This is a genomic window from Sphingobacterium sp. SGR-19 (genome assembly GCF_011043555.1).
In the GTDB taxonomy this organism is placed as follows: Bacteria; Bacteroidota; Bacteroidia; order Sphingobacteriales; family Sphingobacteriaceae; genus Sphingobacterium.
In genome coordinates this window covers 1-115343 of record NZ_JAAKGS010000008.1, presented here as the reverse complement: position 1 = coordinate 115343, position 115343 = coordinate 1, and the positions used below count along the sequence as shown (strand labels likewise).

The 115343-nt window shown below is 43.9% G+C and carries 81 protein-coding genes (1 of these 81 running past the window's edge); 24 read left to right on the top strand and 57 right to left on the bottom strand.

Annotated features, from left to right (window positions below; translation table 11 throughout):
* Positions 1 to 265, top strand: partial view of a TlpA disulfide reductase family protein gene (locus tag G5B43_RS14920; protein WP_165295602.1) — the final stretch only. 854 nt of this gene lie to the left of the window's left edge; the window shows 265 of its 1119 coding nt (coding positions 855–1119); its start codon lies beyond the left edge, outside the window; it ends in the stop codon at positions 263 to 265.
* A 5-nt stretch (positions 266 to 270) separates the two neighbouring features.
* Complete coding sequence (locus G5B43_RS14915; RefSeq protein ID WP_165295601.1) at positions 271 to 1359, top strand: TlpA disulfide reductase family protein; 1089 nt, start codon at positions 271 to 273, stop codon at positions 1357 to 1359.
* A gap of 108 nt (positions 1360 to 1467) precedes the next feature.
* Here the strand turns inward: G5B43_RS14915 and G5B43_RS14910 are convergent, their stop codons facing one another.
* The 7 genes from G5B43_RS14910 to G5B43_RS14880 all read right to left on the bottom strand — a co-directional run bounded on the left by G5B43_RS14910 (position 1468) and on the right by G5B43_RS14880 (position 13182).
* Positions 1468 to 2685, bottom strand: a complete 1218-nt coding sequence (locus G5B43_RS14910) for an enolase C-terminal domain-like protein (RefSeq protein WP_165295600.1) — start codon at positions 2683 to 2685, stop codon at positions 1468 to 1470.
* A 24-nt stretch (positions 2686 to 2709) separates the two neighbouring features.
* On the bottom strand, positions 2710 to 3990 hold the full coding sequence (locus G5B43_RS14905) for a glycoside hydrolase family 43 protein (RefSeq protein WP_206367375.1): 1281 nt from the start codon (positions 3988 to 3990) through the stop codon (positions 2710 to 2712).
* 44 nt (positions 3991 to 4034) lie between these two features.
* Positions 4035 to 5045 (bottom strand): DUF4973 domain-containing protein, encoded by a 1011-nt coding sequence (locus G5B43_RS14900; RefSeq protein WP_206367374.1) that lies wholly within the window; start codon positions 5043 to 5045, stop codon positions 4035 to 4037.
* Between the two features lie 18 nt (positions 5046 to 5063).
* Complete coding sequence (locus G5B43_RS14895) at positions 5064 to 7145, bottom strand: RagB/SusD family nutrient uptake outer membrane protein (RefSeq protein WP_165295599.1); 2082 nt, start codon at positions 7143 to 7145, stop codon at positions 5064 to 5066.
* Positions 7146 to 7157: 12 nt separating this feature from the next.
* Complete coding sequence (locus G5B43_RS14890; RefSeq protein ID WP_240904877.1) at positions 7158 to 10259, bottom strand: SusC/RagA family TonB-linked outer membrane protein; 3102 nt, start codon at positions 10257 to 10259, stop codon at positions 7158 to 7160.
* Between the two features lie 22 nt (positions 10260 to 10281).
* Positions 10282 to 11712: an IPT/TIG domain-containing protein gene (locus tag G5B43_RS14885; RefSeq protein WP_165295597.1), complete on the bottom strand. Its 1431-nt coding sequence runs from the start codon at positions 11710 to 11712 to the stop codon at positions 10282 to 10284.
* 330 nt (positions 11713 to 12042) lie between these two features.
* The gene (locus tag G5B43_RS14880; RefSeq protein WP_165295596.1) at positions 12043 to 13182 is read right to left on the bottom strand and encodes an aldose epimerase family protein; all 1140 of its coding nucleotides are present in this window, start codon (positions 13180 to 13182) and stop codon (positions 12043 to 12045) included.
* 158 nt (positions 13183 to 13340) lie between these two features.
* Between G5B43_RS14880 and G5B43_RS14875 the strand changes: the two genes are divergently transcribed.
* Positions 13341 to 16451, top strand: coding sequence for a two-component regulator propeller domain-containing protein (locus G5B43_RS14875; RefSeq protein ID WP_165295595.1), 3111 nt, complete (start codon positions 13341 to 13343; stop codon positions 16449 to 16451).
* Positions 16452 to 16456: 5 nt separating this feature from the next.
* Complete coding sequence (locus G5B43_RS14870) at positions 16457 to 17236, top strand: response regulator (protein ID WP_165295594.1); 780 nt, start codon at positions 16457 to 16459, stop codon at positions 17234 to 17236.
* 13 nt (positions 17237 to 17249) lie between these two features.
* Here the strand turns inward: G5B43_RS14870 and G5B43_RS14865 are convergent, their stop codons facing one another.
* The 10 genes from G5B43_RS14865 to G5B43_RS14820 form a co-directional block, all read right to left on the bottom strand.
* Positions 17250 to 18740 carry a sulfatase gene (locus G5B43_RS14865; RefSeq protein ID WP_165295593.1) on the bottom strand — a complete coding sequence of 497 codons (1491 nt, stop codon included), beginning with the start codon at positions 18738 to 18740 and terminating at the stop codon, positions 17250 to 17252.
* A 52-nt stretch (positions 18741 to 18792) separates the two neighbouring features.
* Positions 18793 to 20181, bottom strand: coding sequence for a sulfatase (locus tag G5B43_RS14860; protein ID WP_240904876.1), 1389 nt, complete (start codon positions 20179 to 20181; stop codon positions 18793 to 18795).
* A 20-nt stretch (positions 20182 to 20201) separates the two neighbouring features.
* Entirely contained in the window at positions 20202 to 22046 is a 1845-nt protein-coding gene (locus G5B43_RS14855) for a glycoside hydrolase family 2 protein (RefSeq protein WP_165295592.1), read from the bottom strand.
* Between the two features lie 117 nt (positions 22047 to 22163).
* Positions 22164 to 24629 carry a glutaminase family protein gene (locus tag G5B43_RS14850; RefSeq protein ID WP_165295591.1) on the bottom strand — a complete coding sequence of 822 codons (2466 nt, stop codon included), beginning with the start codon at positions 24627 to 24629 and terminating at the stop codon, positions 22164 to 22166.
* A 24-nt stretch (positions 24630 to 24653) separates the two neighbouring features.
* On the bottom strand, positions 24654 to 26951 hold the full coding sequence (locus G5B43_RS14845; RefSeq protein ID WP_165295590.1) for a GH92 family glycosyl hydrolase: 2298 nt from the start codon (positions 26949 to 26951) through the stop codon (positions 24654 to 24656).
* A gap of 120 nt (positions 26952 to 27071) precedes the next feature.
* On the bottom strand, positions 27072 to 29255 hold the full coding sequence (locus G5B43_RS14840; protein ID WP_165295589.1) for a hypothetical protein: 2184 nt from the start codon (positions 29253 to 29255) through the stop codon (positions 27072 to 27074).
* 29 nt (positions 29256 to 29284) lie between these two features.
* Entirely contained in the window at positions 29285 to 30100 is an 816-nt protein-coding gene (locus G5B43_RS14835) for a DUF3823 domain-containing protein (protein ID WP_165295588.1), read from the bottom strand.
* A gap of 158 nt (positions 30101 to 30258) precedes the next feature.
* Entirely contained in the window at positions 30259 to 32331 is a 2073-nt protein-coding gene (locus G5B43_RS14830; RefSeq protein ID WP_165295587.1) for a RagB/SusD family nutrient uptake outer membrane protein, read from the bottom strand.
* Positions 32332 to 32349: 18 nt separating this feature from the next.
* The gene (locus G5B43_RS14825; protein WP_165295586.1) at positions 32350 to 35532 is read right to left on the bottom strand and encodes a SusC/RagA family TonB-linked outer membrane protein; all 3183 of its coding nucleotides are present in this window, start codon (positions 35530 to 35532) and stop codon (positions 32350 to 32352) included.
* A gap of 49 nt (positions 35533 to 35581) precedes the next feature.
* Positions 35582 to 37069, bottom strand: coding sequence for a glycoside hydrolase family 76 protein (locus G5B43_RS14820; protein WP_165295585.1), 1488 nt, complete (start codon positions 37067 to 37069; stop codon positions 35582 to 35584).
* A gap of 337 nt (positions 37070 to 37406) precedes the next feature.
* On the opposite strand from G5B43_RS14820, the gene G5B43_RS14815 reads away from it, so the two are divergent.
* On the top strand, positions 37407 to 39878 hold the full coding sequence (locus G5B43_RS14815; RefSeq protein WP_165295584.1) for a kelch repeat-containing protein: 2472 nt from the start codon (positions 37407 to 37409) through the stop codon (positions 39876 to 39878).
* Positions 39879 to 39952: 74 nt separating this feature from the next.
* On the opposite strand, the gene galK is transcribed toward G5B43_RS14815, so the two are convergent.
* The 12 genes from galK to cobA form a co-directional block, all read right to left on the bottom strand.
* Positions 39953 to 41107 carry a galactokinase gene (galK, locus tag G5B43_RS14810; RefSeq protein ID WP_165295583.1) on the bottom strand — a complete coding sequence of 385 codons (1155 nt, stop codon included), beginning with the start codon at positions 41105 to 41107 and terminating at the stop codon, positions 39953 to 39955.
* A 6-nt stretch (positions 41108 to 41113) separates the two neighbouring features.
* Positions 41114 to 42151, bottom strand: coding sequence for a UDP-glucose--hexose-1-phosphate uridylyltransferase (locus G5B43_RS14805; RefSeq protein WP_165295582.1), 1038 nt, complete (start codon positions 42149 to 42151; stop codon positions 41114 to 41116).
* A 101-nt stretch (positions 42152 to 42252) separates the two neighbouring features.
* Positions 42253 to 43530 (bottom strand): metallophosphoesterase, encoded by a 1278-nt coding sequence (locus G5B43_RS14800; RefSeq protein ID WP_165295581.1) that lies wholly within the window; start codon positions 43528 to 43530, stop codon positions 42253 to 42255.
* A 9-nt stretch (positions 43531 to 43539) separates the two neighbouring features.
* Positions 43540 to 44565, bottom strand: coding sequence for a ferrochelatase (hemH, locus tag G5B43_RS14795; protein WP_165295580.1), 1026 nt, complete (start codon positions 44563 to 44565; stop codon positions 43540 to 43542).
* Between the two features lie 73 nt (positions 44566 to 44638).
* A complete protein-coding gene (locus G5B43_RS14790) occupies positions 44639 to 45487 on the bottom strand; it encodes a 4-hydroxy-3-methylbut-2-enyl diphosphate reductase (RefSeq protein ID WP_165295579.1) in 849 nt (282 codons plus the stop codon).
* A gap of 512 nt (positions 45488 to 45999) precedes the next feature.
* Positions 46000 to 46338 carry a Rieske (2Fe-2S) protein gene (locus G5B43_RS14785; protein WP_165295578.1) on the bottom strand — a complete coding sequence of 113 codons (339 nt, stop codon included), beginning with the start codon at positions 46336 to 46338 and terminating at the stop codon, positions 46000 to 46002.
* A gap of 69 nt (positions 46339 to 46407) precedes the next feature.
* The gene (gene typA, locus G5B43_RS14780) at positions 46408 to 48213 is read right to left on the bottom strand and encodes a translational GTPase TypA (RefSeq protein ID WP_165295577.1); all 1806 of its coding nucleotides are present in this window, start codon (positions 48211 to 48213) and stop codon (positions 46408 to 46410) included.
* A 97-nt stretch (positions 48214 to 48310) separates the two neighbouring features.
* Positions 48311 to 49561 (bottom strand): serpin family protein, encoded by a 1251-nt coding sequence (locus tag G5B43_RS14775; protein ID WP_165295576.1) that lies wholly within the window; start codon positions 49559 to 49561, stop codon positions 48311 to 48313.
* 66 nt (positions 49562 to 49627) lie between these two features.
* A complete protein-coding gene (gene kbl, locus G5B43_RS14770) occupies positions 49628 to 50815 on the bottom strand; it encodes a glycine C-acetyltransferase (RefSeq protein WP_165295575.1) in 1188 nt (395 codons plus the stop codon).
* A 75-nt stretch (positions 50816 to 50890) separates the two neighbouring features.
* Complete coding sequence (locus G5B43_RS14765) at positions 50891 to 52138, bottom strand: ABC transporter permease (protein WP_165295574.1); 1248 nt, start codon at positions 52136 to 52138, stop codon at positions 50891 to 50893.
* A gap of 120 nt (positions 52139 to 52258) precedes the next feature.
* Positions 52259 to 52690, bottom strand: coding sequence for a DUF2147 domain-containing protein (locus tag G5B43_RS14760; RefSeq protein WP_165295573.1), 432 nt, complete (start codon positions 52688 to 52690; stop codon positions 52259 to 52261).
* Positions 52691 to 52775: 85 nt separating this feature from the next.
* On the bottom strand, positions 52776 to 53528 hold the full coding sequence (gene cobA / locus G5B43_RS14755) for a uroporphyrinogen-III C-methyltransferase (RefSeq protein ID WP_165295572.1): 753 nt from the start codon (positions 53526 to 53528) through the stop codon (positions 52776 to 52778).
* A gap of 160 nt (positions 53529 to 53688) precedes the next feature.
* Between cobA and nirB the strand changes: the two genes are divergently transcribed.
* The 13 genes from nirB to G5B43_RS14690 are packed head-to-tail and all read left to right on the top strand — an operon-like array spanning position 53689 to position 68880.
* Positions 53689 to 56208: a nitrite reductase large subunit NirB gene (nirB, locus tag G5B43_RS14750; protein ID WP_165295571.1), complete on the top strand. Its 2520-nt coding sequence runs from the start codon at positions 53689 to 53691 to the stop codon at positions 56206 to 56208.
* Between the two features lie 34 nt (positions 56209 to 56242).
* Positions 56243 to 56590 (top strand): nitrite reductase small subunit NirD, encoded by a 348-nt coding sequence (gene nirD / locus G5B43_RS14745; RefSeq protein ID WP_165295570.1) that lies wholly within the window; start codon positions 56243 to 56245, stop codon positions 56588 to 56590.
* 30 nt (positions 56591 to 56620) lie between these two features.
* Entirely contained in the window at positions 56621 to 57370 is a 750-nt protein-coding gene (locus G5B43_RS14740) for a HesA/MoeB/ThiF family protein (RefSeq protein WP_165295569.1), read from the top strand.
* Positions 57367 to 58317: a bifunctional molybdenum cofactor biosynthesis protein MoaC/MoaB gene (gene moaCB, locus G5B43_RS14735; protein WP_165295568.1), complete on the top strand. Its 951-nt coding sequence runs from the start codon at positions 57367 to 57369 to the stop codon at positions 58315 to 58317. The genes G5B43_RS14740 and moaCB overlap by 4 nt, the downstream gene beginning before the upstream one ends.
* A gap of 1 nt (position 58318) precedes the next feature.
* Positions 58319 to 59527 (top strand): molybdopterin molybdotransferase MoeA, encoded by a 1209-nt coding sequence (locus G5B43_RS14730; RefSeq protein ID WP_165295567.1) that lies wholly within the window; start codon positions 58319 to 58321, stop codon positions 59525 to 59527.
* A 12-nt stretch (positions 59528 to 59539) separates the two neighbouring features.
* Positions 59540 to 60862, top strand: coding sequence for an MFS transporter (locus G5B43_RS14725; RefSeq protein ID WP_165295566.1), 1323 nt, complete (start codon positions 59540 to 59542; stop codon positions 60860 to 60862).
* Positions 60863 to 60890: 28 nt separating this feature from the next.
* On the top strand, positions 60891 to 64403 hold the full coding sequence (locus tag G5B43_RS14720) for a nitrate reductase (protein WP_165295565.1): 3513 nt from the start codon (positions 60891 to 60893) through the stop codon (positions 64401 to 64403).
* Positions 64396 to 65895 carry a rubredoxin gene (locus G5B43_RS19430; RefSeq protein WP_165295564.1) on the top strand — a complete coding sequence of 500 codons (1500 nt, stop codon included), beginning with the start codon at positions 64396 to 64398 and terminating at the stop codon, positions 65893 to 65895. Before G5B43_RS14720 ends, G5B43_RS19430 begins: the two co-directional genes overlap by 8 nt.
* A 1-nt stretch (position 65896) precedes the next feature.
* Positions 65897 to 66625: a sulfite exporter TauE/SafE family protein gene (locus tag G5B43_RS14710; RefSeq protein WP_165295563.1), complete on the top strand. Its 729-nt coding sequence runs from the start codon at positions 65897 to 65899 to the stop codon at positions 66623 to 66625.
* Positions 66625 to 67575 (top strand): GTP 3',8-cyclase MoaA, encoded by a 951-nt coding sequence (moaA, locus tag G5B43_RS14705; protein WP_165295562.1) that lies wholly within the window; start codon positions 66625 to 66627, stop codon positions 67573 to 67575. The genes G5B43_RS14710 and moaA overlap by 1 nt, the downstream gene beginning before the upstream one ends.
* 2 nt (positions 67576 to 67577) lie before the next feature.
* Positions 67578 to 67814 carry a MoaD/ThiS family protein gene (locus tag G5B43_RS14700; RefSeq protein WP_165295561.1) on the top strand — a complete coding sequence of 79 codons (237 nt, stop codon included), beginning with the start codon at positions 67578 to 67580 and terminating at the stop codon, positions 67812 to 67814.
* 2 nt (positions 67815 to 67816) lie between these two features.
* Complete coding sequence (locus G5B43_RS14695; RefSeq protein ID WP_165295560.1) at positions 67817 to 68263, top strand: molybdenum cofactor biosynthesis protein MoaE; 447 nt, start codon at positions 67817 to 67819, stop codon at positions 68261 to 68263.
* Positions 68264 to 68271: 8 nt separating this feature from the next.
* Positions 68272 to 68880 (top strand): molybdenum cofactor guanylyltransferase, encoded by a 609-nt coding sequence (locus tag G5B43_RS14690; RefSeq protein WP_165295559.1) that lies wholly within the window; start codon positions 68272 to 68274, stop codon positions 68878 to 68880.
* 9 nt (positions 68881 to 68889) lie between these two features.
* Here the strand turns inward: G5B43_RS14690 and G5B43_RS14685 are convergent, their stop codons facing one another.
* On the bottom strand, positions 68890 to 69573 hold the full coding sequence (locus G5B43_RS14685; RefSeq protein ID WP_165295558.1) for a Crp/Fnr family transcriptional regulator: 684 nt from the start codon (positions 69571 to 69573) through the stop codon (positions 68890 to 68892).
* A gap of 187 nt (positions 69574 to 69760) precedes the next feature.
* Between G5B43_RS14685 and G5B43_RS14680 the strand changes: the two genes are divergently transcribed.
* Positions 69761 to 70111 (top strand): phage holin family protein, encoded by a 351-nt coding sequence (locus G5B43_RS14680; protein WP_165295557.1) that lies wholly within the window; start codon positions 69761 to 69763, stop codon positions 70109 to 70111.
* A 197-nt stretch (positions 70112 to 70308) separates the two neighbouring features.
* On the opposite strand, the gene G5B43_RS14675 is transcribed toward G5B43_RS14680, so the two are convergent.
* The 3 genes from G5B43_RS14675 to G5B43_RS14665 all read right to left on the bottom strand — a co-directional run bounded on the left by G5B43_RS14675 (position 70309) and on the right by G5B43_RS14665 (position 75475).
* Positions 70309 to 71547 (bottom strand): PepSY-associated TM helix domain-containing protein, encoded by a 1239-nt coding sequence (locus tag G5B43_RS14675; protein WP_165295556.1) that lies wholly within the window; start codon positions 71545 to 71547, stop codon positions 70309 to 70311.
* 92 nt (positions 71548 to 71639) lie between these two features.
* On the bottom strand, positions 71640 to 72998 hold the full coding sequence (locus G5B43_RS14670) for a hypothetical protein (RefSeq protein WP_165295555.1): 1359 nt from the start codon (positions 72996 to 72998) through the stop codon (positions 71640 to 71642).
* Between the two features lie 5 nt (positions 72999 to 73003).
* Entirely contained in the window at positions 73004 to 75475 is a 2472-nt protein-coding gene (locus tag G5B43_RS14665; protein ID WP_165295554.1) for a TonB-dependent receptor, read from the bottom strand.
* A gap of 258 nt (positions 75476 to 75733) precedes the next feature.
* On the opposite strand from G5B43_RS14665, the gene nagB reads away from it, so the two are divergent.
* Positions 75734 to 77656 carry a glucosamine-6-phosphate deaminase gene (gene nagB, locus G5B43_RS14660; RefSeq protein ID WP_165295553.1) on the top strand — a complete coding sequence of 641 codons (1923 nt, stop codon included), beginning with the start codon at positions 75734 to 75736 and terminating at the stop codon, positions 77654 to 77656.
* Here the strand turns inward: nagB and G5B43_RS14655 are convergent, their stop codons facing one another.
* Positions 77657 to 78544: a helix-turn-helix transcriptional regulator gene (locus G5B43_RS14655; RefSeq protein ID WP_165295552.1), complete on the bottom strand. Its 888-nt coding sequence runs from the start codon at positions 78542 to 78544 to the stop codon at positions 77657 to 77659.
* 309 nt (positions 78545 to 78853) lie between these two features.
* Between G5B43_RS14655 and G5B43_RS14650 the strand changes: the two genes are divergently transcribed.
* On the top strand, positions 78854 to 79519 hold the full coding sequence (locus tag G5B43_RS14650; RefSeq protein ID WP_240904875.1) for a peroxiredoxin family protein: 666 nt from the start codon (positions 78854 to 78856) through the stop codon (positions 79517 to 79519).
* A gap of 24 nt (positions 79520 to 79543) precedes the next feature.
* Here G5B43_RS14650 and G5B43_RS14645 read toward each other — a convergent pair whose 3' ends face one another.
* The 15 genes from G5B43_RS14645 to G5B43_RS14575 form a co-directional block, all read right to left on the bottom strand.
* On the bottom strand, positions 79544 to 81718 hold the full coding sequence (locus tag G5B43_RS14645; RefSeq protein ID WP_165295550.1) for a glycoside hydrolase family 97 protein: 2175 nt from the start codon (positions 81716 to 81718) through the stop codon (positions 79544 to 79546).
* Position 81719: 1 nt separating this feature from the next.
* Complete coding sequence (locus G5B43_RS14640) at positions 81720 to 84230, bottom strand: glycoside hydrolase family 31 protein (protein WP_165295549.1); 2511 nt, start codon at positions 84228 to 84230, stop codon at positions 81720 to 81722.
* Positions 84231 to 84234: 4 nt separating this feature from the next.
* The gene (locus G5B43_RS14635; protein WP_165295548.1) at positions 84235 to 85995 is read right to left on the bottom strand and encodes a glycoside hydrolase family 66 protein; all 1761 of its coding nucleotides are present in this window, start codon (positions 85993 to 85995) and stop codon (positions 84235 to 84237) included.
* Positions 85996 to 86006: 11 nt separating this feature from the next.
* The gene (locus G5B43_RS14630; RefSeq protein WP_165295547.1) at positions 86007 to 87470 is read right to left on the bottom strand and encodes a SusF/SusE family outer membrane protein; all 1464 of its coding nucleotides are present in this window, start codon (positions 87468 to 87470) and stop codon (positions 86007 to 86009) included.
* 10 nt (positions 87471 to 87480) lie between these two features.
* Positions 87481 to 88968, bottom strand: a complete 1488-nt coding sequence (locus tag G5B43_RS14625; RefSeq protein ID WP_165295546.1) for a RagB/SusD family nutrient uptake outer membrane protein — start codon at positions 88966 to 88968, stop codon at positions 87481 to 87483.
* Positions 88969 to 88987: 19 nt separating this feature from the next.
* Positions 88988 to 91990: a SusC/RagA family TonB-linked outer membrane protein gene (locus tag G5B43_RS14620; protein ID WP_165295545.1), complete on the bottom strand. Its 3003-nt coding sequence runs from the start codon at positions 91988 to 91990 to the stop codon at positions 88988 to 88990.
* Positions 91991 to 92200: 210 nt separating this feature from the next.
* On the bottom strand, positions 92201 to 93874 hold the full coding sequence (locus G5B43_RS14615) for a DUF6377 domain-containing protein (RefSeq protein WP_165295544.1): 1674 nt from the start codon (positions 93872 to 93874) through the stop codon (positions 92201 to 92203).
* A 186-nt stretch (positions 93875 to 94060) separates the two neighbouring features.
* Positions 94061 to 94918 carry a DUF808 domain-containing protein gene (locus G5B43_RS14610; protein WP_165295543.1) on the bottom strand — a complete coding sequence of 286 codons (858 nt, stop codon included), beginning with the start codon at positions 94916 to 94918 and terminating at the stop codon, positions 94061 to 94063.
* Between the two features lie 84 nt (positions 94919 to 95002).
* Positions 95003 to 96388 carry a DNA repair protein RadA gene (gene radA, locus G5B43_RS14605; RefSeq protein WP_165295542.1) on the bottom strand — a complete coding sequence of 462 codons (1386 nt, stop codon included), beginning with the start codon at positions 96386 to 96388 and terminating at the stop codon, positions 95003 to 95005.
* A 120-nt stretch (positions 96389 to 96508) separates the two neighbouring features.
* Positions 96509 to 96700 (bottom strand): hypothetical protein, encoded by a 192-nt coding sequence (locus G5B43_RS14600; RefSeq protein WP_165295541.1) that lies wholly within the window; start codon positions 96698 to 96700, stop codon positions 96509 to 96511.
* Positions 96701 to 96835: 135 nt separating this feature from the next.
* Positions 96836 to 98488 (bottom strand): RagB/SusD family nutrient uptake outer membrane protein, encoded by a 1653-nt coding sequence (locus tag G5B43_RS14595; protein ID WP_165295540.1) that lies wholly within the window; start codon positions 98486 to 98488, stop codon positions 96836 to 96838.
* A gap of 11 nt (positions 98489 to 98499) precedes the next feature.
* The gene (locus tag G5B43_RS14590) at positions 98500 to 101508 is read right to left on the bottom strand and encodes a SusC/RagA family TonB-linked outer membrane protein (RefSeq protein WP_206367372.1); all 3009 of its coding nucleotides are present in this window, start codon (positions 101506 to 101508) and stop codon (positions 98500 to 98502) included.
* A gap of 58 nt (positions 101509 to 101566) precedes the next feature.
* Positions 101567 to 102673 carry a FecR family protein gene (locus tag G5B43_RS14585; protein ID WP_165295538.1) on the bottom strand — a complete coding sequence of 369 codons (1107 nt, stop codon included), beginning with the start codon at positions 102671 to 102673 and terminating at the stop codon, positions 101567 to 101569.
* A gap of 125 nt (positions 102674 to 102798) precedes the next feature.
* Complete coding sequence (locus G5B43_RS14580) at positions 102799 to 103323, bottom strand: sigma-70 family RNA polymerase sigma factor (protein WP_165295537.1); 525 nt, start codon at positions 103321 to 103323, stop codon at positions 102799 to 102801.
* Between the two features lie 105 nt (positions 103324 to 103428).
* Positions 103429 to 105138, bottom strand: coding sequence for a serine hydrolase domain-containing protein (locus G5B43_RS14575; RefSeq protein WP_240904874.1), 1710 nt, complete (start codon positions 105136 to 105138; stop codon positions 103429 to 103431).
* A 239-nt stretch (positions 105139 to 105377) separates the two neighbouring features.
* Between G5B43_RS14575 and xseA the strand changes: the two genes are divergently transcribed.
* Both xseA and xseB read left to right on the top strand, forming a co-directional pair.
* Positions 105378 to 106628 (top strand): exodeoxyribonuclease VII large subunit, encoded by a 1251-nt coding sequence (gene xseA / locus G5B43_RS14570; RefSeq protein ID WP_165295536.1) that lies wholly within the window; start codon positions 105378 to 105380, stop codon positions 106626 to 106628.
* A gap of 16 nt (positions 106629 to 106644) precedes the next feature.
* Positions 106645 to 106884: an exodeoxyribonuclease VII small subunit gene (xseB, locus tag G5B43_RS14565; RefSeq protein ID WP_165295535.1), complete on the top strand. Its 240-nt coding sequence runs from the start codon at positions 106645 to 106647 to the stop codon at positions 106882 to 106884.
* Positions 106885 to 106897: 13 nt separating this feature from the next.
* On the opposite strand, the gene proB is transcribed toward xseB, so the two are convergent.
* The 8 genes from proB to hutH form a co-directional block, all read right to left on the bottom strand.
* Positions 106898 to 107674: a glutamate 5-kinase gene (gene proB, locus G5B43_RS14560; protein ID WP_165295534.1), complete on the bottom strand. Its 777-nt coding sequence runs from the start codon at positions 107672 to 107674 to the stop codon at positions 106898 to 106900.
* A gap of 1 nt (position 107675) precedes the next feature.
* A complete protein-coding gene (gene proC / locus G5B43_RS14555; RefSeq protein WP_165295533.1) occupies positions 107676 to 108488 on the bottom strand; it encodes a pyrroline-5-carboxylate reductase in 813 nt (270 codons plus the stop codon).
* Positions 108489 to 108803: 315 nt separating this feature from the next.
* On the bottom strand, positions 108804 to 109232 hold the full coding sequence (locus G5B43_RS14550; RefSeq protein ID WP_165295532.1) for a hypothetical protein: 429 nt from the start codon (positions 109230 to 109232) through the stop codon (positions 108804 to 108806).
* Positions 109226 to 110101 carry a lipid A biosynthesis acyltransferase gene (locus G5B43_RS14545; protein ID WP_165295531.1) on the bottom strand — a complete coding sequence of 292 codons (876 nt, stop codon included), beginning with the start codon at positions 110099 to 110101 and terminating at the stop codon, positions 109226 to 109228. Before G5B43_RS14545 ends, G5B43_RS14550 begins: the two co-directional genes overlap by 7 nt.
* A gap of 13 nt (positions 110102 to 110114) precedes the next feature.
* Positions 110115 to 110369 carry an acyl carrier protein gene (locus G5B43_RS14540; protein ID WP_206367371.1) on the bottom strand — a complete coding sequence of 85 codons (255 nt, stop codon included), beginning with the start codon at positions 110367 to 110369 and terminating at the stop codon, positions 110115 to 110117.
* Positions 110359 to 111585: a beta-ketoacyl-[acyl-carrier-protein] synthase family protein gene (locus G5B43_RS14535; RefSeq protein ID WP_165295530.1), complete on the bottom strand. Its 1227-nt coding sequence runs from the start codon at positions 111583 to 111585 to the stop codon at positions 110359 to 110361. Before G5B43_RS14535 ends, G5B43_RS14540 begins: the two co-directional genes overlap by 11 nt.
* 9 nt (positions 111586 to 111594) lie before the next feature.
* Positions 111595 to 112326, bottom strand: a complete 732-nt coding sequence (gene fabG / locus G5B43_RS14530; protein ID WP_165295529.1) for a 3-oxoacyl-ACP reductase FabG — start codon at positions 112324 to 112326, stop codon at positions 111595 to 111597.
* A 1-nt stretch (position 112327) separates the two neighbouring features.
* Positions 112328 to 113845 (bottom strand): histidine ammonia-lyase, encoded by a 1518-nt coding sequence (gene hutH, locus G5B43_RS14525; protein ID WP_165295528.1) that lies wholly within the window; start codon positions 113843 to 113845, stop codon positions 112328 to 112330.
* A 110-nt stretch (positions 113846 to 113955) separates the two neighbouring features.
* Between hutH and G5B43_RS14520 the strand changes: the two genes are divergently transcribed.
* Positions 113956 to 115191: an NAD(P)/FAD-dependent oxidoreductase gene (locus tag G5B43_RS14520; protein WP_165295527.1), complete on the top strand. Its 1236-nt coding sequence runs from the start codon at positions 113956 to 113958 to the stop codon at positions 115189 to 115191.
* Positions 115192 to 115343 lie beyond the last annotated feature (152 nt).

Sequence of the window (115343 nt, the reverse complement as noted above, 5' to 3'; positions counted from 1 at the left end):
ATTCAATGCGTTTAAAGACAAGGGATTTACGGTGTTAAGTGTATCGTTGGATACTGATGCGAATAGATGGAAAGCTGCCATTGAGCAGGATGGGATGCCTTGGTATCATGTATCAAGCCTTAAAGGCTGGAAGGAACCAGCGGCTGCGCTATATGGCGTGCGGGCCATTCCACAAAATGTATTGATTGATGGTCAGGGAAAAATTGTGGCAACCAATCTCCGTGGCGAAACCTTGTTTAACAAGATCCAGGAACTGCTAAAATAAATAACATGCATAAATTTAAAAATTTAAAAGCCCTATCCGTGCTGTGGTTCAGCTTATTCGTATTACATACAGCGATGGCACAAGAAACCTTCCACCTTAAAGGAGATATATCGAGTTCCGCAATGGAAGGTAGTGCGGTTCTACTGGCCTACTCTAACGGAAAATCGTTTAAACACGATACGACACGTGTCCGTCAGGGTCATTTCGAACTGAAAGGAACTGTTGACAAACCTGTAAAAGCCCTTCTTTTCGTTGGTTATTCTAAAGAAGAAGAAGCAAAAACAAAGAAAAGAGGTGAAACCATTCATTTTTATCTTGATTCGGGAATCACCACGGTAAAAGGAGAACATCTAGAAACGGCTACTATAAAAGGAAGCTCCGTACAGCGTGATTTTACCATCCTTCAACAGCAACTTAAATCTATCGGCTGGACAGATAAAGGCAAGAAGGAAGATATCCTCCTCGCAAAAAGAGATAGCGTTCACTTAGCATTCTTAAGGTCGTATCCCGCTTCTCCAGTATCGTTGGATTTGATGAAAGAAATAGGTAGACCCAATCTTCTCGCGAACCGATACGAAGAGATGTCAGAAATATACAATAACCTCCCTCAGTGGTGGCGTGATTCCGAAGATGGTCGGCGCGTTGGCAGGTTTTTACTTGGAGCGAAAAAATTGGGCATAGGAAAGGATGCTATTGATTTTACAATGAATGATGTAGCGGGCAATCCGGTCAGTCTGTCTGATTTTCGTGGAAAATATGTACTTTTAGACTTTTGGGCTTCATGGTGTATACCTTGCCGTGCCGAAAATCCACACCTTGTCGAAGCGTATAAGCGGTTTAAAGATCAAAATTTCACGATCCTTGGTGTTTCACTCGATAAAGAAAGCGGTAAACAAAAATGGCTTGATGCGATCGAAAAAGATGGTCTCCCTTGGGTTCATGTATCTGATTTGAAAGGATTCGACAATGCCGCTGCCGAAAGCTACGAAGTACAGTCTATCCCTATGAATTACCTCATCGATCCAAAAGGTAAAATTATCGCAGTCGGTCTACGGGGAAAACAATTAATCCATCTATTGGAAAAAACACTGTAAAAATACGATGTCGGCGCACGGAAGTATAACGTCTTCGTGCGTCGACATCGCTTTGTCACACGGGGAGATGATATTGGTCCTCAGCGGGCGTATGTGAGAGAAGAACTTTTATATTTTCTTCAACAGCGACATACCAAAACCTGGTGCCGAAGGTGGGATTAATTTACCATCTTTGACAATGTAACCAGAAAGATCGACGTCATCCGATGTGCTCGTTACTCCCTCTATGGTTACAGTATTCCCTAAACCTCCGGCTAAATGTGCCGTATAATTGGTCTTGAGAAGTGAACCCCAGGCATGTGGTGAAGCCTGTGCACCCAATCTTTTGAGTTCTGGCATCAATCGTCGCCAATTGGTAAATCCAAGTCCTTCTATATCCGTTAAGTGCACATCCAATAAATCCTGCTGAATAAGTTCTCTCAAAAATTGCTGATCGGGATCTGCTTCACCATCCGCCAGTAAGGTTTGTATATCTTCACGCTTTATAAAATTCCGCAACTTTTGATAGTCTGCAACAGTTTCATGAAAGGGCTCTTCTATCCAAAATAGTTTAACACCGGCAATACCTTTCAGGTAGTCAATAAACTGATCAGATGTAAATCCATTATTACCATCTACTAGAATGCCGCAGTCGGGGAAAGCTTTATGTACCGCCTTGGTTACATCAATATCCCGCTGCAAACCCTCTCTATACGACATCCATTTATGTCCGCGACCTATTTTCAGTTTGAACTGCCTGTAGCCTAGATCATAGTCATAACGGCATTCTTCCAATATACGGTCAATTCCTGCAGGTTTGTCGGCTGGCTCCAGATCATCGAAATAGATCATTCCGCTATAATAGTCCGTGATAAACGGTTTGTCTTGCCCCAGTATACTATATACCGGCTTTTGTAAAATGATGCCGGCTAGGTCATGAAGTGCCATATCGAACGGAATATGCCGAGCCTGTAAGGTACCCTTATTGACTGCAAACAAGTCGGATACTTTTTTCCCAACGAGTTCACCCAAGATCTTTTCAGCCTCGTGTTTTGGGCCCCGTAAAGAAGCCCAGCCCATGGCTCCCTTATCAGTCAACAGGCAAACTATTTCTATATTCGGTCCGTAGCCATGTAGATCGAGTCGCGCATTTTTCCCGACCAGACGAGGATAGTTCAATTTTACTGTTGAAAATTTAATCTCCTCTATCCGATGATATGCCAACGCTTTGTCATCTTCGCTTCGATCTAAAAGCGATGTTAAATGTGTCGCATGACTTTGATTATTAAAAAGGGCGACGGAGGCAGCACCTACATGGAGCGCGCGTAAAAATGTTCTTCTTTTCATGCTGTGTTCGTTTATAATATCGTGTTATTTCACCACCACCGGATGAATAGCATCACCAAAAATACGAATAATACCCTCAGCTGAAAAATCCATCTGGTTTATAAAAGACGTCCGAGGCTGTACGTTATTTTCGTTTGCATGGGCATGATAAATGTATCTAAAGCTACCGTTAGCAGTAACAAAAGGTGCACCATGCCCCGTGCCTACCAATCCATCAGCAGCAGGCATATCTCTGCGTAAAACGGGATTCCCTTCGTACTTCTTCCAAGGTCCTTTAGGTGACGTAGCTGTTGCATAACCGACAGCATAATCTTTACTCTCGAAGTGATTTGCCGAGTACATCAAGTAGTACGTATCACCGCGCTTCAGCACAGATGGCCCTTCCGCAATGGTACCTTGTTTTCTCTCCCAAGCGTCCTGCGCACGGATACATTCGGTTAGGGTTTCTGGTTTAATACTGATTAAATCGTCGTTCATTTCCGCTACCCAAATTACGTTACCCCCTGTAAAGCGCACGTAATAAAGATATGGAGTACCATCCTCATCCATATAAAAATGCGTATCGATTGCCTTTTCGGTGACAATCGGCTTCTTTTCCTGCTGTATAAATGGTCCCTCAGGCCTGCTAGATGTGGCGACACAGATATGCTCATCAACCGAATAGAACATATAGAACCTATTTTTGGATTCCACGTAATAGACCTCTGGTGCCCAGAACCACCTATCGCCCCAAGAATTCTCTGGAGATAACGCCAAATGCTCGCTGCGTCTCCAATGTTTCAGATCTTCGGACATATAGACTTCAAAACCATTGACGCGCGTTCCGTAGGCGTAGTATTTACCGCCATGATATAAAACATAAGGATCGGCAATCGGCAATTTATTTTCGATGACTTCATAGGAATTCTCCTCAGCAGGCGTGGCTGTTATCGTGTGTGCTTCCGATTTTCTTCCATAATTATCCATCGCTATTGCGGTAACTTTATAGGTAGCATATCTCGGCAATTTTAATACATACGAACTTCTACTTGCACCGTCTACGCGTATATGAGGCGTGACAATATGCTCTGTATCGGTTCCCTCTTCCGTGTAAGAAAGGGCTACCGAAACCGTGCCCGGCGGATTAATCCAACTGAGTCTCAGTTCGTTTTTCTTGTTTGTTTCTTCCGCGACCAAATCGGACACTGTTGCTACGACGACGGTCGCTGGGTCATCATCTTTTTGGTTTTCTGTGGGGGCTACGTTACTACTGCTTTTGCATGACCAGAACAGCGTAAGCGCCAACATAAAACAGTTACTAAACATGAAGTTGAATTTAAGCATTTTCATTATATTTCCAAATCTAAAAATTACCACTGAATCTGCTGATCTTCATCCGGTATCAAGGTATTTAAATCGCGCTGCATCGATAGCGTCCCTTCCGTTTCATATTTTAACCGCAATCCCGGTACGGAGCTATAATCCTCGATTGAATACGCGAAAGAGAGGGTAATGTATATGTGTCTTAAATAAGGCTTTACAGGATCCCACTCTTGATCGATGGTATAGTATGGTTGATCACCTTCTACCTTAAAATTGTTATTTTCGGTATTATCGCTCCATATTTCCAGCTTTTTCTTAATATTCAAAAGGTCTATTGCCTCATCTGTAAATCGTACAAAAACCTTATAATTTTTACGATCAAGATAGTCGACATCCCTAGTGGCGGCATAAAAAAAGATAGTTTCTTCATCAACCACATATGATCGATAAGTATCGAAGGTTAAAGAATTAGCCGTATCTTTTTCCAATATCATTTTATACAAATTACCGCTATATACGCCCGAATAATCATTGAATGGAGCTATACGCAACATCGCTCTTTTATAGTGTTTATGTGGATTTATCTGATAATTACCTGTAGGATCTTCCAGGATCTGCAAGGGAAGCACCCATTTATCCGCTTCATCTATACCCGCCAGTGAAAATTCGATCGGAATAGTCACTTGGCTTTCTCCTGCCGGAATAGTGATGGTTTCTGGCATACTATAATACTTATCTTCTAATAGTCTGTAATAAAGATTCTCTCTTTCCCCAAACTGCTCTCGGTTCAAATAGTCTAGTGTATCCAAATCCAATCCCAAACGGACAGTGCGATCTTCAGCATTCGGGGTCGAACCACTAACAATTACAGGCAGATCAAATTTGACTTTCCCATCCTCTTTATAGCGCACGTATGTCCAGCTTACACCCTCCGTATTGGGCACCGCCTTGAAAGATACCAGATGCTCATACTGTTCATCTTCCCACTCATTATTGCACGAGATGCAACACATCAAGGCTGTCATTACTAAAAATAGGTTATATATCTTCTTCATCATTTTTAGAGATTATATTCATTATTCAGGGTTTGTCCAACCCGGATTTTGTGTCAGTTCTTTATTCCGTCTCAATTCATCCCAATGGATCGGCCAAAACCACATCTTCAGCGTGAAAATAGAGGGTAAGGAAGGAACTGCTACGGGTGTATGAAAATAATCAGGTTTATCACTTGATATCCATGTATTACAACCATATATAGGTGCCGCCTCCTCTGTTGGTGCATCCATCCATCGACGCAGATCGAAATAGCGATGGCCTTCCGCAAACAACTCGATCTGCCGTTCGCGCTTCAGGCTCATCCGGAATTTGTCCGCGTCGCCATATATCTCGTCCTCGTAATCTGGCAATCCCGCCCGAATTCGTATCGGCTGGACGCCCTGTTTCATTTCGGCTACATCCCGGAATATGGTGTGTGTTTTGCTGCCGTCGTAAGAGGGGACACTATGGCTTCCACTTAGCTCGTTTAGCGCCTCCGCATAGATTAAGAGCACCTCTGCATAGCGAATGGCGGGGTCCGCTTTTTGTTCAATATTACTGACATCGTAGCCTGTATTGGTTGAAATCATTCTCGTATCGTTCGGATGGACAAATTTCTTAATGCCAATACCGGTACGTAACCAATAGGTAACGCCAGGTCTATAACCATTCACTTCGTCAAAATAATAGAATACCTGTGGGTTTTTTAACTCTGGGTAATTGATTTCGTTATCCAGATTCCATGTCGAACCGTTATAGGCAACGGATGCGTAAAAGCGCGGCTCACGTCTCACATATTGTTTGTGGACTTTCTCAGCCTGGATGCCGAGCTCAGGGTAATCACTGACTTCTTCTGCTTTTACAACACCAGACGCCCGGGGCAATGTATTATAACGACCAGCGTATCCCGGACGACCAGCGTACATATCGTTCATACCGGGTATATCGGTACCATCGTTCATATAATAGGCATCAGCCTGCTTTTGGGTCATGCCGTGTGAGTTATAACCGTTGGCATTTCCACGCGGCAATTGATGCAACACCATGACGCGGATATTCTCTCCACCTTGGTTCTGGCCGCGTGTAAAAATCAACTCCGGATTCTGGAAACTAGGAACCTGCCCATTGAACAAAGCGCGGTAGGATTCGAAAGGGTCGATATCTCGCCAGCCCAAAGGCCAGTTATTGTCTGAAAAAGCCGGGTCATAGGGAGGTGTTACCGTTGCTGGATACATAATATCTCCGGTTTCCTTCCGATAAGCAACGTATAGCTGATAACGCCCTAAATCGATTACGTCCTTAGCTGCTGCAGCGGCCTTTGCCCATTTGAATTCATCATAGGTCGTCGGGAGTAAATGATTTCCTTGTTTATCAACTAAGGCTGCTGCAACATCGGCCGGTGCTTTGCCGTTATACAATGGACTCGCTGCAAATAGCAATACTCTAGCACGAAGGGACAAAGCGGCGCCCCGTGTAGGGCGAGTAATCTGCTGGATACTCCGACTCATCGGAAGTACTTTTGCAGCTTCTGCCAATTCGTGATCCAGATAAGCGGCACATTCCTCATAGCTATTGCGCGGCTGTGCGATGTCGTCGTAGCTCTCGGTATAATCTATACCCTCATCCGAGATAATGGGAACTGGACCAAACGTACGAATCAGAACCCAATAAAAGTATGCTCTTAAAAAACGGACTTGTCCTTTCATATCCGCTTTTTCGACATCTGAAATCTCGGTATTTATATCGATATTGTTCAAAAAAATAGAGGCCTGACGTATACCTTGGTATGCCCTCTCCCAAATGAGTTGATTTTCGCCGCCTAAACCTGTTTCGTTGTACTGCCCCTTTTTCCATCGCGCATACTCATCGCTCATATCGCCGTAATACATATCGTCTGCGAAATTAAAACGTACTGTTTTCTTGCTCGTTACATCCTGCATTACATTTGTACCCAGAAAATAGTAGGTACGCGCCAGCCATCTATCTACATGGTCTCTGTCGGCAAACGCCGTTTCCGTCGTCATCCGTTCGTCAAACAGATAATCTGAATCAAGGTATTTAGCACATCCACCTAGGATAGATATGAGTCCGACAGCGGATAGTATGATCGTTATTTTTTTCATTTTCTTTGTTGTTTATAGATTAACTTGTAAACCGAACGAAAGTGTCTTGCTTAGCGGGTATTCCTTTCCATCCGAATTTCCCAGTTCGGGATCCCAAAGTTTGAAGTTGGAAAACGTAAGCAAGTTGGTCGCGATAAAGAAGAATCGCGCATTGTTAAGTCGAATCCTGTTAACCAAAGTTTTAGGTAAAGAATAACCGATATCCAGCGTTTTTAGACGCAAATAGGATCCGTCTCTTAGCCAGTATGTAGAAGCTCTGTAGTTGTTAGGATTACCTCCGTAGCTTAGTCTTGGGTAATCCGCATTCGGATCCTCGTTTTCTCCAAGCACCCAACGATTACCATAAGCCATTTGACTAAGGATATTTCCCCAACCTTCACCGGCTGGTCCACCTTGGAACATATAGACTGTAGTACCATTAATAAAGAAGCTTGATTTTCCCGAACCCTGGAAATGCATGTTGATATCCAATCCTTTCCAATTGGCAGAGAGACCAAATCCATAAATTAAATTAGGTCTAACAGTAGCCCCGATAGCTGCCACATCCGTATCGTCCACAATACCATCCCCATTAATATCTTTGTATTTGATATCGCCCGGCATCACCTCGCCGAACGTCTGCGTTGGACTATTGCGGATATCATCGTAATCTTTAAAGAGTCCTAAAGCGATTAACCCACGGGCCTGACCTACTCGATGACCTTGTTGTAGGCGGTAATCATAAATTGTGTTTTGCTCGTCCCGCTCTAATATTTCATTTTTGCTATAGGTCATATTTCCACGCAATGTGAAATTAACGTTATTTACCCGTTGTTTAAAAGCAACGTTACCATCAAAACCTCGGACATCAACCGCACCCACATTTCCAGAGGTATTTCCTTCAAGACCAACAAAACTCGGTAGAAACTCACGGGTCATGTAGATACCTTCTCGCCGCTCAGAAAATAGATCAAGCACGCCGGAAAATTTGTCTTGAAATAAAGAGAAGTCAATCCCAAGGTCTTTTTTTGTTGCAACCTCCCAAGAAACATGTGGGGACGAAACCGAACTATAGCGCATCCCTCCGCGATAATTGGGGGATTGGATATCGCCAAAGTTATAGCCGCCAGAGGGGTCGCCATCTTCATTAACGATTGTTTCAATATCATACAAATACGGGAAACGAGTATCTCCTAAATTATCGTTACCGGTTTTCCCATGTGAATAACGGATTTTAAACATATCCACCCATTCTGCATCTCTTAAGAAAGGCTCTTCAGCTACGTTCCATGCACCGGAAAAGGCCGGAAAAAACCCAAATCGATGATCGCGGTGGAAATTTTCGGAACCCGTGTACCCAAAGTTAAAATCCACAAAGTATCGACGATCAAAGTTGTAATTAACACGTCCCGACAAACCTTGAATACGCCGTGCGATACCGTTTTTAAGGTCACTTCCTATTCCTTGCGTAAACACCTTGGATGACTGCATGTATTTGGCAATGGCGCCAAAATGATGCTTCCTGATATTTTTGTTATAGATGAGGTCCCATTCAAAAAAATCCCGCCGTTCGCCATTGGATCCAGATGTTTGCGTCATTATCTGCTCTTCAGAAACACGTGTAAACACGAGCTCACCATTGTTACGAAAACGAGCCACATTCCACAATTCGGGGAGTTTAAGCCGTTTAATCCAGTTATGGTTATTGGTATCATAACCATATCGTGCAATAAATCTTAGTCCTGGTGTAATGAACTTCAGGTTCTGCTCTAAGTTTAAAGTCGTTTGGATATTATTCGTCCAATTTTCGTCATATCCGGTCATCGTCCCTTGAACCCAAGGATTAAGATTACCACTTGAACTCGACCATGAAGGTATCTTCCCGTCTGAATAAGTTATCGGAAACATAACGGGGTTATACCCCATCAACGAAGTCCAGATAGCATCCGTGCCGATACCGGGATCATTCTTCTGACGTAAGGAACCGGAAACACCTGCTCTTAACAATGTCGATTTTGTAACATCCATGTCTACGGAGAGACGATAAGTATACCTTTTGAAATTCGTATTGGTATTGTAATCTTTCAAAGCTTTATCTACTTTGTACATTCCCTGTTGATTTTGGTACCCACCAGAAACATAATATCGTGCGGTACTCCCACCTCCCCTTAAGTTCAATACATGACGCTGGCTGTAAGCGGCATCTCGCATCAGCACGTCCATCCAATCTACATCAGGCAACAGATCAGGATCCAACCCTAAACGGAGGATTTCTAGTTCTGCCTCCGAATACAACGGCTCCTGATTGCGGGTGGTCTTGGCTTCATTGGCCATGGAGGCATATGTGTACCCGTCTACAAAATCAGGGAGCTGCGTAAAGGAACTTAAAAAACCTTCCGTCTTAGCGTTAATACTCACCTTCCCATCTTTACCGCGTTTGGTATTAATCAAGATGACCCCGTTTGCTCCGCGGCTACCGTATATGGCGGTGGCGGAAGCATCTTTTAAAACAGTAAAGGATTCTACATCTTCCACATTGACTTCGTTGATATCCCTTTCGAAACCGTCGACCAATACTAGTGCGGCACTACCACCCCCAAACGTCGAAATGCTGCGTATCCAAAATTCGGAAACCGCGCCGGGTCTTCCCGATGTCTGCATCGCCATCACACCCGGCACCTGTCCGGCAAGAGCGTCCACCATAGAGGTCGATGGGTTTGATTTTAAACGTTCTACATCCACGGTAGTAATTGCGCCCGTAACTGCAATCCGGCGTTGATTTCCCGTGGCGGTCACCACCACTTCATTGAGCACGCTGGCATCAGACTCCAACATGGTAACATTGATCTGTTTTTGTTCATTTAACAGTACCTCTACAGTATCATATCCAACGAATGTAAAGACCGCGGTTTGGTAACGACGCATCTTAAGACTATATTTTCCGGCTTCGTCCGTAATGGCACCGAGTCCTGGCACGTTACTAATCGATACATTGACACCAGCAAGCGGCTCTTTTTTTACATTGGTTACCACACCCAGAATGGTTATTTCCTCCTGCGAAGCTCCTTCCTGCGCGTGCGTTTTAGCAATCATACTCAAGAAAACAACGCATGTTAGCATTATCAAATTCTTCATTATCATAATTTTATTTTATTGGTTATTGTTCGGCTGCCTCATCCACAATTTCTTCTTCGCTTTCGTCGGGCGTTTCTTTTGCAATTTTCCGAATAATCCAATTATTGGTATCACCCACGTAAAAGCATTGCCTCAATTCGTCATATGCAATTGCTTTGGGAGTATCGAAACGTGCCTCCAGACGGAGATCACCATTTGCGTATCCATTCGTACCGTTATTTCCGCGGCCGGCAAACGTGCTTACGCGTCCTCGGGGTGTTAATATACGAATGCAATGATTGGATGCGTCACAGAAATAATAGTCGTACTGGTCGCCGCCCTGCTCTTCGTAGTCTGGATTCTTCACAAAGACCCCTTGTGCGGGGTGATTTAGTCGCGCATTGGTTCCCACTCCGTCAAGCCAACCCGCGTTCTGCGATCCACCAGCCACGGGATAGGGTGCTTTAAATGTCTTTCTAGTATAGTCGTAATCACTACGTAAAATATAATGGGTGTTATAATTCGTAATATAAGCGTAGTCGCCAGAAGGATGAACAACCATAAAAATAGCCACCGAATTATATGGATTAGGAAAGGCCAAATTGCCTTGTTCTGTAGCAAAATCATATCGGTGTATCTCACCTGCACGAAAAAGCGAATAATAAAACTCACCGTTTACGGGATGGACCATAGCACCTTGTACGCCGCGAGCTGGTTGATTAATGGCAGTACTTTGTTGAAATCCAGACGATCGGGAAAAGATATAGTGTGCATTTCGCGTATTGCTGGCATGGTTATCTGAAACAATCATATCCCGATCCCCATTGAGTTTCCAGTTAATGGCCGTCACCCTAGAGAATCCATGCCGAAAATAACTGACCCATTCTTCTTCAAAATCGATTAAACGCGCACTGTGATTGTCTGCCGAGAAATAAAGATGGTTTGGGTTTAGCGGGTCAAAGGTTAACCAAGATACCCCTTTAAAGGCTCCACAATCATCGAACGGTCCCTCTTTTTCTTCAAAATCATTATCCACCTCATAATAGGTGCCGATAAAATCGGAAACAATCCACTTTGGTACATAAACAAAATTCTCTGTTGCAGACGTCTGAACAAGCTCTTCTCCTTGTTCATCTAATACGGATACGTGTATATCGCCATCAAAGGCTTCTGATGGCACGATACAGTACAAACTTTTGCCTTTTACATTGACCACTTTTGCTGACTTCCCGCCGATGACCACCTTTAAACGCGATACATCGCTCCCGAAGTTGTCTCCGTAAATAACCAAATTGCTTCCCGACCCGCCTTCTTTGGGAAGAAAATCCGTCACGGTGATCGGTTTCGACGGATCAAAATCTACCGCCGGATCCCCCTCGCTACTTTCTTTACACTGCACAAAGCAAAGCATCATCATGACGAGCCATATTCCCTGGAATGGCCGCCATCTTTTACTCATTTTCTCTACTTTCATATACATTTTTATATTGGTTAAATTTTTTCTTTCATGTTAGCGTCTGCGTGATATATTGTCCACATTGGTACGGTTGCACAAAATCATTAGACCGCTCCAATATGATTTATTCTTAAAATAAGTGAGATTCTTAGATCTACCTAGTCAGTCGGTGTTACTTCATCATCACCAATTTCGATTTCTAATTGCTGATACAATGTTATAGAAAGGTGATTTCAATAACCCGTTAAATTGTCTCATTTTTTTGCATAATCGTATCAATCAGTAACATAAAAAAAGCGATGAGATAAAATCTACATCGCTTTCTATTAACCTAGGTAGGTTGAATGCTTAATTCTGAATACCAAACTGATAGATGGTGGTACTTGTATATTGCTCCCCCGGGTCCAATATTGTCGTCGGCCATTCCGGCTTATTCGGTGTGTCGGGATAATGCTGCGGCTCCAGACAGAGGCCAGTCTGCTTATTGTAAGCCACTCCTTTCTTACCTATTCGCGAGCCGTCTAACATATTACCCGTGTACACTTGCAGACCCGGTTCTGTCGTATACACATAAAGCGAGATACCCGTAGTAGGGGCGTATACCTCAGCTGCAACATGAGACAAGTTTCCATCTGTCCGCAGAACGTAGTTGTGATCAAATCCCTGTGCAAGCTGTACTTGGGCATGCGAGCTGTCTTTCATTAGTGCCTCCTTAATGGAGATAGGACGTGTAAAATCAAAGGGCGTACCGACTAGCGGTTCCAACTTACCTGTAGTGATCAGCTGTTCGTTCAGCGGTGTATAGGCATCTGCATGGACTAAAAGCGTATGATCCAATATGTTTTTCTCGGGGTTACCAGACAAATTAAAGAAACTATGGTTCGTCATGTTGATAACAGTCTTCTTGTCTGTTTCTGCGAAATAGTCTATTTTTAATGCATTCTCTTCGCTTAAACTAAAGGTTACTTTAACCTGCACCTGTCCAGGGAAGCCTGCTTCTCCGTCTTTAGATACATAACGCAGCACAAGCACACTATCTGATGGCTGTTCCGCGTCAAACACTTGGTTCTGCCACCCTTCTGTTCCGCCGTGAATCGTATGTTCGCCGTTATTGCGATCCAATGTAATCGTATCTCCATCGAGCACAAATTTTCCATTTGCAATCCTATTTGCTACCCGGCCGACGGTGGCGCCAAAAGATGAGGGTTTCGCGAGATATTCATCAATGTTGTCAAACCCCAACACCACATCCTGGAGTTGATTTTCTCGATCGGGCACAGACAGGGACACAATGCGGCCACCATAGTTCGTTATACACACTTCTGCCCCGGATGCATTCTTCAATGCATATAAATCCGTTTGCTTACCCTTCACTTGTTGTTGAAAGTTTTTTCGTTCAAGACCGGAAATAGTTTTCTGCGTGTCCGTATCCTGACACGATCCTAAAAAAGTGGATAAGAGTATGATAAACAATGATGTCTTCTTCATAGTGACGTGTAGTAGGGTTTATAAAAGCTCAAATATGTTAAAAAATCTAAGCTATTGCAATCAAAATCGTCTCATTATAACCGGAATTTGTCTCAAAAGTCATTTTCCATTGCCTATTATAAAAACTTCTCCTATTTTTATAAGATAAACCTGTTTACATGTCCGCAAAATGTTGGTTGTTTCTGTCGCTGTTTTTTGTCCATACGTTTCTCAAAGGAGCCGTATCTCCCTATTATTTCAATCATTTTCAAGTAAATAGGGGACTATCCAACAACGCGATATTATGCAGTGTACAGGATCAGGACGGGTTTATCTGGTTTGGTACAAGAGATGGATTGAACCGGTTTGATGGGTATCGCTTCAAAAACTTTTTTCATGAGTCGGAAAATGAAAACAGTTTGGGGAGTAACCTCATCCACAGCCTTATGGTGCGTAAAACGAACGAAATTTGGGTGGGAACGGATCAAGGTATTTACATCTATGATCCCCAACAAGAGGAATTTTCGCTATTCGATAAGATCAAGAAAAGTGAAACTTTACAAATTGACGAGGACCCGGGGGGCAATATCTGGTTTATATCCAATAGCCGCCTTTACAAATATAACCCAACTACAGAGCAAATTGATGAAACCTATGCCAAGCAACGGAAAGAACCTACCCACGCTTTCTGCATCGATAAGCAGGGCGAAGTATGGATAGGCCTAAAAGAAAGTATTTGTCATGTTAACAGCGGGAAAGAGTATAAATTTTCCAATGACAAACAATTCACGGGCGGCGTTGAGGAACTTTTCGTCGACGATAATAACGATATGTGGATTGGCACATCTCATCACGGGGTTTACAAATGGAATCGGAAAGACAATAAAACGCAACACGTCATCAAAAAGATGGGCAACAAACCCCTCTATGTACGAGAAATAGAACAAATAAGCAAAGATCAGCTCTGGATTGGAACAGAAAGTGGCTTGCTCGTCCATGAAATAAGCAAGAATAAAACAATACATATTATTCATGAAAAAGATAATCCGTGGAGCCTTTCGGATAATGCTGTTTATTCCGTTATGAAAGACAATAGAGATGGGATATGGATTGGTACTTTTTTCGGCGGGATTAACTATTACCATCCGCAGCATAATTTGTTTGAGAAGATATTCCCTCGAAATTCGCCTAATGCTATCGGTGGACACGCAGTACGAGAGATTGTTGAAGACGACCAACACAATATATGGATCGGTACAGAGGATCAGGGCTTGAGCTTCTGGGATCAGAAAACAAATCAATTCCGTAATTTTGGTCCAGAAAATGGCCTCGCACACACCAATATACATGGGTTGCTTATCACAGGTGATAGCTTACTGATCGGCACATTTTTTCAAGGACTCGATGTGATCGATATACGAAAGAAAAAAGTCATTAAACATTTTGATTCGAACAACACCGACCAAGCGCTCAAAAGTAACTTTATCTATCATATCTATAAAACGTCAAAAGGCGATATTCTACTAGCAACAGCACCTGGAATTTTTCAATTTATACCTGGAGAGGATCAATTTATCCGCTTTAAAGGCGCCCCCGGTCATGTATTTTTTACGTCTATTTTTGAAGACAAAAACCAGACACTATGGTTTACAACCTGGCGTGACGGACTATACATGCTCCCCCACGGCGAGCAAAAGCCCACTCGGTATGTACATGACCCTAAAGATCCTTTCTCGATCAGCAGCAATCGTGTTAATCGTGTCTTTCAGGATTCAAAAGGACAAATCTGGGTAGCCACCGAGAGTGGTTTATGCATATACGACAAGTCCAACCAATCCTTTAAACGCTTCACCTCCAAAGATGGACTTCCCAGTAATCTGATCTTGGCGATGCTGGAAGACAATTCAGAAAATCTTTGGATATCGACAACTAGGGGGCTGGTAAAAATGAATATTCGCTCTCATCGGATCGAAAAGTATAGTTTAGAACATGGCCTATTAGACCTTCAGTTCAACTATAATTCTGCCTTTAAAGATACAAATGGCTTGCTCTATTTTGGAGCATCGAAAGGGTTGATACGATTTGACCCGTCATCTATCACGGACCTTTATAAAACAGATTTTGATACCCCTATTTATATCACCGGTATCCAGTCGAACCAACAGGAGTTGACGATACAGGACAAAAAAGGTGCACTGTCGAAATCTATCCTCTACACGGATGAAATAAAATTGCCTTACGATGAATCGACGATCAGCTTCGATTTCGTAGCGCTAAATTTTGCATCAGCGAATGCAACATCCTACCTGTATAGATTAGTCGGATTGGATACCACGTGGACCTTCTTAAGAAATAATACGAAAGCAAACTTCACGAAGATTCCCCCTGGGAAATATACATTTGAAGTCATGGCTTCCGACGCCAACAAAACGCCGATTTCAAAAATAAAATCGTTAAAAATTACGATACTTCCACCCTTCTGGGCCAGCGTCCCGGCCTATATTATTTACGTCCTATTTTCTGTAGGCTTAATCGGTATGATGCTGTACTGGTATGACCATAAGATGAAAGAAAAAAATAGGCGACGGTTAGAAAAAATCAAAGCTTATAAGGAAAAAGAGCTCTATAAGGCGAAGATGGATTTTTTTATGCAGATCACACACGACATTAAAACGCCTTTAACACTGATCAAAGCGCCACTTGAAAAAATAATGTTGGGCGCCGAACCAAAAAAGTCCGGAAAATGGCTAAAGACAATCCATCAAAACACAGAGAAACTACTTTCCATGACAGACAACCTGCTGGATTTCAGAAAGGTAGAAAGCAATGAATTTTCTCTAAAGCTAAAAAAGCAATCGGTCAGTTCGCTTATTTTGATATGTTTGCAAGATTTTGCTCCCCTGATAGAAAGCAAAAAAATTAAGGTGTCTAAATCATTGGATCGAAAGTTGGAGGCGAACATAGATATTGAAGCCATGTATAAAATTCTTTCCAACCTCCTGTCAAATGCCTTTAAATACGCAGAAAAGCACGTCTTCGTAAACCTATACAAAATAGCCGATAGCGAATGCTTCTGCATCGAGATAAAAAACGATGGTATCTTACTGTCTGACGAAGAGAAGACCCAGATTTTCGAACCTTTTCAGCGCGCCAGCACACATTATCGCGTAAAGGGTTCCGGGCTGGGCCTAGCTTTAGCTTATTCGTTTGTTTCCTTGCATGGAGGCACATTGGCATACAAAAAGAATTCAGAAAATTTGAATATATTTGTTTTAGAGATACCATTATAAGTACTATGCATATTGATTTTGGAATAGAAAAATCCGTTATTTTGTTAGCAGATGACCATGAGGACATCCTCGACTTCATAGCGGACGACTTAGAGGAAAAGTACAAGGTAGTAAAAGCCTTAAATGGACAAGAGGCCCTAGCATATGTGCATACTCATGATGTAGACCTGATCGTCAGCGATATCATGATGCCCCTATTAAACGGCTATGAATTTTGTACGAAGCTGAAAGAAGACGAAAAGTATAGCCATATCCCTTTTATTATGTTGACGGCGAAGAACAGTTTACAGTCCAAAATAGAAGGTTTGGAATATGGAGCGGATGCCTATATCGAGAAGCCTTTTTCACCTAACTTCCTGGAGGCTCAAATAGCGAGTCTGTTGCGTAATAGAAAACATGTAAAAGAGCATTTCCAGCGGATACCTACCAGTCCATTGGATATCAGCGGCCACAATAAATCAGACCAAGCCTTCTTAAAAAAGCTCAATAAATTGATTTTGGAAAATATGGCCGACCCCTCGCTCTGTGTAGATATGTTGGCAGACCGGCTGTATATGAGCAGACCAACACTTTATCGAAAAATTAAGGTATTATCGGATTTATCTCCCAATGAATTAATCAATCTTACACGATTGAACAAAGCCTCTCAACTCTTGTTGGACGGCGAATATAAGGTTTATGAGGTCGCGAATCTACTCGGCTTCAGTACGGCTTCTCATTTTTCGCGAAATTTCCAAAAACAATTCGGGATCAGCCCAAAAGACTACGCAGCAAAGCATAAATAAAATGGTTTAAGCGTTAATGGGAAGATGGAGTGCGCCCCTGTCTTGGTTCTGGATGTCGTGCCAGAATGGCCTGAAGCTCTTTGAGTACATCCGGATGTTCTTCGGCAATATTCCTGATTTCTGCCAGCCCATGTTGATAGTCATACAATTCATATTCTGCAGTTTCCGGGATGTCTCCTATTTTCTTCCATTTTACCATCCGGTAGCGGTCGGTACGGATTGCTTGCCCTAGCCTTCCCCCTCTGGGAAAACTATGATAGGCATGATCCCGAATACGGATTTCTGGATCTTTGAGGACAGGCACCATACTTAAACCGTCGAACGGCTGTGAAACCTGTGGTGCCGGCAATCCAGCCAGTTCCACCAACGTGGGATAGATATCGACCGTCTCCGTCAGCTGCGTGGTATGTCTGCCAGGCTGTACTATGCTTGGTGCGGATATAATCAACGGTATACGATTCGCCAACTCGTAATTGACGTGCTTCGTCCACATGCCCATATCACCAAGCATATAACCGTGGTCGCCCCAGAGGACGACGATCGTATTTTCATCGAGGCCAAGCACGCTAAGCTCTTCCAGCACCTTGCCGATCTGGGTATCCACATAACTCACACCGGCATAATAGCCATGTATCAATTTACGGCTAAGGCTATCTGGAAAGGCATCTTCTGTAACATTGGTCGGAATGGGAATATACTGATCGATTTCCACACCGTATTTCACTGCATATGGAGGCGCCCCCTCAGGTCGCACACGATGTGTAGGTAATGGTAGTTTCGATTCATCATACATCGCCCAGTACTTTTTAGGCACAGAAAATGGTAGATGTGGCCGGGCGAAACCTACGGCCAAAAAAAACGGTTGATCCGATCGAGATTTTAATTCTCGAAGACGATTAACCGCCCGCTGTGCGACACGCCCGTCTGCATAGGCCTCGTCGGCAACATCGGGAGACTCCCAGGCGAGCCCGCGAGGCAATCCGCGAGCGTCCTGGTTTGAAAAGAGCGCTTCTTCGCGCGTGAACCCCAATGCCTTACTGGCCGGGTCCACATACTCAATAACCAACTCTTTGTGATGTGGTACACTCCAGGACAGTTCATCTGCATAAGTACCATGACCGATGTGAAAGATCTTACCCATGGATTCAGTGTGATAGCCGTGCTGCTTAAAGTATTGCGGCAAGGTCACGGCATCTGGATAATAGTCGCGAAAATTTTGTCCGAATCCGTAAATCCCAGACGAGGTGGACCTACTCCCCAACAGTAGGTTAAACCTGGAGGGCGCACAAACGGCTTGGTTGGAATATGCCTGCTCAAACCGAAATCCGTGTGCCGCCAGCTTGTCGATGTTCGGGGTAATCGCGATAGAATCTCCGTACGCTCCTATTGCCGGGCGTAAGTCATCCACAAGAATGAACAAGATATTAGGCTTCTTGTCCTGCGCATTCAGAAGCAGCGACATGACCATCGATACGGCCATTAAAAGATAAGTTCTCCGATTCATAAGCTTTAATTATGTTCGCCCCCGCTATACTTTTTCAATCGCACCGGACACCTCAATCGACCGGCGGATTTGCACGACCGTCCGTCAATTCCGGCAAGTAGCTACGCCAAGTAGTAAGTTTCGTCTGCAACTCCTTGACGATATCGGGATGAGCTTCGGCTATATTCTTCGTTTCATAGCGGTCCATCTCCATATTATACAATTCGGGGTTATTCTTGCGGTAATCCATGAGCAACTTCCATTTTCCAGACCGAATAGCCAGATTGGGGCTCCGATCTCTACCTCTTGGGAAATTAAACGCATAATCATTTCTACCGTATTCCCAATACATATCTTTCGTGCGTAGCGCTGGTATTCCTAACCAAACGGACTTCCGATCTTCGCCATCACCTTTGTAATTGGCCGGTAGTTCGGCGGTTGCGATGTTAGCAAGTGTCGGTACCAAATCTGTCGAATTTAATACAGAAACACTGTCCGTTGCACCGGCAGGCACCTGACCCGGCCAACGTACGATAAATGGCATTCGTATACCGCCCTCGTACAGCGAAAGCTTCGTGCCGCGAAGCCCTCCGTTTCGACTACCTTTGAAACTCGGCAATGCACCGTTGTCACTGGTGAAGATCACCACGGTGTTTTCTGCAATACCGAGCTCGCGCAGGCCGTCGAAGAGCCTGCCCATCTGTTTATCAAACTCGGCCAACACCAGCTTGAACGCCGCCTCTTCCTTGGGATTCATCGGAAACTGCCCCGACTGCCGCTGGTTCTCCTCCGGTACCCAAGGATCATGCATATCGTCGGGCCACAAGTTTACAAAACAGGGGGAATCCTGATGTCGTCTCAAAAAGTCAAGTGTCTTATCTACGAAGTAAGCCGTCCTGTCCCAACGCTTTACGCTATCCACATCAGACCATATCCAGTCGGTAGCCGTCAATACCGGATCCGGCTCTGGACTTTCATAGGTGCTGGCGTGCTCATCAAAACCATATTTGTTAAATTTCGGTGCGTTTTTTATATCCCTTCCGCCTCCCATATGCCATTTCCCAAAATGTCCCGTTTTATACCCCGCGCTTTTCAGAATTTTGGCGATAGAGGGGGCTTGCACATGGAGATAGTTCGCCTGCTCAGCCAGTTCATTACTCCGTCTGTTGTTTAGAAAGGTAGTAAAATTCCATTCTGCCGGAAACATGCCGGTGAGCATGCTCGCTCGGGACGGACTGCAAATAGGCGACGCGCTGTAGTATTGAGTGAACCGTGTACCTTCTGACGCAAACCGGTCAAGGCGGGGGGTCGGAACAAGCTCCCCCCCAAATGCGCCGATATCTCCAAATCCCATGTCGTCGGTCAAGATAACAATGATATGCGGACGTTCCTGACTCCATGAAACTAGGGTTTGCGCTAACAGCCCTATTAAGCAGATACTTTTGATAATGACATTCATCATAGCGTTACGCTAACTCTTTATTATCGGATGACATGTTGATATAACTTATTGTGCATTTCCTTTAGCACGGCCTCTGGAATCTTGATTACCTTCCGATCGTAAGTCATTAGACCATTCGTTTCGACCTCAACATCTGTCGTCTGGGTATAAACAGCTGCAGAGAGTCCCCGTTTGATCAGCGCATTGAGGTCATTCACTAATTCCTGATAACGCTGTTTAAGCTCTTCTTTATTTTTGAATGATTGATAACCCCAATTATCCTTCTCTTGCCACGTATGGCCTTCTACCGGTAATCCTAAGCCTCCAAACTCGCCCAACGCCAGTATAAATTTGTCGCCAAAGAGATTCGGATCGGGCATGGCAGCACCTGGATAGTTATGAATATCCAATATATGTCCAATAAAGGCAAAATTCCCTCCGCTGGCACTATTCACTAATCGTGATGGATCATAGTTCATTGTCCATTCCGTCATTTCTTTCGTTTTGAACTGTCCCCAAGCTTCGTTAAAAGGAACCCAAATCACAATACTCGGAAAGTTATGCAATGCATCCATAATCGCCTTCCATTCTTTTTTATAGATCGCTTCGGATTCAGGTGTCCGATTCTTGTCATGAATACCATTGGAAATTTTACCGGGCTGCATATCCCAGATATTTCCACCGAGATCACCACTCGGCATATCTTGCCACACCAAAATACCGAGGCTATCACAATGACGATACCAACGGGCAGGCTCCACTTTAATATGCTTACGGATCATATTAAAGCCCATCTCTTTGGTTTTAACAACATCGAATTTCAATGCCTCGTCAGTTGGGGGTGTATGTAGACCATCTGGCCACCAACCTTGATCTAAGGGTCCATAATGGAACACAAACTCATCGTTTAAGTACATGCGTTGAATACCATCGCTCCCCTGCTTCATGCTTATTTTGCGCATAGCGAAATAGCTTTTCACCTGATCCACTACTTTTTTACCACGTAGCAATTTGATTTGCAGGTCATAAAGCTTCGGATTTGTAGGACTCCACAAGGTCAGATTCTTCACGGATAAAGCCGATTCTTGGTTTGCGGCTAGTTGCTGTTCACCGATTTTCTGTGCACCATCATAAATTTCAACAAGCAACTCATCTCCCGCTTTTGCTCCCACTACCTCAGCTGAAAAATGTAGTAACGATTGGTCTACATCAGGAGTATGTTTTGTGTTTACTATATAACTTTCTGGTACATTTTCCAACCAGACAGTTTGCCATATCCCCGTTACCGGTGTATACCATATACCATGTGGATTATTGATCTGTTTTCCACGGGGCTGCGGTCCTTCGCTTGTTGGATCCCATACGCGTACCACAATTTCTTGATCCGCACCTTTTTTTAACGCGTCTGTGATGTCAAATGAGAAGGGATCGAAACCTCCTTCGTGTTGACCGATATGTTGTCCATTTACATATACATCACATTGCCAGTCTACCGCACCAAAATGTAACAAGGCACGCCCTTTCCGAAAAGTCTTGGGTACGGATATCGTTCGGCTGTACCACAAGGCTTTGTCTTTTCCGACTTCTTTTCCCACCCCCGACAAGGCAGATTCAATTGCAAAGGGCACTAATATATCCCCTTCCCATGACGTTGGCTTTTCGGAAACGGATTTGTCTACAACGGTATACTTCCATAATCCATTTAAACTTTTCCAATTGTCTTTGCGTTCCAACTGTGGTCTTGGATATTCTGGATGCGGATTCGCTGGATCCAGCTGTTCCCCCCAAGTGGTTAAAATTTTGTCTCCTGCTGGTTTCCAATCCTGCGCTTGTGCAGCGAACCAACTCGTCGTGACTAAACATGCTAATGCAAAAAATCGCTTCATTATTGTTTCTATTTTGATTTTTCCGGTTTATATTCCAAAAATGCAATATAAAGAAAACAAAACCTTGACCTTTTAATTCAAAATAGCATCAAATCGTCTCAATGTGAATCAAAAAAATCATTTATCCCATTTTTCAGCTAGCAGTTTCATGTAAAAGCCGCCAACGACACTGCGCGCCTTAAAGTTCTCGCGGACTCCCGTTGTCGCGTCATAAAAGTCATTCAGCGGAACGCGTGTGGGCGCCTCTAGGGCATGGCGAAATAATGGATCGATAAATTTTTCAAACGTATCTTTATTCTTCGCGAGGGTTGCCGTCCATACGATCCAATCATTTTTGGTATAATTTTTCCGGCTATCCAAAGGCAAACCAAACCGCTTCATACGCGGTATGTAATAAGCAATTTCCTTATCAACCACTTCTTTAGGGAACAAGCCGAAATCCAAAACTTTATCCCAAATCAGATTATATTTCTGACTCCATGTATTCGGATCATCGAATGTTAGCGCGTAGTGATCACCCGCATCTGCCAAATCCATCCATTTGGGCACCATCTCCTCGGCGATCTTCCGGTAACGATCGGCAACATCCTTCTTTCCTAACATATCAGCCAATCGGGCATAACTGGCGATTCCCATAATCGCCTTAACAGAAAGATTAGCATTACGCGCAAGATGGCCTGCAAAATCATCCGTACAAAGTTGTGCTTTCGGATCCAAACCTTCCTCCACCAAATAGTCAGCCCATTGACTCAAAACCTTCCAATGTTTTTCTGCATACTTTGCATTTCCTTGTGCACGAGCTATTGCTGCTGTCATAATCAACATATTCCCAGACTCTTCTACCGGCATCGGCTCACCATACGTCTGTCCATTCGCAAAAGGATAGGTTCCCAAATCATGCGCCGCCCAGGGGTGTGGATATTTTCCACTTTCACTGAAATAGAAAATACCATTTAGCATCCCCTGTAGTAAAACAGGGTTATATATTAAATATAATGGTGATGAGGGATAGGTCACATCCACCGTATTAATAAAGCCTCCACTATTATTTTCTTTCGAAAGCCATAGTACTTCTCCGGTCGGACTTTCAACCAACGTATGCGCTGCAATACTTTGTCGATAGGCCAAAACGCAAAGATACGCATATTTTTCCCCACCTGCCTGTACTACCTGGCGTCTCAATGTGCTGTCAAAAACCGTGCACTGCTGTATCAATTTTTCATAGTCCCTTACCGCAGCATGCAGTTGTGTCTCGAAAGAACGATCGCCATTTTTGTTCCACCAGGGACGTAAATCCGTATGAAAATATTGAATGGCATATACTTCATCGTATCCGATGGTCAAAAAACGATTCGCAGGAGTAGCACCTACCTGACCTAACGAAATTTCGGTATGCAGTGTCAAAGATTTTCCTTGATAGGGGGCGTCATAGCCAGATATAAACTGTTTGACATTTCTGTCTGTGGGTACAGCTACATACAAGTGTCCCCAATCTATACGCATATCATCGGCTCCCTTTTGTAATATGGGTTGCTCAACCGTACCCACTTTCAATATAGAGAGCGTTCCGTCTTTATAGGCCTGTCCTTTTACTTCCTGTTGATCAGCCATATAAACCGCTATATCTGACGATACTTCCTGATGTATTTTAACGTCATGTTTTTTTCCATCCTTCGCCTGCACTTCGTAGGAGATATAGGAGACAGGTCGCGCAAGAAGATCAAGATCATCCATTAACACTGGTGAAGTGAAGGTAACCTGCAGTTCGACGCCGTCACAATCAAACCTATACATTGTTTGAGTAGCATGCACATCTACCGAAGTCTGCTTCGCAACGACTACATCTGCCTTATCGGCTGCCACGCTGTTTACCAAATCAAAATCTAAGAAACGACCGCCTGCCGTATTTTTTAAGTGAATCGCGAGCACATTTTTACCCTCGCGTAAAACTCCTTTCGCTTTAGACGAAATATCGAAATATTCGAAACGATTATTCCAACCATCCCTCTCAAACACAAGAACACCATTTAAATATACTTCAACATTATCATCATGATGTAATTTCAAGAATAACGGTTCGTTTTCATCTCTTTTTCCAAGAGAGAATTCCCGTCTCACCCAGATATTATCTGATTCCCAAAAAGTCCCCGATACAGCTTTATTATCTGAGATTGGCAACGCGCCTTCCTTCCAATTCGAGTCTTCAAAGTCCAATGCACTCCATCCGCCATTTTGAGCTTTCTCTATATATTTTACTCGAGGTTTACCCTCCTCGGTAGCGTGCGGTATTATCGTTTGGTAACGGGGAGCGTCCTTACCCATAAAGCGGTATGTGACACCATCCACTTCAAGATAACCGGTTAATCCATGCGCAACGCCGGTCCAATGCTCGGTGACCTTATCTGTCAAGATATCGCTAGTCGACCAAATACTGAAATTCGGATTATGTGTAATCAAGGGATAGGCCGGTGCTTTTCGAACTTGATTAACCTGTCCATAGGACGTCAGTATGCATAAAATAAAGACGAATAACCCTGTGGCGACGTAACTTCCGTTTCTTATAAAATTTTGAACTCTTACCATATTGTTATAGTATAATTTACAATTTTACTTCTTCTCCCGTAATTCATCAGAAAACGAATACGGCTTATTTTCACTTGCTGTGCCTCTGGACAGATTAGGCTGTGCAGACATACGGAAATTCAGCTTAGCACCTTTATATAAGTCGGCTATACGCAAAAAATTGTGTGTATAATTTTTGCCGTTTACACGCAGCTGATCGACGTATACGTTTTCTTTCGATTGGTTACTCGCCGAAATAACGATTTTTTTCTCATTTTCCAGCTGCAAGGTCACCTCGTCGAACAGCGGAGATCCCAGCACATATTCGCCAGACCCTGGTGCTACCGGATAGAAACCCATCGCAGAAAACACGTACCAAGCGGAAGTCTGCCCATTGTCCTCGTCGCCACAATAGCCATCGGGAGCTGCGGAGTAAAGCTTATCCATAATCTCCCGTACCCAATACTGGGCCTTCCACGGCGCTCCGGAATAGTTGTAAAGATAAGGCATATGTTGTATAGGCTGATTACCATGCGCATATTGTCCCATATTCATAATCTGCATCTCCCGCATTTCATGGATCATCCCGCGGCTTTTCATCCCCTCCAGACTAGGTACCAAAAAGACGGTATCTAACATGCCTGTAAAAGCCGCATTGCCCCCCATTAAGTCGACCAATCCTTGTGGATCATGAAATACACAAAAGCTCCAATGCCATGAATTGCCCTCCGTAAACTCGTCCGACCAAGCGCTAGGATCAAAATTCGCGATAAAGGAGCCGTTTTTATTTTTTCCACGCATAAGCTTGGTTGAAGGATCATAGAGATTTTTGTAATTAAGGGCTCTCTTGGCGTATATACTGGTTTCTGCATCCGGTCGTCCCAAAGCCTTACCAAACTGATATATACACCAATCATTGTAAGCATATTCTAATGTCCGGGCAGCGTTCTGCGAAATCCCGGCATCAGCGGGTATATAGCCTAATTTGTTATAAAGTTCATGTCCATACCGTCCGGTCGACGTGTTCTTTGGATGCACATTATTTGCGCCCCATTGCACCGCTTCCCATAGCACCATGGGATCATAACCTTTTCTACCGGTGAGATAAGCATCTGCCACGACAGAAGCGGAATTATTCCCGATCATGGAAGCACGATGTCCGGGAGATGCCCATTCTGGCAGAAAACCACTTTCTTTATAAGCATTTACTAGCCCCTCTTGCATACGATCGTTCATGGAAGGATAAAGCAGATTCAACAATGGAAAAAGGCTTCGAAACGTATCCCAAAATCCAGTATCGGTAAACATCTCACCCGGCAATACCTCACCGTTATAAGGGCTATAATGCACGCGGTTTCCTTCGGCGTCTATTTCCGAAAGATCTCGCGGAAAAAGTGTAGAGCGATACAAGCAGGAGTAAAACGTGCGGAGGCGATCGATATCCTGATCTTTAATACGGATACGCCCAAGCACTTCATTCCATTGCTGGCGACCTTCGTTAGCAACCTCTTCCAAGGATTTCTCGCGCACCTCATTTAAGTTCAACGATGCTTGTTCAAAACTAATAAACGAAGAGGCTACGCGGGCGGTTATCTGTTGTCCTTTTTTTAATCCTTTGAAGCCGATAATTGCACCTGCATGATCTGCCGTTACTTCCAAGCCATCCGAATTTATATTTCCATTATTCACGACAAAATGGCTGTCCATGGGCCGATCAAACTCAATGATAAAGTAATTCTTAAAATTCTCCGGTGTTCCGCCGCTATTGCGGGTATTATATCCAATAATCTTATTTTCTTCTGGTATAACTTTGATGAAAGAACCCTTATCAAAAGCATCGATGACGACATAGGCACTATCGGTCTTCGGAAACGTAAAGTTGAACACGACGGCCCGTTGCGATGGGCTAAATTCCGTCGTGATATCGTGATCCGCCAGAAATACACTATAATAATATGGCTTTGCAATTTCGGCCTTATGTGAAAACCAACTCGCTCGTGCATCCTGATCAAACACCGGTTGCCCCGTTATAGGCATCAACGAAAATTGTCCGTAATCGTTATTCCACGGACTCGGCTGGTGTGTCTGTTTAAATCCTTTAATTTTATCTGCCGTATAGGTATATATCCATCCATCGCCCATATTTCCGGTCTGCGGTGTCCAAAAGTTCATGCCCCAGGGGCGGGCGATAGCGGGATAGGTATTCCCTGTTGAAAGTTCATATTTAGATAAGGTACCTACCAATGGGTTTACGTAATCTACAGGGTCGGGGGATTGTGCAAAGATTTTCGGAAGACTCGCCGTCCAGAATAGAATGAACAGGAAAAAAGAATGTTGTTTCATATGTGTTTGTATTTTATTTTTTTATGTCCATATGGAATATCCAGCATAAATTCATCAATGTTTATGGTTGATAGTCGTGGACATTTCATGAATGTTATTTAATGATTATTTATTTAATTTCTACCATATAAATGTTACCTCGACACCGTCCGGGTCATTTTCAAACCCCAACAGATAGGTCTTTGACCCCTCATGCCAATTTCGTGCATCGAATACCTCTTTTCCTTGGACTTTTACGCTTGTCGGCGGCTTGGGAAGAAGTATCCTAGAGGCATTGGTGGTTTCTATCGGGCTTTTGGCCACGTACGTATAACTGGACGCCGTGATTTTTTCATTGTAAACACGACTAGCTGCAGCTAAAACTTGTGGTTTTTGTTTGTCGGGGATCAAATCCACGTTTAAGAAATAACCCTGCTCACCGGGTGCAATAGATCGTGTGTTGTAGACCGGAAGTTTCGGATCAAACAGATCGATCAAGGTACCACGGATCGTGTAGTTTTTTTCGTTGACACTTTCATCCAACACGGCCACCAATTCAAATGGTCCTCGTTGGAGGTAAAAGTTGTTTTTGAAGGCCAACGGGCCACCCTGAGCAGCTCGGTATCGCTCTTGTACGGCCTTGATGAGCTGCTGGCTGTTGTCTGTTTTAAGCGTATAATCTATTGGATCCACCCGGATAATCTGTACGGATCCTTTACCATAGGTGTAGATGCCGTCGTCTGCTCCTAGCGGAATACCCATTTTTTCAAAAAGATGATCTGCCGGAGCCGCATACGCATTACCTTTCGTATTCCACCATTCCTGTACCGTCTGGAATGGGTCCCTGTCCGTTCCACTGTAAACCAATTGTCCGCCAGACTTGACCCACTCGGCCAATTGCTTATGGGCGATCGGGTCAAGTGGTTTCATATTGGCATAGGTCATGAGCAACACTTTGGTATCCGCCAAAGCTTCTTTATAGCCCAGATTCTCGATATGCACGGTCTTGACCGGTACACCGCGTTTTAGAAAAGGAAGTGCAAGACCATAAAAGTTTGCCAACTGCGGATCATCGTACCCCTCATGTGTCGGGAAGCGTTGAAACATCAACGAATTGGCCATCAATACCGAGATCCCCTCACTTCCCGACAATTTATTTTCACTTCGTGGCATCTGGTTCAAGGAATTAATCATAACCTGCATCTGCGTGGAATAATGTCGTGGGATACGTTCCTTTTGATCACTGTTCGGATTGGTCCGGTACAACCCTTCGTAAATTCGCTCCGGCCAAGGCATAACCTCATAGTGGGCGATGTTTGGATAGAGCAGCTGCGCGACAAATGTCGCTTGATAATTCGTTTTATAATCGACCCAGTCTTTGGCACGGTCTTCAATAGGATCGGTCAGAAAGAACATCTTCCTGCCTGTAGGCGCCGTCATCGATTCCATGGATCCATATTCCAAATAGGCCGTTTCGAACACCCGTTCCTTTTCTTTTCCATTAAAGTGGTTGGGTTCTCTTGAGGTACCTGTCCACACTTGTGCGATATAGCCATCTACTACGGGCAAGGATGCCAAGCTAGCCTCGGGAGAAACGATCATCCATTGGGCATAATTGACGAGTGAATGTGTGGGAACGTAACATTTCACATCCATCCCTTTGGATTTGCCGTACTCCTTGGCAAAGGTAAACACCTCGTTTAGAGCCTTATAATAAAGATGATATTTGAGTTTATTGGAGAGATAGGTATTCTCCGGAGATTCGTGCTGTGGACGCCAATCAAAACCATAATATTTCTTCCATTCCCTTTTAAACGACTCACTGTATCCTGCTCGAGCCCAGAATTCCGGTTCTTCCATAAATATAGCGTCGATTCCCGCATCGATGACAGGCTTCACATGCTTTTCCTTCAAATACGCCAGGAAGTTATCCGTCGGTACAATATAAGGAACCATATGGCCATGCCATATGGTATCCTGCTGCCGGGTAACCTGCCCTTCATCGAGATGCCACTCGCCATCCCATTGCCCTGTGAAATAATCCTGATATTCACCCCAGGCAATCCCGGTCATGAAATGAATCGTATAACCTCTGTCTTTCCAGGATTTCACCCGCTCGTTAAACGGTACCCTCCTATGTCTATCCGAAGGATTTCCACCTACGCCGTATATCATCACCGCGTCCGCACGGTTATCAATTGTCGGACGCCACTCTCGGGAGGTCTGGAAAGTTGTTTTGACTTCACCTGTCGTTTTTTGGGCGACGAGCGGGCTGCTAATTCCCAGCAAGCATCCAACCCCTGTTAATATTCTCCAATTTACCATAATCATCCTTTAATTCACCAATCTGTTCATCAGTTGACCAATACTTCTTTGATTTCACTATAGTTCCAACGTTTTGTTCCACTACCGGTGGGTGTATCGTAATTTATCCTAGCCGCAGCTCGGATAAACACCGTTCGGCCCGAAGGAATGGTACCATTCGATTCCAATGTAATGGTTTCACCAAATAAGGTATCAAATGAGTTACCTGCGTAATCCAGGCGACTCGACCAACGCTCGTCGCGGGCGCGGTAACCTACGCTGGAGGAATAGCTTACGAAAAATTGAATATCAGTCATGTTTAGAAAATCATCACTATAATTCCCCATGGGTTCCACTTTTGTTCTGAAATCTTCTGGACTTACGGCGCGAGAGACTTTCACCTGGGCGGTGATTTTACCCTCATTGACCGTAGGCTCGCCTACCCATTCTACCTGCAAAAAGGGTTGCACCTCAAATTTAACCTGATGGCTATTCTCTAAATCCATGACCAGACTTTCATCAGCCAGTTCCCCACCATTAGCATCTCTGCGCAATAAAGGTATAAAAGGACCATCCACGGTGATATGGTAGTTACCTTTAAAAAGTTTTGTATTTCGGAAGCTTCCATCAGGCATGCAGTAAAAATCTGGGTTATGTTCTACATTCTCTCCCCAGCTCAATTCCGTCAAGCGGACGCGAATACCTTCCGACCCCTGATCGGTAAGCACCGGATTTCCGGTCAATACATCGACAACCTGCCCTTCCAGCGTAACGTCTGGTGCTTCGAAATTATCCGTTTCAAATAGGCTACATGAGCTGATTAGCCAAACGAAGCATAATAGCCCACTCTGTATTATCTTTTTCATCTGTATATAATTATATTTATGAGTGTTGAATTTCAATTGTATAAATGAGCTCGTTACACTCGGTTTGTCTTTCAAATGTGATGAAGCTATCAGATTTATTCATTCCCCTGTGTGATTGAATAAATCATGATGGTTTCATATCTTTCAATTCTAAATCCTTATCTATTCGGTTGTTGGTCTATAACATGACTTTTGGCCACTTCCCCTCCCGGGATTTCAAAATAATAATTCAACGGTGTGTATGCATAAGTTTTTGATGCGACCCACTGGAAGCGGGCGTCAAAGAAATATTTACCTGTTTTTGTCGAAAAGAATGGATAAAGACCGCGGAAACGATAGTTTTCATTATTGCTGAATTTGTTTTTATCACGCGTTTCTCCCCAGAAGCCATCCCTTCCTTCATAGTGGGCCACGCGCCAACGCCGTATATCCCATTTCGATTTATGTTCAAAGGCCAGTTCCTTCCGCCGCTCCTTACGCACAATATTGCGTCCGTTGATATCGCTCGTAAGCGTTCCCTGCAACAATACAGCACCAGCTCTTTCACGAATTTCATTTACCGCATCCGTCGCTGTTTGCATAAGGTTGCTGCCATCAGGTGAATTTGCGCCAGCCAGTTCCAGCTCCACTGCTGATTCCGCAGCATTCAACAGCACATCCGCATAACGCATGAGCACAAATGGTTGAGCAGATTTCCCTTCTCCTCCCTCTGCATTTGGGTCGGTATTCAGCCATTTACGCAGATAGAGCCCCGTCACCGTTGCTTCCCCGTTATCATAGAAAGGCCCTTCTTCGCCTGCCGCTCGCATTTGCCTTCCGTTATATTCGACCACCTCTTGGCTTCCGCCTTCACGCGGACTTAGGTACAGCGTCTTAGACGAACCGTTATAGATCGAGAGGTTTTGGTAACGGGTGTCCGCTGTGTTATAGCCATAACTCGAAAAGAACGGTTTGATCGGCGCATCCCCGGTATAAACACCTCCTCGCACTTCAATTTGTTTATTTCGGAACTCATCGAACGGAAAGATCACATAGGCACGCAAACGAGGCTCCGCGTCTTTAAAAAAATCAAGCGGGCTATCAAACATCAAGTAGTCACCTGTCGCATTATGTGTACCATCCGTCACGCGGATACTGCCATCCGGATAACGATCAAAACCATCGAAGAGCTCGATAAAGTCCAGTGTAGGGCAGGTACCACTTGATAGCGGAGCCCGAAACGTGAAGGGAAGATTATACGCATCAAACGCATGCGTGGTTGTGGGATATATATATTGTTTCACATAGATGTTTTCGGGACTACTCAAGTCGGAAAACATATCGACCATATTTTGGTATTGTGCTTCCGGATCGTCTGCCGCCCAACGCTTTTTATAAAGCGAATACCCTCCATCTTGCATCACTTCTCTTGCTGCCTTGTAAGATTCCGTAAAATAGCGGATAGACGCCGATTGCCAGGTCGTAGCATCAAAACCAATCACCCGAACACCTGTTTTACGCCCTAATCCGGTCAAACGGCCCGATACCTCTTGATTATACTTTGCAACGCTACCCGCATAGAGCATAGCTTCCGCTTTGAAGGCCAAGGCAACATATTTATTGGAATACCCTTCCATTGGTGATTGTGTCATCATCAAAGAAATAGCTTGATCAAAATCTTCCAGAATCTGATCCCAGGTTTCTTCCTCGCTAGCCCGTGGCACTTCCATCTCCTCAGAACTAGCAGGGTATGGAATAACTTTCGTTACTAAAGGAATCCCTCCAAAACGTTTCGCCATCGTATAAAAAGCCATGGCACGGACATAATAGGCTTCTCCGAGATAATGATTGTACAGTTCCTCGCTGAAATTCTCTTGATAGTTCGGCAGGTACTCGATCAAATAGTTCGCCTCCCGGATCAGTTCGAAAGCTTTATTCCAATAAGCCGTACGTTCGCTGGTAAAAGCAGCAGAAAGGCCCTCCCTATTGACCGCTTCGCCTGTGCCCTCTATACCCGTAGAGTTCAACCAGCCATTATTTTCAAAACCCCATTGTGCTGTATATTTAAAATCTTCGAAAGGCATCAGACTATACATTCGGGCCATATAGATATTAATACCTGCCTCCGTACTAAGCACATCGTCGTCTGCAACGACATTTTTGGGCGTGATGTCTAGATCTACACATGCGTTCAGACATATACAAACCAATCCGGTTATTGCCCATATCGATAAAAATCTTCTTGTATTCATTTTTTCCTCTATTAAGCGTTAGAAAGTCATGGAAACGCCCATGGTATAGGTTTTATTTAAGGGGTACATCCGTCCAAGATCATCATCTGGGTGTTCGGGATCTACAAATTTCACTGCAGTGATGGTGAACAGATTATATGCGTTGGCAAAGAAGCGTAAACGCATATTCGGTTGTTTGGCGAAAGTTGGCAAGGTGTAGCCAAGTTCCAAACTCTTCAACCGCAAATAGTTCGTACTTACCCGGTTGAACTCCGAATTCCCTCTAGGATAACGTCCTGTAAAAGCGTAGTAGCCTTGCACCCATTCGATACTGGGGTCATATGGATCAGCTGTCGGATCGACCGGATGCCAGCGATCTAGGTACTGCGTCAACGTACCACCACCATTGGTTCCCCAAATAGCATATAAAGGTTCTTTATACTCCATCGAACCGAGTGCAGACCCTTGGAACAACATTGACAGATCTATATTCTTATAGGTAGCTTGCAAATTCGCGCTAAAGTTTACCCAAGGTGTTTGGTCAAACGCGAAGGGATGTTCATCCAAGCCACTGATTTCTCCATCACCATTCCAATCAATGTATTTATAATCGCCCGGCAACATATCACGTTCGGTAAAAATCGGATACGTCCGGATATCATTCCAATCCATAAAACGTCCATCCGACTCATAACCAAATTGAATGCCCTGATAGCGGTTGTTCATGTTGTCATTCCGCCAGCGATCATACGAATTTTTCCATGGTCCTTTATCTACAGCAGTAAGATATTTGTTTCGTGTAACCGTAGCTATCGTCTTGATACTGTAACCAAAATCACCAATCTGGTTGCGGTGACGAAGCTCAAGTTCCAAACCGATATGCTGATCGCTGTCCACATTCTCTAGGGGTGGTATACCACCAATCACAGTCGGAAAGGTTGACGTACGACGCTGAAAAAGTCCACTGCGTCGACGGTCGAAATAATCCAGTGTAAATCCGAACTTACCATTCCAAGCATCCATGTCTACGCCTATATTGAAAGTCTTTGACTCAAACCACGTTATATACGGATTAGCCGTCGCCTTACGATTAATCGCTGTTATAAATTGATCACCAAACACGTAGCCCGGCACGTAGTGATTATAATAACCATTTTCCGCATTGTCGCTTGTAGCGGGATATTCATATCCGCCAATCCAACCAAAATCCCAGTTATTATTAACGTCTAAATCATTACCTAAAATACCGTAACTCGCACGCACCTTGAATTGGTCCACAAAATTCAGCGCTTCGATTGCCTTGAAAAAAGGTTCCTCCGATATACGCCAAGCGGCCGATCCCGAAGGGAAGAATCCCCACTGATTTCCTTTAATAAAACGCGAAGATCCGTCGTAGCGAAACTGAAATTCGGCGATATAGCGTCCTTTGTAATCGTAATTCACCCGTCCGAGTGCCGCTTGTTTGGCTTCCTCGTAATAGTCGGTCAGTCCATCCGACATACCGGTCATCCTGCCATCTTCCATTCCCAAAAACAACTTATCGGAGGGAAAAGCCAAATTCTTCAATGCATAAAAATTATCTCCATCATTCTTTTGGGTTTCCCAGCCCAATACGACGCCAACTTGATGTCTTTCCGCAAATAACCGATTGTAATTTAGGGTAACTTGACTTAATATCTGTTGCTTTTCATAGAATTCGCGCCGCAGACGATTCGGGCTACTCAATTCGTAGTTTTTTTGAAGGTAACTATCGGTTATCGGGTCAAAAGCATATTGGACATATTCCTTTCGGAAAATACTGTTGTTATCCGTGCGATAGTCATACGATATCAACGCTTTCGCCGTGAATCCCTGTAATGATTCCGACAGCGTTCCGAAATCGTAGTTTAGTGACGCAGAAGATTGGAATGTTTTCTTTTTATATTTACGGTAACCCGAAATATCCGAGTCTATCATCGCCACAGTGTTTTGTTCCAAGTCCAGTCCTTCGTAATTCAACATAGTCCCTTCGGGATCAGCGTAGGCCGGAAACAACATACCTTGCCGCCAATAGTTCCGGATGATATCTACCGAACTGGAGTACGGGTTGTTCTGCTGATCAGCCATTCCAGCTAAATTAATATCAAATTTTAATCCATCGATAATCTCCGTTGTGATGTTCGATCGTAGGTTCACTTTATTATAATTCAGGTCACCTGTTTTGAAGAAACCTTCCTGAGAAGCATATCCTGCACCGATATAATATTGGGTTTTCGCACTTCCGCCGGAAACACTCAGGTCATGCGAAGTTTGCGGAGATACATCCGAAAAAATCAATGAAGTCCAGTCGGAAGAACGTCTGCTTCCGTTACGAAAGGCTTCAAAATCCTCTTCGGTATAGATTATACTTCCCCCATTTATATTGTTCATCGATTTTTCATTGTACAACGTCATGGCGTCAAAGGCGTCCGCCAAAAAAGGCATGTTGGATGGTTTTTGAAAGGTAAAAGAGCCATTGTATCCTACGGATACAGCGCCCTCTCGACCTTTACGGGTTGTGACCAGCATAACACCGTTTGCAGAGCGAACGCCGTAAATAGAGGCCGAGGCATCTTTTAATACCGAAATGTCCTCGATATCGTTTGGATTCAACCGCTGAAAGTCTTCGATAGAACGTGGCACGCCGTCGATAATGACCAATGGTGCCCCCATGCCCCGGATATCAAAATTTGCGGAATAGTTTCCGGGTTCGGCACTTCTCTGCCAAACGCGCACACCGGCAATACGGCCGGTCAACATGTTCTGAGGATTCTCATTTTTGGTAGCGCGCATTTCCGCGCCTTTTACACCCGATACGGCTCCCGTTAAAGTTACCTTCTTTTGCGTACCGTAACCTACGACCACCACCTCATCCAGTGTCGAATCGTCTGCTTCCAACTGTACATCAATCTGACTGCGGTTGCTCACTTCTTGTTCTAACATCCGATAACCTACAAAGGTATATCGGAGTACTGCCCCATCCGGTACCTGAAGAGCATATCGCCCTTCTGCATCGGTGCTCGTGGCAACCTGAGGGGATGAACCTTTGACGAGTACGGATACACCTATAAGCGGCTGTCCGGTAGAATTCGTCACAACCCCCGAAACTTGACTTTGCGCCCATAGCCACCCTGGTAGCAGCAAGAATGCCAATAAGATGGTCATTCCTTGTAAGGGTTTTCGTTTTTCAAAGTTTAAATTCATGCTGGTTTAGTTTATACGTGGAAAAATGATAATTAGTGAAATACTTTTTTTAATTGTGTGCTGCCAAATCAGACAGCAACCAATGCTTTCCCAAAATAGCGTACTGTGCGGCAAATGTAAACATGAACATCCCTTCTACGCCCTGCTTCTCCTTTTCTTTGTCCCATCCTTTCAATAAGTTTGTCGGAAGGAAACCATCTTGATGAAATCGTTCAAAACCATAATCAAGATTCTGCTGGAAGGCCGTTAGATAATCTCCTATTTGCGTATCAAGCAGACTCGCTTCTTCGTAACTGCGCATGAGGATACCATTAAACCAATTGTTAAAACCGGTAGTTTCAAAGCTGTAATACTGTGGAACCTCCTTTCCTAGGGAAGCGAATTGCTGGAAACTATTTTTGGCAAGCTCGCGACCATCGATTGCATACTTTTCTTCTCCCGTTACGCGGTAAAGGTCCACAGCACCAGACAACATCGTTCCGCTGTTATAGGTATACGCTTTTCCTACGGCTTGCGTCAATGGTGTGTTTGCGCGGTATCGCATACCGTCCACCTCTTGGTAACGTATATCACAATTTGGCACGCAACCGCCCATCATATCCGTGTACACACCATCTGCATTCAGGAGGTTTCTTTTCTGCCATTCGTAAATAGATCGTGCGTAATCAAGATAGTATTGTCGTTTTTCGCGTTGTTCACTTCGACGGGTCTTGCCGTCGTTATCGATATAACGATGTTCTATTTTATCAGACTGGTCTTTGTAAATTTCATGTAACCAAACTAACGGGCTAATAAGTGGCCCGTTACTACAGGCATGCTTCGTGGTATAGCCAGGTCCCCAAGGGATTCCACCATTTTCTTTCCCATTGTTATCGCGAGTCACATCCCACCCATCTAACACATATGCCGTTAAATACTCTGCTTTTCTCAAATACTCATTTTTACCCGTTAGTTTATAGGAATCCAATAATTCACGGATCAACCACATCTGATCGTCATATACATTCAGTATACCGGAAACGTTTGCTTGCCCTTTCTGATTGACACGATCAACAGCATACACAGACCATTCTTTCGTCTGTGTATAGGAAACAAGCTCAAAAGTGCCTAGATAATAGTCTGCATTCGCATACAGATTATCCAACAATGTCACGTAACGATCGTATTGATCATTATACATAGTACTCCCATCGACGTGCTGAGCATGCTTAAGCGCTGATAGCACCGCATTGACAGCTTCAATTCCGGCGGTATACATCCAAACAGAAGCACGTTCGTCAGATTTAACTTTGGTAAAGGGGTTATAAAAGCGCCGCATTTCGAAAGTTTCGGGGTCAAAATAATGCCTTATTGTGACATCGATTAAATCGATAGAACGATGTAAATTCCGTCTGGCTATTACTTTCGGATCTTTCGTTTCCCGTTCTCTTTCTACCTTCGACGGTAAGGAGTTTGGAGCACATCCTAATAGGACAACAGTGACCGAAGTAAAGCTCCAAAAAATCGTACAGTAAATGGCAATAATGAAAACCTTCATGTTAGCGATTAATTAAGTTTATAACAAAATTTAAAATTGGTGAAATAGTCTTTCGAGCTATTTCCTATCCAAAATAGGAAGACATGGATTAAAACTAGGGTTAAAAACGAGATTTAACCCTTAACAAAAACATTAACCCCCCTTTAACTTTTGATATTTACGTCTCAGAACGCTTTCTAGCGATCCTTTTTTCTTCTATGCTTCACTAATTTTTTTGTATTATATTAGCTACCTTTGTACTAAAAGTTATAAATTGTACATCAGATTTATGACAGTGATAAACCGAAACATGTGCATTTACCGAGTACAATCTCTCCTCTTTTGTCTTTTCATTTTAATGACTCGGTTCATCTTTCCAAATGATGTTTTCGCACAAGGTATCCGGTTTACAGGGAGTGACGAGCCTATCGAAGGACGTACCTCTGTAGCGTTCTTTTCGGATGCAGTACCAACTTTTCATCAAGCGTTTACTATCGATTTTGATCTCCAGTTACCTAATAATAATACCATCGGTTATATCGTCCGGATCAAGGAAAAAAATCAGGGTTCTATTTTCAATTTACATTATGATAAAGAAGAAGGACAAGCGGTATTCCGTCTAAACGAAGAAGGTAAAACGAGTTTGATTACTATGCGGATTCCGCTTAAATACCTTATTGGACGGCATTGGTTTCCGGTACGGATGGAATATGATTTACAGAAGGAGCAAATCAAGCTGCAGATTGCCAATGAGGCACCACAGTTTGCCGCTGTGCCACTCGATTCGCCTTATTCACCCAACGTAACATTTGGACGTAGCGATTACATGATTGATGTCCCTTCATTCTCTCTTCGAAATTTCCGTATCGGTAACAAAGAGGAGGAAATTGTCTTCCCTTTACGGGAAAGCGAGGGAAATAAACTGCATAATGCTTCCGGTGAAGTGATGGGAAAGGTCACAAACGGTACTTGGTTATTGAACGACGCTTATCATTGGCATAAACACACCGTGATGCATTCCTCAAGTCCTTCGGGAGCTACTTATGATCCAAAAAGAAAAACTATCTACTACTTCAATCGAGATTCTTTAGCGGTTTATGAAATTCAAACCGGCGTAACGCGTAGTACACGTTTTGCTGCTCCCTGCCCGATGAAGTTTAAGCTTGGAAACAGCTTTATAGATCACGAAGAAAATAGGCTGTATGTCTATGAAACTTACTATGAAGAAACTTATACGGGACCTACAGTGGTCAGTTTGGATCTGAATAATTTTAGTTGGCGAATAGAAAGCAACGACTACTTACAGCGAGAATTAAATCACCATGCTTCATACTTTCTATCCGACAGCCGAAAATTAATGCTATTTGGCGGATACGGGAAAATGGTTTATAGTAACGATTTTCTATTTTATGATTTGACGGATGGACATTGGTCTAAACTGGAGAATATGCGTGGGGACTCTATTCTACCCCGATACTTTACCTCTACAGGAAGATCGGAGGTAGATCAGAAAATCTATATTTTCGGAGGGATGGGTAACGAATCCGGACAGCACATCGTAGGACGAAAATATTTCTACGACCTCTATACATTCGATCCTACAACTCGGAAAACAACGAAAATCTGGGATGTAGACCGGAAGGAAAATCTCTTCGTACCAGCCAGAGGGTTAGTCATTCCCGACTCCAATTGGATTTATATGCTCGGATACCCCGAGCACTTGACGCATTCGTTTATTAAACTCCGTCGGTTTGCCATTCATGACGGCGAATATGAAGAATTAGGAGACTCTATTCCGATTTATTCCGATAAAATCAGTACCCATGCAAATTTGTATTTTGACCCTCATCTGAAGAAATTGATCGCCCTCGTACAGGAATCAGACAATGATATCCGGTCCACGCTTACCGTATACAGTTTGGACTTCCCGGCTATCAGCGAATCCCAACTACACGCTTTTCCGGGTCCGGGCCCACAGAAAAACATAGGATTCTATATGCTGGTTCTTAGCGCGCTTTGTATAGGTATCTTTGTATACAAGATTTATCGTCGCTCCAAACAGGCAGAACCTGTTGCCCCACTATCTGACAGACCGAAAGTGCCTGAAGAGCCACAGATAAATCGTATTTATCTTTTCGGAGATTTCACCGTCGTAGATAGAGGCGGAATGGATGTTTCCCATTTGTTCAGCACGCGGTTGCAACAGGTTTTCTGTTTGATTCTGTTTCATAGCCATAATACGGGCATTAGTTCTAATTTGCTTACCCACTTATTGTGGCCCGACAAACCAAAAGACAAGGCCAAGACCTCTAGGGGTGTAGCGATAAACAATCTTCGGAAGGTATTGAGCGAATTGGATGGCATAGAAATAATCTATGAAGAGGGCCACTACCGTATGCTATTCGAATCGTCTTGCTATTGTGATTATTGGCAACTGAAGGAGCTTCTGAACGAGGATCCCGCTGTTCTTTCTCCAAAAGTGTTACGTATTTTAGAACGAGGGGAGTTCTTGTTGGGGATGGATGATCCTATTTTCGATAAGTTTAAATATGAGATCGAAAGTATGTTGATCGAAAGATTTCAAAAATGTATAATCAAAAGTCGCGAGGATAAAGACTGGTCGACGTTATTTCGTGCAGCAGAGGCCCTGCTTACCATCGACACCGTCAATGAATCGGCCTTGGAGCAAGGACTTTACGCATTATATAAAGGGAAGCTTGAAGCACGTGCAGCACTTTTTTATAAGCGTTTTACAGAGAACTATCAGCGTTTAATGGGTGAAGAATACCCAGACACATTTGACGTTATGTGGCACCGAACAGTCCAATAGAACGGGTCATCCTTATTCTCGCCTTGTCGTTGTTGATTCAAGGTGAATAAAGATGATCCGTACGCCATTCCATATCACAGCAATTCCGTCCCATTCGAAGGGACAACTTTAATAGCTGTCAATTCTAGATTAAACTGTTTCTTATAAATAGGTGCCAATCGCTCCACCAACAAATCCTGAAAAGATTTCTTCACTAAATTAATGGTACATCCACCAAAACCGCCCCCCATCATTCGAGCCCCTATTACTTCGGGAAAAGATTTCACATAGTCTACCAAAAAATCTAGTTCGGGACAGCTCACTTCATACTCTTTGCTCAGTCCTTCATGTGCGCTGAACATCTGTCGACCTACTGTTTCCAAATCGCCTTGCTCCAATGCATCACAAGCCTGATTCAATCGCTCATTCTCTTCCACGACAAACCGGCATTTCGTATACACCTCTGTATCTACGGGTTTTACATGTGTTTCTAACATCTCCAGCGTCACATCGCGCAGACTTCTCACCTCGGGAAATTGGTGCTGCACCAAGCGGACACCTTCTTCACAGGAAGCCCGCCGATCGTTATAAGCAGACGACGCCAAAGAATGTTTTACATTCGTATTCAGCAATAAAATAGCATAATCGTCTAGCTCCAGTGGCTTATAGGAGAAAGAAAGGTCACGACAATCCAATTTCACAACATGATCCGCTTTACTCATCACCGATGCAAACTGATCCATAATACCACACTTCACACCCGCATATGTATGTTCTGCTAATTGCCCGATTTTCGCAATATCCACACGCTCTATTTCCAGATCAAAGAGTACATTTAGCGCAAATCCCACTGCACATTCCAATGCAGCAGACGACGATAAGCCGGCGCCTAAGGGAACATCACCATCAATATACATGTCAAACCCGCCCAAACTCATCCCCCTAGAGAGCAACTGATCCACGACGCCGAGTATATAGTTCGGCCAACCTTTATCTACGGGATGCACATCGGCCAACGAGAGCTCGAAATATTCTTTGAAATCTTCCGCATATAAACGGATGATATCGTCATCGCGCTTTCCTATTCCTACATAAATTGCTTTATCAATCGCTGTTGGTAGCACAAAACCTTCATTATAGTCCGTATGTTCGCCGATGATATTAATTCTTCCCGGTGAGCGTACCACATGTGTAGGCGCATATCCAAAAACGACTGTATATCTTTCTTCTATCTGCTGTTTAGAAATCATGGGTTATTATCCTTTGTAATGAATCGTAGATTGTTGTTTTAGTGTGTTCGCGGCTTGTTCAGGAGTGATGTCACGCTGCGGAGTAGCTAACATCTCATAGCCCACCATAAATTTCTTTACAGTCGCTGAGCGTAATAGCGGTGGATAAAAATGCATATGCCAGTGCCATTCCGGATGTTCTCCGGAATTCACAGGCGATTGGTGCATTCCCGCCGAATAGGGAAAAGATGTCTTAAAAATATTATCGTAACGGATTGTTAGTTCCTGCAATGTACGCGCAAAGTTTTCTTTCTCCTCTTCTGTAAATTCTAGAATAGACGGTACAGGGCGTTTGCTAATAATCATCGTTTCATAAGGCCAAGCTGCCCAAAAAGGAACAAGCGCCACAAAATGTTCATTATCGATGATAATACGTTCGTCTTTTTTTAATTCGAGCGCGACATAATCTTGAAGCAATGTACGCCCATGCTTTGTATAATAAATTTTCTGTTGCGTACTCTCCTTTTCTATCTCTACAGGTAATGAGCTTTCTGCCCAAATCTGTCCATGTGGATGCGGGTTACTACACCCCATGATACTGCCCTTATTTTCAAATATCTGAATATATTTTATCCATTCCTTTGCCGCCAGTTCTTTGAATTCCTTTTGCCAAAGATCCACGACCGCTTTAATGGCCGATAAATCCATTTGAGGAAGTGTTAGATCATGACGTGGAGAAAAGGAGATCACTTTGCATATCCCTCTCTCGGATTCGGCTACCAGCAAGTTCTCTTCGTCGAAATGCTCGATGGTTGTTTCTTCCAGTAAAGCGGAAAAGTCATTGACAAATACAAAACTGTCTTTGTAATCTGGATTTTGCGTGCCATCTGCGCGCACGTTACCTGGGCATAAATAGCACTTTGGGTCATACTGTGGACGGTTATCTGGTGCTAAATCCTCGACTTGTCCTTGCCAAGGACGTTTGCTACGGTGTGGAGAAACAAGGATATAATCTCCGGTTAACAGATTCTTACGTTTGTGTGGTTGTTCTGCAAAATCTAACATGGTTTAAGGTTATATTTTTATAAATATCACCTTTTTTTTGCAAAGATAAAATAGAAGAACAAAAAAAGTGTCCATTTTACACTTTATGTAGTTCCCAATAACTAAGAAAGAATTGGTTTCTCTCCTTTTATCAATTCGAAAACAGTAATCTCTGGCAGAATTCCTACCCGACCAGGATAGCCCAAGAATCCATAACCTACATTTACATAAAGTTTTTTGTTCTGCTCTTCATAAAGTCCCGCCCATTCTCTATATACATATTTAGCAGGACTCCACTGGAAATGTTCTCCACGTACGCCGAATTGCATGCCGTGTGTATGCCCCGCAAACATCACATCAACATCAGTATTCAATACCTCCGCTCTCCAGTGCGATGGATCATGCGATAGAAGTAACTTTACAGGAGATTCTTCGGTTCCCATCAATGCCTTTTTCAAGTCTCCTTTCTTCGGAAAACGACCTGTACCCCAATTTTCCACTCCTACAACAGCTATCTTCTCGTTATTTACCACTAAATCCCGGTTTTCGTCCAACAACAAATCCCATCCCATTACTTTATGTGTTTCTTTGAGATCTTTCAAGTTTTTACGCTTTGCCCCCGAATCTTCTTTACCAAAATAGTAATCTCCATAATCGTGATTACCCAATACCGAAAACACGCCTAAATCGGCCTTTAGTTTGGCAAAAATATCTTGATAATCCCGCATTTCGGAGGCCACATTATTGACCAAATCTCCCGTGAAAAACACGGCATCGGGTTTTTCTCCCATCAACATCTCAATTCCACCTAATACGGCTTTCTTATTATAGAAAGATCCCGAATGTACATCCGATATCTGGGCAATCCGCATACCATGAAAGGAGGCGGGAAGATTAGGTAAGTACAGCTTTTGTCGAATGACTTTATAATCATACCCACCCGAAATCATTCCCCATGACAAAGGAAATATAGGCAATGACGCCACCAGTATACCCGACTTGGTTAAAAATTCCGAGCGGGAAATTCCATTTACCGGTTTTTCAGGTAAGGGTTCCGAAAGTTCCCCTATTCGTTCTGCTAAACTCTCCTTTCTACGACGTGGTGAAAACAACTTTGCTATCCAAATCCCCCCTCTACGGATATCGTCGAGAAGCAGAATAATGATAAAAATAAATTTACTGACCGCCGTCATGAAAAAAGCGACTAATATAACCGATCTGTATGCCAACGGAATATTAAACTTCGCAGAAACATAAAGTCCTAGTAAAAGGCCAATAGAATAGCCCCACCATACCATTGAAAACCATTTTGTTTTCGCTGCCTTAATTTTCGTCGCACGTAGTGCAAAGAAAATATAAAAGTCGAAAACAAATAGTAATATTGCGTTAAATATTAACATATCAATCTTTTATCCTTGTGCCAATCGCTTTAGCACGTTAATCCATTTGGGGTCGTCATTCAAACTTTCTACCATCGTGATTTCTTCTCCCCCTAACGCCTTAAACTCGTTGGCGTATTCCACCTGAATTTCATCCAGTGTTTCGATGCAGTCTGCTACAAAGGCCGGACTAAATACCAATAGCTTTTTATATCCTTGCTCCGCCATCTGATGTAATGTATCTGACGTATAAGGTTGAATCCACGGTGTCTTTCCTAAACGCGACTGGAAGCAAACCGAATATTGCTCTTTGGAAAGGCCCAATTTTGCTGCTATCGCACGTGATGTCGCATAACACTGTGATAGATAGCAATGTGCTTTTTTGTTCTCCCGACAGGGTTCACAGCCCAAGTCCGGACATTTTAGCGCACCGGTTGGGTCTACCTTACCAAGCTGTCTCACCGGTAGTCCGTGATAGCTGAACAGCACGTGATCATATTCTTCGATAGGATACTGACGACCATGATCAGCATACGTTTCACACATTTCCTCGTCATCACAATAGTTACTAACGAAAGTTACCTGCGGAAAGTATTGCCAGCTTCGCATGACTTCCATTACTTTATCAATAACCGAGCCTGTTGTTGCAGAAGCATATTGCGGAAAAAGTGGAATTACCCGAATGGATTCCAACATCATGCCTTCCATTTTCTTAAGCGCTGAGGCGATAGACGGGTTCTGGTAACGCATAGCTAACTCCACATGATAATCCTCTCCCAGTTCTTGTTGTAACAGATCACGTTGTAATTCACTATAATACATTAAAGGAGACCCGGTTTTTTCGTCCCATATCGTACGATAGGTTGCTGCTGAAAGTGGGGCACGTTTTGGAACAATCGCTCCTTTCACCAAAAGCGTACGCGCCAAATACGGAATATCCATCACCCGAGGATCCATTAAAAACTCTGTCAAATACCTGCGTACATCAGCTGTTGTAGGGTTGTCCGGTGTGCCTAGTTGCACCAAAAGAATTCCTTTTGTAGCGCTTTTACTCATTTGCCACAAAAATAACCATAAATTACAGGGAAGTATCGGCAGCACCGATAATATGAGAATCACATGACTGAGCCTAAAATAGCTCCAGTGCCTGCTTTACATCTTTCATAAGCCACATCGGTGTTGAAGTAGCGCCACAGATACCCACGGTCTCGTTGGCTTCGAACAGCGTCTCATCCAATTCGGCTGGGTCAGAAATAAAATAGCTCTGCGGATTTGCTTGTTTGCACACATCGTAAAGCACTTTTCCATTAGAAGACTTCTTACCAGATACAAATACAATCTTGTCGTATTGACGGGCAAAATCACCTAAATCTTCATAACGATTGGAGACCTGCCGACATATCGTATCGTTGGCTTTTACTTCATAGCCTCGATTTTGCAACTCCTCCTTAATCGCATAAAACTTATCGACGCTTTTAGTGGTCTGGCTATATAACGTAAACGATGGCGGAAGTTCGATATGATCCAATTCTTCCAAGTCCTGAAATACGATCGCTTCATTATTTGTTTGCCCCTGTAGACCGATCACCTCTGCATGACCGTGCTTGCCAAAAATCAAGATTTTTTCCTGTCCGTCATAAGACGTTTTGATTCTGTTCTGCAGTTTGAGCACCACTGGACACGAAGCGTCAATAAGCGTAATATTGTTCTCTAACGCCGTACGATATGTTTCTGGGGCTTCGCCATGCGCCCGAATCAAGACTTTTTCATTCTTAAGCCCGGCTAAATCTGCATGGCCAATAATACGCAGGCCTTTCGCTTTTAAACGAGCCACTTCTTCATCATTATGAACAATATCGCCTAGGCAATATAAATATCCGTCCTCTTCCAAGATTTCTTCTGCCATATCAATAGCATAAACGACACCAAAACAGAAGCCGGAGTCTTTATCAATCGTTACTTGCAGATCTTTAGCCATAGTGTACAAAAGTAAAGATTATTTTGTTAATTAATTTATTTCTTGGACAGCGTTCCTCCTAAAGGTATAAAACTAATAGGTTAAAAGGAAGGTTTTCTTTTATCATCTTTCTCCCCCTTTTTTCTTGACAAAAAAGGGGACAAAAAGTCAAGACTGAATATTGTTCTGCTATTTTACTCGTCTATTCCTAAACAGCATACAACTCGCTACCGCTCAAACAGTATGCTTATTTTAACGGAATAGTCTTCATAAAAATGACCGCAGACAATATAAGGTCATTTTATTCCACTTAATGGCTATCCTTGGTTGGCCGCTTTTAATCCGCTATTGCACCATCCCTCCTTAACTTTAATTGTCGCATCCAAATGTTTTACGACTGCACAATCTCGTCCTTAGCACTATCCCTATTGTAAAACATTTGAAGCGACGATTTTTGCGCCACTTTTTTCTAAAAAAAGTATGAGCCACGTCGCGGCTAGAGCGACATAAAAATGTATAATTTTAACGTTGAATTAAAACCACCGCTTCCACCAGGATTTCTTAATCCCCACGTACCACTGATTATTTTCTTCTTTTAGCGGAAATACATCGATATAATTCCCTTGCCCTTCATCACCTTTTCCGGTTTGCAAATCGAATCGATGTCGATGATAGGAACAAACTAATTTTTCCCCTTCACACCAACCGAGGCTGAGGTCGGCTCCTGCATGTGGGCAACGACTCGAGGTCGCATAAAGCTTCCCGTTTAATAAAACGATGCAAAGCTTCTTACCACCAACCTCTGCTTTCTCGATTTTCCCTTCTTCTCGAGGTTTCTTTATGGCAAACCATTCTACGTTGTCCTTATCCATACCTAAAGGTAGCAAAAAAAAGACGCCGATGGCGTCTCTATAAGATATAACAAATCGTTCGATTCTTATCTACTGGAATTTCTTCGCGTTGATCTTCCTTTCGTTTTCCGTAAGGTAAATCTTCCGTAAACGCATGGATTGTGGGGTCACCTCGATATATTCATCTGCTTGGATATATTCCATACATTCTTCCAATGAAAATTTGATAGCAGGTGCAATACGCACGTTATCATCTGAGCCAGATGCCCGCATATTCGTCAATTGCTTTCCTTTTGTCACGTTGATTGTCAAGTCATTATCTCGGATATGCTCTCCTAGGATTTGTCCTTCGTAGATATCTGCCCCCGGATCAACAAAGAAACGACCACGGTCTTGTAGCTTATCGATTGAATAAGCCGTTGTTGTGCCTGTATCCAAAGAAATCAATACACCCGCCAAACGACCTGGGATAGTTCCTTTCCAAGGCTCATATCCTTTTAGACGGTGTGCCATTACGGCTTCACCTGCTGTCGCCGTCAAGACGTTATTCCGCAGACCGATAATACCCCTTGAAGGAATAGAAAATTCTAAATGCTGCATCTCTCCTTTTGTTTCCATCACGAGTAGTTCTCCCTTTCGTTGCGTAACCAGTTCGATTACTTTCCCCGAAACATCTGCAGGAACATCGACAACGAGTTCCTCAACGGGTTCACATTTCACACCATCTATTTCTTTTACGATTACCTGTGGCTGGCCTACTTGTAATTCATATCCTTCACGACGCATCGTTTCAATCAATACCGATAAATGCAGAATACCACGACCATACACTAACCAAGCATCTGGAGACTCCGTAGGAACAACACGCAATGCCAAGTTTTTCTCCAATTCTTTCTGCAAACGGTCGTAGATGTGACGAGAAGTCACAAACTTACCTTCTTTACCAAAGAAAGGGGAGTTATTAATCGTGAACAACATGTTCATCGTAGGCTCATCGATGTGGATAACCTCCAGTTGTTCTGGATTCTCAAAGTCGGCAATAGTATCTCCAATTTCAAAACCTTCTATACCTACTACCGCACAAATATCGCCCGCCTTTACTTCCGATACTTTAGCCCGGCCCAAACCTTCAAATATCTGCAGTTCTTTCACACGGGATTTTACAATTTTTCCATCACGTTTCACCAAGGAAACTGGCTGACCTTCTTTGATGGTACCACGTGCAACACGTCCGATAGCAATACGGCCCACAAACGTAGAGTAATCCAATGAGGTGACTTGCATCTGCAAAGTGCCTTCAGCAATTTTCGGCTCTGGTATATGCGAAACGATAGCTTCTAATAAATCGGTGAAATCCGTTGTTGGCTGCTTCCAGTCAGTAGACATCCAACCTTGTTTAGAAGAACCATACAATACAGGAAAATCAAGCTGCTCTTCCGTCGCTCCCAAGTTAAAGAATAGATCGAACACTTGTTCGTAAACCTCTTCTGGTCGACAGTTTTCTTTATCTACTTTATTTACGACGACAATAGGTTTGATTCCTAAGCCTAGTGCTTTCCCTGTAACAAACCGAGTTTGTGGCATGGGACCTTCAAACGCATCCACCAACAACACCACGCCATCCGCCATTTTCAATACACGCTCTACTTCTCCACCGAAATCGGCGTGACCGGGCGTATCGATAATGTTGATTTTGGTATCTTTATATTTTACGGATACGTTCTTGGACACAATCGTGATACCGCGTTCACGTTCCAAGTCATTGTTGTCCAAAATCAGTTCTCCCGTATTTTCGTTATCCCTGAATTGATTTGTATAATGTAGGATTTTGTCAACGAGGGTTGTTTTGCCGTGGTCAACGTGCGCGATGATCGCGATATTTCTGATGTTTTGCATTGAGCGATAAAGTATTATAAAAATTTTGAGGTGCAAAGTTAATCATTTTGCACCTCAAAATTTATTTTTTTATATTATTATTTTATTAAGCGCGCCATCACCCTTTTGTCTCACTGCTCAAAGGGTTATTTATTTTTCCTATGAACAGTATTAAATTGCTTTTATTTTCCTTGACAACAAAGATAAAAGGATGGTCAAATCTGATTTTTGGTATTTGAGGTAAGCTCGTTACGACCATACCTACACTTGTTACTGCGGCGGCTTCTGTTCCTTCCTCGTCCACCTCGACAAAAGCTTTATGCTTGACCTCTGAAATTGCTGATGGCCGATCAGAAAGATTTGAAAAATTAGCATCAATCTGGAAAGCAATGCCCATCCCCAGATTCGTCAGATCTCCATTTAGCTTCCGTTCATAAGAAAACTTGAACTTGGGTAAATAAAGATCCATCTTTACCGGACTGAAGCTTGCCTGTTCTGATCCTAAAGCATTCATAAATTCATCGAGTTTCATCGTACTCCAATCTGTACTAGCCGCATCTGTTGGCTGTATAAGCAACATGCTGAATTTTTTGTTGCTATACGGTATTTCGACTGCTTGAATACCTGTTGTTCCCATAGTCAACATCCCGTAAGTATGTTGTTTATGCATAAAATCTGCCTGCACCGTTTGACCCGAAGCGGTATGAAAATCAGCTTTTGCTGTATTTGTCTTATCGAATTTCTGTTCCCACATCCCCTTGAAATAAATAGCATTGAGTAGATAAGCGAGGTCTTCTTGTTTTGTTGCATCAATTATCTTATCAATCTTATTTTTCGTCTTATCCTTCACCCAATCGTTGATAACATCCTTGGCTTTGGGATCAGTAAAATCCAGCTTACCCGCTTTCGCATTATAAAACTGTTCGTTTACTTTCAGAAAATCAGGTTTCAATGGTATATCTTGGTTATGCCAAATGGCGTTTCCCATACTCAATTCTGTTTGCGGTTCTACCAACGGAAGTCCCTTAATCAGCGTCTGGTAATAAGCATTCAGATGCTCGTCACTGATTTGGTCAAAATTGAACGCTTTCGAAATAGCTTCTTTCGTGTCACCTCCAGCACCATTGTATGCCATGGCCATCACGGTACTGACTCCAAAAGGGGATAGGAAAGCATTATCACTGCTCTTCAAATCTTTCGTCGCTTCCAGAAATAACTTAGCCGTGAATGTATTCGTCTGTTTAATTTGCTGCTTGTCCGTTTCGCTGAGTTGCAATTCCTGCCCATGGATATCTTTCGATCCACCGTCTTTGTCGCATGACGCTAATAAGGCGGAGGATAACAACACCGTAAATATCATTTTCATCATAATTTATTGTTTTAATGTTTAAATATAACGAGAAATGATGGAGAAATGTTACAGGGATGATTTTCTTTAAATCACCCCCAATTCTTTCCCTACTTTCGTAAAGGCAGCAATTGCCTTATCCAGATGTTCGCGGTCATGTGCAGCTGAAAGTTGTACACGGATTCGAGCTTTTTCCTGTGGCACAACAGGATAATAAAAACCGATAACATAAATACCCTCTGCCAACATCTTCGCTGCAAACTCCTGTGCTAATTTAGCGTCGTATAGCATTACCGGAACAATTGGATGAAAACCAGGCTTGATATCAAAACCAGCCTCCGTCATCTTTTCACGAAAATATTTCGTGTTATTTTCGAGTTTATCACGAAGCTCCGTTGTTTCACTCAACATATCCAATACGGCAACAGAAGCGCCTGCAATTGCGGGAGCTAAGGTATTCGAAAACAAATACGGGCGTGAGCGCTGACGCAACATATCAATAATCTCTTTGCGCCCTGAAGTGAAACCACCCGATGCACCGCCCAATGCCTTACCTAGGGTTCCGGTAATAATATCTACACGATCTATCACGTCAAAGAGCTCATGTGTCCCCCGACCGGTTTTCCCTATAAAACCAGAACAATGTGATTCATCAATCATCACCAAGGCTTCATATTGATCCGCCAGGTCACAGATCTTATCCAACGGCGCAATGGAACCATCCATAGAAAATGCTCCATCAGTTACTATAATTTTATGACGAGCTCCGGAAGCCGCTTTCAGTTGCACTTCCAAATCTTCCATATCGCAGTTTTTGTAGCGGAAACGCTGTGCCTTACATAAACGCACCCCATCTATAATAGAGGCATGGTTCAATTCATCGGATATAATGGCATCCTCCGCGCCAAGCAATGGTTCAAAGACACCGCCATTCGCATCAAACGCTGCTGCATATAAAATGGTATCTTCTGTGCCTAAAAATTTGGATATTTTACGCTCCAATTCTTTGTGTACGTCTTGTGTTCCACAAATAAAACGGACGGACGACATACCATAACCATATTGATCAATCGCTTTCTTTGCCGCTTCTATCACATTCGGATGAGAAGACAATCCCAAATAATTGTTTGCACAAAAATTGATAACTTCCTGCCCTGCACTAACTTTGATATCCGCTCCCTGCGGTGTCACTATAATACGTTCTTCTTTATACAGACCTGCTTCTTTAATCGCTGCAAGCTCTTTTTCCAATGCCGGTTTTAGTGTTCTGTACATATTTATCCTCTCTTAATCTTTACGAAGATAAGGGGTTATTTTGAAATATGGCGCATGAAATCGTTTGCTCAATTTTTACTCATACCGTAAAGACTCCACGGGATCTAACTTAGAAGCCTTTGAAGCCGGATAATAGCCAGATAGCATCCCGACGCCGACACAAACAGACATTCCTAAAGTTGCCCATTTCCAAGGAATAATAAAGTCTGCTCCTAAGGCCAACGCCAATAAGTTGCCTATGGCAATACCGACGACAATACCGACAACACCCCCAAGAACACAAATAACAATGGCTTCCATTAAGAATTGCTTCCGAATAACGGCGGGAGTTGCTCCAATTGCTTTCCGTACACCGATTTCTCGTGTCCGTTCGGTTACAGAAACCAACATGATGTTCATCAGACCAATCGAAGCGCCTACCAACGTTATAAAGGCGATAACAACAGCACCCAAGGTCACGTAAGCAAGATTCTGCATCAGTATCTGAGCCACCGCATCGGATTTAACAATTTCAAAATCGTTTGTTTGTTTAGCCGTCAATCCCCTAATTTTGCGAAAGGTTGCAATAGCCTCTCCTTCTGCCCCTTCCATTTTATAGGGATCTGTCGTCATGACCGTAATGACATAAGAAGGGTTTCCTTGGGTCATCATCGCCCTTCCTCGTGACAGGGGAATAAAACACGTTTTGTCTGACCCGAAGCCAGCACTAGAACCTTTACTTTCCAATACACCAACCACTGTAAACCGCTCTCCACCTATGGTAATATACTCTCCTATCGGATTCTTGTTGTTTTTAAATAATTTACTCTTAACCTCTTCCCCTATAATGGCCACATTACTGGCATTATCTAAATCCTGTTCTGTAAAATCCCGTCCGGCACTAAGTTGGTAACCTGCTGTTCGAAGATAATAATTATCGCCGCCAACCACATTGATGTTGGGGTTTGTTTTTTCTGTTTTGTATTTAGCCGTTGCTCCTCCGGTCACATTTGCATTAAGCGAAACAACGGCATTATACTCAAATCTTTCTTTAAACGCCAATGCATCTCGGTACGTGATGGAAGGAAAGACTTTTGCCTGACTTCCCGACGAACCAATCTGGACATTCAGTCCACGGTTGCGGATATTGAAAGAATTTGCCCCCATAGACGAAAAGGAATTGGTCAGCGAGCTTTGCATAGCGTCAATGGAAGTCAACACGCCAATAAGGGCCATAATACCTATTGCAATAATCAGTGCCGTGAGAAAAGTACGCAACTTATTGCTTACAATGGATTGCAAGGCAAGTTTAACATTCTCGCGATAAGACATATTAACAGACATGGCGCGTTATTTCGTCCAAACTTACATAAATCAACTTTTATATGCAATATAATTGCACCGCATATAAAATGGATTTGTGTAAATCTTCTCAGCCATTAAGACCTTGTTTTTAGAGAAAAATCAGTTTGTCAGCTGCCAGGTCTGGGTTCGACCGATCAAAGAAAACCCAACATAACCCCGCACAAGAAGTTTATTTCCCTCTCTCGTAATAGTACACTTATACGTCTTTCCATTTTTAGGATCTGTGATGGTCCCACCAGAAAATTCATCACCTCTTTTTGTTATCCCCCGAATAATCTCCAGTCCTAATAGAGGTTTGTTTTTACGATCATCTTTACACCGCACACATTTGTCGTTCTCTGGCTTGATGAGGAGTTTGCTAATTTTTCCATAATATTTCCCATCTGTCTTTTGGAAAATTTCCACAATAGATTTTGCTTCTCCTGTTTCATCGTCTACGGTTTTCCACTTTCCGACTATATCTTGGTTATTCTGTGCTATTGCATGAAACCCAGTCAGCATACTTAGCCATATGAATAGTATCTTCATCATAACTTTCTTGTTTATAGATTATCAACTATCACCAGCAAAAAGCATGCAGGAAACTGGCCATTAAACATATTAACCGTTAAAACAATTATACGATGTTTCGCTCCTGCTGCAACAAGGACGACAGGTTGCATTGTAGATCGACAACCTCTCCTATCACGATAATTGCCGGATGCGACATGCGCGCTTCTTGACTAACTTTTACGAGATCCTTGACTTTGCACACGACTTTCTTTTCAGCTGCCCGAGAAACCTGTTGTATAATAGCGGCCGGTTTGCCTCCTTTACCGTGCATCGAATATATTCTAGCGATTTCAGCAAGCTTTCGCATACCCATATATATAACCACGGTAGAATTGCTGTGAACGGCCAACGAAAGGTCAGCCGCAATATCGCCATTTTTTTTCATACCGGTCAGAACCCATATTCCTTCGCTGACACCACGATGAGTTAACGGTATATCACTCAGTCCGGCACCTTGCATACTACTGATTCCAGGTATATATTCGACATCGATATCGAGTCCCTTTGCAACAAACCACTCTTCAAATCCTCTGCCAAATATATAGGGATCGCCTCCTTTCAACCTTACTACGCTAGAAAAACGTTCACAATAATAAGCGATTAACGTATTTATATCGTCCTGTGGCATATATTTTCCGTATGGATGCTTTCCTACGTATACTTTTTGACATTCTTTCGAAGCAATATGAAGCATTTCTTCATTAACCAAGTTATCATAAAGCAAAATTTCAGCATTTTTTATGGCTTTGTATGCTTTTATAGTCAATAATTCCAAATCTCCCGGACCAGAACCAACTATTTTTAGACTTTTAACCATATTTTTTATTTAAAAAGTTTAAAAAAATCACAATTTATGAATCAAAAATAAAAATTAACATGACATAAATCATAAAATATTTGATTTTTTAATATAAAAAACCATAAATTAGCAGAAGTAAATCACAAATAGTCGTTTTTTACCTCTAAATACCTGAAAAATGAAAACAAAAACAGTCGCAATAATCGGAAATGGGATGGTTAGCTATAAGTTTTGCGAGAAATTAAAAGCAAAAAGCAAAAATTTTAAATTAATAGTGTTCGGTGAAGAACCAATTCACGCTTATGACCGCGTACATCTCACTGATTATTTCGGAAATAAGACATTAGATGATTTATTTTTGTCAAAAAATGAGTGGTACGAAGAAAATAACATCGATTTACACCTTCATGACCCTATTGTACACATTGATATTGAAAAAAAACGTATCCATTCCAAAAAAGACATCCAGATAGATTACGATTACCTGATCTTCGCTACTGGATCGGCTGCTTTTGTCCCCCCAATTCCCGGCGTCGACAAAGAAGGGGTATTTTTATATCGCACTATCGAAGACCTTGACCAAATTAAAGCATACGCCTCGACCGCAAATAAAGGCACGGTCATTGGCGGGGGATTGTTAGGTCTGGAAGCCGCAAAAGCACTCGTAGATCTCGGCATAAAAGAATCAGCAGTCGTGGAATTTGCTCCACGGCTAATGCCCAGACAAATTGACGATATGGCCAGTAGCATATTACAAAATAAGCTACAGGCACTTGGATTGACCTGCTTCCTGCAAAAATCCACTACCCAAATACTAGGCGGAAATAAAATAACAGGGCTTGCATTCGCTGATGGCTCTCAATTGGACAGCGATATCTTGATCATATCGGCAGGCATCAAACCTCGTGATGAGTTAGCAAAAGCTGCGGGACTGGCTATTGGACCTCGCGGAGGAATCGTCGTCGATGAGAACATGCGTACGTCCGACCCTCACACCTTCGCTATCGGTGAATGCGCCCTTTATAACGAAATGATATATGGCTTGGTAGCCCCTGGATACGAAATGGCGGAGGTCGCTGCAACAACTATTTCTGGCGAACAGAAGCTTTTCGCTGGTTTTGACATGAGCACCAAGCTAAAATTAATGGGTGTCGATGTGGCTAGTTTTGGAGATCCATTTATCACAGAGCCTCACGCCCGGACCATTCTTCTGGAAGACAAAAACAAAGGTATTTACAAACGGCTCAACATCAGTCCCGACGGCAAAAGGCTGTTAGGTGGTATTTTGGTGGGTGAAGCAGCGAGTTACAATATGTTATTACAGACTGTAAATAATAACATGCCCCTACCGGAACACCCCGAAACGCTCCTTTTAGGGGAACAAAGTGAAAGTAAACCTGCTGGCGCAGGATTGGAATCCTTACCAGATTCCGCATTGATTTGTAGTTGTGAGGGTGTTACAAAGGCACAGATATGCGATGCCGTTATTCAACAGGGGTGCGAAAATGCAGATAGCATAAAGAAATGTACAAAAGCTGGTTCTGGTTGTGGCGGCTGCGTCCCTATGGTCAAAGATCTGGTAGCATATACCATGAAGAAACAAGGTAAATATATTCGTAATACGATATGTGAACATTTTAATTTCAGTCGACAAGAACTATTTGATCTCATCAAGATCCATGATCTAAGAACCTACGACAGCGTGCTGGACAATCTTGGAACAGGACACGGTTGTGAAGTCTGCAAACCACTGGTTTCTTCCCTGCTGGCAAGTCTTTGGAACGAGATGATACTTGGAAAAGGAAATGATGTAGCGCAAGATAGCAACGATCGCTTTTTGGCTAATATACAACGTGGTGGAACTTATTCTGTTGTACCACGCATACCGGGTGGCGAAATCACGCCAGAAAAACTGATCGTTATCGGAGAAATCGCCAAGAAATACGCCCTTTACACCAAAATCACGGGCGGGCAACGTATTGATATGTTTGGAGCGCACCTCAATGATCTTCCTTTTATATGGGAAGAGCTGATTGCCGCTGGCTTTGAAAGTGGACACGCTTACGGAAAAGCTTTACGCACGGTAAAAAGCTGTGTAGGAAGCACATGGTGCCGTTTTGGCCTTCATGACAGCGTATCCTTTGCCATTCAGATCGAAGAACGGTATCGTGGGGTCCGATCTCCTCACAAATTGAAATCCGCCGTTAGCGGTTGTATCCGGGAATGTGCCGAAGCCCAAAGCAAGGATTTTGGAATTATAGCGACGGAGAAAGGCTGGAATTTGTATGTATGCGGAAATGGTGGCAGCAAACCTCAACATGCACATCTCTTGGTGAGTGATATCGATAGCGAGACTTGTATTCGTTATCTGGATCGGTTCCTCATGTTTTATATACACACTGCCGATCCATTGACACGTACGGCCACTTGGCTAAACAAAATGGAAGGAGGCGTCGATTATCTTCGAAATGTTGTTGTGGAAGACAGTCTGGGAATGGCGGAAACCTGGGAACAAGAGATGCAGGCATTAGTAGACGCCTATCAATGTGAATGGAAGGTCGCGGTTAACAACCCTGATATACGCAAGCGATTTGTTCATTTTGTGAATGCTCCTTCCGAAAAAGATGAAACGGTGAAATTCGAAGAAATGCGCGGACAAAAGAAAGCGGCCGACTGGAATGCTCCAATAACATATTAATCAAATAAATACGAAACTTTAACACAAGATCATTATGGAAACGTTAACAACCACGTCATGGAAATTAGCTTGTCGAGTAGAAGACACCATTGAAAACGGAGGTGTCTGTTTAAAACTAGAGGATCAGCAGGTTGCGTTGTTCTATTTCAAGCGCCGTAATGAATGGTACGCCACACAGAATGAATGCCCCCATAAAAAGCAAATGATTCTTAGTCGCGGTATGATCGGATCATTAGGAGATAAACCCAAGATCGCCTGTCCTTTCCATAAAAAAACATTCGCACTGGACACGGGAGAATGTCTCTCTGGCGATGAATGCGCCATCAAGACCTATCCGGTAAAAGTGGAAGACGGGTTGGTATATATTGCATTACAGAACTAATAAGATAACAGATATAACCGAATAAGCGAAATGCATAGTAGATTTTTCAGCGATCATCTTCAACTGCCGTTTATTGGCAAGAAGGGTCTCGACAAATTAAAATGTACCCGCATTCTTGTAGTTGGTGCCGGAGGTCTGGGTTGCCCTGTGATTTCCGCACTAGCCTCTAGCGGTATCGGATATATTGGAATAATCGACGGCGATAAAGTTGAACTTAAAAATCTAGCACGCCAATATCTCTATACGCCAGCGCAAATTGGAGAATTGAAAACTGCAGCTGCTGTCGCCCATTTAAAGGACCGATATCGGGAAACGATTTTCAGAGAGCACCCATTTTTTGTAGATGAAACCAACATTCACGCCATATTTTCTGCATATGACATCATCATCGATGCCACAGACAATTTTCCAGCGCGATTATTAATAGGCCACACGGGTATTCAGCTTGGTATACCAGTCATCTACGGGTCTGTTTTTCGTTCTGAAGTACAAATTACCGTTTTTAACTACGAAGCGCAGCGCCTGGCCATAGACGATTTATTCACGCTGCAACCAGCCACCGAAGGGACAGGTTGCGAAGTCTCGGGCACATACATTATCGGCAGCATGGTAGCGGGTATGCTGATGGCAAATGAGGTTATCAAAGTGTTGCTGGATTTGCCAGACAAGCTGACGGGTAAATTGCTTTTATTCGATGCACTCTCCCTTCAGAAACGAGTCATTAATTTTTCCAGTTTGCAACCCGGTCCAACAGAGACCATCCTAGAAATGAAGGCATGAGAGATATAAGCCATAAAATTAGCACTTTACGTACCGCATCCGCTAACGCCGTTATATATATCACGGAATCCACATCGATAAAAATTAAACAAGGTCAATTGCCAAAAGGAAATCTACTGGATGTTGCCCGAGCAGCGGCATTTTTGGGAGCAAAGGCAACCCCGCAGTTACTTCCCCATTGCCATCCCGTCAATATTGACGGGATGCAGGTCGATTTCGAATATATCTATCCGAGCTCCCACCCAGATTTTTTTGCCGGAACACGGCAGTCAGGTGCCGGGATATTGATCACAGTATCTGCCAAGTCTATAGGTCGTACCGGCATAGAGATGGAAGCGCTTACCGCCGTATCTATAGCGGCACTCGAGCTTTACGACATGCTGAAACCTGTCGACGATCAATTGGAGATTGGCCATATCCGCCTCGCCAATAAAACAGGCGGTAAATCGGATCATAAACGTTTTCTGGCACCGCTGGCCACCTGCGCTGTTTTGGTTTGTTCCGATGCTACCGCCAGCGGGAAGCGGCAGGACAACAGTGGTCGAAAAATCGAAGAAATGTTGCTGGCGACCGGTGCACAGGTACTGGATTACCAAATCGTTGCGGATGAGAAACCACGCATCCAACAAGCCATCAAAACCTGGGTTGACCGAGACATACCCTTTATTTTTACGACGGGCGGAACCGGATTGGGACCACGAGATGTAACCGTGGAAGCTGTTTCCGAATTAGTAGACAAAACGGCCGATGGCATTGCCGAAGCCATGCGTGGACACGGGCAGCAACGGACACCATTAGCTATGATGAGTCGCTCCGTTGCGGGCACAATCGGCAATTCGCTTGTGGTCACGTTACCCGGAAGCACCAACGGCGTAAAAGAATGTTTAGAGGCTATTTTGCCAGCCTTATTTCACGCCCGGAAAATGATGATGGGAGGAGGACATTGATATGCTGACCTATCTGGAAGCCCGGGACAAGATTCGAAGTGTGGCAAAGCAGCTTCCCACAGAACACGTACCACTCGCCCAATCCTTAAATCGTATACTGGCCCATCCCATCTTTGCAGACAGGGATTATCCCCCGTTTAACCGCGCGGCGATGGACGGAATAGCCATACGCATCGACGATTGGAATAACGGCATCCGGGAATTCCGTATTCGGAATACCATTTTTGCGGGCATGGAAACGTCTACAGTTCTTGCAAACGGTGAATGTTACAAGATCATGACCGGCGCAGCTTGCCCCCGTGAAGCAGACACCATCATCCGCAAAGAAGACCTCATCTATACCCCAAACGAAACAGCACTTATCCTCGGAAAATCTATCTCGCATGGACACCACCTTGCACAACGAGGCGAAGATCTAAAGCAAAACGAGCTGGCCGTTACCGCGCCTCGGGTTTGTGATATTTCGGTAATCGGAACATTAGCAGCGTTGGGTATCCACCAGGTGCCCGTTTATAAAATGCCCCGTGTAGGGATTGTCACCACCGGCAATGAAGTGGTCGATATCGATCAGCAACCGGAACACTTTCAAATCCGCAACAGTAATCAATATCTATTGTGCGCGCTTTGCGAACAATGGCAGTTACCCGTGCAGTTCTGTCAACATGTTTCAGACGAACCCCTTGCATTATCAGCAGTTTTGAGACAAGCCATGGAGCAGCAGCTCATCTTGATCAACGGCGGTGTTTCGGCCGGCGATGCCGATTACGTTCCCCGAATCCTACAAGAGTTAGGCGTAGAGATCCTATTTCACAAGGTTTCTATAAAACCCGGGAAACCTCTTTTAATGGGCCTTTTACCCCAAGGCAGGATTTTATTTGCCCTGCCCGGAAACCCCTTATCATGTTTCATGACCTTCAAACTATTTGTAGAGGAATATCTGCACAAGTGTCTTGGGTTTACGAACGAACGTTTCCAACAGGTAAAATTACAGACCCCTAGGTCAAAGAAATCTTCGCTTGATGAGTTTTTTCCTGTTTTTCGACAAGCCGAGGCTCACAGATACACCTGGAAACCTCACCATGGCTCCGGAGATATAACAGCGACTGTCGGATGTGAGGGTATCGGTTGGCATATCCACAATAAACAGGTAATTACAGAAAACGACACCATACCCGTGCTCTCTTTGCACCCTTTTTTTAATCTCATTTAAACCATACTAACGATGCAACAGAACCAATCCCCCCTTTCAAAGCTCAACATCTTTTCATTCAAAGGCGTTCAAATGCGTACATTCCATATCACCTGGATAACGTTCTTTTTCTGTTTCTTCGGATGGTTTGGTGTCGCGCCTTTGATGCCCATGATTCGCGATCAGCTGAATTTGACCAAGAGTGAGGTCGGCAATATCATTATAGCGTCCGTCTCCGCCACCATTATTGCCCGCTTATTGATCGGGAAGTTGTGCGACACACTGGGTCCACGCCTCACCTATACCATTTTGTTAATTGTGGGCGCTATCCCAATCATGCTTATTGGCCTAAGCAACAGTTATGCCTCCTTTTTATTATTCAGATTCTGTATCGGCATTGTTGGCGCTTCTTTTGTCATCACCCAATTCCATACGTCCATGATGTTTGCCCCCAATATTGTCGGCACCGCCAATGCGGTAACCGGTGGGTGGGGAAACCTCGGCGGTGGCGTCACCAATTTGGTTATGCCCTTAATTGCTGCGGGTTTTGCCGCGATGGGTTTTGTTAGCGAAGCAGATTCCTGGAGGCTCGCCATGGTTGTCCCCGGCGTCATCCTGCTCATTATGGCTTTTATTTACTATCGATACACAACCGATACGCCTGCGGGGAATTTCAGCAATTTGCAGCAAAGAGATGCGTCTACTTCTCCGAAAAAAAGCAAGGGATCACTTGTGGAAGCATTGCAGGACTATCGTGTATGGATATTAACACTCGCTTATGCAGCATGCTTCGGCATTGAAATAACGGTAGATAATGTTGCTGCGATATTTTTTATAGACCGCTTTGGTACCAGCATCATTGTAGCCGGTGCCATGGCCGGCATATTCGGCGGCATGAATATTTTCGCCCGTGCATTGGGCGGAATCGTAAGCGATAAAGTAGGTCAACGATTCGGACTAAAAGGAAAAGGGACGTTGTTAGGGCTGCTTTTGGTTTTGGAAGGTTTGGGTATTGCGTTGTTTGCTGCTTCGGGAACGTTGGTTTTCGCCGTTGTCTCTATGCTGATCTTCGCCTTGTTTCTGAAGATGGCCAATGGCTGTACCTACGGTATTGTCCCTTTTATCAACAAAGATAATATTGGTGTCGTCAGTGGCATAGTAGGTGCCGGCGGAAACATTGGCGCCATGTTGGTTGGTTTTCTGTTCAAGTCCGAAAACCTGACCTATGCGGATGCCTTTCAGTATATCGGCGCAGGGGTCGTGTTCATCGGTTTGTTAGTTACACTGACTAAATTCCAGCCAAAGCCAGCCATCAAGCGTAGTATGGAAACAGGAGAGCTCGACTTTCAACAGTAAAATAGGAATTGATTTGCCTTTGTCAGACATGAAAGAAACAGAAGTAACAAGTACCTGTTGTTATTGCGGTGTCGGATGCGGTGTGAAAATTCAGCTAGATAAACACAACGCGGTAACGGTAATAGGCGACGAAGAACATCCGGTTAACCGGGGGAAATTATGCAGCAAGGGCATGAACCTGCAGTATACGGTCAACGATAAGTCCGACCGCCTGCTGTATCCACAAATGCGATACCACCGCAATATGCCGATGCAACGGGTGAGCTGGGAAGATGCGCTGACCCGCACAGCCGCTGTATTCCGCACGATGGTGGATAAATACGGTCCGGACGCTGTTGCTTTTTATGCATCCGGTCAATGCCTCACGGAAGAATATTACGTCATCAATAAACTCATCAAAGGCTTTATAGGCAGCAACAACATAGACACCAATTCACGCCTTTGCATGAGCAGCGCCGTTGCCGCTTATAAAATGGCCCTTGGAGAGGACTCCGTACCTATTTGCTACGATGATATTGAGCTCTCCGACTGTTTTTTGGTGGAAGGAGCCAACCCCGCTTGGTGCCATCCCATTCTCTGGCGTCGGGTAGAAACGCACAAAGCAAATCATCCACATACGAAAATCATTGTGGTCGATCCCCGGAAAACGGATTCAGCAGCGATTGCCGATCTACACCTACAAATCCAACCGGGTACAGATATGGTTTTAAATTATGCTATTGGCCGGCTGCTGATTGAGCAGGATGATATTGACGACCACTTTATAGCACAGCACACCGAGGGGTTTGAAAGTTATAAAGCACGTGTATTTGAGCGTACCATAACAGAAGCGGCGGATATCTGCCGTATACCTGAACATGAAATCCATCAAGCTGCAACCTATATCAGCGAATCGAAAACACTATTGACCATGTGGACAATGGGACTTAACCAAAGTGTGAAAGGAGTGGATAAAAATCTGTCGCTCATTAATCTAAACTTGATTACCGGAAAAATCGGTAAGCCAGGGTCGGGACCTTTTTCGTTGACAGGCCAACCAAATGCGATGGGAGGTCGGGAGGTTGGCGGTCTGGCTAATTTATTGCCTGCACACCGTGATCTGAAAAACGAAATACACCGACAGGAAGTGGCTGATTTTTGGGGAGGGACTACCCTATCCGACAAGCCGGGACTTACAGCGACCGAAATGTTTGAGGCACTAGCCGACGGCAAGTTGAAAGCTGTTTGGATATTGTGTACTAATCCACTGACAAGCCTACCCGATACACGAAAAGTAGAACAGGCCTTGGAAAAGGCTAAATTTGTGGTGGTACAGGAAATCAGCAATAAGCCTCAAACCTTAGCCTATGCGGACGTTATTTTGCCCGCAGCTGCCTGGGCAGAAAAAGAAGGAACGATGACCAATTCCGAACGTCGGATCAGTCATTTGCACAAAATCATCGACCCACCGGGCGAAGCACTCCCAGACGCCGAAATTATCTGTCGTTTTGCCCAAAAAATGGGATTTGCAGGTTTTGATTATCCGAACATCGAAGCCATATACAAAGAGCATACGCGACTCACAGCCAAAACAAATCTACATATCGAAGGTCTGGATTATACAAAGATTGACAAGCATAAAACCATTCAATGGCCCTATAATAAGCGGCGAAAAACAGGAACAACGCGTTTATTTGCCGACCATGACTTCTATACACCGTCCCGGAAAGCCATTATCCACAGTCCGGATACGGATCTCCATAGCGAGTTACCAGATACGGCCTTTCCCTTTATTCTGACCACCGGACGCATACGCGACCAATGGCATACCATGTCCAAGACCGGCAAAGTCAGTAAGCTGAAACAGCATATCAGCGAATCTCAGCTCGAAATCCATCGCGATGATGCCGAACGTCTGGGCGTAACAGAGGGGCAACTGGTCGAAATCACCTCACGCCGTGGTCATGTACGCGTCAAGGCCAGCCTTAGCACCACGATAAAACCGGGGTGTGTCTTTTTACCCATGCACTGGGGAAAGCTCGGCGACACGGATTTACATCGGGCAAACAACCTCACCAATCCGCTGCTCGATCCCATTTCAAAAGAACCGGATTTCAAATTCTGCGCCGTTCAGGTCGTTCCTTACGAAAAGCCCTTTGAGCGCATTGTTATTGTCGGTGCCGGTGCCGGAGCTTTCGGTTTCGTCAAAGCTTTTCGGGAAATCAACACAACCGACGAGATAACAGTGATCAGCAATGAAAACCTGCCCTTTTACAACCGGGTCATGCTACCACATTATGTAAGCGGAGACCAACAATGGGAGGAACTCGTCAAAATGCGGGATGAGGAAGAAAAAAATGTCTACAACATTAACCATATCAGAGGGGTTACCGTGACCCGTATCGATCGCGAGCATAAATACGTCGAAGATTCAAGAGGAATAAAAACACCTTATGACACCTTGATTCTCGGCACCGGCAGTCGGTCGGCCATGCCCAAAGATATTCCATCGTTACCGGGGATATTCAGCATCAGACATCGTTCGGATGCCGATAATCTCCGTAAATTCCTCCGCAAAGATGCTTCTGTCGTCATTATCGGGGGTGGATTGCTGGGCTTGGAGATGGCGGCGAGTTTGCGGGAGATGGACGTACAGGTTACGGTTGTCCAGCGTGTTTCGCGCTTTTTGAACCGGCAATTGGATGTACTCGGCAGTCAATTGCTCCACGAAGAGATGATTGACCAAGGCTGCGACGTCTTTTATAACGATGAGGTGCAGCTCTATTACGGCAGAAACAAAGTCAATAAGGTGGAATTGAAGAGTGGCAGACAGATCAAATGCGATGCGGTTATCGTAGCTATCGGCACGACGCCTAACATTGAGCTCGCAAAAGCCGCCGGATTACATTGTCAGCGTGGGGTGGTGGTAAACAATAGATTACAAACCAGTGATCCCGCTATCTACGCTATCGGTGAAATTGCCGAATTTGAAGGGATTTTGTACGGTTTTTCGGCTGCCGCCGAACAGCAAAGTGCTGTAGTGGCCCGTTATCATAACGGCGACATCGGCAGTATATATCCAGGTTCTGTCTTTATGAACATCATCAAAATACAGGGCTTCGATCTTTGTAGTATTGGCGTAGTCGACTGTCTGAACGAGGAATATGAAGAGATTGTATTTATTGACAAGGCAAAGCGCTATTATAAAAAATGTATTATTCATCAAGATCGCCTAGTCGGTGCTGTACTCATTGGTGATAAGAATGAATTTCTGGAATTCAAAGACCTGATCACCAACAAAACAGAACTCAGTGAAAAACGTCTACAGCTTTTACGCAGCGGCAGTGCAAAAGAACCGGTTATTGGCAAGTTGATTTGCAGTTGTAGCCAGGTAGGCGAAGGGAACTTACACAAGCTCATCCAATCCGGATGCACGGAGCTAAAAACATTATGTGAAACCAGTGGTGCCGGAACAGGATGCGGCTCTTGCCGTCCGCAGGTGATGGCCATTTTGGATAGTTTTTTAGCAGAAAAAGAAGAAATGGAGGTCACGAATGGCTAAGCAGTTACAACCAGAATGGCAACACGTAAAAATCAATCTACCCGGAGGCTATGTATCGGTGGGTGATTTTAAGGCTATACTGGAAGCGGCACATGCGGCAGATGTAAAAACCATTAAAATCGGCGCACGTCAACAACTGCTTTTCTCTGCCACTCCCGCGCAAATGGAAGATATCGAATATCAGCTCTTTAATCAAGAACTGCTGTATGAAGTGAATGAAAACCACTATCCAAATATCGTCAGTTCCTATGTGGCCGATGGTCTTTACAATCAGCCACATTGGTTGAGAGAAGGAATTTATAAAGATATCTTAGCATCCTTTGAATATACGCCCAAACTAAAGATCAACATCGTCGATGCGAATCAGTCGTTTGTACCTTATTATACCGGCAATTTGAATTTTGTATCCTCAGGCGTAGGCAATTATTGGCATGTATATATCCGATGGCCCAAAACAAATCAAGTAAGAAGCTGGTCATCACTCATTTATTCCATGGATATTGCCGCCATTAGTAAGGAACTGGAAAGCGCCATCATGGATAATAAAGATTTAGCAGCAGACGACATTACTACGCTATGTGCAGATCTGGAATTAAAAATTAAAGCGTCGGGTGCCTTTCATTGTCAACAAGTCCAAGAACCGTTAACAGAATCGGATTTCCGTCTTCCCTATTATGAAGGCTTTAACCAATATGACGATAAATATTGGCTAGGCATTTACCGGCCAGACGAGTGTTACACCGTTTCCTTTTTGCTGGACGTTTGCAACGTCTGCCAGACGTCTCGGGTGGGCCAGATCTATACGACGCCCTGGCGGTCACTCATTATTAAAGACATCCGACAGCAAGATCGCAAAGGATGGGATATCATTCTCGACAAACACCGTATTAATTTGCGTCACGCTTCCAACGAGCTAAACTGGCAAATCGAAGACTGGTGTGAACCGGCGTTGAAATTGAAGCGTTCCATCGCCCGGTATTTCGATCGTTGGAATATTCGAACTTATCGGCTATGCTTTGGCATCAAGATTGGATCAAACAGCGGCATTTGGGGTTCGATTATCATCAAACAGATCAACGATGGGATCCGTGAACCCTACTTCGATGTTTTCCACACGCAAGATTTCAAGGCCAACTCCTATAACCTCGTCCTCTATAAACAACGTGTCACAGAGAAATCGTTGCCCGCGATCCTAAAAACACTTTGTGATTGCTTTTACGATGCTACATTACAAAACAGCCATCCGGTGCCTGAACATCATCCCTCCGATTTACCGGAGTTTTCGCATAGCGTCCCGCAGCAATCCTTATTCCGCTGTCCACATTGCCTCAGTATTTACGATCCCGCTTATGGGGATGTATTAGCAGCAATAGAACCAGGCATTGCCTTCGACGATCTACCTACAGATTATACCTGTGGCCTATGTGGCTCTCCCAAAAAAGAATTTATTGCATTTGACCCGAGTAATACAACACCCTTAAAGAAGCATTGACATGGAACTCTATTATATCGTATTCGTCCTATTTGTTGTTGGTTTCTTGTATGCCTCTGTTGGACACGGAGGAGCCAGCGGTTATATTGCTGTCTTTTCTATTTTTTCCATCCCGGTAGCGCAATACACGCCGCTTATTCTCCTACTTAATATGCTCGTTGCCGGCACAGGATTCATCCAGTTTCAGCGTGCAGGATACTTCAGATGGTCTACCTGCTGGCCATTTTTGGTGACCTCTATTCCAACGGCATTCCTGGGTGCAAGGTATGCGCTTGAGGGAAAAGTCTATTTTGTGCTGCTCGGCCTTGCCCTCATATTGCCTACCATCCGATTGCTGGGGATAACCCCCAAAGAGCGCCCAGAACGCAAAACGGTAAATATACCGTTGGCATTACTCATAGGCGCCATTATCGGCCTCCTGTCGGGGATGCTCCATATCGGCGGCGGTATCTTTTTAAGCCCGTTGCTTATCTTATTGGGTTGGGCCAATGCCAAGGAGGCTGCAGCTACCTCTGCCATCTTTATAACGTTAAATTCTTCCAGCGGTTTGCTGGGGAATACCACACCGATATCGATCGATACATCCTTCGCCATCTGGTTTTGTGCGGCAGCTGCCGGAGGATTTACGGGCGCCTATTTTGGTAGTGCGCGTTTTCCGATGGCAACCGTACGCACCTTGTTGAGCGTCGTGCTCCTGATCGCTTGTTGTAAACTATTATTTTTCATGTAATGCGCACGTTGACAGACCATATCGGAAGATCATTCAAAGTCCTGCGCGTGAGCCTGCTCGATAGATGCAACTTTGCGTGCACCTATTGTGTATGTGAAGATGGAATCCCCGCAGCAACACCCAGACCTGTTGTGTTGTCCAGTGATGAGCTCGTTGATCTCATCGGTCGTTTGCACCATCTGCTGCATCTACAGACGATCCGTTTAACAGGAGGCGAGCCACTTCTCTACCCCGATCTTCCCAAATTAATAAAGGGTATTCGACAATTGGGTATCCGTGATATTAAGATGACGACAAACGGTTTTTTGCTCGCAAAAAAAGTTGCTTCTCTCCAAGAAGCCGGTCTTCGCTCCATCAATGTCTCGCTGGATGCATTATCCGAAAGTTCCTTCTATAGGGTAACAAAACGGGCGGGGCTAAAACAGGTAGTCGAAGGAATAATAGCCGCCCAAGAAACAGGCTTGGAGGTAAAAATTAACACGGTGATTATGGCCGGTGAAAACGATCAGGAGATTTTGCCGTTACTGAATTTTGCTTTCAGGCACGGTATCAAAATACGCTTTTTGGAATTGATGGGCATGGGCCATCTATTTGGCGATACCGACAGCAAGTTCTTCCCGAGGCAAGCCATACTGGAAAGAATAAGTAGCGTCTATAAAATCGACGAACAGGCAAAGAAATACGGCGACACCGCAACGTACTGGAACACCTCTTGCGGCCATAGCTTCGGGATCATTGCCAATGAAAGCCACCCTTTTTGTGCGGACTGCAATCGCCTGCGATTAGACGCTCAGGGAAATATTTATGGCTGTTTAAGCAGTAATACGCCCATACCTCTTCGGGAGATCAACAGTCAAAAAGGATTGGAAGCGAGTTTATACGCTGCACTCGGGCAAAAACAAATGCAGTTTTCCGGAAGTGAAATAAGTATGTTAACAATTGGAGGATAAATATGATTACTTTGGAATTTTTTGCGGGATTGAAGGATTATTTCCCTCCCGTTATGGAGGTCCGAGAGACCCCAGAAGACATCAATCGTTTACGACGTTATCTGATTGATCAGCAATCCTTTGCCACAACACTATTGGAGCAATGCCGGTTTGCGGTAGATGATACATTTGTCCAAGAGGACTACCGGCTTCGTCAGGGCGACCTAGTCTTAGTCATTCCACCTAGTAGCGGAGGTTAACGATGACACATCTCAGCACCGAAAAAATTGATGTCATGGCACTTTGGGAGCAGGCTCATCATCCAGAAGCTGGGGGTGTTGTGTTGTTTAGCGGTGAAGTGCGGAATAACCATCAAGGAAAGGAAGTCTCACACCTGTATTACGAGGCCGCCGAGCGGATGGCCAACAAGATGATCGCTTCCTTACTGGATGAGGCAAAACAACGCTGGGAGTTACAGGTTGCCATCGCCGTCCATCGGTTAGGCAAGGTTTCGGTCATGGAAACAGCCGTGGTGGTCATTACTGCTGCTGCCCATCGCACGGAAGCCTATGCAGCCAACCAATATATCATCGATCGGATCAAACATCATGTACCCCTATGGAAATGTGAACATTTCGTGGATGGTGAACGAGCATGGGGAGGACACTGCGCCTGCCAGCAGAAGTCAACGGGCAATATGGAACTATAGTTTTATCAATGGAAAATACAGCACATATCTTGTTAGGACTGGTCCTATGCGGCGGTAAAAGCAGCCGTATGGGAACCGACAAAGGACAATTACGTAAGGATGGTCGTCCTTGGGCCAGACATATGGCCGATAGGCTGGAAAGTCTGGGGCTGAAAACGTATCTTTCCATTAATCCACTCCAGCAAGGCGCCTACCGTCAGATTTTTTCTTCCGAAAGTTTGGTCATCGATCAAGTCGATGTAGAAGGCCCTTTGACGGGTTTGTTAAGTACCCATCAGTTATTTCCCGAAGCAGACATCCTCGTGCTGCCTTGCGATATGATTGATACAGAAACGCCATTATTACAGCGGCTAATGGATATTCGCCAGCAGATCGTGCAAGCAGATGTATATCTGTTTGAAAAAGATGGACAGGTCGAACCGCTGTGTGCCATTTATACCGCTTCCGGACTACAGAAATTACTTATGGAATATAAAAATGCTCATCTAACAAACTTTTCGGTAAAACGTGCGATAAAAAACCTTTGTGCGGTAAAACTCCCCACTGCGGGAAACAGGAAAGATTTCCGGAATTACAACACGCCTGATTGTATCCACAAATGGCAAAAGACGGTTTAATTGCGGTTACTACGATTTACTGTAGCGGAGCAGTTTTTCCCTATCTTTTATTTTTACACGCTTACCGACGAGCGCTATAATCTCTTCTGCTGTTAGCTCCGCCATCATGCGGTATACACTTTCGTACGTCGAACCTACATAAGCTGCCAAATCCGTCTTTGACAAGATCAACCTGATGCACCCCTCCTCGTCAGTTCCCATCTTCTCTTCCAACAGCAGAAAACTCCATGCGAGCCTGCCCTTTACAGACAGATGAACCTGATTGGTTGCTTTTTGCTCGGAGAGCTGCAACTCATCCGCATAAAACATCAACAGCTCATAGGTCAATGAAGGATTTGTTTTCAGCAGCGATTTAAAGAAATCAATCGGTATGAAACATAATATTGTATTTTCGAGGCTAGTGGCCGATATAGGGAAAGTAGATTTCTTCCTGACCATGCCGCGATGCCCAATAATATCTCCTTTCTTGGCAAAACGGACAATGCTCTCTTTATCACCCCAACGTTTGTGTACTTTTACCAATCCCTCCTGCACAAAATATATACCCTCGGCTTCCGACCCCTCATCTATAAACCGTTGCCCCTTTTTTACCTTGATTATTTGTCGCCGTATATCGATATTCTCCCACCAGTCCGCTACGACGTACCTACACATAAAACAGGAATGATCACATACCTTCTGTCTTTTACTCATTTGCTTATCCCGACATTATTCTTTTCTGCTTACAATAATAATCTTTTTATCGTATTATCCTGATTTCTGCCTTCAAAATTCGACAGAGCAATAGAAAACCACCTTACGCCTAACCATTGTCTTTTTCTAGCTTTGGCACTTTTTTTGATTAGGCTAAAGTATAAATTACATTAGCATACAACTTGTTATGAGGTTCATTATCAATTTACTTATTACGGGTGCGGTGATTGCCATCGCTGCCTATATTGTCCCGGGGGCACATGTAGCCGGTTTCTGGTGGGCAATTGTAACCGGTTTGGTTATCGGCCTGGTAAATGCCATTGTAGGTGGTATTTTAAGACTATTCACGTTCCCGTTAAACTGGCTTACATTTGGCCTCGTTTCTTTTATCATTACCATTTTGATGATTCTATTGAGTGACGAGCTTATGGGAAGTAAATTTGATGTAGACGGTTTCTGGACAGCTACTCTGTTTGCTATCGTAGTAGCTATCATCGAGATGATTATTGGCAGTATAAGCAAGGACAAAAAGCGTTGACAAGCGTATAAACACTTGGACAGGATGTTGTCTTTAGAATTTCTCAAGGCTAATCTACGAGACAGCATCCTTTATCTATCGTACCTTAACACAAATGCCTAATGTATTTCATTCATCAATCCGTAGGGTCAGTTTCTATAGCCGTATACATTTTCTCACTGATCTGATACGGACCGTTAAGCCAACCCTCGATATAACTAAACCTTCTTCTTTCCGTTCTTTTTCATTTTATTAACCCAAATGAGTACACCGGTTACCGGAAGTGATGTCGCGACGAGACAACTAATAAAATATAATAATTTACTGAACGGCCCATATACATCCCCTATATGCAACGCTTTGACAGAACTACCGATACGGTTTCGAATAGATTTTTCCCGAAAGATATCTTTCTCCAGTACCTCACCGGTATATTGATCCAGCGTTAGTCTGTCACTTGCCGACGGTGCAAAGAAACCTATTTTATTCTTCACGATACCGACAGTTCCTGTACTGTCCGAGGCAAAATTAATTGTGATATCGCCGTCATAAGGCAAGGTCGTATTTACCGTCAGAATTGTTTCTTCGATGGTCATAGCACGCTTTCCATCGATTAGCTTAGATACCGGTTCAATTTTTTCTTCACGAGATGCGTTCCGGTCCTGATACGTCCCCCACGTCTTCTGCCAGCCCTCCCGATACCATTCGAAAGACCAGAATGGTCCTGTTATCGCCATAAGAAACAGTATAATCCAAGTATATAATCCTAACGTATTGTGTAAATCATGGTTTACCCTTTTCCAATTAGCAGTCCAGCGTATTCTAAAGCCATTCTTCCAAGATCTCATTTTCTTTGGAAACCAAATGACCAAGCCCGTCAGTACGCCCAACAAAAACAACAGCGTCGCTGTGCCGGTAATCCACGAGCCCAATTTACGGTTCTCTACGCCTTCGATTATAGGTTCTTCAACCTCATTCAGTAATAGCCATCGATGCAACCCAAACATTTTCCCCATAAACTCCCCTGTCTTCGTCTTCACATTGGAAGGGTCGCCAAGCACATCACCAGTATAGGGGTCGATCATCATTTGGTTGTATCGTCGGCGTCCGCCTCTTCCACCACCATTTTCTTCTTTTGACGACTTATCGTATAAGATAGTCATCGCCTTTCCCTCATGGAACGGAATTTTCACGCCTGTTATTGTTCCGTTGATTGCTGGTTTAGCCAAGTACAGCAAAGTGTCCGGAATTATCTTTTCTTCTTTCTTCTCTACCTTGTAATATTCAGGTAGAGCCGCTTCCCGGAGCTCCGTATTGTATACATATATTGTCCCCGTCAAACATACGACGAAAACTACAATTCCCGATATTAACCCTCCCCATAGGTGGATATCGTTGAAAAACTTTCTGACTTTTGACCAGGTGGAATTATCTTTTTTTGGTTTCGATTTACTCATTTTTTCTTTTTTCTCTCCATTTTTGAAACGTGAAATCAGGTAAAGCGACAATAGCCCTACCTGATTTTTACCAAAGAGGCGTTATCAGACGTCTAATATGACCCGATGTAACTAGACCCCGTTTGGCCGGTCAGTTTAGCCCCTTTAATGACCTCGCCTGTTTTCCAGTTGATAACGTACAACCGTCCTTCTCCACCAATAGGCGTCAACGGAACATAAGCATAATCACCTACCGCTATTAACCCTTGCCACTGCGAAACATTTAATGCTGTTTCATAATCATTAGCAATTGGTTTTGCCGTCCCGGTGTTCAAGTCTATCAACGCAATATAACCACCGCCGTTATTAGAACCCTTACTATACAATACAATACCCTTGCCATTCTCAATGTATCTCCAAGCCTGAATACGGGCAGTATTATCTCCTAAAGCAGTGCGAAAATTGAAGTAAAACGATGCATCATAATCGTTAGTGCTTTTACTGATGCGCAAGATCTCATAACCGCTTCTATCCGTAGCCGCTTGATAAATATGTCCGTCTTCGCCAATATACTGTGACGTTGTACGATACGCGTGATTATTCACTTTAGAGCGTGTAGAGGTGATAATTTTTGGGTTTTGTAAGGAAGGATAATCAACAACCAATGTTACGGTCCCCATCTCTCTATCCGCATCTTTCCAAACCAAATCGCCATCTTCGTCTAAAGTAGGATGCTGGTTCGGATCTTTTCTAGATACGTTACAACCTATGAAAATCTTGTTCTTAGCTTCATTTAAAATAGGCACATCGATGCGCCCTACCGCATAGCCAGCGTCCTTTTGCGCTTGCGTAAAAGGAAATTCGAACTCGGTCTGTCTCGTAATTTCTGGATCGTCCAGATTCAGAGTAGCTATCTTTACCGTACTTTTCGTAGACTGGAAAACAGCATTCACCCCCTCTCCGGTGTACAGTATTTCCGACGATCCATACACCCCGACGCCAATTCCTTCCGCTGCAACTAGCCAACGGGGAGCCGCTCCAAGAATGGGTTCGGTGTTGATTTCTTCCCGTGTGTCGGTAAATACAGAACCTTCTGATACTTTGTATTTATTAAAGGTACCACCGGACTCGCCCGTATACTGGATGTTGTAAATAAAGTTTCCATTTTTTGAAGCTTGGGCACGTGCCGTACGCTGCGATCTCAACTCTGTACCATTTGCATAGATATTGACGACTTTATTCGGATCTTTCGCCTCTTCTGGCGTGACCGCGTAAACCATCGTTCCACCGTTCCCAGCAGTTCCACTTTCATCAGGATAGGAGGCCAATAAGGTAATCCACTGGCGTTCCCAGATATCTGGACCCGAAGCTCCCAAGTGAGGGTTTGGATCATTATCTTTATCACAACTTGCTAAGACACCTAGGGCAAGTGCAGACCCGATCAATACTGTTTTTAGCGTATTTATTTTCATGCTTATTAAAATTTATTAAAGTTATTTATCGTATAATTCAGCTTAAGATAAACGCCTCGGCCAGGCTTTATTACACCAAAATTATCATAGACCTCGGCATCCAATATGTTCTTTAGATCTACGCTTACCACCATTTTCCCACTTGGAAAACGATAGCTTGCGCCAAGATCATGATGGAACTGCGTGGGCGTAGTAAACCATTCTGACTCCGGCCATACGGTTCTAAACGGAGCTACATAACCCATGTTGTAATAGACGTTCAAAGCAGAACGTTTTTGTAAGACGTTATTCATTCGATACTGTACGCTACCATTCATGGTAAAAAAGGGTTCATTAGGAATTTGCCTATTATAGAAGTCATTAGGCCTGCCTTTATCATCAAGATCTTGTTTATTGAGCGAATTGAATTTGGACAGATTAAAAAGCATATTCAATTTATTGTCGTATATATAGATAATCTCACCTTCGAAGCCACGTGATTGCGTCTTAGACAGATTGACATATTGAGTTACTTGAATATCCTCATGGTCTTGCTCACGGCCTTCAATGATACCGTCAACGACGGTCTTAAGCGTAATCTTGTCGTAACCATTTCGCCAAAAAGCATTACCATAAAGTGACACTTTGTGCTTACCAAACTCAATTGTTCCATAGCGTACTCCTAAATTATAATTGACGTTTTGCTCAGATGTGATCTCCGTATTCGCCATCAGATTATTCTCCGGATCACCAAAAATCTGTGATTCCGTAGGTGCCACGTAAGAATTTTCGGCCGATCCTATGACGAACAGATTGGGCACAACATTATAGGAAATTGTTGCTCCGTAACCAAGATTACTATCCTTCGTGGTTCTTCTCTCATGGTTAATAATGCCATTCACCTCATCCACAGGTTTTGTTTGTCTATTTCTGCTTTCCGTATACTTACCCAAGACATTTGTCCGTAATCGACCTCCAAGCGTCTGCGCCTCGTAATTCATGGATACAATCCCTTTCGAAACTTGATTCGTTGTAATCCAACGATCCCTTCTAGGGTTCAATAAATCTTTGTCATTTCGGTCGGTCAGCTCATATTTATAGTTAACTGCGACACGGTGTCCCGAAACGATGGTATATGCTAAGTTAGAACGGATATTTGTTATCTGCCGGTGGATATCCGAAATCATGGCATCACCCTGTTGTCCCTTGCCCGCTAGGTGGCCTTCCGGAAGTAACTCTCCGTTTTCGTTTGGCGCCAATAATAATGGATTTCCATCCCAATTGTACCGCATGCTTACGGTATCTTCTAAGTATGTACTCCTTCTGCTATGCACGGCATCCACATTCAGCGCCAACCCTTCTACGAAAAGATTTTTCTTGTTATAATTTAGGCTAAAAGCATTTGCCTGGTATTCGGCATGACGCCCTACGTAGGGTCTCGCCATAGTCGTACCATGCGGAATTTCATTGTACGTATCGGAAACATTAAACCCTAACAAGAACTGGTCTGCCCAATCCACATCGGTAAATCCGGCTTCAAAACGCCCCCCAGCTGCCCGATACGCATCGTTAAAACGTGTGCCCTCATAATAGCGGGTCACCCTCCCGCCCGGTTGTGTAAATTTCGAAAATTTACCTCGCATCTTATAACTGTTATCCGTCGTTGTGTAAAAGCCCGACATCCGTGTTGTAAGGCCATTCTTCTGATTTCGATACAGCGCACTCAAATCGCCTTGTGCTGTATTAAATGATCCATAAGATAATGCCGCAGTAATATTATTAGCAGAAGCATCTTTTTTCATCACGACATTAATCGCTCCACCAACATAATCGCCACTTAAGTGCGATGGTAACACCCCTTTATAAACCTCAATCCGCTCAATCATAGCGGGAGGTATATTATTTAGATTGAAAGAAGAACCATAGGTTGAAACTTCGATTCCATCCAAAAATATCCCAATGGTGCTGCCTGACATTCCGTTTAAGTTATATTCAACTTGAGAGCCCACTCCCCCATTCTGCCGAACACGCACACCGACGGCACGATCTAACAGCTCATTTGTCGTTAGGTTTCTAAGTGAAGCCTCTTTCGTTTCGATAACAGCCACCGCAAAACCACTCGTTTCCATTTCCCTTTTCTCCGTCATACGACTTACCTCCACACCTTCAATCGCGATATCACCAATTGCCGATACGGCAATGGAAAAATTATGCTTAGACTTATCTACTTTTAGCTGAACGGTTTTCGGCTGAATCTCAATAGCGGTTACTTGTATCTCTCGGTTACCATAAGGCACATCGTTTAAGGAGTATCGACCTTCCTTATCGGACATACTGCTGATATCCGTACCTTTGACGCTTACTGTAGCATGACTAATAGATTCTCCAGATGCCAGATGGATTTTTCCTGTCACCGAACTCAGCTGCCCAGAAGCTGTTATTGACAATAAGGTTAATAAGCAAATTAATGTATATGGTATAAATCCTCCTAACTTCATTTTAGAACTGGTCTAAATAATTCGCTGCAAATATAGATTTATTCTAAATAAGAAGATGACGCATTCGGAAAATAATAATTCAAATTTGGAAAATGGAAGGGTACGCGAATCGATTTTCGCAGAAAATTTACTTTTAAACAACCGATTGCATCTTTATTTATGCTTTTTTTTGCATGATTTTGCCTACTTTTTTAGTGTTAGACCGGTTTTATTTTTAAATTTGTTATTCAGGTTGTAAACAATTAATTACCCTTATCAATGGCAAGATTAAACTTATTGGAGGAGACTCGTTTTGAGCGTGTACCGGTAAAAGTGTACGACAATCAAAATGAAGCTTCTGTGGATGTTGCTAATCGTATAGCTACCATCATCAAAGAAAAACAGGCAAAAGGCGAGACAGCGGTATTAGGTCTGGCTACCGGCGCCACACCTGTTAAAGTGTATAAAGAATTAGTCCGTCTTCACAAAGAAGAGGGGTTAAGCTTTAAAAATGTTGTCACATTCAATTTGGACGAGTATTACCCCATGAAACCTGATGCTCCCCAAAGTTATGTGGCGTTCATGAACAAAAATCTGTTCGACCATATTGATGTTCCTAAAGAGCATATCAATATTCCCGATGGCACATTGCCGGAGGATGCCATACACACCTATTGTGAAGCATATGAGCAGAAGATATCGAATTTAGGAGGTATCGACATCCAGCTTCTAGGTATAGGACGGACAGGGCATATCGGATTTAATGAGCCGGGTTCAGCACCCAACTCAGGTACCCGTTTGGTTGTATTGGACGATTTAACACGCCGAGACGCTTCTCGTGACTTCGGAGGAAAGGAAAATGTACCTACCAAAGCGATCACGATGGGCGTTGGAACAATCTTTAAGGCTAAAGAGATTGTACTCATGGCTTGGAATGAGAAAAAAGCGGAAATTGTAAAGAAAGCTGTAGAGGGGGAAATATCCTCTGACATTCCAGCAACATATCTTCAGCTTTCTAGTTCAGTAGAATTCATATTGGATACAGATGCAGCTTCACAATTGACCCGATTTGATTTACCTTGGCTGGCAAAAGAAGTAACGTGGACGGATACATTGATAAAAAAAGCGGTTGTATGGCTATCATTGAAATTGAATAAGGCCATTTTAAAGTTAACCGATGACGATTACAACAATAATGGCATGGCTCAGCTGGTGACAGAGAAAGGCCCGGCATACAGCATCAATATCAAAATATTCAACGAATTGCAACATACCATTACCGGTTGGCCTGGTGGAAAACCTGGTGTAGATGATACTAACCGACCGGAAAGAGCGGAGCCGGGGCAGAAAAACGTTATCCTGTTTTCCCCTCACCCCGACGATGATGTCATTTCTATGGGTGGAACGTTTATTCGTTTAGCTGATCAAGGACATAACGTTCACGTTGCTTATCAAACTTCAGGCAATACAGCCGTTTGGGACGATGATGTTTTGCGATATTTAGAATTTGTTCAAGATTTTGCGGTCGCTGTGGATGACGACAACGGTATTACGGCCAAAATCTACAACGAAGCGAAGGAATTTTTCAAAACAAAACAGCCAAATCAGGTCGATCCGGAAATCATTCGTACTATTAAGGCTTTGATCCGTAAAGGAGAGGCTATTGCAGGGGCACGTTTTGTCGGACTTCCAGATCGTAATATTCATTTCCAAGATTTACCTTTCTATGATCGCGGTAAATTTTCTAAAGATGTTTCTTACGAAGACGATATCCAACAAACCATGGAATTGCTTCGAAAAGTGAGGCCACATCAGGTCTTTGCTGCAGGTGACTTTGCCGATCCGCATGGAACGCATAAAGTATGTTTTGACATCATCTTCGAAGCTTTAAAACGACTATCGAAGACCGATGAATGGACCAAAGATTGTTGGTTATGGCTATACAGAGGCGCTTGGCACGAATATCCAATTCACGAAATTGAAATGGCGGTTCCACTCTCTCCGCAAGAGGTGAAACGCAAGCGTCTTGCTATCTTCAAACACCAATCACAGAAAGACGTGCCTGTATTCCCGGGAGATGACCCGCGCGAATTTTGGGTACGTGCTGAAGATCGTACAAGTGAAACGGCAGAGCTATACCATAAGCTAGGATTAGCAGATTACGAAGCTATCGAAGCTTTTGTAAGATGGAGATTTGATTAATTACAAACAACCAAGAATAGGTTCCAATTCTATGAATATTTCCGTTCCTTGCTGGAGCAGAAAGCTATATTTTAAAGAGTTAGGAATAAAACCAAAATGTTTTTTAAAAGCAGTGGTAAAATGAGTCGAGTGTTTGTAGCCCGTCATGCGGGCTACATCTGACACTCTATGATTGCCTGTAAGAATGAGCTCTTTGGCATGTTCCATTTTTTTCTCGGTAATATAATTCATCACCGTTTTCCCAAAATATTGCTTAAAGTATTTTTTTAGATATTGCACATTTGTTCCCACCTGTTTAGCTAAGTCGGGAATACTATGATTCTTCGAAAGGTCTTCTTCGATAATCTCTTTGGCAAGTAGGATTTTCTCATAATGACCTTTCATCACAATTACATGCTGTGTATTTTTGTTCTCTACTGCCAGCGATTGTATTTGATGAAATATAATTTCCAAAATAATCAACTCCGAGCGCATCTGGTAAAGCAAATCTGTTTCCGGCAATGATTCAAGTTGCTCAAATAAAAGTCGAAAGCGCGTATCACTCTTCGTCATAAAACCCTTGGCAAACCTCAGCGGTTCTTGTTGATATTTATCATGAAAGAAGTGGAGGTTTTCGGGTGCAATCAATACGATGACAAGATGATTACATTCGTCTTCGCTCCTTATTTCGATAGTATCGTGCGCCTCGAGGTAATGAATAACATTATGCCCTTCTGGCAAAACGCACGAAGCATGGGATAACGTGTAATGAATGGTTTGCGAACAATGGCGGGAAAGAATGTTGATATAGCATGCTTTTGCTGTTTGATAAGAGAACAGCGCATTCCCTTTAATATATTGATGTTGAAAAGCGTATTGCGTAGCGGTCAATGCACAACTATTCTTCATTTTTTTATTTAGATCAATTCTGCACAAGCAAATATAGTCATATTTTTATTGTAGTCAAATCCGGGGGGGGGGAAACGCTCGATACATCTTCTATACTAATTATCTCTTAAAGTAGATTTTATAGGGATATAGCAAGGTATTAATAGGGGTTAATACTCTATTATACCCCTACTATACCCCTACTAACCCCCTGTTAACTCCCTATAAACTTATAACCAAAGGATAAGCATTATAGAGCGTAAGTTTATCCTTCTGTTATGCAGCTCTAAAAAACTTCACGTATCTTTGCAGGAATAAATAAAGATGATCATGAAAAAATATATAGCGATATTCTTGTTCACGATACCTACTCTCCTTTTTGCTCAAACAAAAGAAGAGCTTATTGCACAGGTCAAAGCCAATCCTTCGAGTATCGAAACACTGAAAACTATACAACGAGTGGGTGGATACAATCCCGATTATAAAGAACTACGAAGGTTATTTAAAGGTTTAGACAAAACTGTACGCCGGTCGGCACAAGGCAAGCAATTTGATTATTACCTTAAACGTTTGGAAAATTCATCCGTAGGCAAAAAAGCACCCGCCATCACCCAACTTACCCCCGAAGGCGAACCTTTTTCTCTTTCGGACTTGCGCGGTAAATATGTACTGATCGAATTCTGGGCCTCTTGGTGTCCAGATTGTCGTAGAGAAAACCCCAATTTGGTGAAGACATATGCTGAATTTAAAGACAAGAATTTTGAGATCTTGGGCGTTTCTTTTGACCGTAAACTTGACGATTGGGTCGCTGCTATTGAAAAAGATAAATTAACTTGGAAACACATCTCTGATCTACAATCGTGGCAGAATGCAGCAGGAACGTTATACGGTGTGCGCGCAATTCCGCAAAATATTCTGGTCGACCCCGAAGGCACTATTGTGGCTCGTAACCTGCATGGTGAAGCTTTGAATACAAAGCTGAGAGAGTTACTTTAAGGGCGCAGCCACTGCGCCCTTAACTTATCGCTCTACTTCTTGAAGATGAATAGCATAACCTCCCCCGGGCGCACTTTTCAATTTCAATTTAGACTTATGCGTAATCGGCTTTTTTGAAATCGTATACGCTTGTGGGTTATCCTTATAATGTGCATCTTTCGCATCGGCATAAATCGTCGCTATATATTTCTTCCCCGGATCCAGAAACCCAAACTCAAGTTCCGAAATATGGCCGTTCTCTCCAGCCACGCTTCCCACAAACCAAGTATTTGCTCCCTTTGTCTTACGCGCTACGGTTACATACTCACCCGGTTCAGCTTCCAGGTATTTACTATCATCCCAATCCACGGCAACATCTTTGATGAACTGAAAAGCATCCATAAACCTCTCATAATTTTCTGGCAGGTCTGCAGCCATCTGTAAGGGGCTATACATAGTTACATAGAGTGCCAGCTGGTTGGCTAATGTGCTATTGACCTGAGAGTCATTATTCGGGTTCACTTTAGAAATATTCATTTCAAAAATACCTGGCGTGTAGTCCGTAGGCCCTCCTATCTGCCTGGTGAACGGCAAGATCGTGACGTGGTTCGGATGGTTTCTGTCTCCCCCGAATGCTTGATATTCGGTGCCACGGGCAGATTCATTTCCAATGAGGTTCGGCCAAGTCCGGCTCAATCCTGTTGGGCGTACCGCTTCGTGTGCATTGATCATAATCTGATATTCCGCTGCCTTTTCCAACGCATACTGATAATGGTTGTTGATCCATTGGCTATAATGGTATTCCCCACGGGGGATGATATTGCCAACATAGCCTGTTTTCACCGCATCATAACCATTATCTTTCATGAATTGATAGGCTTGATCTAAGTGCCGTTCGTAATTTCGTATCGAACCTGAAGTTTCATGGTGCATAATCATCTTCACACCTTTGCTCTTCGCATACGTACGTATTTCATCCAGATCAAAATCCGGGTAAGGCGTCACAAAATCAAAGACATAATCTTTCGCATTTCCAAACCAATCTTCCCAACCAATATTCCATCCTTCGACGAGTACCCCATCAAAGCCATGCGCGGCTGCGAAATCGATGTAACGCTTCACGTTCGTCGTGGTCGCACCATGTCTGCCGTGTGGTTTTACCTGAGTATAATCGGTTTTTCCAATATGCACACTTGGTAAGTCATAAGTATATGACCATTCGCTTTTTCCGGTAATCATTTCCCACCACACCCCAACATACTTCGTCGGCTTAATCCAGGAGGTATCCTCGATCTTTGAGGGCTCATTCAGATTCAGCGTTAGGTTGGCCGCTAAAATATCACGGGCATCATCACTCACCATAATCGTTCTCCACGGACTACGTGCCGGTGTCTGTAAATTGCCTTTCGTACCGTTTGCATCCGGTGTCAACCAAGATTTAAAGACAAAATTTTTATCGTCCAAGTTCAAATGCATACAGGCAAAATCAATCAACGCCGCCTCGTGTATATTGATATACAGGCCGTCATCTGTTTTCATCATCAAGGCCGTTTGTACGCCTGTTGGCGAAAACGGGGTCTGCGAAGCATTAGGTGTAATGGCTTCCTGCATCAGGCCACGTATTTCGGACAATCGGGAAGTAGTATAATTATACTCCTGCGTGTCATAATCTCCGGGAATCCAAAATGCTGTATGGTCGCCCGTCATGGCGAATTCCGTTTCTTCTTCTTTCACGACCAGATAGGCCAGATCCTGTTGCTCGGGAAATTCATAGCGAAAGCCTACCCCCTCGTCGTAAACCCGAAACCGGATTACCATTTTTCGTTTCGAGTCATCCTGTTGCAATGTTACCGCCAGCTCGTTGTAATGGTTGCGAATATCCTTAGATTCGCCCCACACCGGTTGCCAGGTTTCGTCGAAAGTTAACTCCTGACGATCTACGACCTTAAATCCGCTTGCCAGTGAACTTACCGACTGCGTTTTACCTGCATCCGTTTCTCCGCCAAACTCCGATTTGCGTGTATTCCCTGTCAACGTAAAACCCAATCTACTGGGTTTCACAACCGTTTTATTTTTATAGTGCAGGGAATAGGTAGGCACGCCTCCATCTTCCACAGCAAACGACAACGACAGGTTACCCTTTGGTGATTTCAATTCCTGTGCCGCGCTCCAAAGCCCCAGACAACAAAATCCGACTATCCAAAACCATTTCTTTATCATGTTATATTCCATTTATCTGTATTGTTACTTTCTTTCTATTGTCTGGGAAACGCACCGTGCATTCGCCCGTTTCTTCATTCCAAGACCAAGCGGTTTCCGGACTATTTCCGTCCAGTGTTTCCACCGTAAACAAATCCGGGTTACCGGAAATAGCCTTACCATCTACTTTTACCGCTGCCGGAGTTTGTTCGATATGGAAGCGCAAGACGATATTCCGACCTTTTGCCGGCGTATACCTATTATCCTGCGGCTTAACTTCCATCGTATATCCTGTATCTGTTGTGGTGCAGATAAAACCGGTTTGCGAAGAAACATCTTTTTGATAATCCAAACTCTCCCCATCATCTTCATACACGGTAAAAGAAGCCTGTTCTCCCTCATAATTTGGGAAAATGTGCACGTGCAGTGGATAATCTTCTCTTTCGTGGATGTATTGCATCACCGGCATCATCGGTACGATAGATCCCTTTTTCACAAACATCGGGATAACGTTTAGCGGTGCCCGGTAAGCAATTGTTTCACCGCCGAAATACACAGTCTTCTTATCGTTGAAATCGATCCATTCGCCTTCTGGAAGATACAACCGTTTTACGCGCTCCCCTTTTTTCAGCACCGGCGCTACGAGCAATTCCTGTCCGAATATAAACTGATCTTCCACCTTAACCGCCTGCTCATCGTCCGGATACTCCATAAACAATCCGCGCAGAATCGGAAGACCGGTATCATAAGCCTGTCGGCCATAGGTATACAAATACGGGAAAAGCTGATACTTCAGTTCGATGGCGGCTTTTGCATTTTTTTCGGCGACTTCACCAAAGAGCCAAGGCTCTACCGCATTGTCGCCTTCGTGATGTGCGCGGCTCAGCGGATTAAAGATTCCGAATTGCATCCAGCGGGTATACAGTTCTGCCATAGCCGGATAATCTGTAATATCTCCACAATAGCCCGAAATATCGGTCGTCCAGAACGGTATTCCCCCAAGACCAGCGGAAATGCCCACCGCAACCTGGTTGGCAAACTGCCCCCAACCCTGCAAGACATCCGCGCCGTTTCCGCTATCGCCCGACCAGCCAAATGTATAACGCTGCAATCCGGCATAAGCTGCCCTGGTCATCTGAAACACCCGCTTGTTGGGATTATGCTTCTCAAACTGCTCTTTCACAACTTTATCCCAAGTGAGGCCGTATACATTGTGAATCTCATCGTGCATACCGATATGGTGCTGCATATAAAGACGGTCGGCATCCTCTTCGTTACTCCATGCCGGTTCACCCATATCCGTCCAAAACCCATGCGCACCGTCGGCTAATGGTTTTTGCTGCTGCTCGCCCCACCAGTCGGCTACCTCCGGTATCGTAAAGTCTACGACACCGCAATTACCGCCCCATGGCCAGGGCATATCATACGATTTGCCTGTACGGCTATCCTTAACAAGGAATCCCTTGGCATCGGCTTCCTGCCACTGCTTCTTATTCGCCTGCGAAATAACAGGATCCTGCGACAGGATCATTTTAAAACCATTTTGCTTCAGCTCCGCCAACATGGCTTTGGGGTTTTCATAATTTCCTTTCCGCCATTCAAAATCCTGTAGCCACTGTGTCCAGCCAATGTCCTGGTATATAATATCAATGGGTATCTGCCGTTTTCTAAATTCCGTAGCGATTTCGAGTGCCTGATCTTCCCGGGTGTACAGCCCACGGCTCTGTGCAAAGCCAAAAGCCCACTTCGGCGGCATGATCGGCTTACCGGTTAGGGCGATATATTGGCCCTGAATATCTTTATAATCTTTGCCATAAATAAAATAGTAAATAAAAGCGCCGTCAGGGGCCTCAAAAGAATAGAACTCATCCGACTCGGTACCGAATTTAAACTCCGTTTTGTAGGTATTATCCAGAAAAACCCCATAATTATAACTGCTCATAAAGAAAGGGATACTCTTATAGAGCGGATCCTCCTGAGCACTATAGCAAGGTCGGTCGCTGTTCCACATTTTGTAGGCACGTCCGCGTCTGTTGAGCGGCCCTGTTTTCTCGCCAAGACCGAAAATGTTCTCATCGTTCCGCAGAACCTTATACGCCACTATACGCGTACCGTCGGCCTCATGTCCACGATCCTGATAATCGCTGAAAATCAATTTTTGCCATTTGTCATAGATGAGCAATTGCATATCTTTTTTATGCAGCCTCACCCGTAACTTGGAGGTGTAAATCTCATAACTCGACGGTTCGTCATTCACCGAGATCTCCCCCACATCTTCCAGCTCTTCATTTATCACCGCAAAGGAAGGGTTGCTTCGTTTTAGTTCACCCATTGGATCAAACCAGATCCGTACCATCGAACTGCTGTTGAATTTCAATTGCAGCTTTGCGCCGGCATCTCCATGAAAAGTAACGACATTCCCATCTATTGTATAACTTGAACAAGCTTGCGGACTTGTTCCTTGCTGTGCCGCTGCTCCAAAAGCCGATAGAAACACCGTACACCATACTACTATATATCTTATTAACTTCATATTCTTAATATTCTATAACCAACATATCCCAATATTGAAGGCTTGGCAAGCTAACCGTCAACGTATTCCCTTGCTGTTCTATAGGCAACTCAATAGGTGCACCGGCAGCGATATCCGGCGACGCCATCCATACCTTACGCACCGTTTTGCTTACCGGAATCCGCAAGGACACATCGGTCACGGTATTCGGTTCGCGTTGCGTACCATTGCTGTCCCGCCATTCCATGGTACTGGCATTGTTGAAGTTGACAAGATGAACAACATCACGGTTACTGAACCGACGCCCGTAACTCGTTATATTTCCTTGGACGGCAGTTCCATTCACTACCGCAACACCGTCGTTTTGTGCTTCGACAGCAGGCTCAAAGGCCTCTCCACCATCGCGCAACAGGTTCTGATAGCCCACCATAAAATCGTAGTAAGTGATCAGCTTATCTTTGGTTGTTCCCCGCAACTGTAAGTTATTATTGGGAAAATACTCGTTCGTGAGATAGTGTTCGCCGATTTCCAGGTGTGCTCCACCATTGGCAAAGATAACCGCATTGGTGAGCAGGATGCCCGGCTCGTTGAGAAACCCCGATTGGTTGGAACGCCCATAGTTCATATACGCTGCCAGCACGCTATTTTTCTCATAACCGCTATACCGATAGTTATCGCGGATAATGCCCACGAGGTCATTGAATGAATTTAACGGATCCCAAACTTCGGTATACAGGAAATCTACATCCGATGTTGCAATCGGACTCTCCTGCCCATATTGCGTGACAGAGTTCATCACATGGTACTTATCCGGAAATGCAGCAACAGTAGATTCGATAAACGGGCCGTAGGCTTGAGCCAATTCCACCTCCTGACCGTTATAGTCATAAACCGTTCCTCGATTGCCTAACTGATCAATATGAAAGCCATCAAAATCAAATACATCGTATACTTCCTGATGACGCTTATTAATGTAATTCTGCCAGTCCGTATTCGCAGGGTTCGTCAGATAAATACTGCTGCGAAATGGCGGATCCAGTGGATGCACATCCTTTTCTTTCCGTTCCGCATCCTTAAACAGATACCACTCCTCCCGCACGCCATCACCCGCGGCATTCGATAACGCGCCGAATAACAGGTTATAAAACATCGCTTTCATCCCCATGTCGTGCGCTGCTTGGATATACCCCTCGACGGTAGACTTGTAGTTGATCCGCCCGATCAAGTCTGCCCAACTTTCGGCCGGGTTTTCAGGAGTGCCGGCAAGAGGCTTCTGATGATCGTATTTCCAATCGTAGAATTGTACGCCATTGATATGAAAACGGCTTAGATTCTCCATATTCCGTTGGATCATTTCTGGCGATAAGCGTTCGTAACTGGAAACAAAACCATATCTCGGAAATTTCGTCCATTCCGACGACACATCCACTGCCATACTATGCAGCGCTTTCTTTTGTGGATCATCGCTCTTATACACATACACCAAGTAACCCTTAAAGTCATCCGATGGTGCGGTCCAAGTCCAAGAAGAGCCTGTTAGTTTCTCTTCTTTTAAAACCACTCCGAGATGCGTATAGCACACCGTTAATTCCTGTGGATCGATTTTGCCATCCAAAGAGAGTTTTACCTGATCGCCGGGACTATATACTGCCCGATCTTTATGCAGAGCTGCCTTAAAATAGGTTTCACCATACGTAACTGGATCTGCATTGACATCATAATAATCTTTACAACTTCCCCATAACAGGGTAGTACAAATCAGTAAAGACCAAGGTATTTTCTTCATTTTCTTTCTTCCTATTGTTTTTCAATGATTACGGTATGTTTTAACTGATCCAGGGTAATCGTATATGTTCCCGCAGACGCGATCTTCCACTTATTATCCGGATTAGAGCCGGGATAGCTGAATAGCATCTGTTCGACATCACCAGTAGGTTCCTTCCCATTAGCCGAAGCCAAGAACCAAGCACCGTTCCAGTCGGTCTGTTTATCACAACTAAATTTCAATTCGCCAGCTTTTAAGGATCCGCTCCATGTAAATTGGTAAGCGGTACTCCCTTTTGCCATGGCTGTTGCATTTTCCACATCCCATCCGTTGGGTGTTGCATCCCCAACCAGATACATATTAGCATAAGGTGTGAAGGGTACAATATCGATTTTATTTTCACGCAGATCCAACCTGATTTTGTACGTTCCATCCGATATTTTCCATTTATAGTCCGCTGCGTTCTCACTTTCCGACCAGCTCACCACCGGTAAATCCGTACCCACTCCCTGTCCGTTGGTTTCCGGACGTAGGAATACGATGCTCTGATCAAAATCCGGCCGGGTGGCGATCTTGAATTCATCCGATCCGGCATCTGAGCTCAGTGCAGCGTGGTAGTAAAAGATAAACGGATCATTGGCATCCTGCACCATCGGCGCAAACTGCCATCCCGTAAAGCCTCCGACAAACCACAGTTCGCTATAGGGAGGCCCTTCTGCTTCTACGATGTCTATCGTCCGGGCAATCAGGTTAACCCTAATCTGATAGGTTCCTGCTTCCGTAATATGGAACGGCTCATCATACGGATCGTCTTCTGACTCCCTAAAATACAGGGTACTGCCGTTTTCGCCACGATTGTAGGAAGGCGCAAACTGACCTTCTGTCGTGATAAATTTAAACTCGCCCGGAACTAAATTGCCTTGCCACATAAAGCCTCCCGGTGTACCCTGCATGGCATTCATTGGCGTTGGGTCATCTGCACTCCATCCATTCGGTGTGGCACTGCCAATCAGGAATAACGTGGAGCTAACAGGTTTATAGGTCTGCACGGTTATCACTATAGCGTCAGATACCTGCGGAACTATACCTGCCGCCTGCACATGCGCCGTTACACGGACCTCCAGTTCTACCGAACTCCCCGGTTCCACGCCAAAATCATCAAGCAATAAGCTGTTGAGGGCGGCCGTCCGATAGGTCAGTATCGTATTCCCTTGATCGTGCGTACTACTGATCGCTTCGTCAAAATTTGCTCCCCTTACCGCCAGCTCAAACGTATATTTTATCGCAGCATTGGATCCAAAATTCGATCCCGGAGTCCACTGAAAGGTAATCGCATCGCTTTCCGGAGCGGCCACGTCCAAAACGATTTCCGATTCATCTACGGATAAGGCCAACGGCCCATCGGGATAATCTACCCCGCCAAAATCTTCTTTACAAGAGCTCAATAGCATGGGGATTACCAAACATAAGCTCAGGATATGATATATTTTCTTCATCGTAAACATATTAATAACCGGGATTCTGTCTCAATTTCGGGTTGGCATCCCGTTCTACTTGTGGAATAGGAAGCAATAGGTGCTTTCTGGCTGCGTTCAGCTTACCGATACTGTGCAGAAAGTCCAACGCATACTGTCCGTTATCCCACCGGATCATATCAAACCAACGGTGTCCTTCAAAAGCCAGTTCGATACGCCGCTCTTGACGGATTTTTTCACGCATGTCACTTTGTGACAAATTTTCCAGCTCCTGCTTATTGGTCAAACCCGCACGTTCGCGAACACTATATAACGGCTCTACAGCTTCTCCGGTACGGCCAAGCTCGTTCAGTGCTTCGGCTTTCATCAGCAATACATCGGCATAGCGTAGCACCACGATATTTGCCGCATTTGTGTTGTAATCCGGTGATACCGACAGGGGTACCAGAAATTTCCGGACGTTATATCCCGTGGAAGACATATTGGATTTGTATTGCTTGCCGTCAAACAAAGGCCCTCCTTCATAGAGTACGGTTTTATCTTTGCGCAAATCGCCTTGTTCATATTGGCTAACGAATTCTTCCGTCGGTTGGTTCCAACCGTAGCCGCCACCTACCCAGCTGGAATTACGCGGCCCCATGTAGGTACTCAGCCAATTTGCCTGGTTTTCATCATCCCAAAAACCTGCATTTGTAAGTCCATAATATTGTACTTCAAAGAGTGATTCGGGTGTGTTTTTATGCCTTTTTTCCCCGCCGAAGCAATCACTATAATCCGGATTGAGTACATAGCCGTAATCAGCTACGAGATTACACATCTCGACTGCCTGCTCATATTGTTTCAGCGTTAGGTATACCTTCGCCAATATCCCTGCGGCCGCTCCTTTTGTTGCACGCCCTTTATCTTCGTCTCCATATTCTTCCCGTCGGGGCAACAGATTGATGGCATCATTCAGATCGGGTATAATGACTTCATTATAAATGCGGTTTTTGTCTATCCGTTCCTGGTTCAAATCATCATCTGGTTTCGGGGGGACCAAACTCAACGGCACATCGCCAAAAAGTTGTACCAACAGGAAATAATAATGCGCCCGTAGGAACTTTGCCTCACCGATAATCCGGTTTTTAAGGTTCTCGTCAATATCCATATCAGGTACATTTTCCAACACCGTGTTGCAATACAATATTCCCGGGTTCGGCCCCCGCCAGAGGTCAACTGCCGCAAAATTGTCTGGCCCGGTAGAAAAGTTGGCCAACTGGATTGTTTCGATACCATCATCGCCACCACCAGCACCCACGACACTGTTTCCCGCCATAATATCCAATGACCAGATCCGCATGTTGTATAATTTAGGGCGCTGCAAAGGCTGATAGGCGGCATTAACCATCGCCACGGCTGAAGCAGCGTCTTTTACCGATTCGGCACTCGGGTCTTCAAAGGGTTCTTTATCCAAGAAACCCGAGCAGGCACTGAATAGTAAAGGAAAAATTAAAAAAGCCGTATAAAATATTTTGTTCATAATCGTTATGCTGAATGTTTTAGAATCTAAAATCTACACCTAAACTCAGGTTTCGGGTAATCGGATAATTACTGTTATCTACTCCACCGATTACTTCCGGATCAAAACCCGAGTAATTCGTCCAGGTCAGCAAGTTCTGTCCCGACAGATAAAAACGTAAACTGCTGATTTTTGCGCGCTCCGATAGGACATTCGGCAACGTATAGCCTATTGTCACATTTTTCAGGCGCAAATATTTCCCTTCTTCGATAAAACGGTCCGAATTACGGGTGTTTCGGTTAGGGTCACTGTAGATTGCACGAGGTATTTCATTGCTCGTTCCTTCACCCGTCCAACGCTCTTGTACTTTCGTCGTCTGGTTACGAATCGTGTACATACCTTCCAATGTCACCCGGTTGGCATTATATATCTGATTGCCTGCCACACCTTGTAAAAACAGTTCCATATCAAAGTTTTTATAAGACAATCTGTTGCCCATGGCAAAACTCCAGCTTGGCGTTGGATTTCCCAGATAGGTTCGGTCGTAGTCATTGACCACACCATCTTTATTTAAATCTAAAAATTTGATATCCCCGGGCGCGGTACTATTCGCCGGGTCTGCACCCTGATATTGATGTGCGTAGCTATTCACCTCATCCCAATTTTGGAAAAGACCATTGGTACGCCAGCCATAAAAAGCCGATACTGGCTGTCCAACGGTATGGGACTGGTATCCGAAATAGATCGGCACATCACCATGCAGGTTGACAATCTTATTTCTGTTGTACGAAATATTAAAATCAGAATGCCATTTGAAATCGCCACGTAGGTTATCACTTCCGATGGTCAATTCCCATCCTTTATTTTCTACCTCACCCGCATTGATCATTGGCGTATAGATATCGGAATATCCCGTGGTGATCGGTACAACCATACTGACCAACATATCGGAGGTTTTCTTGATATAGGCATCAAATGTGACATTGATCCTGTTTTCAAAAAATGCGGCATCAACCCCGACATTCGTCTGTTTGATCGTTTCCCAGCGAATATTTGGGTTTGGCATGACCAATGGATACAACGTAGAGACCGGCGTGTCATTAAACACGTATCTGGAGGTATTGAGGCGTGCGGATGCTGCATAGATATCCAAAACGGCCTGATTACCGGTGACACCATATCCGGCGCGTACTTTTACATCTCCGAAAATATGGTTCTTGTTAAAGAAATCTTCTTCGGAGATCCGCCAAGCAGCCGCAAAAGAAGGAAACGTTCCCCAACGATTGCCTGGTGCAATACGGGAGGTTCCGTCATGACGTACCGTGGCCGTCAGTAAATACTTATTGTCGAAGGTATAATTGGCACGACCGAAAAAAGAAAGAAGTGCCCATTCATTCCGACTACCGCCAACCGTCGGGTCGAGCAAGCCGTTGTTGAGCTGGTTGTTGTTATCGGATAGAAACTCCTTAATACTGCCCGTCATGTAGTTATACTCATTGTTCTGGGCACTGGAACCGACCATAATGTTGACGTCGTGAATCCCATCGAGGGTATTGGTATACGTCAAGGTATTGTCCCACAGATACGCCAGGCTCTTGTTGGAACTCTCGCTCCGGAATGAATTCGGCACGGGAATAGGTTTCCAATCATATTTGGGAGCAAAGTTCACATTGTCCCATGCTTTATAGTCCAGTCCAACGATGGTTTTGAATGTAAAATGGTCTAAAAACTTTGCCTCAGCATACAAGTTGCCCAGCAGATTATATCCACTGGTGGTATTTTGATCCAATAAGGCGGTACCGATGGGGTTCCTCAAATCCCCATAGAAAATCGCTTCATTTCCCGGTCCGGAGAAGCTACCGTCTTCATTGTATATGGGTTGCGTGGGCAATGAGGCCAATGTATTCAAAACGCTGTAAGAACCATTCTTTTTAATATCATGGCTCAAGCTCAGGTTATTCCCCATTTTCAGCCAAGAGGTCTGTTGGGCCTCATTATTAAACTGAAAGGTATAACGCTTGTAGGACGTATTCAATACAATACCATCTTGGCTCAAGATACCCCCTGAAACGTAATAAGTATTTTTCTCTCCTCCCCCCGAATAAGATAGGGAATAGTTAGACAGGCGGTCCCTACGCAATAGCGCGTCAATCCAGTCGGTGCCTTCTCCCAAAAGCGTAGGATCAGCAAAGTCAGGCCGCTGCCGTTCATTGTTATTGGCCATCATTTCATTGTGCAACGAGGCAAACTGTTCAGCATTCAACATCTTAGGAAGACTGGTTGCCTCCTGCGTTGCAAAATTGGCACTGGCAGCGAAGGTTCCCTTATCCTTATGTCCCTTTTTGGTGGTGATCAGCACCACGCCATTTGCACCACGCGAACCGTAAATAGCCGTTGCCGACGCATCTTTGAGGATATCAATGGTTTCTACATCATTGGGATTCAAGGCATTCAATGCAAGATCGGTAGGAACCCCGTCGATGACCAGCAGCGGAGCACTGTTATTGATCGACCCCAATCCACGTATCTGAATAGATACATTGCTTCCCGGCGCGCCGCTATTTACGATCTGTACACCGGATGCCCGGCCTTGCAGTGCTTCCCCGATATTGGCTACGGGTCGATCTTTCATCGCCTCCGAACCCACCGAAGCCAATGACCCTGTTAGATCGCGTTTTCGCATAGTACCATAACCTACCACGACAATTTCTTCCAATTCTTCCTGGTTCTCTTTCAGAATGATATGATAAACAGAGGAAACATCTACAGGTTGCTCAACCAACGAATAACCTACCGAGGTAATTTGCAATACATCCCCCGTCTCTGCCTGTAGCGAAAATTGTCCGTTAGCATCGGTACGCGTTGCTGCACTTTTCCCCAAAACAGCAACTGAGGCCCCCTCAAGAGGATTACCTGCACCATCTGATACGATACCGGAGATGCCTCGCTGCTGCGCATACACATTTATGTGTAATAGTACACTCACCACCACGAGTAGGAAATGCACTGCGGAGAAACGCATGTGGCGATAAAAAATCTTCATAAATAACACTTTACTTTAATGAATAACACAATTTATAATTGACCGCCAGCCTCTAACAGGTTTACTCTTGGAAGTCTTATACAAAGCTAGGAAGGGAATTAGGTCTAAAAAAGGGTATCAAGATAAAATATAGACCTAAAAACAATAAAACTATCTGACAAACAGCATATTACACAAATAATTGTTATAAAAAATATAGATAGTATAGTACTATATTTTGCTAATTCTACCTATTTTCATCACCATATCATCAAATTCTTCGCGTGGAACACGTGCTTTATTTCTTATCCGCGTGCGATAACTATAAATCGTGTTGGTGGAATAATGGAGAAAACCTGCAATTTTTGAGCTATCTGTAATGCCCAACCGGATTAAAGCAAATATGCGGAGTTCTGTATTTAAAAGTTCATTGTTTTTCAGCACAAAGCGTTCCTCTTCCATCAATAGCGCATTAAAGTCTTCGACAAAATTCGGATAGATATGAAGAAAAATGTGGTCAAACGTAGAAAACAGTTCTTTTACTTCCCTTTCAATCATATCTCTTGATTTTAAACGCTTCAGGAGCTCATCCATTTTACCGCCCATGACCATCTTTTTCAGCACGGTCTGAAAGTGCTGCAGTTTATCGATATACGTCGAGCACAGATCCAAGAATTGACCGATATAGGCTTCTTTAATGTGGTTGGCCTCTGCCAGGTCTTTATTAATAGAGGATACTTCAAGATTCGTCTTATGCAGGGCGTCGTTGGTCGTGTTCAACCGGGCATTCAGTTCCTGCAAACGTTGATTCGCTTCAAACAACTCTTCCCGTACCCGATTTATCCTTTTCATCTGCCGGTACACATAAATAATCGCCAAAGCCAGAAAAATAGAAAGCACAGACACCAATAACAAAAAGCCTGTCAGCATATCCTTTTTCTGCGCTTCATTTTCTTGATATGCGGAATCGATAATCGGAAAAATCTGTGAGGCTTCATAGGCCCGGAAACGAGCATTGCAAAAGATAGCATCCTCCATGGAGGACTGTATACATTTATAAGCTTCTTCGATATGTTCGGTTTCGTAGAGCAAAGATGCCAACGCTTGCATGGCGGCATTTTCTTTAATGGCATTCTTGATGTCGTATATAGCAGATTGTATCAAATACCTCCGTTGTAGGGGAATATTTCCTTCCTGTCTAAAGACCGTTGCCAACGCATAGCAAAGGATAGCCCGTTCGTGGTTCTCTTCCTCAGATTGATTCAGAAGTCGCATTAATATCGTTTTGGCCTTCTCCGATTCTTGGTGATCCAGTAGTTTTTCCGCATAAACAATCTGGTATTGTGTGCTTTCGGAATTCAACTCATGGAGCAATGAATCCCGATAAAGATCACTACGAGCTTCATATTTATCATCGTAGTGATTGGCAGAAGAGTAGAACTTATATAATCTTTTGCTCGCGTCATAGTATTTCACATGCAAGGATGAGGGAAGCCGATCACTCGATATATCTTGTAAGATATTATAAGAGTCGATATACATCCCGGCCGTGAAATGTAAGGCTGCCAGATCAAGATTGCTCTCTGTTATCCATTCGGCATTCCCATGCCGCCGGGCGAGTTGCAAACTATATTCTGCATATACAATGGCCGAATCCAATTTGTAGGGAGTATATTCCTGATAAAGCTGTTTGGTGATTAAATATCGGGTGCTATCGTAGTCGCCAAGTTGGTTGAATACTTGTACCAGATCACGGATTTTCATCTCCTTCACTTCCATAAACTCCTGCTTTCTATCAATCAACCGTATCAAGTCCGTCAAGGTAGCATCATCTTTCCTTATCGTCTGACACAAGGCAATAGATGATGGTATCGTAATCAAAAAAAGAAGTAACAGTCTATACATAAAATAGCTAACATAGGATGGTTACCGGAATACATGACGTCTCTTTAGTTATCAGACGAAAATAACAAAAAAATATCTAACAGGGGGGAACATTTTTAAGTGTGCATGCTACCAATACGGACACAACGGACACAGGATTTCCATAAATGCATTAAATTAGAAGGAGGGACGCAATGCGATATACTCCTACTTTACGAAAACCTTCTTAACACCGGTAACAATTGCTACCACGAGTACTCCGGCCAATAAACCAACGAGAAACTCTTTTAATACAGACGGCAGCGATGGAAGAAGATGATGAATATAATCTATATTATGAACGAAAATACCCCCGGACACCAATAACAAAGCAATCGTACCGATAACTGACAGCGATTTAATCACAACAGGCAAAGATTTTACCAATAAATGTCCCAAACGAGACGAGAAACCTTTTCCATTCCCATATTTAATCAGCTTATAACCGGTATCATCCATACGCACAATAAGTGCAACAATCCCGTAAACTCCTACGGTGGCTAACAGAGCCACGACGGACACGGTAACAATCTGTATGGTCAAGGTTCTGTCTAGAACTGTCCCTAATGCGATGATAACAATCTCAACGGAAAGGATAAAGTCGGTTGTGATCGCTGACCTGATTTTCGCCTTTTCAACGTCCATACTCTCGCCCTCTTTTTCTTCGACAATAGCTCCCGTATCTTTTGGTCGGTGAAAGAAATATTCGATAATTTTTTCCACTCCTTCATAAGCAAGGTAAAAACCTCCTAAAATCAAAGCGATTTTTATGGCAATTGGAAAAAAAGCGTTTAGCAACAATGCAATCGGAACGATAATAAGCTTATTGATGAACGAACCTTTTGTTATCGCCCATAGAACCGGTATTTCTCGGGACGCTAAAAAACCAGTTGCTTTTTCCGCATTAACAGCCAAGTCATCTCCCAAGATACCTGCGGTTTTACGAGTAGCAACTTTAGCCGTCACGGCTACATCGTCCATTAGTGCCGCGATATCATCTAAAATCGCAAAAATACCTGATGCCATATCCTTTTGTTATAGTAGGAAATAAAAATAAAAAATAATCTTATCATTAAGGTGATGTGACCCTTATTTTACCTTAGATCTATTTTACCCAAACAAAGCGTTAAATAAATTTTCTAAGGTCGCTAAAGGGCGAATGGCGATATCGTACTTTTTAGCGTCTAACCCTTTTGTATTATATTTCGAAATAAATATCCCTTCGAAACCCAATTTTTCGGCCTCCACAATCCGTTGTTCGATACGGTTCACAGCCCGAATTTCGCCGGACAGCCCTACTTCTCCTGCAAATGTAACCTGCGACGGCAATGGGATATCCTGTTGAGAAGATATCAATGCCGCAATAACCGCCAGATCGATAGCAGGGTCTTCTACACGCAATCCGCCAGCAATATTCAAAAAGACATCTTGCGCGCTGAGCCTAAACCCGAAACGTTTTTCCAAAACCGCCAATAACATACTTAAACGTTTTGTGTCAAAACCGGTCGACGTTCGTTGTGGTGTTCCAAAAGCCGAGTTGCTCACTAAAGCCTGTACTTCGATCATCAGCGGGCGCATCCCCTCTAGCATGGCGGCAATCGCTACACCACTGACCGGTTCGTCTCGCTGAGATATCATGATTTCTGAAGGATTGGGAACTTCACGTAGTCCTGATCCCTGCATTTCGTATATTCCTAACTCGGAGGATGAACCGAAGCGATTCTTTACTGCTCGCAAAATACGGTACACGTGATTTCGATCCCCTTCAAATTGCAGCACCGTATCTACCATGTGCTCCAACACTTTCGGACCTGCAATAGAACCGTCTTTGGTAATGTGCCCTACAATAAAAACAGGTGTACTGGTCTCTTTCGCGAAACGCAAGAGCTCTGCCGTACATTCTCTAACTTGCGATACGGAACCTGGAGCTGACTCGATCTGGGATGAGTGTAGCGTTTGAATCGAATCGATAACCACCATATCGGGTTGTACGGTTTCTATCTGCTTAAAAATCTGTTGTGTGGATGTCTCGGTCAGGATATAACAATTTGCGGTGGAGCTCTGTGCCAATCGTTCTGCCCGCATCTTGATCTGTTGTTCGCTTTCCTCACCCGAGATGTAAAGTGTTTTGACTTTCGGTATACACAATGCCAATTGGAGCATCAGTGTTGATTTTCCAATTCCAGGTTCGCCGCCGATCAAGACAAGTGATCCTGGTACAATTCCTCCTCCCAACACGCGATTAAACTCTTTATCAGGTGTCGTCAAACGTTGTTCATCCTGATAAACAATTTCGTTGATGATCGCCGCTTTGTTTGTTCGTCGTGAAGATGTTGGCGTCGTGGTACTTCGCCACTCAGGCACTTTAGAACTTGTCTTTTCTATCACTTCTTCGACAAAAGTGTTCCACTGTTTACACGACGGGCACTGCCCTAACCATTTAGCCGATTCGTATCCACAATGCTGACAGAAATATGTTGATTTCGCTTTAGCCATTGAGCGAAAATAAGAAAAAGTCGAGGTAGAATACTATAAAACTAAAAAAGCTATAGCAAAAAAAGCAGCGCCAACGGTTTCTAATCCGCGGCGCTGCTTCTGTTGAAAAGGATGCGGGTTTCAGACAATATGTTGATAGAGCACGCCACCTTCATGGCCGATACACTGCACAAGTAGTTCATCCGGACGCAGCGCGAAATACATAAAACCATATTGAGACGCTTCAAAATGGCTATATGCAATACCATGTTTTACCGATGTTATTTCCGAACCGGATCCTGAGATAAACTGATGGGTAACCCTATTATCCATCCGGAGATGTTGCAAGGAATGTTCATGCCCCGAAAGATAAACGGGTACATGATGCTTCTCCAATATAGGCTCCAGCACCCAAAGCTGTGCCCAAGGTGCTTTTCATAAAATCTCTTCTCTTCATATCCGTTATTTCTAGTTGGGATACCCCGAGTTTTGCTTCCAATGCGTATTCACGTTCATAACCAGCGTAGGGACTGGGAATATACGACGATATTTCTCCGTCATTCCGGCCGGATATAACGAACGGAAGCCCCAGTTATCTTCGAATTTGCCAAAACGGATCAGGTCATTACGACGCCAAGATTCATCTGCAAACTCCCGGGCACGTTCATCCAATAGATCTTCTAATGTAGGTGCAGTCGTCAAGGTTGGTGCGTTAACATATGCCCGGATCTGGTTGATAAGCGATTGTGGAGAATCACCGTTGGTAGGTGTCGCCCCTCGGAGAATAGCCTCCGCTTTCATCAGCAACACATCCGCATAGCGGAAGATAGGCACATCATTACTCTGGTTCCGTGCATTTGCCGCCGTCACTTCCACATCCATGTAAAATTTGATGGAGCGATAACCCATGGAGCGTCCTTTCTGGTCATTCCCCGCATTCAGCGTAGGGCCACCGTCCGGCCGTAAGACGATCTCCCGTGACGTCTCCATGTGCCAATCAAAAATATCATCAGCATCGGTCCCGGTATAATCTTGATCAACCCCTTTTTTTGAAGTTTTGATCAAGAACGGACGCGACAAATCCGGCGCGTAATCCGCCCAGTAGTATTGCTTACCTCCTATATAAGAATTGTTTCGCTCATCCCCCTCCAAATGGAATTTATCCAAAAAATTGGGCAACACACGGAACGTACCGCCAACACTCTGCGGTAGCGGCGCAAACTGGTTCTGTCCACTCCGGTGTATCCAGAAGCGCGCATATGTCATCCCCTGCTGCTTTTCCCGGTCGTAGGGCATGGCAAAGATGAAATCTTTAATCTGCGGCCCATTATTTGGACGAAACTTCTCTAAAAACTTATGGCTCGTCAAATTAAATTGACCAGATGCAATAATCGCATCACACATCGCCACTACCTCATTCAACTTCTCATGGGTCATCGCCGGCGTATATTGTGCCACGTCAGGGCTCATGTATACCGCCCAGTTTAAATAAAGCTTTGCCAGTAAAGCCTCTGCCATAAACTTGGTCGCTTTCCCATAGTTTGCGGTAGAAGCTTCTGCTGGCAGACGATCCCGTACGGCCAATAGTTCCGATTCAATAAAGCGACAAATCTCTGCTCGCGGCGATCGATCTGGAACCGTCTCCATCTTTTTCTTAATGAGGGGAACATCCCCAAAACTATCCATCAATAGGAAATAGAAATAAGCTCTCATAGCACGCATAGGAGCAGCTTTCGCGCTGTCGTCATCGCCAAAAATAGCTAAGACGTTATTCGCTAGATTAATCCCCGTCATCGCCGAATTCCACATCCCGGGGAGGATGGCATTATCCGGCGTCCAGTTGTGTACATGGAACTCCCGGTAGCGCCCACCATCATAATAATCCGTCCCGAGCGCCAAGCTGACGGCTTCGTCCGAGGAAAGTGTATGCGCCATCCAATGATCGCGTCCCAGTGCGCCGCGATACGCGGCATAAACATCAGCAGAGATGGCTTCAGCAGCTCTTTCACTATTTGGGAATTCGGTGTATTGCGACTTGATATCAACGTCTAGGTCCGTGCAGGAAGCCATCGTTGTGGCCAATGCTACCGCGGACACCAAAATATGTAGTTTCATTTTCATGATTTTTCCGGTTATAGATTAAAATTAAGGCCAAACATAAAAGTACGTGTACGTGGATAAGTTTGACGGTTGTCGATACCAGGCGTCAGTCCGCCTAAGTCTACTTCTGGATCCACCCCTTTATAGCCGGTCAAAACGAAAGCATTGTTTACCGTAGCATATACCCGGATGTTCTTAAACTGGCTACTTAGCTTCGGGAGGTTATAAGACAGCGTCAGGTTGGCCAAACGTAAGTAGTCTCCTTTCTCCAAATAACGATCAGACAGGTAATGCGCATTGATGTCACTCATCTTTTCTGTCTCTAGCACGCTGGCTAAAAGATTCTTCTGCCCGGCATTACCCACAATATTGGAGTGCCTTGCTCGCGTTCCATTCATGATTTGGTGTCCAAAGACGCCTTGGAACATCGCTGTCAAAGCAAAATCCTGATAGGTAAAGTTGTTGCTCCAGCCCAAAGTCGCCTTCGGCTGCGCACTGCCTGTAACACCGCGGTCCTTGTTCATCGGCGTGATGGTCGTCTCGCCGGTTCTTTCTCCGGTTTCTAGGTCACGTACATAGAAAGTCGATATACCATCCTCATTGTAACCAGCCCATTCCCAAGTATAGAACTGGCCGATCGGCGCCCCTTCCATCAGGCGCTGTTGAAAAGCATTACTTTGTCCGGCTCCGCCAAGTTCCGCCAGATCGATATAGTCCGTAGAAAACTCTTGATTGGAAATGCGGGTCACGACGTTTTTATTATGCGAGGCAACAATGCCGGTGCTCCAGCTAAAGCTTCCAGAACGAACAGGGACTGCCTGTAAACTCAGCTCCAACCCTTTATTATTGATTTCACCAACGTTGGCCGTTAAGGAACCATAAAGATATTTTGTCGTTGAAACCGCATAATCATAGATAAGATCCGTCGTGTTTTTATCATAGTATTCTATACTACCGCTCAAGCGATTGCCCAAGAAGGCGAAGTCCACGCCCAAGTTCAGCATGCCCGTACGTTCCCAAAGCAGATCGGGGTTGGCATTGCGGAGGGCGGCTAGCGTACGAAGGTCATTTCCGAATGCATCGGTATAAAAACTGGAGGTTGCACCATATACCTGCCGTGCGCTAAATACGTCAAAACCCATAGAGTTACCACTCACACCATAACCCGCACGGAGTTTTAGGTCATCAAAAATACCGACCTGCTGTATAAAGGGTTCTTCCGATAAGCGCCAGGCGGCAGAGATCGAAGGGAAAGTTGCCCAACGGTTGTTCGCACCGAAAGCAGACGATCCATCCCGTCTAACGGTCGCCTGGAAAAGATACTTACTATTATAGGCGTAGTTCACTCGGCCATAGACAGAAATCATCCGTAAGGTAGAAAGATAGTAGTTACCGAAACCCAGCAAATCTACTACATTGGCCATGCCAGAGTTGTAATAGCTCAATCCATCATCATAATAATCCGAGGTTGTCAATTGGAATCCGTCGTTGTTATTATTCTCTTCCCAAGAATAACCGGCCAGGGCAGAAACTCGATGGACCCCACCGTATGTTTTGTCGTAGGCTAGGTTCATTTCCATAATTCTGCGCTCGTCTTCTACAGCTGCACGGATGGATTTACCGTTCTGATTCCGTGCTGCCATCGATTGCGAAGTGTAATACTGCGCATGGTTAAACTGCCTATTCTGCAAAGACAGATCGACATTGTAGGTAAGGCTTGGCAGAATCTCGTAACCGACTTTGGCATGCGCCTGGATCACTTTGGTTTTGGAGAAATTGGTATTTTCTTCTATCAGCGAAACGGGATTAACGTATTGCGAACGATCCGGCTTTTCATACCAAGCACCGGTCTCGGTCCGTACGGGCGATACTGGAAGGTAATAATACATCGCGTCGTAAACGCTCACACCGTCACCCAAAGCCAGGACATCATTTTGTTTGGTGATACTCGTATTGACATTAAAGGACGCTGTCAGGCGACCGTCCATAGCCTTCGTGCGGACAAAACCGCGGCCAATCTGCCGCCCCATATCCGTGCCTCTGATCACCCCGTTGTTTTGCAGGGTATTTAAACTTGCACTATATTGTGTTTTATCGGTACCGCCTAAAAGGGAGATATTGTGGTTATTCGATACACCGGTACGTTCCACTTCGCGCTGCCAGTCTGTATTCGCCCCGAGATCGTCCGTCGGCTCCATCGAGAAACCATTGTCGTTCACAAAAGCACGATACTGATCACCATTCATCATATCATAGCGCTTGGCGACCTCGTCTATCGCGACATAACCGTTATACGCAATATCGGTCTGGCCGGCTTTGCCTCGCTTAGTCGTCACGATGATGACACCATTTGCAGCTTTTGAACCGTAGATCGCCGTCGCAGAGGCGTCTCGAAGCACATCGATGCTTTCAATGTCGTCCGGCGCCACAAGGCTTAGCGATGCCCCCGGCACACCATCGATCACATAATAAGGCTCCATCGCCTCTCCGCTACGGAGTGTGGAAGCACCACGCAAGCTGATGGACGGGGTAGCATTCGGGTTACTGTTGTTTGTCGAGATGGTTAAGCCGGGGACTTTTCCTTGCAGCATCTGTGCAGGCGAAGCGAACACCCCCACGTTCATGTCTTCGGCCTTGATGGTGGTAATCGAACTGGTCACATCTTTACGGGAGATCGTCCCATAACCGATCACGACCTCTTCCAGCTCGGTGGTCACTGGTTGCAGTTTCACACTCAGCGCAAGGGGTCGGCCGGTCTGAATGCGGTATCCCGATAGCGTATCTGGCTGGAAACCGACGTAGCTAAAAATAAACTGATAAGGACCGCCCTCGGGCAGGTTACTAAAACTAAACAACCCCTGATCGGAGGAACTTGTGTGGAAGCTCCGGCCCGATTCACCGTGTACAGCCTTGATACTTACGCCGGAAAGGAATTCGCCAGACGCATTCTGCGTCGCCCCTTTTACTTCCTCTTGCTGGGCTTGTACCTGGATGGTACCAGCTACAAGAAGTGCAAAGCACAACAGGCTCTTTTTTTTCATTTGATACGTGCTAAACATGTTGGTTTGACTTATAAGTTGTCATGGTAATAATATGTTGTCATTGTTCTTCGAAATGTTCGGTTGCTATCGAATCGACTACAGGAGCTTTTCTAGAAAAAACATAGAACGATCCATCTTCTTTCCTGTCATAATCAAGATCATTGATAAGACAGATAACCGCCAGAACATCGGCAAGGGTTTCCTTTTCCGGATCGATTATACCGGTATATTGAATTGTCCGGCTATGTTTATCCTGAATATGAATAGCGGTTTGGTAGGCTTGCTCTAGCGTCGCAAAAACATCAGGCAAGGGTATATTCTCCATATACAATTGGCTTCCGGTCATTGTTGGAGTCGCAGTCTCCGTAAGACGAGTTGTTTTCTCTGTACGCGCTGGCTCCAGCTGGACAACTCGCATATTAGCGTCTAACAGCAGGCTTGCACCCTGCCGATCGAGGAATACTTTTTCAAAAGTCGGAATATCCGCTGTTGATGCGACAACAATTTTACCCGTATGCAGCTCAACCTCCATGTGTTGTTTCTCCCGGCGGGCATCGATTGTAAAGGAAGTCCCAAGCGCCGTCGTCTTTGTATCGCTGGCGTATACACTGAATGGCTTTGTGACATCTTTCTGTACTTCAAAAAATGCTTTTCCATCTAAGTAAATATCCCGCGAGTCCTCTGAGAATACAGCTAGATAGCGAATACTGCTATGCCTGTATAGATATACCGTAGACCTATCAGGCAATTTCACGGTATCCACTGTTGCCGTCTCATTGCTCACGGTCGTCCAATCTGGTGCAATGAGCGGGTTATGTTCCACCAATCGACGTTCGTCTATCGGTTCTTGTAAAGGCCAGAAGTGAAAAGAAAGGAAGATAAACAATGCAGCAGCAATACCGATCTGTATGATATGATTCGATCGCCGGAACCGCCGCTCGAGGATTTGTTGTCTGCGACTTTGTGTTTCAATCTCCTGCTCAATATGCACCTCCATTTTAGACGACGGAACTTCCCCTTCGATATCGCTTTTATACTGTTGCCATTCTTCATCGCGAAAAAGCCTTTCGATAATGGTAGGGTCTTCCCAAATTCTATTACGTGCGGATTTCCTTTCATGGGAAATACGCACCCGTTGATGCCGTCGTTTTTTTCCGAAACTCATACCTTTATTACGTACATCAAGAAGGTATCCCTAGCGACTTAACGATTATTTAATATGGGAAGACTGTCCGTTACATCCAACGACGGAGCAAACAAAGACAAAGGTTGAAAAGAAAGGGAAAATGCCTATAGCATCACGGAGTAAAGATGTTGCTTAAGTTGCAGTAAGGCCTTACTGATATGGTATTCTACCGCTTTAGGAGAGATGGAAATCGTGGCGGCTATTTCTTTGTGAGACAAACCTTTTTTACGGCTTAGCTCGAAAACCAAGCGTCTGACGCGCGGCATATTCTGGATGTCACGCTCCATAATCTGGAGTAGATCTTTGCTTTCGATCGCGTCCACCAAGCTATCGGTTAGTGGCGTCTCTGCGGCCTCACCTTCGTATTTAAAACGAGTGGCTTCCTTGCGAAGCACATCGATCATTACCTGACGGGCCATGCCGAACAACTGTACATTGATAGCCAGCTTTTCACTGAGTACATCCCGTTGGTTCCACAGCTTGATAAATGTGAGCTGCGTAACCTCTTCTGCTACATAAGACGACTTGGTTCGCTGCAGGATAAACCCGTAGACCTGTTGATGATAAGCATCATAAACCTGCTTGAAGACACGCTGATTTTCGTTTTTTATCGCTTGGATACGGTGCATAAGAAGTGCAAATTTAAGTTGTCCGAAAGACAAAACGGTTAACCTAACATTATGTTTTTATAAATTTGCAGTTAGCAACCAAACTATTTAAATGCGAAAAAACAATTACAATCCTTCATAAATAGCATCCTGTATACGACTTCGTATATTCAAATCCAAGAGCTTCGTCGAAACTTGTGGATGAACCCGATTGGACAAGAAAATATAAATAAGCTGATTTTTTGGATCGACCCATATACAGGTCCCTGTATAACCTGTGTGCCCAAACACGGATTCATTCGCCAATCGGGACGGATATTCTTTTTTCTTGTCCGGATCAGCCCGATCAAAACCGAGTCCACGCCGACTGGTTAATGATTGCCTCGATGTAAATAAATCGACTGTCTCTGGTTTGAAATACCGGATACCACCATACTCGCCTCTATTTAATAGTAATTGACCATAAATAGCTAGGTCATTTGCCGTAGCAAAAAGCCCCGCATGTCCCGCAACACCACCGGCCATTGCCGCACCTTCATCATGTACATACCCCTGTAATAGCTCTTTTCGGAAAACAGTATCGTTCTGTGTCGGTACAATACGGTCTTTTGCAAAGCGCTGACGCGGATTATAGCCCGCTGTTTTCATGCCTATAGGTTGATAAAGCAGTTCCTGTACATAGTCCTCCATGGGCTTAGACGTCATACGTTCCGCAATTTCTTTCATGACGTACATGCTGATATCGCTATATACATAGTTACCAACCGGCTTTACGGGAGATTGCATCATTTGCGGCCACATGACATCTCTGTAATAGTTGTTCCGGAGGTAGGCTCTATCTGCCACACGTACTTGATGAGCTGTATCTGGTTTATGAACTAAATCCCCCGGTTCCAGATTTCGATAAAATGGGATAAAAGGCGTAAATCCTGCTTCATGCAACAGCACACTGCGAAGCGTAATATTCTTTTTATTTGTTTCTTGAACCTGTCCTAAATAACAGCCCATGCTGCTGTCCAGATTTATAATATCTCTTTCCTGCAGATGCATCACCACTGGCGTCGTACCTGCGATCTTACTGATGGATGCGAGGTCGAATATGTCAGAAGTCCTCGTTTTTACATGCGTACCATAAGTATGAGTGCCATACGCTTTGTCTAAAATAACCTGCCCATCTTTCACGGCCATGACGACCAGTCCCGGCGTTGCGCGTTCCCGGATAGCTTCTGCGGCAATGGCATCAATCTTTTTTGTCATGCCCTCGATATCCAGCCCACAGGAATTTTCTGTAGCATACTGCAAGCGGGTTTGCTCTGTTCTATTTTGCCCTTGCGTGATAGCTAGCCCTCCAAAAACCGACATGGCAGCATACTGCTGAGCCGCCTTATTAAATTCGGGGTAAATCAACTCCGAAAACCGACCTTGTAAGCGTCCCCGTGCCCAGCTCGAAGACGTCGTCCTACTTTCAAATCGTACGACAATAATCTGTTTATTGTGCACAATAGATTGTTGCACCAGCAACAATAGATCATTTCGGAGATCTTCCTTCGTTCCGGCTATAATGATAGTATTGTGATATTTTGTATGCTCTTCGTAACCGTTGAAATCAAAACTTTCGACATCAGCATAACGCTTTACCATGTTTACAAAATGAGCGTATTTGTTAGGAAACGGTGTAATCACCGCCATACGATGTCTGTCTAAACGCTTAAGAGGCACTAACCCTCCCGCATTTTGGATCATAGTCACTTTATTAACAACAGTCTGTTTATATTGAGCAAAGCTACTCGTACATAATAGTAGTAATAAGCAGAAGTAAATTATCGTACTTTTCATTCTATTCATCATTTTAAATTGTAAATTTATTAAAAGATTCTACATCTACGGTTCTTAATACTATTTAAGACTATACAAAAATGCACGATCCCTCCTTAAGCTCTAATGTCGCCTCCGGATATTTGAGGTATGTAGAAATCCATCCTTAGCACTATCCCTTATCTCAAATATCCGCAGCGACGATTTTTTTTGGTTCTTTTTTGGGGTAAAAAAGAACGCAAAAACCCTATATTTGATGTATGCCCGAAGTTATAGACAATAAGACTATATTTTCCCTCTTGGAAGTATCCCGCAGTATTCAAAAAACCATTGCGGATCGATACAGAAGCCTATATTGGATAAAGGCAGAGATGAACAAGCTCAACCACTACACCCATTCGGGACACTGTTATCCCGAACTGGTCGAGAAAAAAGACGGTAAAGTAGTAGCGGAAATGCGTTCCATCTTGTGGAAAGCGGATTATCAACGAATTAATGATCAATTCCACAAGATCTTAAATGAACCATTAAGAGACGGCATTACTATTTTACTCCAAGCCGCTATTTCTTACGACCCACTATATGGATTTAGCCTTAAAATCGTCGATATAGACCCCACATTTGTGTTGGGCGAACTGGAAAGGGAAAAACGGGAGAGTATTCGGAAGCTTCAGGCAGAAGGTATATTCCACACCAATAAAAACTTACCTTTTCCCCTCCTACCCAAGCGTCTTGCCATCATCTCCGTGGAAACGAGCAAAGGCCTGTCTGATTTTTTTAAAATTATCCAACGGAATCCTTGGCAATATAAATTTGAATATACCTTGTTCCCCGCACTGTTACAGGGTGACAAATCTATCCCTTCTATTATAAGACAATTGGCCAATATTGCCGAGAAAACCGAGGAGTTTGATGCCGTCGCAATTATTCGTGGTGGCGGTGGAGAGGTGGGACTTTCATCATACAATAACTATCAATTGGCTAAAGCCATCGCCATTTTTCCAATCCCTGTTATCACCGGTATCGGACATTCCACCAATGAAACCGTTAGTGAGATGGTTGCATACCAAAATGCGATTACGCCTAGTGAACTCGCCGACTTCCTGATCCAGAAGTTTCATCAGTTTGCATTACCGGTAGATGAAGCTCAGAGCCGCATCATACGAGCTTCAAAAAGCCTGTTTGAGCGAGAAGAGCGCCTACTGATGCAATTCAGCCAATCCATATCCTGGAACAGTAAAGCGGTCCTCGCTACCCAACAACACAAATTGACTACATTGACCAACCATTTGCAACTGTTTTGTAGGCAGTTATTGAAAGATCGGAAAGCGGACCTCAATAGTATACAAAGGTTGTTGCAGTTGGCAGATCCAAAGCAGTTGCTTAAAAAGGGATTTAGCATCACCAAAATTAACGGTCATGCGGTTACACAAGATATTTCTGTGAAAGTAGGCGACGATATAGAAACCATTCTATACGAAGGAACCGTATACAGCAAAGTAGTAAAATAAACCTGTAATGATTATCATGGAAAATACATATACCTACAACGACGCATTTGAAGAGCTTCAATTGATCGTTTCGGAAATAGAGTCTGGACAAACCAATGTCGATGAACTTACAGAAAAGATACGCCGAGCCTCTCAACTCATCGCTATTTGCAAAGCAAAATTAACTTCCTCCGAAGAGGAAGTAGAAAAACTATTGGCAAAACTGGCAGAAACTGCGGCTGATGAGGCAGAGGCGGACGACGGAGAGGAGGAATAATCTAAACAGCAATTTATGCCGTTACCTTCGTACCTACATCTTTCCCTTCTACAATATCTAAGATAACACGATCTCTTTTGCCATTGGCGATGTACGTAGGAATACCTTTGGCTGCTGTATTCTTCGCAACTTTAAGTTTCGATTTCATTCCACCACGCCCCGACGCTTCCCCTTTATCACTTTTTGCGATATAATGCTCTACCTCTTGGTCTACGGTGATCTCACGGATCAATTCAGCATTGTCGTCATTAGGATGTCCGGTATAGAACCCGTCTATGTCTGTAAGAATAATAAGCATATCGGCCTGGATCATTTCAGCAATCAAGCTCGCCAGTTCATCATTATCCGAAAACATCGAATGTGACACCGAAACAGCGTCATCTTCGTTCGCTATGGGAATGACGCCTTCTGACATCAATCCTTCATAGCAGTTTATCATGTTGGTACGGTGTTCTCCTGGATTAAAATCACGTTTGGTACCTAACACCTGTGCACAACGCATTCCGTTGTTTTGGAAAAGCGTATAATAATGTCGCATTAATCGAGGTTGTCCGATAGCAGAAAATATCTGACGGCGTTGCGACTTATCTTCAGTTATAACGTCACCTAACACTTCCTTTCCGGCATTGACGGATCCCGATGAAACCAATACCGTCATGATATCATCTTCATACAGTTGAGAAATCTGGTCGACGAGCTTTGTTAAAGCAGATAGCATAATACGGTTATCTCTGTTGGCCATAACACTGGTACCCACTTTGACTACAATTCTTTTTTTATACGTATACATACTACTTATTGTTTTCCTTTCCCAACTGTACCGCTCTATCAAACGCGGCATAAGCTGCATCTTTAATCAATTCTTTAACATTATTTTCTTCCATAGAATCCAGTGCTGCGCGCGTTGTGCCTCCTTTAGATGCCACTCTGTCCATCCAAGCAGTAGGATTAAGATCTGAGCTATTAAATAACTCGACCGCGCCTTGAAAAGTCTGTGCAACCATCAAACGCGCGTCCTTTTCGCAAAACCCCATTTTAATAGCTGCTTCCATCATCGATTCCATAAAATAAAACACGTACGCAGGTCCGGAGCCTGATATACCCGTAGATTTATCGATTTCCATCTCATTGGCAAGTTTGATAGAGCGTCCTGTGGTATCGATCAATTTTTCGACCGTTAGCAATTCTAACCGTGAAACCTCTTTAGAGCCTAGAAACGAAGTGAAGCCGTGCCCAACTTGAGCCGCCAGATTGGGCATAGCACGTACTACTTTTTTTATGCCCATTGCCTCCTGCATCGTCTTAATCGTAACACCCGCCATAATAGACACAAAAATTTGGTCTGCTTTTTTGTGTACCTTGATCGACTCAAAGACTTCATCGCTGTGATAAGGTTTGACAGCAATAAATACAATGTCCGCTTGCGGCAAACAGTCTTCCATTTTTTCGTAGACATCGAACGTACCCTCCGCCCGTAATTCAGCTATCTTTTCTGCTGAGCTGTCCAAAATCATTAAATCTTTCTCTCTTAATAAGTCCGATTGGGCCATCCCATGAGCATACGTTAGCCCCATGTTTCCGGCGCCAATTACTAGAATCTTCATTTTAAATTGTTTTTAAAGGCGATAAAAGCTCGCTTAAGCTACCCCTTTTTGAAGAGATAACCAGCAGGCTTTATCTGATTAAAATTTTACTTGTAATAACATTAGTTCAGGTATACCCCACAAGGAACGTGCTGAAAATTAATATGATGCAAAATAAACGAGTATATTCTTTTAAAATAAACGGCACAAAGCTCTGTTAAGTAGGGGCTTAACGTACTCCGAAACTTTTTTCATATTTTTTTAAATGGAGCAAATGTCAGTTCTGTCAAAATGACCATAAAATCCGACACGTTTTGGCGTAAAGAAAATGTACACTTATCCTGCTACCACCGTCTTCATGCGAGCACGTGCGATGAATTCGCCATCAAGTTTGGTTTCTATTTCCACTAAGGTCACGCCCATAAATTCCTGTATGATTTGTATCCTCGAAAAAACGGTTTCCCCTATTGTTGGTAGTTTACGAATTTCCACATTCTGCATAGAACCAATATAACCCATCGGCGCATTTTCGCCTTTCAAGAAATAGCTATATCCGGTGTGCAGGGCAACCGACTGTGCCATGTGCTCAAGAAGACCACTTTCAGATAATTTTTCGCCATCGACGAACATGTCGTCTGCTCTCACAAGAAAGGTGGATACCAGTACGTTTTCATTATAACTTTCTAAGCTCGATACCAAAACGATAGGCGCTCGTTGTGGAATCAAGGTTAACAGTTTCTCACCTGAAATCGGTAGTGTCAGCATTTCCAAAAGTCAAAAAAGTTAAACCATTGTAGCGGATACTTCTGCAATATATGTTCCACACTGCGGGTATAGGTCGTAAGATAAGAATAGGGATTCCGTTGTTTTACATCCATTGCCCTACGCGCATAAAGATGATAATGCAGTCCAGGTTCGCGCATGACATATACAAAAATAACGGGAACGGATAGGCGAGAGGCGATACGGAAGGGTCCTACGGGAAAACGAGCTTCTTTACCAAGCAAAGGAGCTGTTAACGTTTTAGCGCCGTCGAAATATCGATCGCCTGTAAAACAAATCAGCTCGTTATTCGATAACGCTTCATTTATCGCGAAGACATGCGACATATCTTCTTGAATATGGATGAACTTAACGCTTGGTTTTTCGGAAATACTTTCTATATATTCTTTGATAATCGTGCGTTCCTGGTCTACGGTCACCAGATTAATCTGAAGGTCCAAATCAATATCCGCAAAAAATTTATCTGCAATTTCAAAATTACCTACATGGGCCGATATGAGAACGCCTCCGTTTTTATCCGCCAAGACTTCTTTTAAAATGTCTATCCCGTCAAATTCGTAGGTAAATCTGTCGCGTAATCCAGAAGAAATAGCCACCTTATCAATGATAGTCTGTCCAAATACAAAGTACGTTTGATAAACTTTCCAAAATGCTTTCCATGCTCCGTAACCCTGTCTTTGATGCAAGTAATAATAAATAGCCCGGAAACTTTTGGGAGAGAAAAGAAAATAATAGAATGCTACAAAAACCAGTAATCCGTAGGCGGTGCGGACACCCAGCTTCTTGATTAAAAAGACAAATATCTTATAGCCAAGGAGTGTTCCTCTTGATTTTCCGTCCCATTGGCTCATCTTATCCCTCCGTTTAATTCCTCAAAGCCATTTTTTGTTCTACGACATTATAGAAATCCTGAAAAGTGATCACTGCGTCAAAATCTGCTTCTACTAGTTTGACTCCGAAATTAGATTCGATAATAACAACCAAATCCACGTAGTCTAAACTATCGAGGTCAAGAGATTCTTTTAAAGACGCTTCCGGACTGATAATCTCCTCATCTACTTCGAACTCTTCTACCAAGATTTCATTTATCTTTTGATATATACTCGCTTTATCCATCATTAAATTTCTTGACTACCAATGCGGAATTAGTCCCACCAAATCCGAAAGAATTAGACAAATATATATCAAATTCTTGTTTTATTGTTCGGGAAACAAAATTTAATTCTTTGATATCATCATCTGGTTCCTCCAAATTAATATTGGGGGCGATGAATCCATGCTGCATCATCAGCGTGGAATATACAATTTCCGATGCACCTGCCATCCAACATTCGTGTCCCGTCATGGATTTTGTGGAACTGACATAAGGCTTATTTCCGAATACCTCTAAAATCGCCTTTGCTTCATTGGCGTCACCAATCGGTGTCGACGTCGCATGTGCATTGATGTAGGCAATATCTTTAGCCTCTATATTGGCTTGTTCGAGCGCTCGACGCATGGCGTTAGCCGGCCCTCCGATATTGGGTGTTGATATATGGCCTCCGTTGGAAGAAAAACCATAACCTATTATTTCTGCAATAATGGGTGCGCCTCTTTCTACGGCCGATTCATAACTCTCCAATATGACTGTTGCCGCTCCCCCGCTGGGCACCAATCCGGTACGTTTTTTATCAAAAGGTCGTGAAGCCGTTTGGGGGTGGCTAATATCCGTCGCAAAGACACCCAAACCATCAAAACTAGCCATAGCATAGGGGTTGACTTCCTGTGCCCCCCCACAAATGATCATATCCTGTAATCCTTGCTGAATAAACATATAGCCCAGACCGATTGCGTGTGAACCACTAGCACAGGCAGCACTAATGGTCATATTAATTCCTGACAATCCGAAGACTGTGGCTAGATTCATCGTGACGGTAGAATTCATGGATTTAAAAATAGCACCAGAACCAATGAGTTGGGTATCTTTTTTTTCTCGCACGATATCCGTTGCTTCGATAACCGCTTTAGAGACGCTGTCGTTCCCAAACAAAATGCCCACCTCTCGCTGGCCAAGATCTTCTTCCTGCAACCGTGCTTGCGCCAATGCTTCCATTGTCGCCATATAAGCATACTCGGATTCCTCTCCCATACTAATGCGTTGGCGCCTGTTGAGCGCTTTCTTTAAATCCGGTGCAGGTACCATACCCGTCAATGGGGATTGAAACCCAAAGGTTAATCGTTCCTTATCAATCACAATACCCGATTTACCTTCAAAAAGCGATTGTTTAACCTCTTCTAAATTCGTACCGATGCAGGAATAGATGCCCATTCCCGTAATGACTACACGTTTGCTCATTCGACAATCCTAAGCATAAATTCCACCATTTATATTGATAACTTCTCCGGTGATATAACCGGCTTTCGTTGACGCCAGGAAACAAACCAAATCGGCGACCTCCTCTGCTTCGCCAAAGCGGTTTGCTGGAATAATCTTTTTTAATTCCTTTTCGTTCATTTCTTCTGTCATATCCGAATGGATAAATCCGGGAGCAACGGCATTCACGGTGATGTTCCTCTTCGCAATCTCTTGTGCCAACGCTTTCGTAGCACCCACAACACCGGCTTTTGCTGCCGAATAGTTGACTTGGCCGGCAGTTCCTTTGACGCCCGAAACCGAAACGATATTTATGATTCGTCCATAACGTTGGCGTAGTAATTTTTGGATGAAAAATTGTGTTACGTTATAAAAACCCTGCAAGGAGACGTCTAATACAGAAGACCAATCCTCCGGAGACATCCACATAAAAAGACCATCTTTCGTAATACCAGCGTTATTAACGATAACCTCTACCAAAGCTTCAGGGTGACGATCGCTCCATGTTTGCAACGCTTCTTTTACAGCCGCTGCATTTCCAACATTAAACTTGATGATTTCACCTGTTGCTCCCTCATCTTCTAATACAGCCAATGTTTCCTTAGCGGCTTCTTCATTCCCTTGATAATTAATCAGTACATGGTATCCCAATTCGACAGCTAACTTTTTACAGATTGCCCGTCCGATACCTCTCGACCCGCCTGTTACTAGAGCACATTTCATATCAGTTCATCAAATATTCCTTAACCTGCTGAATGGCAGGATAAAGCGGTTTGTCGTCCGAAAATGCAGGAACAATCTCACTAATTTCATTGTACACCGCTTTTGTTTTTGAAGATACAAAATTTTGATAATTTAAAATATCAATTGCCTGCCTCACAGAAATAATTTGTACAGCAAGTACTTCAAATGCATTCACAATCACTCGATTTGCTATCACCGCAGCATTCGTCCCCATACTTACAATATCTTGATTGTCATTGTTATTGGGAATACTGTGTATATACATGGACGTGGAAAGGGTTTGATTCTCAGCGGTAGTGGAAGTTGCCGTAAATTGTGCTCCCTGCATACCAAAATTAAAACCAAGCTTACCCATATTCACGAACGGCGGCAACAATCCATTGATTTTAGTATTCATGAGGTAGTTCAATTGTCGTTCCGATAACATCGTAAGCCGCGTAATGGCTAATTTTAGCTTATCCATTTCTAAGGAGATGTAATCGCCGTGAAAATTCCCACCATGATAAACATTTTGATCTTCCACGGAAATAATAGGATTGTCGCTGACCGAATTCAGTTCATGTTCAAGCACTTTTCCCACTTGTTGGATCGTTTCCAAAATTGGTCCTAATATCTGCGGGACACAACGCAGCGAATAGTATTCTTGTACTTTATCCTTAAAAACGTCCTCTTGATTATTACCCGAGTATAGGTCTTGCTCACGTTTTTTTATCAATGCACTATCGAACAGGTGCTCTCGCATACGAGCTGCAACCTGGCTTTGCCCAGCGTGTAACTTTACTGCATTCAAGCTCGCTGAATAATGATCGTCATGTGCCTTTACAATTTCATTCATAGCACAAGAAAGCCAAATAGACCAATCTAGCAGCTTCGAAGCGTAGAAGTAGTTGACAATACCGATACCTGTCATCACAGATGTACCGTTAATCAGGGACAGCCCTTCACGTACGATCACTTCAATAGGCTTTAATTTCTCTTCCTCGAAAACGATTGCTGTCGGTCTACGTTCATTTCTAGAAATAACCTCTCCTTCTCCAATCAATACAAGAGCCAAATGTGCCAATTGTACCAAATCACCACTTGCTCCTACACCACCATGAGCAAAGATGACCGGTATAATATTTCGATTGATTAGTTCTTTGAGCAACTCGACAACACTTACATGGACGCCCGACTTCCCTTTAGAAAGATTTGCCAAACGCGTAAGCATGGTTGCTTTCACATGGAGTGGCGGCAATAAATCACCCGTACCGGCTGCGTGACTACGGATCAAATTATACTGCAACTGATTCGTATCCTCATCTTGTATACGATATTGTGCCATGGGTCCGAACCCCGTATTTACACCGTAAATCACTCTATTCGCAGCAAATTCTTTTAGGAAAGTGTGGCTTTCTTTTACCAAGTCGAGTACTTCTTGTTCTATATCAAGAGGTTCTCCTTCAAATATAATCTCATAAAACTGAGACAGTGTTAATTCTTTATCTACCGAAATCATTTATTCCTGTATACGTATATTTGCTTCATCGCGAATTTGGGCATCCTACTTGTCGGACTCCATTTGCAAAAATACTATAATTTAATTTTATTTGCTTAATTCATCAAGCTATGCATATCGAGGAAGTAGATGTTTTAATTATTGGTGCAGGACCGTCGGGTTGCGTGGCTGCAGGCTATTTACAACAACAGCATGTCCGCATTAAGGTTATCGAGAAATCCAAGTTCCCCCGTCTGGTTGTGGGCGAGAGTCTTATTCCTCGTGTGATGGACCATTTTGAAGAAGCGGGACTGTTGCCCGCATTACAAGCTCAAAACTTTCAAAAGAAGCCTGGTGCGCGCTTTATTCGTGGTGAGGTAATCAGTATCTTCGATTTTGGCGACAAATTTGGAAACGGATGGGACTGGACCTGGCAGGTGCCGCGTGCGGATTTCGACCATGTAATGACACAAGAACTGCAACGGAAGCATGTAGAGATCGCTTTTGAGACCGCTGTTACTGGGATTGAATTTGATGGCACTGATTCTTTGACGACTATCCAAGATAAAGTAGGAAACCGTTCACAAATAAAAGCTAAATTTGTCATTGATGCCAGTGGATACGGACGTGTGCTTCCCCGTTTATTATATTTAGACCAACCATCACAGCTTAACCCACATTCCGCTATCTTCTCTCACGTAAAAGACATCAACCGCCCTGTAGGCATCGAGGGCACACAAATCTCATTTGATGTATTAGATAGAGAGGTATGGCTATGGGTCATTCCTTTTTCCAATGGAATGACAAGTTTGGGTATTGTTGCACACACTGACTTTATCGAAGAGTTGAAAGGAGACCACGGAACAGCGGAGGCCTTAAAAAAAGCAATTAAGCTATCGGATTTTTATGTTAAGCGTTTTGCGAATACAGCCTTCGAGTTCGAACCTATTCATCTGAAAAACTATTCCGCTGCTGTCTCGAAAATGTTTGGGGATGGATTTGCATTAACAGGTAATAGTGCCGAATTTTTAGACCCTGTATTTTCTTCTGGCGTATGTTTCGCCACAGAATCGGGTATTCTTTCTGCCAAGTTAGCCTATCGACAGTTACAGGGAGAGAAAATTGATTGGCAGGTCGAATATGCCGATTATATGGAACGCGGTATCCGTGTCTTTACGACTTATGTAAAAGAATGGTATACAGGCAACCTGCAAACGCTTTTCTTCCATCGCCCCGAAAACCCGGATGTGAAGCGTAAAATATGCGCAGTATTGGCGGGCTATGTCTGGAACGAAGAGAACCCTTTTGTTAAGAAACACGACAGGGTAATCCGTACCATGGCTTATATGTTAGAAAACAATCCTTAATCGCCTTCTTCCGGTTTAGGCGGCTGGGTTTTCGTTACGCTAGCCTTGAACCTCGGTTTAAAGCCCGCTGGTTTGCTTGACGGAGCAGCAGGTTCCGCAGGTTTGGCTTCCTCTTCTTTTGGCTTTTCCACCTCGGGCGCTTTGGTCACGCT

Bases quoted from the DNA above. Each gene is read 5' to 3' on its own strand.
- G5B43_RS14685 (WP_165295558.1), bottom strand. From the start codon at position 69,573: ATGAGTAAAAGACAGAAGGTATGTGATCATTCCTGTTTTATGTGTAGG.
- G5B43_RS14790 (WP_165295579.1), bottom strand. From the start codon at position 45,487: ATGGCTAAAGATCTGCAAGTAACGATTGATAAAGACTCCGGCTTCTGT.
- G5B43_RS14600 (WP_165295541.1), bottom strand. From the start codon at position 96,700: ATGGATAATAGGGTTACCCATCAGTTTATCTCAGGATCCGGTTCGGAA.
- G5B43_RS14725 (WP_165295566.1), top strand. From the start codon at position 59,540: ATGCAACAGAACCAATCCCCCCTTTCAAAGCTCAACATCTTTTCATTC.
- moaA (WP_165295562.1), top strand. From the start codon at position 66,625: ATGCGCACGTTGACAGACCATATCGGAAGATCATTCAAAGTCCTGCGC.
- G5B43_RS14620 (WP_165295545.1), bottom strand. From the start codon at position 91,990: ATGAAGATTTTTTATCGCCACATGCGTTTCTCCGCAGTGCATTTCCTA.
- G5B43_RS14550 (WP_165295532.1), bottom strand. From the start codon at position 109,232: ATGCTGACACTACCGATTTCAGGTGAGAAACTGTTAACCTTGATTCCA.
- G5B43_RS14775 (WP_165295576.1), bottom strand. From the start codon at position 49,561: ATGATGAAAATGATATTTACGGTGTTGTTATCCTCCGCCTTATTAGCG.
- proC (WP_165295533.1), bottom strand. From the start codon at position 108,488: ATGAAGATTCTAGTAATTGGCGCCGGAAACATGGGGCTAACGTATGCT.
- G5B43_RS14870 (WP_165295594.1), top strand. From the start codon at position 16,457: ATGCATATTGATTTTGGAATAGAAAAATCCGTTATTTTGTTAGCAGAT.
- G5B43_RS14630 (WP_165295547.1), bottom strand. From the start codon at position 87,470: ATGAAGAAAATATATCATATCCTGAGCTTATGTTTGGTAATCCCCATG.
- G5B43_RS14720 (WP_165295565.1), top strand. From the start codon at position 60,891: ATGAAAGAAACAGAAGTAACAAGTACCTGTTGTTATTGCGGTGTCGGA.
- moaCB (WP_165295568.1), top strand. From the start codon at position 57,367: ATGAGAGATATAAGCCATAAAATTAGCACTTTACGTACCGCATCCGCT.
- xseB (WP_165295535.1), top strand. From the start codon at position 106,645: ATGGAAAATACATATACCTACAACGACGCATTTGAAGAGCTTCAATTG.
- G5B43_RS14800 (WP_165295581.1), bottom strand. From the start codon at position 43,530: ATGTTAATATTTAACGCAATATTACTATTTGTTTTCGACTTTTATATT.
- galK (WP_165295583.1), bottom strand. From the start codon at position 41,107: ATGATTTCTAAACAGCAGATAGAAGAAAGATATACAGTCGTTTTTGGA.
- G5B43_RS14905 (WP_206367375.1), bottom strand. From the start codon at position 3,990: ATGTTTAGTAACTGTTTTATGTTGGCGCTTACGCTGTTCTGGTCATGC.
- G5B43_RS14655 (WP_165295552.1), bottom strand. From the start codon at position 78,544: ATGAAGAATAGTTGTGCATTGACCGCTACGCAATACGCTTTTCAACAT.
- G5B43_RS14730 (WP_165295567.1), top strand. From the start codon at position 58,319: ATGCTGACCTATCTGGAAGCCCGGGACAAGATTCGAAGTGTGGCAAAG.
- G5B43_RS14615 (WP_165295544.1), bottom strand. From the start codon at position 93,874: ATGTATAGACTGTTACTTCTTTTTTTGATTACGATACCATCATCTATT.
- G5B43_RS14645 (WP_165295550.1), bottom strand. From the start codon at position 81,718: ATGATAAAGAAATGGTTTTGGATAGTCGGATTTTGTTGTCTGGGGCTT.
- G5B43_RS14880 (WP_165295596.1), bottom strand. From the start codon at position 13,182: ATGAAGAAGACATCATTGTTTATCATACTCTTATCCACTTTTTTAGGA.
- G5B43_RS14835 (WP_165295588.1), bottom strand. From the start codon at position 30,100: ATGAAAAAGATAATACAGAGTGGGCTATTATGCTTCGTTTGGCTAATC.
- proB (WP_165295534.1), bottom strand. From the start codon at position 107,674: ATGTATACGTATAAAAAAAGAATTGTAGTCAAAGTGGGTACCAGTGTT.
- fabG (WP_165295529.1), bottom strand. From the start codon at position 112,326: ATGAAATGTGCTCTAGTAACAGGCGGGTCGAGAGGTATCGGACGGGCA.
- G5B43_RS14840 (WP_165295589.1), bottom strand. From the start codon at position 29,255: ATGGTAAATTGGAGAATATTAACAGGGGTTGGATGCTTGCTGGGAATT.
- G5B43_RS14675 (WP_165295556.1), bottom strand. From the start codon at position 71,547: ATGAGTAAATCGAAACCAAAAAAAGATAATTCCACCTGGTCAAAAGTC.
- G5B43_RS14650 (WP_240904875.1), top strand. From the start codon at position 78,854: ATGAAAAAATATATAGCGATATTCTTGTTCACGATACCTACTCTCCTT.
- nagB (WP_165295553.1), top strand. From the start codon at position 75,734: ATGGCAAGATTAAACTTATTGGAGGAGACTCGTTTTGAGCGTGTACCG.
- hutH (WP_165295528.1), bottom strand. From the start codon at position 113,845: ATGATTTCGGTAGATAAAGAATTAACACTGTCTCAGTTTTATGAGATT.
- typA (WP_165295577.1), bottom strand. From the start codon at position 48,213: ATGCAAAACATCAGAAATATCGCGATCATCGCGCACGTTGACCACGGC.
- G5B43_RS14595 (WP_165295540.1), bottom strand. From the start codon at position 98,488: ATGAAAATGAAACTACATATTTTGGTGTCCGCGGTAGCATTGGCCACA.
- G5B43_RS14885 (WP_165295597.1), bottom strand. From the start codon at position 11,712: ATGAAAGTAGAGAAAATGAGTAAAAGATGGCGGCCATTCCAGGGAATA.
- G5B43_RS14900 (WP_206367374.1), bottom strand. From the start codon at position 5,045: ATGATGAAGAAGATATATAACCTATTTTTAGTAATGACAGCCTTGATG.
- G5B43_RS14875 (WP_165295595.1), top strand. From the start codon at position 13,341: ATGTCCGCAAAATGTTGGTTGTTTCTGTCGCTGTTTTTTGTCCATACG.
- G5B43_RS14635 (WP_165295548.1), bottom strand. From the start codon at position 85,995: ATGAAGAAAATACCTTGGTCTTTACTGATTTGTACTACCCTGTTATGG.
- hemH (WP_165295580.1), bottom strand. From the start codon at position 44,565: ATGAGTAAAAGCGCTACAAAAGGAATTCTTTTGGTGCAACTAGGCACA.
- G5B43_RS14815 (WP_165295584.1), top strand. From the start codon at position 37,407: ATGACTCGGTTCATCTTTCCAAATGATGTTTTCGCACAAGGTATCCGG.
- G5B43_RS14625 (WP_165295546.1), bottom strand. From the start codon at position 88,968: ATGAACAAAATATTTTATACGGCTTTTTTAATTTTTCCTTTACTATTC.
- nirB (WP_165295571.1), top strand. From the start codon at position 53,689: ATGAAAACAAAAACAGTCGCAATAATCGGAAATGGGATGGTTAGCTAT.
- G5B43_RS14545 (WP_165295531.1), bottom strand. From the start codon at position 110,101: ATGAGCCAATGGGACGGAAAATCAAGAGGAACACTCCTTGGCTATAAG.
- G5B43_RS14680 (WP_165295557.1), top strand. From the start codon at position 69,761: ATGAGGTTCATTATCAATTTACTTATTACGGGTGCGGTGATTGCCATC.
- xseA (WP_165295536.1), top strand. From the start codon at position 105,378: ATGCCCGAAGTTATAGACAATAAGACTATATTTTCCCTCTTGGAAGTA.
- G5B43_RS14805 (WP_165295582.1), bottom strand. From the start codon at position 42,151: ATGTTAGATTTTGCAGAACAACCACACAAACGTAAGAATCTGTTAACC.
- G5B43_RS14590 (WP_206367372.1), bottom strand. From the start codon at position 101,508: ATGAAAAAAAAGAGCCTGTTGTGCTTTGCACTTCTTGTAGCTGGTACC.
- G5B43_RS14860 (WP_240904876.1), bottom strand. From the start codon at position 20,181: ATGATGAATGTCATTATCAAAAGTATCTGCTTAATAGGGCTGTTAGCG.
- G5B43_RS14910 (WP_165295600.1), bottom strand. From the start codon at position 2,685: ATGAAAAGAAGAACATTTTTACGCGCGCTCCATGTAGGTGCTGCCTCC.
- G5B43_RS14760 (WP_165295573.1), bottom strand. From the start codon at position 52,690: ATGATGAAGATACTATTCATATGGCTAAGTATGCTGACTGGGTTTCAT.
- G5B43_RS14785 (WP_165295578.1), bottom strand. From the start codon at position 46,338: ATGGATAAGGACAACGTAGAATGGTTTGCCATAAAGAAACCTCGAGAA.
- G5B43_RS14575 (WP_240904874.1), bottom strand. From the start codon at position 105,138: ATGAAAAGTACGATAATTTACTTCTGCTTATTACTACTATTATGTACG.
- G5B43_RS14585 (WP_165295538.1), bottom strand. From the start codon at position 102,673: ATGAGTTTCGGAAAAAAACGACGGCATCAACGGGTGCGTATTTCCCAT.
- G5B43_RS14890 (WP_240904877.1), bottom strand. From the start codon at position 10,259: ATGAAGAATTTGATAATGCTAACATGCGTTGTTTTCTTGAGTATGATT.
- G5B43_RS14640 (WP_165295549.1), bottom strand. From the start codon at position 84,230: ATGAAGTTAATAAGATATATAGTAGTATGGTGTACGGTGTTTCTATCG.
- G5B43_RS14710 (WP_165295563.1), top strand. From the start codon at position 65,897: ATGGAACTCTATTATATCGTATTCGTCCTATTTGTTGTTGGTTTCTTG.
- G5B43_RS14690 (WP_165295559.1), top strand. From the start codon at position 68,272: ATGGAAAATACAGCACATATCTTGTTAGGACTGGTCCTATGCGGCGGT.
- G5B43_RS14535 (WP_165295530.1), bottom strand. From the start codon at position 111,585: ATGAGCAAACGTGTAGTCATTACGGGAATGGGCATCTATTCCTGCATC.
- G5B43_RS14670 (WP_165295555.1), bottom strand. From the start codon at position 72,998: ATGAAAATAAATACGCTAAAAACAGTATTGATCGGGTCTGCACTTGCC.
- G5B43_RS14540 (WP_206367371.1), bottom strand. From the start codon at position 110,369: ATGATGGATAAAGCGAGTATATATCAAAAGATAAATGAAATCTTGGTA.
- G5B43_RS14700 (WP_165295561.1), top strand. From the start codon at position 67,578: ATGATTACTTTGGAATTTTTTGCGGGATTGAAGGATTATTTCCCTCCC.
- G5B43_RS14855 (WP_165295592.1), bottom strand. From the start codon at position 22,046: ATGAAGCGATTTTTTGCATTAGCATGTTTAGTCACGACGAGTTGGTTC.
- kbl (WP_165295575.1), bottom strand. From the start codon at position 50,815: ATGTACAGAACACTAAAACCGGCATTGGAAAAAGAGCTTGCAGCGATT.
- G5B43_RS14580 (WP_165295537.1), bottom strand. From the start codon at position 103,323: ATGCACCGTATCCAAGCGATAAAAAACGAAAATCAGCGTGTCTTCAAG.
- G5B43_RS14765 (WP_165295574.1), bottom strand. From the start codon at position 52,138: ATGTCTGTTAATATGTCTTATCGCGAGAATGTTAAACTTGCCTTGCAA.
- G5B43_RS14845 (WP_165295590.1), bottom strand. From the start codon at position 26,951: ATGAAACAACATTCTTTTTTCCTGTTCATTCTATTCTGGACGGCGAGT.
- G5B43_RS14865 (WP_165295593.1), bottom strand. From the start codon at position 18,740: ATGAATCGGAGAACTTATCTTTTAATGGCCGTATCGATGGTCATGTCG.
- G5B43_RS14895 (WP_165295599.1), bottom strand. From the start codon at position 7,145: ATGAAAAAAATAACGATCATACTATCCGCTGTCGGACTCATATCTATC.
- G5B43_RS14850 (WP_165295591.1), bottom strand. From the start codon at position 24,629: ATGGTAAGAGTTCAAAATTTTATAAGAAACGGAAGTTACGTCGCCACA.
- cobA (WP_165295572.1), bottom strand. From the start codon at position 53,528: ATGGTTAAAAGTCTAAAAATAGTTGGTTCTGGTCCGGGAGATTTGGAA.
- nirD (WP_165295570.1), top strand. From the start codon at position 56,243: ATGGAAACGTTAACAACCACGTCATGGAAATTAGCTTGTCGAGTAGAA.
- G5B43_RS14520 (WP_165295527.1), top strand. From the start codon at position 113,956: ATGCATATCGAGGAAGTAGATGTTTTAATTATTGGTGCAGGACCGTCG.
- G5B43_RS14820 (WP_165295585.1), bottom strand. From the start codon at position 37,069: ATGAAGGTTTTCATTATTGCCATTTACTGTACGATTTTTTGGAGCTTT.
- G5B43_RS14695 (WP_165295560.1), top strand. From the start codon at position 67,817: ATGACACATCTCAGCACCGAAAAAATTGATGTCATGGCACTTTGGGAG.
- G5B43_RS14825 (WP_165295586.1), bottom strand. From the start codon at position 35,532: ATGAATTTAAACTTTGAAAAACGAAAACCCTTACAAGGAATGACCATC.
- radA (WP_165295542.1), bottom strand. From the start codon at position 96,388: ATGGCTAAAGCGAAATCAACATATTTCTGTCAGCATTGTGGATACGAA.
- G5B43_RS14830 (WP_165295587.1), bottom strand. From the start codon at position 32,331: ATGAATACAAGAAGATTTTTATCGATATGGGCAATAACCGGATTGGTT.
- G5B43_RS14740 (WP_165295569.1), top strand. From the start codon at position 56,621: ATGCATAGTAGATTTTTCAGCGATCATCTTCAACTGCCGTTTATTGGC.
- G5B43_RS14665 (WP_165295554.1), bottom strand. From the start codon at position 75,475: ATGAAGTTAGGAGGATTTATACCATATACATTAATTTGCTTATTAACC.
- G5B43_RS14610 (WP_165295543.1), bottom strand. From the start codon at position 94,918: ATGGCATCAGGTATTTTTGCGATTTTAGATGATATCGCGGCACTAATG.
- G5B43_RS19430 (WP_165295564.1), top strand. From the start codon at position 64,396: ATGGCTAAGCAGTTACAACCAGAATGGCAACACGTAAAAATCAATCTA.
- G5B43_RS14915 (WP_165295601.1), top strand. From the start codon at position 271: ATGCATAAATTTAAAAATTTAAAAGCCCTATCCGTGCTGTGGTTCAGC.